This window comes from Collinsella sp. TF10-11AT, from assembly GCF_003437565.1.
In the GTDB taxonomy this organism is placed as follows: domain Bacteria; phylum Actinomycetota; class Coriobacteriia; order Coriobacteriales; family Coriobacteriaceae; genus Collinsella.
The window spans coordinates 57,672-173,014 of sequence record NZ_QSQW01000001.1 but is presented as its reverse complement, the minus strand read 5'-3'; the positions used below and the strand labels follow the sequence as shown (position 1 = coordinate 173,014).

The 115,343-nt window shown below is 58.9% G+C and carries 106 protein-coding genes, 1 tRNA gene and 1 other RNA gene (2 of these 108 cut by a window edge); 92 read left to right on the top strand and 16 right to left on the bottom strand.

Annotated elements, in window-relative coordinates; genetic code table 11:
- From kdpC to DXC99_RS10245, 15 genes are all read left to right on the top strand, one after another.
- A protein-coding gene (gene kdpC, locus DXC99_RS00795) for a potassium-transporting ATPase subunit KdpC (protein ID WP_117583369.1) crosses the window boundary here: on the top strand, window positions 1-454 show its 3' portion. 137 nt of this gene lie to the left of the window's left edge; the window shows 454 of its 591 coding nt (coding positions 138-591); its start codon lies off the left edge, out of view; it ends in the stop codon at window positions 452-454.
- 248 nt (window positions 455-702) lie between these two features.
- On the top strand, window positions 703-2,652 hold the full coding sequence (locus tag DXC99_RS00790; RefSeq protein ID WP_117583368.1) for an NAD(P)/FAD-dependent oxidoreductase: 1,950 nt from the start codon (window positions 703-705) through the stop codon (window positions 2,650-2,652).
- Between the two features lie 663 nt (window positions 2,653-3,315).
- Entirely contained in the window at window positions 3,316-4,569 is a 1,254-nt protein-coding gene (locus tag DXC99_RS00785; RefSeq protein ID WP_117583367.1) for an ATP-binding protein, read from the top strand.
- 541 nt (window positions 4,570-5,110) lie between these two features.
- Window positions 5,111-5,803, top strand: coding sequence for a GntR family transcriptional regulator (locus DXC99_RS00780; protein ID WP_117583366.1), 693 nt, complete (start codon window positions 5,111-5,113; stop codon window positions 5,801-5,803).
- Window positions 5,804-5,927: 124 nt separating this feature from the next.
- The gene (locus tag DXC99_RS00775) at window positions 5,928-6,950 is read left to right on the top strand and encodes a LacI family DNA-binding transcriptional regulator (protein ID WP_158549297.1); all 1,023 of its coding nucleotides are present in this window, start codon (window positions 5,928-5,930) and stop codon (window positions 6,948-6,950) included.
- 42 nt (window positions 6,951-6,992) lie between these two features.
- Window positions 6,993-7,487: a type II toxin-antitoxin system RelB/DinJ family antitoxin gene (locus DXC99_RS00770; protein ID WP_117583364.1), complete on the top strand. Its 495-nt coding sequence runs from the start codon at window positions 6,993-6,995 to the stop codon at window positions 7,485-7,487.
- Window positions 7,474-7,845, top strand: coding sequence for a DUF86 domain-containing protein (locus DXC99_RS00765; RefSeq protein ID WP_117628961.1), 372 nt, complete (start codon window positions 7,474-7,476; stop codon window positions 7,843-7,845). The genes DXC99_RS00770 and DXC99_RS00765 overlap by 14 nt, the downstream gene beginning before the upstream one ends.
- A 133-nt stretch (window positions 7,846-7,978) precedes the next feature.
- The gene (locus DXC99_RS00760; RefSeq protein WP_117583362.1) at window positions 7,979-9,316 is read left to right on the top strand and encodes a glutamine synthetase family protein; all 1,338 of its coding nucleotides are present in this window, start codon (window positions 7,979-7,981) and stop codon (window positions 9,314-9,316) included.
- 50 nt (window positions 9,317-9,366) lie between these two features.
- A complete protein-coding gene (locus DXC99_RS00755; RefSeq protein ID WP_117583361.1) occupies window positions 9,367-10,029 on the top strand; it encodes a response regulator transcription factor in 663 nt (220 codons plus the stop codon).
- 184 nt (window positions 10,030-10,213) lie between these two features.
- Window positions 10,214-11,341, top strand: a complete 1,128-nt coding sequence (locus DXC99_RS00750; protein ID WP_117583360.1) for a hypothetical protein — start codon at window positions 10,214-10,216, stop codon at window positions 11,339-11,341.
- An 8-nt stretch (window positions 11,342-11,349) separates the two neighbouring features.
- Entirely contained in the window at window positions 11,350-11,706 is a 357-nt protein-coding gene (locus DXC99_RS10250; RefSeq protein WP_117648531.1) for a hypothetical protein, read from the top strand.
- A 3-nt stretch (window positions 11,707-11,709) separates the two neighbouring features.
- Complete coding sequence (locus DXC99_RS00745) at window positions 11,710-12,294, top strand: hypothetical protein (protein WP_117628960.1); 585 nt, start codon at window positions 11,710-11,712, stop codon at window positions 12,292-12,294.
- A gap of 172 nt (window positions 12,295-12,466) precedes the next feature.
- A complete protein-coding gene (locus DXC99_RS00740) occupies window positions 12,467-13,930 on the top strand; it encodes a S1C family serine protease (RefSeq protein ID WP_117628959.1) in 1,464 nt (487 codons plus the stop codon).
- Window positions 13,931-14,179: 249 nt separating this feature from the next.
- Window positions 14,180-16,408: an NAD-dependent DNA ligase LigA gene (gene ligA, locus DXC99_RS00735; protein ID WP_117628958.1), complete on the top strand. Its 2,229-nt coding sequence runs from the start codon at window positions 14,180-14,182 to the stop codon at window positions 16,406-16,408.
- A complete protein-coding gene (locus tag DXC99_RS10245; protein WP_118270446.1) occupies window positions 16,408-16,587 on the top strand; it encodes a hypothetical protein in 180 nt (59 codons plus the stop codon). The genes ligA and DXC99_RS10245 overlap by 1 nt, the downstream gene beginning before the upstream one ends.
- 86 nt (window positions 16,588-16,673) lie before the next feature.
- Here the strand turns inward: DXC99_RS10245 and DXC99_RS00730 are convergent, their stop codons facing one another.
- The gene (locus tag DXC99_RS00730) at window positions 16,674-18,020 is read right to left on the bottom strand and encodes an MATE family efflux transporter (RefSeq protein ID WP_117628957.1); all 1,347 of its coding nucleotides are present in this window, start codon (window positions 18,018-18,020) and stop codon (window positions 16,674-16,676) included.
- 259 nt (window positions 18,021-18,279) lie between these two features.
- Between DXC99_RS00730 and DXC99_RS00725 the strand changes: the two genes are divergently transcribed.
- From DXC99_RS00725 to gatB, 17 genes are all read left to right on the top strand, one after another.
- Window positions 18,280-20,100: an ABC transporter ATP-binding protein gene (locus tag DXC99_RS00725; RefSeq protein WP_369831441.1), complete on the top strand. Its 1,821-nt coding sequence runs from the start codon at window positions 18,280-18,282 to the stop codon at window positions 20,098-20,100.
- Complete coding sequence (locus DXC99_RS00720) at window positions 20,093-21,991, top strand: ABC transporter ATP-binding protein (protein WP_117628956.1); 1,899 nt, start codon at window positions 20,093-20,095, stop codon at window positions 21,989-21,991. The genes DXC99_RS00725 and DXC99_RS00720 overlap by 8 nt, the downstream gene beginning before the upstream one ends.
- A gap of 246 nt (window positions 21,992-22,237) precedes the next feature.
- The gene (moaA, locus tag DXC99_RS00715; protein WP_233505634.1) at window positions 22,238-23,293 is read left to right on the top strand and encodes a GTP 3',8-cyclase MoaA; all 1,056 of its coding nucleotides are present in this window, start codon (window positions 22,238-22,240) and stop codon (window positions 23,291-23,293) included.
- A gap of 4 nt (window positions 23,294-23,297) precedes the next feature.
- On the top strand, window positions 23,298-24,599 hold the full coding sequence (mobB, locus tag DXC99_RS10590; protein ID WP_117628955.1) for a molybdopterin-guanine dinucleotide biosynthesis protein B: 1,302 nt from the start codon (window positions 23,298-23,300) through the stop codon (window positions 24,597-24,599).
- A 242-nt stretch (window positions 24,600-24,841) separates the two neighbouring features.
- Window positions 24,842-25,426 carry a histidine phosphatase family protein gene (locus DXC99_RS00705; protein WP_117563640.1) on the top strand — a complete coding sequence of 195 codons (585 nt, stop codon included), beginning with the start codon at window positions 24,842-24,844 and terminating at the stop codon, window positions 25,424-25,426.
- Between the two features lie 248 nt (window positions 25,427-25,674).
- Window positions 25,675-26,520 carry a PRD domain-containing protein gene (locus DXC99_RS00700; protein WP_117628954.1) on the top strand — a complete coding sequence of 282 codons (846 nt, stop codon included), beginning with the start codon at window positions 25,675-25,677 and terminating at the stop codon, window positions 26,518-26,520.
- Between the two features lie 118 nt (window positions 26,521-26,638).
- A complete protein-coding gene (locus DXC99_RS00695) occupies window positions 26,639-28,078 on the top strand; it encodes a PTS transporter subunit EIIC (RefSeq protein WP_117628953.1) in 1,440 nt (479 codons plus the stop codon).
- Window positions 28,079-28,728: 650 nt separating this feature from the next.
- Window positions 28,729-30,177 carry a glycoside hydrolase family 1 protein gene (locus DXC99_RS00690; RefSeq protein WP_117563637.1) on the top strand — a complete coding sequence of 483 codons (1,449 nt, stop codon included), beginning with the start codon at window positions 28,729-28,731 and terminating at the stop codon, window positions 30,175-30,177.
- 236 nt (window positions 30,178-30,413) lie between these two features.
- Entirely contained in the window at window positions 30,414-31,694 is a 1,281-nt protein-coding gene (locus DXC99_RS00685) for an MFS transporter (RefSeq protein WP_158551566.1), read from the top strand.
- A gap of 222 nt (window positions 31,695-31,916) precedes the next feature.
- Window positions 31,917-32,738: an HAD family hydrolase gene (locus DXC99_RS00680; RefSeq protein WP_117628951.1), complete on the top strand. Its 822-nt coding sequence runs from the start codon at window positions 31,917-31,919 to the stop codon at window positions 32,736-32,738.
- A 504-nt stretch (window positions 32,739-33,242) separates the two neighbouring features.
- Window positions 33,243-36,599, top strand: coding sequence for a Spy0128 family protein (locus DXC99_RS00675; RefSeq protein ID WP_117628950.1), 3,357 nt, complete (start codon window positions 33,243-33,245; stop codon window positions 36,597-36,599).
- On the top strand, window positions 36,592-38,262 hold the full coding sequence (locus DXC99_RS00670; protein WP_158551563.1) for an isopeptide-forming domain-containing fimbrial protein: 1,671 nt from the start codon (window positions 36,592-36,594) through the stop codon (window positions 38,260-38,262). Before DXC99_RS00675 ends, DXC99_RS00670 begins: the two co-directional genes overlap by 8 nt.
- Before the next feature lie 114 nt (window positions 38,263-38,376).
- Window positions 38,377-40,152, top strand: a complete 1,776-nt coding sequence (locus DXC99_RS00665; protein WP_158551560.1) for a SpaA isopeptide-forming pilin-related protein — start codon at window positions 38,377-38,379, stop codon at window positions 40,150-40,152.
- A 565-nt stretch (window positions 40,153-40,717) separates the two neighbouring features.
- Window positions 40,718-41,635 (top strand): class C sortase, encoded by a 918-nt coding sequence (locus DXC99_RS00655; protein ID WP_158551557.1) that lies wholly within the window; start codon window positions 40,718-40,720, stop codon window positions 41,633-41,635.
- A gap of 325 nt (window positions 41,636-41,960) precedes the next feature.
- The gene (gene gatC / locus DXC99_RS00650; RefSeq protein WP_055250987.1) at window positions 41,961-42,272 is read left to right on the top strand and encodes an Asp-tRNA(Asn)/Glu-tRNA(Gln) amidotransferase subunit GatC; all 312 of its coding nucleotides are present in this window, start codon (window positions 41,961-41,963) and stop codon (window positions 42,270-42,272) included.
- Window positions 42,272-43,786, top strand: coding sequence for an Asp-tRNA(Asn)/Glu-tRNA(Gln) amidotransferase subunit GatA (gatA, locus tag DXC99_RS00645; protein ID WP_117628945.1), 1,515 nt, complete (start codon window positions 42,272-42,274; stop codon window positions 43,784-43,786). The genes gatC and gatA overlap by 1 nt, the downstream gene beginning before the upstream one ends.
- Complete coding sequence (gatB, locus tag DXC99_RS00640; protein WP_117628944.1) at window positions 43,786-45,462, top strand: Asp-tRNA(Asn)/Glu-tRNA(Gln) amidotransferase subunit GatB; 1,677 nt, start codon at window positions 43,786-43,788, stop codon at window positions 45,460-45,462. Before gatA ends, gatB begins: the two co-directional genes overlap by 1 nt.
- A gap of 216 nt (window positions 45,463-45,678) precedes the next feature.
- Here gatB and DXC99_RS00635 read toward each other — a convergent pair whose 3' ends face one another.
- Window positions 45,679-46,683, bottom strand: a complete 1,005-nt coding sequence (locus tag DXC99_RS00635; protein WP_117628943.1) for an AraC family transcriptional regulator — start codon at window positions 46,681-46,683, stop codon at window positions 45,679-45,681.
- Between the two features lie 114 nt (window positions 46,684-46,797).
- Here DXC99_RS00635 and DXC99_RS00630 point away from each other — a divergent pair, with 114 nt between their 5' ends.
- The 6 genes from DXC99_RS00630 (at window position 46,798) to DXC99_RS00610 (ending at window position 53,923) form a co-directional block, all read left to right on the top strand.
- On the top strand, window positions 46,798-48,621 hold the full coding sequence (locus DXC99_RS00630; protein ID WP_199408831.1) for an ABC transporter ATP-binding protein: 1,824 nt from the start codon (window positions 46,798-46,800) through the stop codon (window positions 48,619-48,621).
- Window positions 48,622-50,379: an ABC transporter ATP-binding protein gene (locus DXC99_RS00625; RefSeq protein ID WP_117628942.1), complete on the top strand. Its 1,758-nt coding sequence runs from the start codon at window positions 48,622-48,624 to the stop codon at window positions 50,377-50,379.
- A 195-nt stretch (window positions 50,380-50,574) separates the two neighbouring features.
- Complete coding sequence (locus DXC99_RS00620; RefSeq protein ID WP_055250999.1) at window positions 50,575-50,820, top strand: DUF6110 family protein; 246 nt, start codon at window positions 50,575-50,577, stop codon at window positions 50,818-50,820.
- Window positions 50,821-50,898: 78 nt separating this feature from the next.
- Complete coding sequence (locus DXC99_RS00615; RefSeq protein ID WP_233505633.1) at window positions 50,899-52,914, top strand: heavy metal translocating P-type ATPase; 2,016 nt, start codon at window positions 50,899-50,901, stop codon at window positions 52,912-52,914.
- 143 nt (window positions 52,915-53,057) lie between these two features.
- Window positions 53,058-53,411, top strand: a complete 354-nt coding sequence (locus tag DXC99_RS10320) for a hypothetical protein (RefSeq protein WP_158551554.1) — start codon at window positions 53,058-53,060, stop codon at window positions 53,409-53,411.
- Window positions 53,408-53,923 carry a type II toxin-antitoxin system VapC family toxin gene (locus tag DXC99_RS00610; protein WP_158551551.1) on the top strand — a complete coding sequence of 172 codons (516 nt, stop codon included), beginning with the start codon at window positions 53,408-53,410 and terminating at the stop codon, window positions 53,921-53,923. The genes DXC99_RS10320 and DXC99_RS00610 overlap by 4 nt, the downstream gene beginning before the upstream one ends.
- Window positions 53,924-53,981: 58 nt before the next feature.
- Here the strand turns inward: DXC99_RS00610 and DXC99_RS00605 are convergent, their stop codons facing one another.
- Window positions 53,982-54,416, bottom strand: a complete 435-nt coding sequence (locus DXC99_RS00605) for a hypothetical protein (RefSeq protein WP_055251007.1) — start codon at window positions 54,414-54,416, stop codon at window positions 53,982-53,984.
- Between the two features lie 239 nt (window positions 54,417-54,655).
- On the opposite strand from DXC99_RS00605, the gene ssrA reads away from it, so the two are divergent.
- Window positions 54,656-55,019: a transfer-messenger RNA gene (gene ssrA, locus DXC99_RS00600) on the top strand.
- On the opposite strand, the gene DXC99_RS10315 is transcribed toward ssrA, so the two are convergent.
- Together DXC99_RS10315 and DXC99_RS00585 are read right to left on the bottom strand one after the other, a co-directional pair.
- Window positions 54,973-56,454 carry a recombinase family protein gene (locus tag DXC99_RS10315; protein ID WP_158551548.1) on the bottom strand — a complete coding sequence of 494 codons (1,482 nt, stop codon included), beginning with the start codon at window positions 56,452-56,454 and terminating at the stop codon, window positions 54,973-54,975. The genes ssrA and DXC99_RS10315 overlap by 47 nt on opposite strands.
- A 63-nt stretch (window positions 56,455-56,517) precedes the next feature.
- A complete protein-coding gene (locus DXC99_RS00585) occupies window positions 56,518-56,856 on the bottom strand; it encodes a helix-turn-helix domain-containing protein (protein ID WP_117628939.1) in 339 nt (112 codons plus the stop codon).
- Window positions 56,857-57,090: 234 nt separating this feature from the next.
- Here DXC99_RS00585 and DXC99_RS00580 point away from each other — a divergent pair, with 234 nt between their 5' ends.
- The 42 genes from DXC99_RS00580 to DXC99_RS00385 all read left to right on the top strand — a co-directional run bounded on the left by DXC99_RS00580 (window position 57,091) and on the right by DXC99_RS00385 (window position 86,623).
- Complete coding sequence (locus DXC99_RS00580; RefSeq protein WP_117628938.1) at window positions 57,091-57,315, top strand: helix-turn-helix domain-containing protein; 225 nt, start codon at window positions 57,091-57,093, stop codon at window positions 57,313-57,315.
- 107 nt (window positions 57,316-57,422) lie between these two features.
- Window positions 57,423-57,821 (top strand): hypothetical protein, encoded by a 399-nt coding sequence (locus tag DXC99_RS00575; protein WP_117628937.1) that lies wholly within the window; start codon window positions 57,423-57,425, stop codon window positions 57,819-57,821.
- A gap of 192 nt (window positions 57,822-58,013) precedes the next feature.
- Window positions 58,014-58,415, top strand: a complete 402-nt coding sequence (locus DXC99_RS00570) for a hypothetical protein (RefSeq protein ID WP_117628936.1) — start codon at window positions 58,014-58,016, stop codon at window positions 58,413-58,415.
- Window positions 58,405-58,674: a hypothetical protein gene (locus DXC99_RS00565; RefSeq protein WP_117628935.1), complete on the top strand. Its 270-nt coding sequence runs from the start codon at window positions 58,405-58,407 to the stop codon at window positions 58,672-58,674. Before DXC99_RS00570 ends, DXC99_RS00565 begins: the two co-directional genes overlap by 11 nt.
- A 218-nt stretch (window positions 58,675-58,892) precedes the next feature.
- A complete protein-coding gene (locus DXC99_RS00560; RefSeq protein ID WP_117628934.1) occupies window positions 58,893-59,339 on the top strand; it encodes a Lin1244/Lin1753 domain-containing protein in 447 nt (148 codons plus the stop codon).
- 489 nt (window positions 59,340-59,828) lie between these two features.
- Window positions 59,829-60,245, top strand: a complete 417-nt coding sequence (locus DXC99_RS00555; RefSeq protein WP_117628933.1) for a hypothetical protein — start codon at window positions 59,829-59,831, stop codon at window positions 60,243-60,245.
- The gene (locus DXC99_RS10240) at window positions 60,226-60,639 is read left to right on the top strand and encodes a hypothetical protein (RefSeq protein WP_147329315.1); all 414 of its coding nucleotides are present in this window, start codon (window positions 60,226-60,228) and stop codon (window positions 60,637-60,639) included. The genes DXC99_RS00555 and DXC99_RS10240 overlap by 20 nt, the downstream gene beginning before the upstream one ends.
- Window positions 60,636-60,938 carry a DUF3310 domain-containing protein gene (locus DXC99_RS00550; RefSeq protein WP_117628932.1) on the top strand — a complete coding sequence of 101 codons (303 nt, stop codon included), beginning with the start codon at window positions 60,636-60,638 and terminating at the stop codon, window positions 60,936-60,938. The genes DXC99_RS10240 and DXC99_RS00550 overlap by 4 nt, the downstream gene beginning before the upstream one ends.
- Entirely contained in the window at window positions 60,935-61,225 is a 291-nt protein-coding gene (locus DXC99_RS00545; protein ID WP_117628931.1) for a hypothetical protein, read from the top strand. Before DXC99_RS00550 ends, DXC99_RS00545 begins: the two co-directional genes overlap by 4 nt.
- 179 nt (window positions 61,226-61,404) lie before the next feature.
- Window positions 61,405-61,653: a hypothetical protein gene (locus DXC99_RS00540; protein WP_117628930.1), complete on the top strand. Its 249-nt coding sequence runs from the start codon at window positions 61,405-61,407 to the stop codon at window positions 61,651-61,653.
- On the top strand, window positions 61,646-61,849 hold the full coding sequence (locus tag DXC99_RS00535; protein WP_117628929.1) for a hypothetical protein: 204 nt from the start codon (window positions 61,646-61,648) through the stop codon (window positions 61,847-61,849). The genes DXC99_RS00540 and DXC99_RS00535 overlap by 8 nt, the downstream gene beginning before the upstream one ends.
- On the top strand, window positions 61,839-63,023 hold the full coding sequence (locus tag DXC99_RS00530; protein WP_117628928.1) for a site-specific integrase: 1,185 nt from the start codon (window positions 61,839-61,841) through the stop codon (window positions 63,021-63,023). Before DXC99_RS00535 ends, DXC99_RS00530 begins: the two co-directional genes overlap by 11 nt.
- Before the next feature lie 140 nt (window positions 63,024-63,163).
- Window positions 63,164-63,481 (top strand): integration host factor, actinobacterial type, encoded by a 318-nt coding sequence (mihF, locus tag DXC99_RS00525; protein WP_199408830.1) that lies wholly within the window; start codon window positions 63,164-63,166, stop codon window positions 63,479-63,481.
- Entirely contained in the window at window positions 63,468-63,710 is a 243-nt protein-coding gene (locus DXC99_RS00520; RefSeq protein WP_117628926.1) for a hypothetical protein, read from the top strand. The genes mihF and DXC99_RS00520 overlap by 14 nt, the downstream gene beginning before the upstream one ends.
- Window positions 63,700-64,143, top strand: coding sequence for a single-stranded DNA-binding protein (locus DXC99_RS00515; protein WP_117628925.1), 444 nt, complete (start codon window positions 63,700-63,702; stop codon window positions 64,141-64,143). The genes DXC99_RS00520 and DXC99_RS00515 overlap by 11 nt, the downstream gene beginning before the upstream one ends.
- A gap of 27 nt (window positions 64,144-64,170) precedes the next feature.
- Window positions 64,171-64,593 (top strand): dUTP diphosphatase, encoded by a 423-nt coding sequence (gene dut, locus DXC99_RS00510; RefSeq protein ID WP_233505632.1) that lies wholly within the window; start codon window positions 64,171-64,173, stop codon window positions 64,591-64,593.
- Between the two features lie 11 nt (window positions 64,594-64,604).
- On the top strand, window positions 64,605-65,051 hold the full coding sequence (locus DXC99_RS00505; RefSeq protein ID WP_117628923.1) for a hypothetical protein: 447 nt from the start codon (window positions 64,605-64,607) through the stop codon (window positions 65,049-65,051).
- 109 nt (window positions 65,052-65,160) lie between these two features.
- Window positions 65,161-65,490, top strand: coding sequence for an HNH endonuclease (locus tag DXC99_RS00500; RefSeq protein ID WP_117628922.1), 330 nt, complete (start codon window positions 65,161-65,163; stop codon window positions 65,488-65,490).
- A 154-nt stretch (window positions 65,491-65,644) separates the two neighbouring features.
- Window positions 65,645-66,073, top strand: a complete 429-nt coding sequence (locus tag DXC99_RS00495; protein WP_147329314.1) for a hypothetical protein — start codon at window positions 65,645-65,647, stop codon at window positions 66,071-66,073.
- On the top strand, window positions 66,039-67,793 hold the full coding sequence (locus tag DXC99_RS00490) for a terminase large subunit (RefSeq protein WP_199408829.1): 1,755 nt from the start codon (window positions 66,039-66,041) through the stop codon (window positions 67,791-67,793). Before DXC99_RS00495 ends, DXC99_RS00490 begins: the two co-directional genes overlap by 35 nt.
- A gap of 30 nt (window positions 67,794-67,823) precedes the next feature.
- Window positions 67,824-69,056, top strand: coding sequence for a phage portal protein (locus DXC99_RS00485; protein WP_117628919.1), 1,233 nt, complete (start codon window positions 67,824-67,826; stop codon window positions 69,054-69,056).
- Entirely contained in the window at window positions 69,037-69,678 is a 642-nt protein-coding gene (locus tag DXC99_RS00480; protein WP_117628918.1) for an HK97 family phage prohead protease, read from the top strand. The genes DXC99_RS00485 and DXC99_RS00480 overlap by 20 nt, the downstream gene beginning before the upstream one ends.
- A 2-nt stretch (window positions 69,679-69,680) precedes the next feature.
- Window positions 69,681-70,934, top strand: coding sequence for a phage major capsid protein (locus DXC99_RS00475; RefSeq protein WP_117628917.1), 1,254 nt, complete (start codon window positions 69,681-69,683; stop codon window positions 70,932-70,934).
- A 14-nt stretch (window positions 70,935-70,948) separates the two neighbouring features.
- Window positions 70,949-71,263 carry a DNA-packaging protein gene (locus DXC99_RS00470; protein WP_117628916.1) on the top strand — a complete coding sequence of 105 codons (315 nt, stop codon included), beginning with the start codon at window positions 70,949-70,951 and terminating at the stop codon, window positions 71,261-71,263.
- A complete protein-coding gene (locus DXC99_RS00465) occupies window positions 71,260-71,568 on the top strand; it encodes a hypothetical protein (RefSeq protein ID WP_117628915.1) in 309 nt (102 codons plus the stop codon). The genes DXC99_RS00470 and DXC99_RS00465 overlap by 4 nt, the downstream gene beginning before the upstream one ends.
- Window positions 71,565-71,954 carry a hypothetical protein gene (locus tag DXC99_RS00460; RefSeq protein WP_117628914.1) on the top strand — a complete coding sequence of 130 codons (390 nt, stop codon included), beginning with the start codon at window positions 71,565-71,567 and terminating at the stop codon, window positions 71,952-71,954. Before DXC99_RS00465 ends, DXC99_RS00460 begins: the two co-directional genes overlap by 4 nt.
- A complete protein-coding gene (locus DXC99_RS00455) occupies window positions 71,947-72,276 on the top strand; it encodes a hypothetical protein (RefSeq protein ID WP_147329313.1) in 330 nt (109 codons plus the stop codon). Before DXC99_RS00460 ends, DXC99_RS00455 begins: the two co-directional genes overlap by 8 nt.
- Window positions 72,277-72,287: 11 nt before the next feature.
- Window positions 72,288-72,902 (top strand): major tail protein, encoded by a 615-nt coding sequence (locus DXC99_RS00450; protein ID WP_117628912.1) that lies wholly within the window; start codon window positions 72,288-72,290, stop codon window positions 72,900-72,902.
- 2 nt (window positions 72,903-72,904) lie between these two features.
- Window positions 72,905-73,318: a hypothetical protein gene (locus tag DXC99_RS00445; RefSeq protein WP_117628911.1), complete on the top strand. Its 414-nt coding sequence runs from the start codon at window positions 72,905-72,907 to the stop codon at window positions 73,316-73,318.
- A gap of 16 nt (window positions 73,319-73,334) precedes the next feature.
- Entirely contained in the window at window positions 73,335-73,505 is a 171-nt protein-coding gene (locus tag DXC99_RS00440) for a hypothetical protein (RefSeq protein ID WP_158551545.1), read from the top strand.
- Window positions 73,506-73,586: 81 nt separating this feature from the next.
- On the top strand, window positions 73,587-76,361 hold the full coding sequence (locus DXC99_RS00435) for a phage tail tape measure protein (protein WP_117628909.1): 2,775 nt from the start codon (window positions 73,587-73,589) through the stop codon (window positions 76,359-76,361).
- Window positions 76,351-77,085 (top strand): distal tail protein Dit, encoded by a 735-nt coding sequence (locus tag DXC99_RS00430; RefSeq protein ID WP_158551542.1) that lies wholly within the window; start codon window positions 76,351-76,353, stop codon window positions 77,083-77,085. The genes DXC99_RS00435 and DXC99_RS00430 overlap by 11 nt, the downstream gene beginning before the upstream one ends.
- Entirely contained in the window at window positions 77,076-79,796 is a 2,721-nt protein-coding gene (locus DXC99_RS00425) for a phage tail spike protein (protein ID WP_158551539.1), read from the top strand. The genes DXC99_RS00430 and DXC99_RS00425 overlap by 10 nt, the downstream gene beginning before the upstream one ends.
- Before the next feature lie 13 nt (window positions 79,797-79,809).
- Entirely contained in the window at window positions 79,810-80,235 is a 426-nt protein-coding gene (locus DXC99_RS00420; RefSeq protein ID WP_117628906.1) for a hypothetical protein, read from the top strand.
- Window positions 80,235-81,035, top strand: coding sequence for a BppU family phage baseplate upper protein (locus DXC99_RS00415; protein ID WP_117628905.1), 801 nt, complete (start codon window positions 80,235-80,237; stop codon window positions 81,033-81,035). The genes DXC99_RS00420 and DXC99_RS00415 overlap by 1 nt, the downstream gene beginning before the upstream one ends.
- A 2-nt stretch (window positions 81,036-81,037) precedes the next feature.
- Window positions 81,038-82,600, top strand: coding sequence for a hypothetical protein (locus tag DXC99_RS00410; protein WP_117628904.1), 1,563 nt, complete (start codon window positions 81,038-81,040; stop codon window positions 82,598-82,600).
- Window positions 82,601-82,982: 382 nt separating this feature from the next.
- Window positions 82,983-84,041, top strand: coding sequence for an RNA-directed DNA polymerase (locus DXC99_RS00405; RefSeq protein WP_158551536.1), 1,059 nt, complete (start codon window positions 82,983-82,985; stop codon window positions 84,039-84,041).
- The gene (locus DXC99_RS00400) at window positions 84,007-84,378 is read left to right on the top strand and encodes a hypothetical protein (RefSeq protein WP_117628902.1); all 372 of its coding nucleotides are present in this window, start codon (window positions 84,007-84,009) and stop codon (window positions 84,376-84,378) included. The genes DXC99_RS00405 and DXC99_RS00400 overlap by 35 nt, the downstream gene beginning before the upstream one ends.
- Complete coding sequence (locus DXC99_RS10560) at window positions 84,378-84,494, top strand: CD1375 family protein (protein ID WP_255413300.1); 117 nt, start codon at window positions 84,378-84,380, stop codon at window positions 84,492-84,494. Before DXC99_RS00400 ends, DXC99_RS10560 begins: the two co-directional genes overlap by 1 nt.
- Window positions 84,494-84,904 carry a phage holin family protein gene (locus DXC99_RS00395; protein WP_117628901.1) on the top strand — a complete coding sequence of 137 codons (411 nt, stop codon included), beginning with the start codon at window positions 84,494-84,496 and terminating at the stop codon, window positions 84,902-84,904. The genes DXC99_RS10560 and DXC99_RS00395 overlap by 1 nt, the downstream gene beginning before the upstream one ends.
- The gene (locus tag DXC99_RS00390) at window positions 84,882-85,580 is read left to right on the top strand and encodes a C39 family peptidase (RefSeq protein ID WP_117628900.1); all 699 of its coding nucleotides are present in this window, start codon (window positions 84,882-84,884) and stop codon (window positions 85,578-85,580) included. The genes DXC99_RS00395 and DXC99_RS00390 overlap by 23 nt, the downstream gene beginning before the upstream one ends.
- A 5-nt stretch (window positions 85,581-85,585) precedes the next feature.
- Window positions 85,586-86,623, top strand: coding sequence for a GH25 family lysozyme (locus DXC99_RS00385; protein ID WP_158551533.1), 1,038 nt, complete (start codon window positions 85,586-85,588; stop codon window positions 86,621-86,623).
- Window positions 86,624-86,707: 84 nt separating this feature from the next.
- Here DXC99_RS00385 and DXC99_RS00380 read toward each other — a convergent pair whose 3' ends face one another.
- Window positions 86,708-86,899: a hypothetical protein gene (locus DXC99_RS00380; protein ID WP_117628898.1), complete on the bottom strand. Its 192-nt coding sequence runs from the start codon at window positions 86,897-86,899 to the stop codon at window positions 86,708-86,710.
- Between the two features lie 1,096 nt (window positions 86,900-87,995).
- Between DXC99_RS00380 and DXC99_RS00375 the strand changes: the two genes are divergently transcribed.
- The 7 genes from DXC99_RS00375 (at window position 87,996) to DXC99_RS00345 (ending at window position 96,389) form a co-directional block, all read left to right on the top strand.
- The gene (locus tag DXC99_RS00375) at window positions 87,996-88,874 is read left to right on the top strand and encodes a patatin family protein (protein ID WP_117628897.1); all 879 of its coding nucleotides are present in this window, start codon (window positions 87,996-87,998) and stop codon (window positions 88,872-88,874) included.
- Window positions 88,875-89,068: 194 nt separating this feature from the next.
- On the top strand, window positions 89,069-89,512 hold the full coding sequence (rplM, locus tag DXC99_RS00370) for a 50S ribosomal protein L13 (RefSeq protein ID WP_022094635.1): 444 nt from the start codon (window positions 89,069-89,071) through the stop codon (window positions 89,510-89,512).
- A gap of 2 nt (window positions 89,513-89,514) precedes the next feature.
- Entirely contained in the window at window positions 89,515-89,910 is a 396-nt protein-coding gene (gene rpsI / locus DXC99_RS00365) for a 30S ribosomal protein S9 (protein ID WP_022094634.1), read from the top strand.
- 123 nt (window positions 89,911-90,033) lie between these two features.
- A complete protein-coding gene (glmM, locus tag DXC99_RS00360; RefSeq protein WP_117628896.1) occupies window positions 90,034-91,371 on the top strand; it encodes a phosphoglucosamine mutase in 1,338 nt (445 codons plus the stop codon).
- 71 nt (window positions 91,372-91,442) lie between these two features.
- Entirely contained in the window at window positions 91,443-91,940 is a 498-nt protein-coding gene (locus DXC99_RS00355) for a PTS glucose transporter subunit IIA (RefSeq protein ID WP_117628895.1), read from the top strand.
- A gap of 272 nt (window positions 91,941-92,212) precedes the next feature.
- Window positions 92,213-92,941, top strand: a complete 729-nt coding sequence (gene nagB / locus DXC99_RS00350; protein ID WP_055251013.1) for a glucosamine-6-phosphate deaminase — start codon at window positions 92,213-92,215, stop codon at window positions 92,939-92,941.
- Window positions 92,942-93,389: 448 nt separating this feature from the next.
- Entirely contained in the window at window positions 93,390-96,389 is a 3,000-nt protein-coding gene (locus DXC99_RS00345) for a BTAD domain-containing putative transcriptional regulator (protein WP_117628894.1), read from the top strand.
- 69 nt (window positions 96,390-96,458) lie between these two features.
- Here DXC99_RS00345 and DXC99_RS00340 read toward each other — a convergent pair whose 3' ends face one another.
- The 6 genes from DXC99_RS00340 to DXC99_RS00315 form a co-directional block, all read right to left on the bottom strand.
- A complete protein-coding gene (locus DXC99_RS00340; RefSeq protein ID WP_117628893.1) occupies window positions 96,459-96,758 on the bottom strand; it encodes a YhbY family RNA-binding protein in 300 nt (99 codons plus the stop codon).
- A gap of 158 nt (window positions 96,759-96,916) precedes the next feature.
- The gene (locus DXC99_RS00335; protein WP_233505631.1) at window positions 96,917-97,633 is read right to left on the bottom strand and encodes a methyltransferase domain-containing protein; all 717 of its coding nucleotides are present in this window, start codon (window positions 97,631-97,633) and stop codon (window positions 96,917-96,919) included.
- 493 nt (window positions 97,634-98,126) lie between these two features.
- Entirely contained in the window at window positions 98,127-99,491 is a 1,365-nt protein-coding gene (locus tag DXC99_RS00330) for a PFL family protein (RefSeq protein WP_117628892.1), read from the bottom strand.
- A 108-nt stretch (window positions 99,492-99,599) separates the two neighbouring features.
- Window positions 99,600-102,158, bottom strand: a complete 2,559-nt coding sequence (locus DXC99_RS00325; protein ID WP_199408827.1) for a homocysteine S-methyltransferase family protein — start codon at window positions 102,156-102,158, stop codon at window positions 99,600-99,602.
- 9 nt (window positions 102,159-102,167) lie between these two features.
- Complete coding sequence (locus DXC99_RS00320; protein ID WP_089573171.1) at window positions 102,168-102,956, bottom strand: hypothetical protein; 789 nt, start codon at window positions 102,954-102,956, stop codon at window positions 102,168-102,170.
- Entirely contained in the window at window positions 102,956-103,828 is an 873-nt protein-coding gene (locus DXC99_RS00315) for a methylenetetrahydrofolate reductase (RefSeq protein ID WP_117628891.1), read from the bottom strand. Before DXC99_RS00315 ends, DXC99_RS00320 begins: the two co-directional genes overlap by 1 nt.
- Window positions 103,829-104,254: 426 nt before the next feature.
- Here DXC99_RS00315 and DXC99_RS00310 point away from each other — a divergent pair, with 426 nt between their 5' ends.
- Window positions 104,255-106,342 carry a glutamine synthetase III gene (locus DXC99_RS00310; RefSeq protein ID WP_117628890.1) on the top strand — a complete coding sequence of 696 codons (2,088 nt, stop codon included), beginning with the start codon at window positions 104,255-104,257 and terminating at the stop codon, window positions 106,340-106,342.
- 636 nt (window positions 106,343-106,978) lie between these two features.
- On the opposite strand, the gene DXC99_RS00305 is transcribed toward DXC99_RS00310, so the two are convergent.
- The 4 genes from DXC99_RS00305 to DXC99_RS00285 all read right to left on the bottom strand — a co-directional run bounded on the left by DXC99_RS00305 (window position 106,979) and on the right by DXC99_RS00285 (window position 111,498).
- Window positions 106,979-107,055, bottom strand: a tRNA-Glu gene (locus DXC99_RS00305).
- Between the two features lie 100 nt (window positions 107,056-107,155).
- Window positions 107,156-109,333, bottom strand: a complete 2,178-nt coding sequence (locus tag DXC99_RS10460; protein WP_233505630.1) for a MurT ligase domain-containing protein — start codon at window positions 109,331-109,333, stop codon at window positions 107,156-107,158.
- A 45-nt stretch (window positions 109,334-109,378) separates the two neighbouring features.
- Window positions 109,379-110,422, bottom strand: coding sequence for a hypothetical protein (locus DXC99_RS00290; RefSeq protein ID WP_117628889.1), 1,044 nt, complete (start codon window positions 110,420-110,422; stop codon window positions 109,379-109,381).
- Window positions 110,422-111,498, bottom strand: coding sequence for a hypothetical protein (locus tag DXC99_RS00285; RefSeq protein WP_117628888.1), 1,077 nt, complete (start codon window positions 111,496-111,498; stop codon window positions 110,422-110,424). Before DXC99_RS00285 ends, DXC99_RS00290 begins: the two co-directional genes overlap by 1 nt.
- Window positions 111,499-111,998: 500 nt before the next feature.
- Here DXC99_RS00285 and DXC99_RS00280 point away from each other — a divergent pair, with 500 nt between their 5' ends.
- From DXC99_RS00280 to DXC99_RS00270, 3 genes are all read left to right on the top strand, one after another.
- Window positions 111,999-113,222 carry an iron-containing alcohol dehydrogenase gene (locus DXC99_RS00280; RefSeq protein WP_006234677.1) on the top strand — a complete coding sequence of 408 codons (1,224 nt, stop codon included), beginning with the start codon at window positions 111,999-112,001 and terminating at the stop codon, window positions 113,220-113,222.
- A gap of 82 nt (window positions 113,223-113,304) precedes the next feature.
- Window positions 113,305-114,405 (top strand): glycerol dehydrogenase, encoded by a 1,101-nt coding sequence (locus DXC99_RS00275; RefSeq protein ID WP_117628887.1) that lies wholly within the window; start codon window positions 113,305-113,307, stop codon window positions 114,403-114,405.
- Window positions 114,406-114,518: 113 nt separating this feature from the next.
- On the top strand, window positions 114,519-115,343 hold the 5' portion of the coding sequence (locus tag DXC99_RS00270; protein WP_117628886.1) for a glycerol dehydrogenase. It continues 243 nt past the right edge of the window; the window shows 825 of its 1,068 coding nt (coding positions 1-825); the start codon lies at window positions 114,519-114,521; its stop codon lies beyond the right edge, outside the window.

The following is a 115,343-nucleotide window of genomic DNA, read 5'->3' as shown; positions in this document are numbered from 1 at the left end:
GGTCGACGGCAAGGTTGTGGGTTCCGAGCTCATCGGCCAGAACTTCGATGACGAAGCCCACATGTGGGGTCGTATCCAGAACGTGTCAATTGTCGAAGGCGAAGACGGCGAGCTCATGGCGTATGGTGCCCCGTCCAACCTGTCCCCGGCGAGTGAGAAGTATCGGCAGCTTGTGGATGCGCGCGTGAAGAAGATTCGCGCCGCCAACTCCGATGCCGATATGGACGCTGTGCCCGTCGACCTGGTGACGTGTTCGGGGTCCGGCCTCGACCCGGAGATCTCTCCGGATGCCGCCGAGTACCAGGTCCCGCGCCTTGCCAAGGCCACGGGCAAGAGCGAAGACGAGGTGCGCGAGATCATCGCCCAGTGCACCAAGGGCCGTTTCCTCGGCGTGTTCGGCGAGCCCACGGTTAACGTGCTCAAGGTGAACCTTATGCTGGACGGCGCGCTGTAAGTGAGGGAGTGGCGGATGAGGGCATGACTGACTATCTGAGCCCTCAATTCCACCCCGCCCATCGGTTGCGGTGAAATACGGACTGTTTTGGCTGTCAAAAGTCTCATCTACTCCGTATTCCACCGCAACTTTTTTGTGAGGGTCGGGATTGAAGGTGGGGAGTGCGAGCGAGTGCGAATGCGGCGGATACTGATACGATAAGTACGTTAGTAACTGCCGCCGAGCGGCTCAAACGAAAGGAAGCCTGCATGGAGTCTTCTGCCTATCCAATGCTCTTTAGCCCGATCAAGGTCGGTACGACCGAGGTCAAGAACCGCGTCTTTATGCCGCCAGTGTCAACCAACCTGGCCGATCATGGCTATGTGACCGACGACTTGGTCGATCATTACCGCGCCCGCGCCAAGGGCGGCGTGGGCCTCATCATCACCGAGGTCGTGACGGTCGAGCCCACCTATACCTATCTGCCGGGTGACATGTGCTGCTACGACGACACGTTTATCCCCGGCTGGGAAAAGCTCGCCGCGGCCGTCCACGAGTACGGCTGCAAGATCATGCCGCAGCTCTTCCACCCCGCCTACATGGCCTTTAACATTCCAGGCACGCCGCGCCTGATCGCCCCGTCCTTTGTGGGCCCGTCCTATGCCCGCGAGGCACCGCGTCCCATCACGGTTGACGAGATCCACGAGCTCACGCATCAGTTCGGCGACGCTGCCGTGCGTATGCAGAAGGCCGGCGTCGATGGCGTCGAGGTCCATGCGGCGCACGCCCACGGTATGCTCGGCGGCTTTTTGACTCCGCTCTACAACAAGCGTACCGACGAGTACGGCGGCTCGCTCGACGCCCGCATGCGCTTCCTGCTCGAGGTCATCGCCGAGATTCGCGAGCGCTGCGGCAAGGACTTCATTATCGACGTCCGTATCTCGGGCGACGAGTACACCGATGGCGGCCTGACCCTCAACGACATGATCTACGTCTCGCGTCGCCTGGAGAAGGCCGGCGTCGACATGATTCATGTGTCGGGCGGCACCACCATCAAGCGTGGCTCCGCAATTCCCGCCGCCGGTACGCAGCAGGCCTCGCATGCCGCCTGCTCGCGCGAGATTAAGAAGCACGTCAACATTCCCGTTGCCACGGTCGGCCGCATCAACGAGGCCTGGATCGCCGAGGAGCTGATCGAGGACGGCGCCGCCGACATCTGCATGATGGGCCGCGCCAATCTGTGCGATGCCGAGTTCTGCAATAAGGCGGCTGCCGGCAACGCCGACGAGATCCGTCCCTGCATCGGCTGCCTGCGCTGCCTGAACGGCATCATGTTTGGCAAGCGCATCTCCTGCACCGTCAACCCGGACGTCGAGCGCGACGAGGCCGGCTACGAGCCTGCCGCCGAGGCCAAGAACGTGCTCGTCGTGGGCGCCGGTCCCGCTGGCATGGAGGCGGCCTACATTGCCGCCAAGCGCGGCCATAACGTGGTGCTCGTGGATAAGCAGGACGAACCGGGCGGCGAGATGCGCATCGCGGCCGTTCCGCCGGCAAAGCAGGAGCTCACTCGTGTGATCAAGTACCAGTACCGTCGCCTGGCCGAGGCCGGCGTCACGTGCGTATTTGGCACTGAGCTTACTGCCGAGGACATTCAGCGTGACTACGCCGGCTACGAGGTCGTCCTAGCTTATGGCGCCGAGCCCATCGCTCCGGCCTTCATGCAGGGCTTTAAGCAGGTTATGACGGCTGACGACCTGTTGGGCGGCAAGGCTTTTCCGGGCAAGAAGATCGTCATCGTGGGCGGCGGCACCGTCGGCTGCGAGACGGCCGATTACCTGGCCCCGTTGGTCAACGACCTGTCGCCGGCCAATCGCGATGTCACCGTCATCGAGATGACCAAGACGCTCGCCGCCAACGAGGGCGGTGCCGGCCGCGCGGTGCTCATCACGCGCATGCTCTCCAAGGGTGTCCACGTGCTGACTGAGGCCAAGGTGACCGAGATTACCGAGGATGCTATCAGCTACGAGAAGGACGGCGAGGTCCACACCATCACCGGTGCCGATACGCTGGTGCTTGCCATGGGCTATCGTCCCAATACCAAGCTGGCAGACGACCTGGCTGCAGCCGGTGTTGCCACCCACGTGCTGGGCGATGCCAACAAGTGCGGTAACATTCGCGACGCCATCGGCGATGGCTACAAGGTTGCCTGTGAGCTCTAGTTAACCCTTTGTTGCGTGGGGGCCAGGTTACTTTGCGCTAAGTTGATGCATGTAAACCTGACCCCATTGCACCATTTGATAAAACGCAAGCGCTCGCTGCCTGCGTTTTATCAAAGAAAGATTATTGTCGAGCCTTAAATGCCTTTTGTTTGTGTGCCTTCCGCAATCATATTGCGGTTGTAGACCAGGTGCAGATACATCGCATCGTGAGCGGCGGTGGGGTTGCGCGTCTCAATGGCGTCGGCCACACCGTGGTGCGTGCGGATGGTCTCCTCGACGAACTTTTTTGCCCGTTACGTCGATAAAGAGGGGAACGGATGCCTTGAGCACACCCATCAGACGGGTAACGGCGAGGTTGCCGCCATCCCAGGGCGGCTTCATGGGGTAGCGCCCGTACGCATCGAATTTTTCCTCTCATAGATGTGCGGCACAAAGAGCCCCGAGTTCATACGAGCTCGGGGCTCTTTTCGTTTGGATTTCAGACGTATTGACAGACGAAAACAGTCTGCGTCCGGTATTGAGCCATACGAAAGCGAAATTATGCGTCTTAATTCCGTACGCAAATCAAGACGAAAACAGTTTGCGTCTTATATAAATCAGTACGCAAACGGTTTTCGTCTTATAATACGGTTATGAATGGTACGAAACGAGGGGGTTGTGCATATGGTTGTTAGAGAGAGCCCTACAGTCGAATACAAGGAAAGCGTTACGCCGACGTTTCTTAAAACGGTGAGCGCCTATGCAAACTATGGGACGGGCAAGATTGAGTTTGGCGTTGATGACGAGGGCGTGGTTGTCGGCCTTGCAGATCCGGTCGCAGAGTGTCTCCGCATCGAGAACATGATTAATGACAGCTTGGACCCCGCTCCCCGTTACACGCTCGAGCCCGATGAGAAACACGGGACCGTAATCCTTACGGTTTATGAGGGACAGGACAAACCCTATCGAAGCAAGGGAAAGGCCTACAGGCGAAACGATTCGGCAACGGTGGAGGTCGACCGGTTTGAGTATGGCAGGCTGACGCTCGAAGGCAGCAACGTAACGTTCGACGCGCTCACGTCGGCTCGCCAGGACTTGAGCTTTCATACGCTCGAGCATAAGTGTGTTGAACACCTCGGCATTTCCGAGCTAACGTCGGATATCTTGCGTACGCTCCGCTTGCTCGGCAAGGATGGCTATACCAATGCCGCGGCGATTTTAGCGGATAAGAATGATTTTCCAGGCATCGACTGCGTCCGTTTTGGCGATACCGAGGATGTGATCTTGGATCGCGAGGCGGCGACAAATGTATCCGCAATTGAGCAGGCGGACAGGGCGGTGGCTATGTTTGCACGCTACTACCGTTATGAGCGTATCGAAGGGATGGAGCGCGTCCAAACCGATCGAATTCCTCTTGAGGCATTCCGCGAAGCTGTTGCAAACGCTTTAGTGCATCGGACGTGGGACGTTCGAGCGAACGTTCAAATTGCCCTGTACGATGATCGCGTCGTTGTGACCTCCCCCGGATCGCTGCCCGCCGGTTTGACGACGGAACAATACCTGTATGGGCAGATATCCGTGCTCAGAAACCCCATCGTTGCAGAGGCCTTCTTAAAGCTGGATTACATCGAGAAATTTGGTACGGGAATTGCGCGCATTAGACGTGCCTATCGCGATTCGATCAATCAACCAATTTTTGATGTTCGCGGCGGCATGGTGGCCGTCACATTGCCCGTTACCGATGCCTTTGAAGGGTCCGAGGAAGAGGTCCAGGTTCTCAAGGCCTTGTCGGGCGGGCGAATTATGTCGCGAAGCGAGATTGAAAAACAGACGGGGCTGAGCCGCATGCGGACGTTGGCGGCACTCGAATCTCTGCTTGAACGGAATGCAATCGTAAGGCAGGGAACCGGGCGGGCCACGAAATACGAGCGCTCATAGTCCAAAAGAGCCATGGTACAAGACGGACCCCAAGCCAGCGTTGGCTTGGGGTCCGTTATATCCCGGATGGTAATGGGCCGATTATTGTCAAGTTATAGCAAAGTACAGCGACGTACAGCAAAGTATAGTGAGATATAGCAAGCCGTATAGCGCGCCTTGATTTTCAACCCTTGATTATCAACCGTCCGTATTTCACAGCAACTTATAACAGGCTCGGGGTGCCAATTTGGGGTGCAGTAGTGCTGCGCCACGAAAAGGGCCTATCTACTACGTTTAAGCCGCAGGGGTCAACCATAGTCGGTTTTTTCGAAAATCGACAAGCTGTCTACCTGCGGTTTTGTTTTCACGGTTTTCGGTATGGCCGAGGCTATCCGTGTTAACGTAATAGATGGGCCACTTTTGTGGCAAGGGGGGCCGATCTGCGGGCCAGGGTAGCTAAAAGAGCCCCGTCCCAAAAAGACTGATTGGGAGCTGGGGCGTGTCGATGCGATAGTATTACGTGGTGAAATTCGACAAACCGTGAGCTTCATCCGAGGGCTTTATGGAACAACACCAGCATAATCAGAGCCTGCAAGATCAGGCATACAACGCATTGCGCTCCAAGATCATCTATGCCGAGCTCAAGCCCGGCACGCGCCTTTCGGCGATTGGTCTGGAAAAGGAGACGGGAATCGGGCGCACGCCCATTCGCGAGTCTTTTGTGCGCTTGCGTGAGCAGGAGCTGGTGGAAACGCGTCCCAAAAGCGGCACCTATGTCTCAAAAATCAGCATGGAGCGCGCCGAGAACGCCTGTTTCTTGCGCGAGAAACTCGAGAGAAGCGTGCTCATTAAATGCTGCTCTGCCGTCACGCCCGAGCAAAAGCAGCGGCTCGAGCGGATTCTTGCCGAGTCCGAGTCGCTCGACCATAGCGAAACGCGTCGCTTTTTCGATCTGGACAACCTGTTCCATGAGACGTGTTTTGAGATTGCCGGCCGCCACATGTTGTGGGATTGGATGAAGAGCGTCAACACACATTTTGAGCGATACAACTGGTTGCGTATGGTGTCGCAGGATCTGGATTGGGAGCCGATTCGTCGGCAGCATCGCCGAATTCTCGAGGCCATTAAGAAGGGCGATACCGACGCGGCGAGCTACCTGGCAGAGACGCACCTGCATCTGATGCCCGAGGAACAGGGCCCGGTTATCGCCTTGCATCCCGACTACTTTGAGCTGTCGAAAGACTCGTCAATCTAGCCCATCGCCGCATCTGCTCGAGACACAAAAACGATGCTGCTCACCTACAGCGTTTTGCAACCGAGATTTTTAAAAAATGCCTAAAATGGCTCAGATTGCTGACAATTGGGAAACGGGGTGCGCTATGGCGCAGATGAGGATTAAGGACATTGCCGCCGAGGCGGGCGTGAGCCCGGCCACGGTCTCGCGCTATCTCAATAACCGCCCCGGGCAGATGACCGAGGAGACCCGCGCCCGCATCGCGGCGGTTATCGAGCGCACCGGCTATCGCCCACGTGCCGCCGCACGCAATCTGCGCAGCTCGCGCGCCAACCTCATCGGCGTAATCTTGGCCGACATCGCCAACCCGTTCTCCAGCGCCATGCTCGAAGGGCTTTCCGCCAGCGCCGCCGCGCGCGGCTGCTCGCTCATGACGGCCATTAGCGGCAACGACCCCGCCAAGGAAGCGGAGTCGCTCACCAGACTTATCGATGCCGGCGTGGACGGCCTGGTCGTCAACACCTGCGGAGGCAATGACGAGGCGATCGCCGCGGCAGCGGGACGCCTACCCGTTGTGCTGCTCGACCGCGATGTTGCCGATGGCGGCATCGATCTGGTGACATCTAACAACCGTGAGCTGGTCGCCGGCCTGGTAGACGCCTTGGCTGCTGCGGGCAGCGAGCGTCTGTGCCTGCTTACCGAGGCAAGCGATGACAGCCCCGTGCGTCGTGAGCGCGCTGAGGCGTTTGCCGACGAGCTCTCGCGCCGCGGCCTGGCCGGCGAGGTCGTCACCTTGGCGGACGGTGGTGCCGAGGGTGTCAGTCGCCTGGACGAGACCATCCGCGGCTATGCGGGTAAAAAGCTCGGCCTCATTGCCGTCAACGGCCTGGTCTTCCTGCGCCTGACCGAGGCACTGGCGCAGCTGGGTCCCTCGCTGCCGGCGGGCCTTAAGATCGCAACGTTTGACGATTACCCCTGGAACCACGTGCTCTTTGGCGGTGTGACCACGGCCGCGCAAGACACCCACACCATCGCCGAGCGCGTAATCGAGCGTCTGTCCGAGCGCATCGACGTCGTTACCACTACGGTGGGCGACGCCGCAAAGCTCGCCCCCAAGCGCATCGAGATCCCCGGTCACATCGAACACCGCGCTTCGACCTCGCGCTAGTCTGTGTGATATTATATAGACAATGTCATACAGGAGGTATCCATGGCTGCGTCTGTGCTGAGTGTTCGAGTGGACTCGTCAATTAAAGATTCATTTGCCGAGCTGTGCGAAGAACTCGGCATGACTTCGTCCGTTGCGGTCAATATGTTCATGAGGCAGATGTTGCGCGAGCGCTCGCTGCCGTTTGTGCCTTCACTCGGTAAAAGCTCTGCGAGCGAAAGCGCCGCAGCGGGCATTTTGGATACCGCTCAGATTGAGTCCGCCGTCCGCGAGGCAGCCAGCCCGATTCCCGCCATCAAAACCGTGATCCTATTTGGATCGTATGCCCGTGGCGAGGCGCGTGCAGATAGTGATATCGACTTGCGCCTCGAAGTCGATCGCGAGCAGGGCTTTGGTCTTTTTGCGTTGTCGGCGTTTGGCGAGGCAGTGCGCAAGGAAACCGGAAGGCAGGTGGACCTTGTCTCGAGCGATTATCTTGATGACGATCTTGCCGCGGTAATCGAGCGCGAAGGAGTGATCCTTTATGATCGCGCGTAAGTCAGACGGCCTCCGCGCCCAAGAGGTCTTGGAGGCCATCGCTGAAACGAACGAGCGCATCAAGGCTTTTGATATCACCGAGGACCAGTTTCTGCATGCGAATGACGTGCGGACGAGGGCGTTGGCGGACTCCCTTTTGATGTGCGCGCTTAGGGTGACGGAAGAAGCGGGCAAGTTGTCGGAACGCTCGCAGCGGCTTCATCCCGAAATTGAGTGGCGTGGAATTATCGGCATGAGAAATTACCTCGCGCATGATTACGGCAATGTCGACCGATCGGTTGTTTGGGATGCGGTGACGATGGAGTTTCCGGCGCTGGAACGAGCGTGTAGGCAAATTGTTTCCGAATCCGAGCGATAATCACTTGTCATACCAGCCTGTTCACACACGTTTTTTGAGCGCTTGATACGCTTTAACCCTGCGGAAACATTTTTCTGCGATAGTATCTGCGATATAGACCAGTCGAAACCCGCCCGAAAGAAAGGGGAGCGACATGAACCAGCAGAACATCGATTACGTACTCCGCTCCGTAGAGCAGCGTGATATCCGCTTTGTGCGTCTGTGGTTTGTCGACATTCTCGGCCGCCTCAAAAACTTTGCTATTAGCCCCGAGGACCTCGAGGTCGCATTTGAGGAGGGCATTGGCTTTGACGGCTCGGCCATCGAGGGCTTTGCCACGCCCGAGGAAGCCGATATGCTGGCGTTCCCCGATGCCTCGACCTTCCAGATTCTGCCGTGGCGCCCGAGCCACAACGGCGTCGCCCGCGTGTTCTGCGACGTGTGCACTCCCGATCGCAAGCCGTTTGCCGGCGACCCGCGCGATGCCCTGCGCCGCATGTTCCGCAAGGCCGAGAAGGCTGGCTATCTGCTCAACGTGGGCGCTGAGCTGGAGTATTACTACTTCCCCGACGAGCACACGCCCGAGCCGCTCGACAACGTGGGCTACTTCGATCTTTCGGTGAGCGATGCCGCTCGCGACCTGCGTCGTAACACGGTCCTCACGCTCGAGAAGATGTCCGTGCCCGTGGAGTACACCTTCCACGCCGCCGGTCGCTCACAGCACGGCATGAGCCTGCGCCACGCCGAGGCCCTGAGCATGTCCGACGCCATTACCACGGCCAAGCTCATCATTAAGCAGCAGGCTTACGAGAGCGGCTGCCACGCCTCCTTTATGCCCAAGCCGCTGGCGGGCGAGGACGGCAGCGCCATGTTTTTGCATCAGTCGCTGTTCGACCATGACGGCAACAACGTCTTTTGGGGCGAGGGCGACGAGAAGTACCATCTCTCCGACGTCGCCAAGCACTATATGGCCGGTATCTTGGCGCACGCGCGCGAGATTAGCGCCATCACCAACCCCACGGTCAATTCGTACAAGCGCATCACCACGGGCGGCGACTCCGTGCCGCAGTACGCCACGTGGGGCCTGCGCAACCGCGCAAGCATGATCCGCATCCCGGTCTACAAGCCCGGCAAGCAGCTTTCCACACGCATTGAGCTTCGCAGCCCCGATCCCATGGCTAACCCGTATCTGGTCAACGCCGTCACGCTGGCGGCTGGTCTCGACGGCATCGAGCGCAAGCTGGAGCTCCCGCCCGAGGCAACGGCCGAGACGCTCAAGCTCACCGGCCGTCAGATGCTCGAGGCCGGTTACGCGCCGCTGCCGCGCTCGCTCAAAGAGGCGCTCGACGTGTTTGAGGACTCGCAGTTTATGAAGGATGCCCTCGGCGAGCACATCCATAGCTTCTTCCTCAAAAAGAAGCGCGACGAGTGGCATAAGTTTGAGTCCACGATCACCGAATGGGAGATCAAGCACTACCTGGCGAACTCCTAATCGCGCTGGCTTGTCCCAGTACGATTGAGCTCATTTCTTTGGAGGCCGATATGTCCGAAAAGAGTGCCCTGTTCATGGCGCGCACGACGCGCTTCCACGAGTTTGCCCGCAGCTTGACGACCACCCTGGGTGTCGAGGTGAGTCTGGCCACCCCCGATTCGCCAACTGCGGCGCACGACTTTGACCTGCTGATCCTCGATTCCGATGGCATCCGCAGCGACCGCATCGATCAGATTGCCAAGTGGCTCGACGATCGCGGCGGTGTTCCCATGCTGGTGATCGTCGACGACGAGGCGCTCGGCACCCTGCGCCTGCCGAATCATGCGCATGCCGACTTTGTATGTCCCACGGCGACGCCCAACGAGCTCAAGGCTCGTGCACAGCGTCTGATGGGCGAGGAGGAGCCCGTCGCCTCCGATGATGTGCTCAACATCGATAACCTTGAGATCAACCTGGCCACCTACCAGGTGACACTCGATAGCGAGCCCATTGACCTGACGCTGATGGAGTACTCGCTGCTGAGTTTTTTGGCGACGCATCCCAACCGCGCCTACAGCCGCGAGGTACTGCTGCACCGCGTGTGGGGCTTTGAGTACTGCGGCGGTACGCGCACCGTCGACGTGCATATCCGACGCATCCGCTCCAAGGTGGGCCCGCAGATCGCGGCGCACATCACCACCGTCCGCGGCGTGGGCTATCTGTTTAAGGACTAGCAAGTAAATAGAGGGCAATGTGAGGGTACCGGAGATTTCTCCAGTACCCTTTTCTCGTTTAGGGCGAAAAGAAGACCTTTCACCGATTAAAAGTGTGTCAGTAAAAACAATATCAAACGTATAACACTATCTAGAGAATATCATTTAGTTACCGTATCTCCCTACTACACGGATGGAGGAAGAAATGCGTTATTCGAGAAAGGTGATTGTCGGATTCATAGTGTTGCTTGCCGCCCTGATGTCTCCAAGGTTGGTTTTTGGAGACGACGACTTGGTCCGTGTCACACCGCAAATAGCTGTGGAGCAAGCGCAGGCTTTCTTTGATGATGTATCGGATGAGCCGGTGACCGCTTGTGACCCAGTAAAAATGGTGAATTCCGATGGGGAATCAATCGGGTATATCGTTCGTGCGAAGCGGGATGACGTTAACTATGGCTACGTCGTATTTGATTCAGAGCGATCTTGGTGGATCAGCGAATACTGCTTGGCTCCGAACGCTCTTTTACCTATCGAGAGTGCAAGCGAAGAAATTGCACTCCTCGCATCCTCGGATAACGTCGTTGCGTTAAAGATTGACGAGCTAACTGTTGGCGTTGCCGACTTAGATAAAAACATTGTTTTAGACGCAAGTGGAAAAAAAGTACCAAATAAATTGTCCTCGGGAGGCAATCGCAGCGGATCGCCGGAACATTTCGATGACGTTTTTGTATCTGCCAAGGATTTGTATAAACAGGGATATGTTGTTGATGCGAGCAAAACGGTTTCGGGAATAATAACGCCAACGCAAACAGAAGTTATCAAAGAAACGGGGACTTATGCTTGCGCTGTTTCGGCAATGTTTGCAGTTAGCAGTCACTATGTGACTTTGAACCGCCTTAAATTGTCCGATTTATACTCGGAGCTTTGGAGGCTGTCGGGGACATGGGAAGAAGAAGAAAAGAAATATGATCAAGCGACTGGTCTGTACTTTACTCAAGGCAAGACTTCTCCTGATAAACCCGCTCCGGCCTTAAAGGAGTTTTGTGCAAGACGAGGCAAGGAGCTTGAGACGTCATTCGTTTGGTATCCGTCATGGGATTCCTTTAGGGTGAATACCGACTCGGGGAATCTGAGTATTTTCTCTGGAAGGCTCCGGTCAAATGGCAGCGGGCACGCAATGGCAGTTGTGGGCTACGTGGCAATGCATAACACATACTCGAATGCCAAGAAGTACCTGCTTGTTGTTTGGAATGGATGGACAAACCAGCTACAGTTTCTTCCATATGACGTATCAATTTACACGTCTCACGATGGCACATATTGCAAGGGTTGATTGTACTCGTGAACGGCGACAAGTTCATTCGAAGGGCAATGCTCCTATTGGTGCTTTCCTTTGCTTTGCTCACCGCAGCGAGCTTCTTTCTGTTAAGGGCGACTAATGGGGGAGAAAACGACACGGTTGTTGCAGTCGAGGTGCGCGCTCTATCGGATGTTCATAACGGGCAATTTGAGGCGCTTATGCCAAGTGGTTGCCGTAAGAGAATCGATATGCGCCGTAAGTCAAGTTCCGGATATGTCTCAGGGTTGAAAGCAGGTGATAAATGGATTCTAGTTTTTGTGGAAGATAAGGAACTTGACGGGACTGTTCTGTATCCCCATTCAGCTGAGAAAGTCAAATCAAGTAGACAAGGGGAATGAAGAATGATTGATAGAAAGCAGTTCTTAGGTCTGATGGCGGGGGCTCCTATTTTGATGCGAGCCGGGATGGCAGAAGCCGTGGAGTTGCCGGACGCTCAGAAGCGATTGACGCTCGTGGTCGACACGGTGGTCAGAGATGAAAATGGCAATGAAAAAACGCGAACAAGAAGCAGAGAGACTATTTTCACGCCAGAGAGCAAAACTGTGTCTGCCGACGCTATGGCCGGTGATGTCATAACAATCCAGAGGGAATCAGATGAAACGTTGCCGCTGCTTGCCAAGATTGAGCTCACAGTCGCTTATTATAACGATAAAACAGAAATTGAGATTCGTTCCGGAAAGTACTCGATAGTCCAAATCGATCCGCTTGTGATGTATGCAAACGCTTGGTATGCGCTCATGCAGAAAGATAAATATGTGATGAACTACTTCGCAGAAGGCGAAGCATCATATGAAACGGGGTGGGGGCCAACGCCATACGACGCGGAGAAGGATAAGTGGACGTGCGGATCAGGCATGGGCGCGACGATTACGGACTTCATTAACGATTCAACATATAGCTTTGCTATCGACTGTTATATCGAATAGACATGACGGCATAAAACGAATTGGCCTATAAGCATGTCATTACTTAAGCAAAGCTGAAATCTTGGCATCTAGTGCTCGGGACTGCCCAGCTTGGGGTACAACTCAACGTGAACAATGATGGCCCGCCACATGTTTGGCGGGCCTTTGGTTATTTGACGAAAGGATCGCAGCTATGAGCGAGTACGATTCCCAGCGTCCCCAGGATGCGGGCAACGCCGGCGAGACCCAGCAGCAGCCGCGCGTGCAGGTGGAGTCGACGCCTGCCGATGGCAGTAACATTCCTTACGTGCAGGCCTACGACACGCAGACCGGAAAGCCGCTGGGCAGCCAGCAGGTTGTAAACAAGCACACCGTGGTCAAGACTAAGACCAAAAAGCTGCCGATCTTTATTACGGCGCTCGCCGGCTGTGCATGCGGCGCCCTGCTGGTCATTGCGCTCATTATGAGTGGCACGCTCAACATTGGCAGCGGAAAGAATGCCGTGACGGCGGGTGCTTCGGGTTCATCGACGCAAAAGATTACGATCGACTCCGAGGACACCACGCTGGCCGAGGCCGTCTCTGCCAAGGCGCTGCCCTCCGTGGTTTCCATTACCGCCACTTCGAGCGGCGGCCAGAATGGCTCGCTTTCGCAGTCTGCCGACGAGTCGGACGGCTCGGGCAGCGTCGGTTCGGGCGTTGTGCTCGATACCGAGGGCCACATCCTCACCAACAACCACGTGGTCGATGGCTATGACCAGTACGTGGTGACCATGGACGACGGCACCACCTACGAGGCCGAGTTCGTGGGCAACGATGCTTCGAGCGACCTAGCCGTCATCAAGCTCAAGGATGCTGACGCCTCTAAGCTCACGCCGATCGAGATCGGCGACTCTTCCAAGCTCAACGTGGGCGAGTGGGTCATGGCGATCGGCTCGCCGTTCGGCAACGAGCAGTCTGTCTCCACGGGTATCGTGTCGGCGCTGTATCGCTCCACGGCCATGAGCTCTACCAACGGTAACACCATCTATGCCAACATGATCCAGACCGATGCCGCCATCAACCCGGGCAACTCCGGCGGCGCGCTCGTTAACGACAACGGTGAGCTGGTGGGTATCAACTCGCTCATCGAGAGCTACTCGGGCTCCAGCTCGGGCGTGGGCTTTGCCATTCCCGTTAACTATGCCAAGAACATTGCCGACCAGATCATCGACGGCAAGACGCCGGTTCATCCGTACCTGGGCGCCACGCTTTCGAGCGTCAACGCGCTCAATGCTCGCACTAACAAGCTGAGCACCGATAGCGGCGCGTACGTGGCAAGCGTCGTCGAGGACGGTCCTGCCGCCAAGGCCGGCATCCAAGAGGGCGATGTCATTACCAAGCTGGGCGACGATGAGATTTCGAGCGCCGATGGCCTGATCATCGCGCTGCGCAGCCACGAGGTGGGCGAGAAGGTCGAGATCACGCTCATGCGCGGCAAGGAAGAGAAGAAGGTTACCGTCGAGCTGGGCTCCGACGAGGAGCTGCAGAACCAGCAGCAGGACGACAGCGCGACCGACACCGGCAACGGCGGTATTACCGACGAACAGCTGCGCCAGTACCTGGAGGAGCTGCTGGGCCAGCAGGGCCAGGGTCAAGGCTACGGTCAGGGTTACTAGCGAGCCGTTTCGCACATATCGAGGCCAGGGGGGGGCTGTCCCATCAACGTGGGACAGCCCTTTTTTCTTATTGATCCGTTGGGGACGGAGGAAAACGGATCATTTGGAACTGACAGGGGCATGGTTTGATCGCGCGATCCACCCCAGTCTGGCGGCTGCCGATTCGGTGCGGTTCGAGACCGCTATTCGGCCTCATTGCGACCGGTGGTACTCTAGTATCCGTTTGAAATCGAGCGAAGGAGTGCCGCTATGGAGCAATCGAGCCTGTTTGGTGACGGCGTGGACATCGATACCGAAACGCCCACGACCGCGGAAGCCACCGCACCGACCGATGCCCGTGCCCAGGCGGCAGCGCGCGCGGCCGAGCTGCGCCACGAGCTCGATTACCACGCCTACCGTTACTACATGCTTGATGCGCCCGAGATCACGGACGCCGCCTTTGACAAAATGCTCGTTGAGCTGCAGGAAATCGAGGCCACCTACCCCGACCTGGTGACGCCCGACAGTTATACCCAGCGCGTGGGCGGCTACGTGAGCGAGCAGTTTACGCCGGTCACGCATATGGCGCGCATGTATTCCATGGACGATGCCATGGATCTGGACGAACTCGACGCGTGGCTCCAGCGCACCGAGGATGCGCTCGGTGCCGGTAGCGTTACCTATACCTGCGAGCTTAAGATCGACGGTCTGGGCGTGGCGCTTACCTACCAAAACGGCACCTTTGTGCGCGCCGCCACGCGCGGTGACGGCACAACGGGCGAGGACGTGTCGCTCAACGTGCGTACCATCAAGGATGTGCCCATGCACCTGTCCGAGCCGGCGCTTGCTCATATGGGCGCCGACCGCGAGCGTACCATCGAAGTACGCGGCGAGGTCTATATGCCCAAAGGCAGCTTTGTTCGTCTGAATGAAGAGGCCGATGCCGAGGGCCGTGACCCCTTTGCCAACCCGCGCAACGCCGCTGCAGGATCCCTGCGCCAAAAAGACCCCAAGGTCACGGTGCGTCGCGACTTGGCCACCTTTATCTACGCCATCGCCGATACCGATCCGCTGCACGTCCACAGCCAGCGCGAATTTCTCGACTGGCTGCGCAGCGCCGGTTTTAGCGTCAACCCCAACGTGGCCCGCTGCGCCACGCCGGCCGAGGTCCACGAGTTCTGCGCCCAGGCCCTCGAGCATCGCGGCGACTTGGACTACGACATCGACGGCGTGGTCGTAAAGGTCGACAGCTTCCAGCAGCAGCTCGACCTGGGCTTTACCGCTCGCGCACCGCGCTGGGCCATCGCCTTTAAGTTCCCGCCCGAGGAAAAGCAGACCGTCCTGCGCGAGATTCGCATCCAGGTGGGCCGCACCGGTGTGCTCACGCCGGTCGCCGAGTTCGACCCGGTGACGGTCGCCGGCTCCACTATCGCGCGCGCCACGCTGCACAACATCGACGAGATCCGCCGCAAAAACGTGCGCGAGGGTGACACCATCATCGTGCACAAGGCGGGCGACGTAATCCCTGAGGTCGTGGGCCCCGTGCTCGACAAGCGCCCGGCCGACAGCGTTGACTGGCAGATGCCCGAGGTCTGTCCCGTGTGCGGCAGCCCCGTGGTCCACGAGGATGGCGAGGTGGCCTACCGCTGCGTATCGATCGACTGCCCCGCACAGCTCAAGGAGCGTCTGCTCCATTGGGTGAGCCGCGGCTGCATGGACGTCGACGGCCTGGGCGACGAGATCGTCGACAAGATGATCGCCGCCGGCCTGATCCACGATGTCGCAGACTTCTACCAGCTCACGGTCGACGACATCGCAGGCCTGGACACGGGACGCACCTATGCCAGCTCCAACAGCAAAAAGGGCGTCAAGAAGGGCGACCCCATCCCGGTGGGTCTCAAGACGGCCGAGAAAATCATCGCCGAGCTCAATAAGTCCAAGAGCCAGCCGCTCGGTCGCGTGCTGTTTGCCCTGGGCATCCGCCATGTGGGCAAGAGCGTGGGCGAGGTCATCGCCGAGCGATTCCTGTCGATCGACAAGCTCATCTTGGCGAGCGAAGGGGACATCGCCGAGTGTGAGGGTATCGGTCCCAAGATTGCGGCGAGCGTCAAGCAGTTCCTGGCCGTGCCCGAGAACCTTGCCGTGCTGGAACGTCTGCGCCAAGCGGGCCTTTCGCTCGAGGTCGACTTGGGCGCCGCTCATGCGCAAGCCGCGGCCGAAGCTGGCGTGGCGGGCGAGCTCGCCGACGCACAGCCGCTTGCGGGTCTGACCTTCGTGCTCACCGGCACGCTCGTCAACCGCACGCGCGACGAGGCGGGCGCGGCGCTCAAGGTGCTCGGCGCCAAGGTTTCGGGCAGCGTGTCAAAGAAGACGAGCTATCTGGTCGCCGGCCCCAAAGCGGGCTCCAAGCTTACCAAGGCCGAGCAGCTGGGTGTACCCGTACTGGATGAGGACGCACTCGAGCAGATCCTGGCGACTGGTGAGGTGCCGGAGGCGTAATGGATATCGAGAATCGCAATTGCTCGCAGGCGGAAGGGCGCGCGAGGCATTCCCAAGTGCAGGCAAAAGAGCGCTTAATGATGCGAATTTGCGTTGCCGAGCGCGAGCGCGCGGCGGGTGCATCTCGCGATGCCTTTGAGGCGTTGACCGAGTTAGAGGCGAGGCTCGGTCTAGCCTAGAGAGACCGGCACCGTGATCTGCGTCACGTAGGTTGCTGGGTCGTCGCTGATGATGTCGTCGATCAGGGCGATTTTGCGTCGCCCCGCTACGCTACCAGTTTGTCAAAAGCCCCACGGCGGTTGAGCACGGTAAATGCAATCACGCAGATGACCGCCGACAGAATCGATCCGCACGGCGAGGCGATGCCCATGGGGAACAGCGTGTCAGAATAGGCATTCGACAGCAGCCAGGCGCCGGGCACGCGAATGAGCGCCACGGCCAGCACGTTGTGCGCAAAGCCGATGTAGCTCTTGCCGTATGCAGCGAAAAAGCCGCTAAAGCAAATGTGGATGCCGGCAAAAATCGCGTCGAAAATATAACTGTGCATATAGCCAGTACCGGCGGCGACCACCGCGGGGTCCTTGGCAAAAAAGCCGATAAACGCCGGTGCCACCAGCCACATCAGCACCGTGATCAGGCAGCCGTACACCACCGAGATCGTCATGGCGTCCTTGAGTACCTGACGCGCGCGGTCGCCCTTGCCCGCGCCGGCGTTTTGCGCCGTGAGTGCGCTGACGGTAGCGCCCATGGAACTCGGCACAATGAACAAAAAGCTGATCATCTTTTCGACCAGGCCCACGGCGGCGGCGTCGACTAGACCGCGGTGGTTGGCGATGACGGTGATGAACATAAACGCCACCTGGATGCAGCCGTCCTGCACGGCCACGGGCACGCCGATCTTAAGAATGCTGCCGAGCACCTCGGGCTGAGGGCGCAGGTCGCTGCGCTTAACGTGGATGTTCGTGCGGCGGCTCTTGAGCCACACGAGCGCGAGGGCAACGCTGGCCGTCTGGGCGATTACCGTGCCGAGCGCCGCGCCCACGGGGCCGAGCCCCATGTGGCCGATAAACAGATAATCAAGCGCGATATTGATGATGCATGCCACGCCAATCACGTACATGGGCGAGCGCGAATCGCCTAGGCCGCGAAAGATGGCCGAGAGGATGTTGTACGCGGCGATAAAGGGAATGCCGATAAAGCAGATACGCAGGTAGGCGGCGGTTCCTTCGACCGCTTCGGCCGGCGTGCCAATGAGCGCCACGATCTGCGGACACAGTGCGAGCAGGACAGCGGCCAGCACCACCGAGACACCCATAAAGAGCGTGATGGTGTTGCCGATGGCGGTCTCGGCGCGGTCAAACCGACGCGAACCCACGGCGTGGCCGACGATAACCGTCGTTCCCATGGCCAGGCCCACGAGCGTCACGGTAATGATATAGAGCGTCTGCGCGCCGTTGCCCACGGCGGTGATGCCGGCGGCGCCGCTAAACTGCCCCATCATGTACAGGTCGGCCATGCCGTAGAGCATCTGCAAAAAGTACGAGAGCATATAAGGCAGGGCAAAGACCGCGATGGTCTTAAGGACATTGCCGCGTGTGAGGTCGTGTTCCATGGGCGGGGCTTTCTGGCTTGGTCTGTTTACGTACCAGTGTAGTGAAAACCCTACAACGATTGTAGAGTCAAGGTTTGTGTTGGCGGCGGGGCGAAAAAGTCACGCACGCGTTCATTTCCAATTGAATACGGACATGCGCCCTGTGAGCATGGCGCCTGCACTAGCCTTGCAGAAATCGATTTCGGAGCACTTGACACCGCCGCACGGCGCGCCATAATACGTGGGTTTGCGAACAACGTTTGATGGGGGATGAACCTGCGTGCGCAATCTCAAGATTTTGTTTTCCTATCTGGGGGCATACCGCCGCGATGCCATGCTCGGCGTGCTCTTTGTGACGGCCGAGACGGCGCTCGAGCTGTTTATCCCGGTCATCATGGCAAATATCATCGATGTGGGCGTGCCCGCGGGCGACATCAACTACATGCTGTTGCAGGGCACGTATATGTTGGTATGCGCCGCATGTTCGCTGGTACTTGGCTTGGGCTATGCACGCACGTCTGCTCGCGTCGCCTCGGGGCTGGGCGCTAACTTGCGCGAGGCGGAGTACCGCAAGATCCAGACGCTCGCTTTTGGCAATCTGGATAACTACGACGCCAGCTCGCTCGTCACCCGCATGACTACCGATATCACCGTCATCCAAAATGCCATCGGCAATGGCTTTCGCCCCATGGTGCGCGGTCCCGTGACGCTCATCGTCGGCTTGGTCTATGCGCTGGTGCTGTCGCGTCCGCTCGCCACCGTTTTCGCGATCATCCTGCCGGTGCTGGCGATCGTGCTGGGCGTTATCACCTATCGCGTCAGTCCGCTCTACCGCCAGCTGCAGACCTCGATGGACCATCTCAACGGTGTGGTGCAGGAGGACCTCACCGCCGTGCGCGCCGTCAAGGCGTACGTGCGTGCCGAGCACGAGGAGGCCAAGTTCGATGCCGTCAATACCGAGCTTGCGCGCACCGCGACGAAGACCTTTGGCAACGCCGTGCTCAACCTGCCGGTGTTTCAGCTGTCGATGTACGTGGCGGCGCTTTCCATTCTGTGGATCGGCGGGCGCATGATTCTTGCCGGCGAGCTCGGCGTGGGCTCGCTCACGGGCTTTATGAGCTATGTGCTGCTGATCATGAACTCGCTCATGATGATTTCCAACGTGTTTTTGCTGCTCACGCGCGCACTTGCCAGCGTGGAACGCATCTCGCGGGTGCTCGACGAGCGTTCGCTTATCCAGGCGCCCGACGCTGCCGCTGCCGTGCACGAGGTGGCCGACGGAAGCATCGAGTTTCGCGACGTTTCCTTTAAATACCGCGCGGATGCAGCCGAGGATGTGCTCGAGCATATTGACCTTTGCATTGAAGCAGGCTCCACGGTGGGCGTGCTCGGCGGCACGGGCTCGGGCAAGAGTTCGCTTGTGCAGCTGATTGCGCGCTTGTACGACGCCACCGAGGGCACCGTGCTTGTGGGCGGACACGACGTGCGCGACTACGACTTGGCTACCTTGCGCGACGCCGTGGGTATCGTGCTGCAAAAGAACGTGCTGTTTACGGGTACCGTGCGCGAGAACCTGCAGTGGGGCAATCCGCAGGCGTCGGACGATGAGCTCCTCGCGGCCTGCCGGGCGGCATGCGTGGACGAGTTCCTGGATCGCATCGGCGGGCTGGACGGCGAGTTGGGCCAAGGCGGCGCCGGTGTTTCGGGCGGCCAGAAGCAACGCCTGTGCATTGCGCGCACGCTGCTCAAGCATCCGCGCGTGCTCATTTTTGATGACTCAACCAGCGCGGTCGATATGGCGACCGACGCTAAGATTCGCGAGCACATCGCTCGGATTCCCAATACGACCGTGCTCATCATCGCCCAGCGCATCGCGAGCGTCATGGATGCCGATCGCATTGTGGTGTTGGACGACGGTCGTGTCCACGGCGTGGGCACGCACGAGGAACTGCTGGCGGGCGACAACATCTACCAGGAGATTTATGCCTCGCAGATGGAGTTTGCGGGGGATGCGGACGTCGCAGACGGCGCAAATGCCCCGTCTTCGTCTGGCCCCAGCGGATCAATTCAAGCCACGGAAGGAGGCGAGCAACATGCCTAAGACATCCGCTCAGGCCCGTCCCACCAATCTGACGCAGACGCTTCGCCGCTTGCTCTCCTACATGGGTCACGCCAAGTTCTCGTTGCTCGCGGTGGGCGTGCTCGCCTCCGTCGCCGCCATCGCGAGCCTCGCCGGCACCTACATGGTGCGCCCTATCGTTAACGGTTTGGCAACGGGCGGCGAGGAATTGCTCACCAGGCAGGTTATCTTTACCGCTGCCATCTACGCCGCGGGCGTGCTCTCGGCTCTGGGCTACTCACAGATTATGGTGCGCGCGGCCCAGCGCGTGGTTTCCGATATCCGCCGCGACCTGTTTGCGCACATCCAGATGCTGCCGCTGAGCTACTTCGACAGCACGCGCTCGGGTGACATCATGAGCTTCTTTACCAACGACGTCGACACCGTCTCCGAGGCGCTCAACAACAGCTTTGCCAACGTGATTCAGGCGAGCATCCAGGTGGTCGGCACCACGGCCATGCTCATCATCCTCAACTGGCAGCTCACGATTATCACGCTCGTGTGCGATGTGGCCATTGTGCTGTATGCGCGCTACTCGGGCATGCGTTCCAAGCGCTTTTTTGCCGCCCAACAGGCGTCGCTGGGCGATTTGGACGGATATATCGAAGAGATGGTCTCGGGCCAAAAGGTCATCAAGGTCTTTAATCACGAGCAGGCCAACGTGGCTGGTTTTGACGTGCGTAACCAAGAGCTGCGCCGCACCGGTGGCGCCGCGCAGGCTTACGCCAACTCCATGGTTCCCATGACCGTGGTGATTGGCTATGCCAACTACGCCATCGTCGCCGTGGCGGGCGGCATGCTCTGCATCAAGGGGCTCGCCGATGTAGGTGCGCTCGCAAGCTACCTGGTCTTTGTGCGTCAGGCCGCCATGCCCATCAACCAGTTCACGCAGCTGGGCAACTTTTTGCTCAACGCGCTGGCCGGTGCCGAGCGCCTGTTTGCCGCCATGGATCTTGAGCCCGAGGTGGACGAGGGCTGCGTGGAGCTGGTGCAGACGGGCGACGCCGCGTGGGCATGGAAGATTCCCGAGGGCCAGGGCGTGGGCGCGTACGGGCACCTGCATGATGTGGCTGCCGTTGATGAGTCGGGCCGCGCGGTGGCTACCGACGGTACCGAGCTCACGTGCGGCTTGGTCCCGCTTGCTGGCGACGTGCGCTTCCATGCCGTGGACTTTTCCTACGTGTCGGGCACCCGTGTGCTCACGGACCTCAACCTGTTTGCCAAGCCGGGCCAAAAGATCGCCTTTGTGGGCTCCACAGGCGCAGGTAAGACGACCATCACCAACCTCATCAACCGCTTCTACGAGGTCGATGACGGCGAGATCACGTACGACGGCATCGACGTCAAGCACATTGCCAAGGCCAGCCTGCGCGGGTCGCTCGGCATTGTGCTGCAGGACACGCACCTGTTTAGCGGCACCATTGCACAGAACATCCGCTTTGGCAAGCTCGACGCGACCGACGAGGAAGTGCGCGCCGCTGCCGAGGCCGCCTGCGCGGATTCGTTTATTCGCCGCCTGCCTAGAGGGTACGACACGCCGGTCACGGCCGATGGCGCCAACCTGTCGCAGGGCCAGCGCCAGCTGCTCGCCATTGCGCGCGTGGCCGTCGCCGACCCGCCGGTGCTCATCCTGGACGAGGCCACGAGCTCTATCGACACGCGCACCGAAAAGCTCATCGAGCGCGGCATGGACCGCATCATGCGTGGCCGCACCACGTTTATGATCGCGCACCGCCTGTCCACCGTCCGCGACGCCGATGCCATCATGGTCCTCGAACACGGCCGCATCATCGAGCGCGGCACGCACGAAGAGCTGCTCGCTCAGCACGGCGAGTACTGGCAGCTGGCGCATGGCTTAAAAGAGTTGGATTAACCCGTTCGAGCACGATGCTTTGACCCCTCCGTGCCTCTCACCTCGCCTCAAACCATCACAACATTCGACGTTTTTTGCCAAAAACGGGAAAAGCATCGAATGTTGTGATGGTCTGTGTGTTGAGGATGGGCTTGGGAAGTTCGTTTTGCTCGAAGCGACCTGTCCTGTCGTACGGGTGTCGGCGTGATTCTCCCGTGGGGTATTATGTTTTCCGAAGAATAAAACGCCGCGTGAGGAGAGAGCTGCGTGGACGGGCGCGTGCAACATGACGGTTTTGGCCGCGATATCAACTACCTGCGTATTGCCGTTACCGACAAGTGCAATTTCCGCTGCATTTACTGCATGCCGGCCGATGGCGTGGCGCCCCGCGCGCACGACGAGCTGCTCAGCGCCGAGGAAATCGCCCACTTTGTGCGCCTGGTGGCGGGGGAGGGCATTCGCCGCGTGCGCCTGACGGGTGGCGAGCCGCTGGTCAGCCGCCGTATCATTCCGCTCATTCGCGACATCCGCGCGATTCCGCAGATCGAGGACATCTCGCTTACCACCAATGGCGCCCTGCTGCCCAAGCTGGCACCGCAGCTCAAAGATGCCGGCCTTAACCGCGTCAACATCTCGCTCGACACACTCGACCCTACGCTGTTTGGAAAGATCACGCGCCTGGGTCGGCTCGAGCAGACCATGGCTGGCATCGACGCGGCGTTGGCTTGGGGCTTTGAGCCCGTTAAGGTCAACTGCGTTGTGGTGCGCCGGCTCAACCAAGATGTGGCGGCCCTCGCGCGGCTCACGCTCGACCGTCCCATCCACCTGCGCTTTATCGAATACATGCCCATCGGCGACGAGCGCACGAGTTCGCATTGTGCCGTGGATCCGCATGCGCCCGCGCTCAATCCCGAGTTGTGGGACGCGAGCGATACCGTGCCGAGTGACGAGCTGCGGGCGCGCGTCAATGCCGGGGCCGCCGCGGCGGGACTGGGCGAGCTCGAGCCACTCGACATCACCGACGCTCCTGCCGGCGCGGGCCCTGCGCGCTACTGGCACTTTCCGGGTGCGGCGGGAACGGTCGGCTTCATCAGCGCCATGTCCAACCATTTTTGCGCGAATTGCAACCGTCTGCGCCTGACGGCCGATGGCAACGTGCGTCCGTGCCTGTTCAGCGATGCCGAGTATTCGGTGCGTGAGGCGCTTCGCCGTGGTGATGATATGCAGGTACTTTCGATTTGGCGCGATGCCGTGGCCCACAAGCCGCAGGAACACGCGATAATTGAGGGCACGCAACGATTTATGTCCCAAATCGGAGGATGATCATATGGCCAAGAGCAGGTACGCCGATGCCACCAAGGCCGCTCGCAGGGCCGCGATGTCTGCCCACAAAGTCACGGCTGCGACGAATGCTGGCAGCGCCGACGCGTCCGTGCAGCCGACTGCCAGTGCTGCCACCGAGCTCGTCCGTGACGCCCGTCGCGACGAGCTGACGCACGTGGACGCCAAGGGCGAGGTACGCATGGTCGACGTGTCCGACAAGGCCGAGACCCATCGTATCGCCATCGCCGAGGGCACCATCCTCATGCATCCCGAGACGCAAGCCATGGTGCTGCAGGACCGCGCCAAAAAGGGCGACGTGCTTGCCTGCGCGCGCGTGGCGGGCATCATGGCCATCAAGCGCACGAGCGACATCATCCCCATGTGCCATCCGTTGCTCATTACCAAGAGTAAGTGCGACATTGCGCCCATCGCGCCGGCGGGGACGCCCGTCGAGGACGTGCCCGAGGGCTGGGCGCCGTCGCGCGCGGACGGGCAGGTCGGCTTTCATGTGCTGGTCACAGCCGGCGTGACGGGCAAGACCGGTATTGAGATGGAGGCCCTGACCGGCGCGAGCGCCGCGTGCCTGACCATCTATGACATGTGCAAGGCCGTCGATCGCGGCATGGAGATTGTCGACGTGCGCCTGTTGCACAAGGAAGGTGGCCGCTCGGGCGTGTGGGATCGTTCAGAGCGTCAGGCCGCTGCTGCTGAGGCCGTGGCCGCTGACGGTGCCGCGATCGCGAGCGCACCCGTCGCCGTCGCGCCTGCGGCCCTGACCCCGGCCGTCCCCGCGATCGCGTTTATCGGCTACCAAAACTCGGGCAAGACCACGCTCGTCGAGAAGGTCATTGCCGAGCTCACCCGCCGCGGCCTGCGCGTGGGTTCGCTCAAGCATCACGGGCACCACGGCTTTGATATCGACGTGCCCGCTAAGGACACCTGGCGCCATCACCAGGCCGGATCCAAGCACGTGGGCCTCATCTGCGCCACGCGCTGGGCGGAGTACGCCGACACGCGCGAGGAGGACGAGATGCCCGCGCGCGAGCTGCTGTCACGCTACAACGATGTCGATGTGGTGATCATCGAGGGCTACAAGACCGAGGGCTTCGACAACATCGTGGTCGCGCGCTCCGGCGTCGACCGTCTGCGCGGCAAGAGCTCGCTCGACCTGGTCGACGGTCACACGCTGGCCCTTGCCTGCAACGAAGCCCTGGCGCGTCAGGCCTTCGACGCCGGCTTCGCGACCCGAACCATCAACATCAATGACGCCCGAGCCATCTGCGATCTCATCCAAGACCACCTTTAAGGCTTGACGCTGCGCCGGCCCCAAGCACTCCATCTCGCCCCTCAAGCCGTCGCTCGCGTACCAAAGTACGCGTCGCTCCTCTTTCGGGGCGACCTGGGGCACTTGGAACCGGCTCGCTGCGCTGCCATAACATGCCAAAAAGGGACAGGCATCTTTGTGGTGGTTTTTGCAAAAAAGCTTTGACTTAAAGTTAGCTCAAGGTGTCATAATCGCTGACAAACGATTGCGATCACGGAGGCCTCATGTCAAAACTGTACTTTATGCGTCACGGTCAAACGCTCTTTAACTTGCTTCGTCGCAAGCAGGGCTGGTGTGACTCGCCGCTCACCGAGCTGGGAATCGAGCAGGCTAAAACTGTCGGTGCGACCCTGCGAGGGCGTGGCCTTACGTTTGACCATGCGTACAGTTCGACGTCCGAGCGTGCGTGCGACACGCTTGAGCTTGCGTTCCCCGGTCAGCCTTACGAGCGCGTCAAGGGCCTTAAGGAGTGGAACTTTGGCAAATTTGAGGGCGCGAGCGAGGATTTGAATCCGCGCCTGCCGTACGGCGATTTTTACAAGCAGTATGACGGCGAGGGCGAAGTCGAGTTTCGCGAGCGTATGATGGCGACCATCACCGAGTTCATGCAGCGCCCTGGACATGAGAGCGTGTTGTGCGTGAGCCATGGCGCCGCAGCGGCTCAGGTCATGCGCGGCGTGGGCGTGGAGCCGCTCAAGATGAAGCACCGCATTGGCAACTGCTGTGTGCTCGAACTCGACTTTGATGCTACTACCGGCACATTTGCTCTTGCAGATTTGTACAACCCCTACGGCACCCCGCGCGAGTAACATCGGGGCATCAGCCAAAACCACCACAAAGGGGCCAGGCACCTTTGTGGTGGTTTTGCCGTTTACAGGCGATTTCCTACCGTTCAGCGGACTTTCGCACCAATGGGGCTTACGCTGCATGCAAGTTTCATCCTACAATCGCCCACGTGCTCACAAGTTTGTTACTCCTCGGGAGGCATCACTTGCGCATAATAGAAGACGAGGAATATCGCCCCGTCGTCTAGCGCCGATGTCCGAGGAGTTTTTTCATGCTCATTTTAAAGAAGATCAACAATAACGTTGCTCTCGCCGCCAGCGATGACGGCCGAGAGGTTGTTGTCTTTGGCAAGGGCATCGGTTTTCACGAGATGCCCTACGAGCTTGTCGATGAGTCGCTCATCCAGCGCAAATTCTATAACGTTCCCGAGAGCCTGCAGGATATGGTCGGCACACTTCCCGACGACGTTCTGCTCGCGGCAAGCGACATTGCCTGCTTCGCATCCCAGCAGCTTGGTTGCAAGCTGTCCGGTGGCCTGCCCTTTATCCTGGCAGATCACCTGCAGTTTGCCGTTCAGCGCGACGACGACCAGATCAGCGCTCCCAACCCGCTCGAGCATGAGGTGGCTTTCATCTACCCGCGTGAGCTCGAAATCGGTCAGTCCGCGCTCGCCATCGTGCAAAAGCACACCGGCGCCAAGCTGGGTCAGAACGAGGCCACGAGCATCGCGCTCCACATCGTTAACGCCGAGGTCGACGGCATGGGCCGCGCCAAGGACATGGACTTCATCATGAAGAGCACCCGCGTGCTTGACGAGGTAACCCATTCCGTGGAAAAGCAGCTCGGCTGCTCGCTCGACACGGCGTCGTACTGCTACATTCGCTTTCTTGCGCACCTGCGCTTTTTGGTTCGCCGCCTTGTTAAGGGCAGCTGCACGCAGACCGAGAACTCCTCACTGTTTATGCAGGCCGCCCGCGATTTTCCCGAGGCCTACCAGTGTGCGTACGCCATCAACCGCGTGTTCGAGAAAGAGTTCAAGCAGAGCTGCTCGGACGAGGAGCTCTTGTATCTGATGATGCATATCAACCGTCTGCGATCGGCTTCGCAGACCGAGTGAGTAAAGCCGCCAGCCCGGCGGCAATCGCAACAATTCTTTTTGGTTTCTAACTGCGGGCAAGGTACCGGCTCGCGGTAGGGGATATTTTTGTCGAAATTTGGAAAAGAGAGGACAGATCATGGCAGGTAAATACGACGATCTTGCTGCCCAGATCGTAGAGCTGGTTGGCGGCAAGTCCAACGTCAAATGCGTCGCACACTGCATTACCCGTGTTCGTTTTAAGCTCAAGGACGAGTCGAAGGCCAATGACGAGGCAATCTCCGAGCTGCCCAACGTCATCAAGGTCATGCACGCCAACGGCCAGTACCAGGTTGTTGTGGGCAACATCGTCGAGGACGTCTACGACGCCGTTCTCAAGGCCGGCGGTTTTAGCGACGGCGGCGCCGTCGACGCCGATGACGACGATGCCGCTCCCAAGGGCGTTACCGATGTGATCATCGACCTCATCTCGGGCATCTTCGCCCCCATGCTCGGCACCTTCGCCGCTGCCGGTATCATGAAGGGCCTGCTGGCGCTCGCTACCTTCCTGGTCCCGAGCTTTGCCAACGACGGCGCCTACACGCTGCTCTACACCGTCGCTGACGGCATGTTCTACTTCCTGCCCGTGGTGCTTGGCTTTACCGCGGCCAAGAAGTTCAAGATGAGCGAGTTCAACGGCATGGCCATCGCCTTTGCCCTGGTGTATCCCACCATGGTTGCCCTGACCTCGGGCGAGGTTGTCGGCTCCGTCGAGCTCGGCTTTGCTGGCACCTTCTCTTGGTACACCACGTTCCTGGGCCTGCCGCTCATCATGCCTGCCTCGGGTTACACCAGCTCCGTTATCCCCATCCTGCTCATGGTCTGGTTTGGCTCCACCCTCGAGCACTGGGTTAAGAAGTGGATGCCCGCTTCTATGAAGATGTTCTTCACCCCGCTGATCGTCGTCACCGTTACCGTCACCCTTGGCTATCTGGTCATTGGCCCCATCGCCACGCTCATCACCAACCTGCTTGGTGAGTTCTTCGCGCTGCTGTTTGGCCTGCCCATGATCGGCTCCCTCCTGGGCTGCACCCTCGTCGGTGCCTTCTGGATGTGCCTGGTCATCTTTGGCTTCCACTGGTCGCTCGTGCCCATCGCGCTGGTCAACCTGTCCACTCTGGGCCACGACTACATCCTGGGCTCCGTTATCGCCCACTCCTTCTCGCTGGGCGCCGTGCTCTTCGCCATGTATCTCAAGAACAAGGACGAGAAGTTCCGCGGTATCGCGCTGCCGGCCATGATCTCCGCCTTCTTCTTTGGTGTCACCGAGCCCGCTATCTACGGTGTCGCCCTGCCCGATAAGAAGGCCTTCATCAACGCCAGCATCGGTTCTGCTGTGGGCGGCCTCATCATTGGTCTCTCCGGCGCCGTGGTGTACATGTCCGGTGGTCTGGGCGTCTTCAACTGGCTGTCCTTCATCGACCCCTCCGGTGTTAACGGCATCAGCCACATGATCTGGGCTATCGTTGCCTCTTTCGTGGGTGCCGCCGTGGGCTTTGCGATCGAGTTTGCCACCTACAAGCCCGAGGCTGCCAAGTAGCCCAAACGACAAAGACTCGGTACCAAGCCGGCGGGGGGGAGCGCCCCGCCGGTTTTTTTCAAAGGGGCTAGATGCCATGCGCTCGTCCGAGCGACTGCCCAAAATCAAAACCATGCCGGATTACGGGGCTGAAACGGTGAGTGCTGACCATACCCCGTTTTTCCGTAAACTGACAAGCCTCCTACCTGCGGTTTTGTCCTTGCCGTTTCTGGCATGCTCAAGGGGCACTGGTTCTGCCCCGTAAACCGGCATGGTTTTGAACCTGCCAATAAGGGACAGGTTTATTTTGGTCGGTTTTATCTGGGCAAACGTCGTCTCCGTCAGCTCCGTCCGCATATCTTAAGCCGGCATAGTTTCGATGGGTCGGTCCGTGCGCGTCCCGCAACATGCCTCGCCACGAAACCGGCCTATCTACTACGTTTAAGTGGTAGGGGCCAACCACACGGTGGTTTTTCGAAAACCGCCAAGCCGTCTACCTGCGGTTTTATTTTTGACAATTGCGGCGTGGTCGGGGGTTCACGACTAAACGTAGTAGATGGGCCGGTTTCGTGGCGGCCGACTCAACGCGAACTCCGATCGGGACGCAAATTCCCTCGTGGACGCCGCTTCGGCGTCCACGCAACATCCCAACACGTACGAAAGGAGCCAACATGGCTTTTCCCGATGGATTTCTGTGGGGCGGTGCCACTGCCGCCAATCAGTGCGAAGGCGGATACAACGAGGACGGCAAGGGCCTCGGCGTTCCCGACATCATGACCGGCGGCACGGTCTCCGAGCCGCGCCACATTACCGACGGCATTCTGCCCCAGTACCACTATCCCAGCCACGAGGCCGTGGACATGTACCATCACTATCTCGACGACATCAAGCTTTTTGGCGAGATGGGCTTTAAGTGCTACCGCATGTCCATCAACTGGAGCCGTATCTTCCCCAACGGCGACGAGGCCGAGCCCAACCAGGCCGGCATCGAGTTCTACCGCCGTGTGTTCCAGGCCTGTCAGGAGCAGGGCATCGAGCCCATGGTCACCCTTAGCCACTATGAGCTGCCTTATGGTCTGTCCAAAAACTACGGAGGCTGGAAGAACCCCAAGCTCATCGATTTCTACCTCAACTACGCCCGCACCGTCATGACCGAGTACAAGGGCCTGGTGCGCTACTGGCTCACCTTTAACGAAATCAATTGCCTGCTCATGGGCGGCTTTGGCGGCGTGATGGGCGGCGGCATGGTGCCCGAGGCAACCGACACGCCCATGGCCTTTGGCGACTGCGACTGGGACGACCCGCAGGCGCGCTTCGATGCCCTGCACCATCAGTTCCTGGCGAGCGCCAAGTGCGTCACCATGGGCCATCAGATCGATCCCCAGAACAAGATCGGCTGCATGATCGCCGGCAACGCCTGCTACCCGCACACGTGCAATCCGGCAGACGTTCTGGCCGCACAAAAGCAGCAGCGCGAGATGAACTTCTACTGCGGCGACGTGCAGGTGCGCGGTGCGTATCCCTCGTGGGCGCCCAGCGTGTGGCGCCGCGAAGGCGTGCACGTGGAGGTTTCGCCCGAGGACGCCGCCACGCTGGCCGCCGGCAAGGTCGACTTCTACAGCTTTAGCTACTACATGAGCGCCACGGCCACGGCTGACCCGGTGCTGCTGGAGCAGGGCAACATCTTTGGTGGCGCCGGCAACGAGTACCTCAAGAAGAGCGATTGGGGTTGGGCGATCGACCCCGAGGGCCTGCGTTACTACCTGGAGGAGGTCTACGACCGCTACCAGGTGCCGCTGATGATCGTCGAGAACGGCCTGGGCGCGGTGGACGAGGTCGAGGCGGACGGTGCGATTCACGACGGCTACCGCATCGATTACCTGCGCGAGCATATCAAGCAGATGGAGATTGCCATCGAGGACGGCGTGGACCTGATGGGCTACACCATGTGGGGCTGCATCGATTTGGTGAGCGCCTCGACCGGCGAGATGAAGAAGCGCTACGGCTTCATCTACGTCGACAAGGACAACGACGGCAACGGCACGCTCGCCCGCAGCCGCAAGGACAGCTTCTTCTGGTACAAGAAGGTCATCGCCACCAACGGCGCCGACCTGGCCTAGCCAAGTCTCAACCAGCGTAAACGTCGCAACCACCACAAAGGGGCCAGGCACCTTTGTGGTGGTTTTTGCTTTGGTAGATGTGTGGGACATGCCTTACAATCTACCAAGTAGTTCATGACGGGCGAAAAACGGAGAGAAGGGTCCTGATGTGTCCTTAATGTTTCATGCGGATAGATTGATTTGACAGACGGTGGCGAATGCCCACCGCCCGTATTCGTATGAAACAAGGAGTCTCCATGCTCGCATCTCTTTTCTCAAAGCCTCAATCATCGCTGTCCGTGCAGGCTAAACGCCTGGTGGCAATGCGCTTCCTCATCTACACCGGGTTTCAGACCAGTTATTTTATCGGCGTCATCGGAACGCTTACCTATGCGGACGATGCCTCGGTCGTCGCGACGTCGCTGGCCGTCCTGTTCATGAACGTTTTCGTGATCCTGGGTTCCTTTGCGGGTGGCGCTGCGCTCGACGCATGGGGTCCGCGCCGCCATTTCTTGCTGAGCATCGTCGGCGCTCTCGCAACTGGCACGGCAATCATCGCCTTTGGTAGCGCGACCGGCGTCGTCCTACTCGGCGCGGTGTTCCTGGGTTTTGTGATGGGATTTGCCCAGCCCATCGCCACGTCCTATCCGGCCTACCTCACCGACGATCCTGTCGAGCTCAAAGACATCAACTCCGCCATCGCCATGTTTTCAAACGTGAGTATCATCGTTGGCCCCACGCTGGGCGGCTTTGTCGCGGCGGCTGCATCGTCGCGCGCGGTGTTCGTGCTCATGATGCTCTTTACCGTGCTGGCGTTCGTTGTCGGTTGGGGTTTTAGGCCGCAGACCAGCCATGTCGCCGGGCATGCGGATGCCGATTCGGCAGAGGAAGGGGAGCGTGCGGGACAAAGCTCCAACCCCAGCACGTCCGCCCGCGCCACCTTCGCAGCCAGCATCAAGACAGTCTTCACCAACAGCGTCCTCGCCCTGCTGTTCTGCATCATTTTTCTTTCGAACTTTGGCTACGGAGCCTTCGATCCGCTGGAGTCGTTCTTCTACCGCGATGTCCTGCACGTCGGCGTTGAGTGGATGGGCTGGCTCTCGTCTGCCTGCGGTGTCGGCGCGGTGCTGGGTGCCGTGCTCGCGCTCCGCTTGCCGCCGCACCTGGTCAACCTTAAAACGCTGCTCGTGGCACTTATGTCAGTGGGCCTGGGAAGCCTGCTCTATGTGGGGACGCCGTACGTGGGTGTGGCCCTCGTCGGTCAGGTCGCCCTGGGCATAGCTTGGGGCATCGTCAACCCGCTCCACAACACGATCGTGCAAACGACGGCGCCGCTCGAGCAGCTCGGTCGCGTGAACTCGGTCATGGGCTTTGGCAATATGTTCGCCGGCGTGGCCCCGCTGGCGATTGCCCCGTGGCTGGCGGCGACATTTGGCGTACAACGGACACTCGTGGGGGCAGGCATGGTCGTGACGGCGGTTCCCGCGGCGCTGCTGCTGTTTGGACGCCGGCATCTGGATCGTGCCGTAAAGCGGTAAGAAACAGGTAAGAAACCATCACAACATTCGATGAAAATTGCGATTTTGCCGAAAAACGTCGAATGTTGTGATGGTTTGGCCCGCAAACGTCGCAACCACCACAAAGGGGCCAGGCACCTTTGTGGCGGTATTTTCTTTGACAGACCGCGCCCGAGCCTTGGTATACGATGTACGCCGTTCACGAATACACCCCACACCGCCGCGCCACCCAGAAAGGCCCCCATGGACACCACCTTTAGCCGCATCAAAGCCGTGTTCTGTGATATCGACGGCACGCTGCTCACGAGCCAGCACACGGTGTCCCCGCGCACCGTGGCGGCGATTCGCGCCCTGCGCGAGCGCGGCGTGCTCTTTGGCCTGTGCACCGGGCGCGACGCCCACGCGACCGAGGCCATGTACGAGTTCTGGGGCATCGAAGGCCTGGTGGACGTGCTCGTGGGCTGCGGTGGCGCCGAGGTCATCGATCGCGCGCACGCCATCAACGAGCTGAGCTTTCCGCTGCCGGGCGAGACCATCGCGCGCATCTGCAAGCACATGGCGGACCTTCCGGCAACACCCGTCTGCCCCCGAGACGGCGTGTTCTACGTGCCCGAGAGCAACGCGTGCGTCGAGCACCTGTCGCGCGTCGACGGCGTGCCCTACCAGGTGGTCGATTTTGCCGAGTTCTTGCGCGAGCCGCAGCCCAAGGTGATGTTTACCATGGCGCCCGAGGTGATGCCGCGGGTGATTGAACGGGCGTCGACGTTTGCAGATAACACTGTTAAGGCGGCGGCCCTGCAGACCACGCAGCGGCTCTACGAGTTCATGGATCCGCGCGTGTCCAAGACGCGCGGCCTTGGGCGCGTGGCGGAGCTCAACGATATGGAGCTCCAGGACATCTGCGTGTTTGGCGATGCGGACAACGACACCTGCATGGTGGCTGACGCCGGCGTTGGCGTGGCCATGGCAAACGGCAGCGCCGCCACCCGCGCCGCCGCCGATTTTGTAACCGTCAGCAACGACGAAGACGGCATTGCGATCTTTGTCGAGGAACATCTGCTGTAGCGCCGGGGGAGAACCCCCGCAATGGGGACAGGCGCCTTTGTGGTGGCCTCAGGCGATTTGGGCGAATTGATGCCTAAAATCTGCGCGATAATTCAAATATAGTTGTCTGAACATCATGCCTCTAACCACCGGTGGGTTAAAGATATTCTCATCAGTTTGGTAGGATATTCCTTCCGGTTAATAATCTACCGTTCACGGTCGATTTTCGACCGTTCACAGGATGTTTGCTCTTGAGCAAAAGGTTGTGCAAATAAATAAAATGCTATTAAAAAACTGATAACTAACTTAATTACCAGTAGAAACAGATATTTTATAGCGAATAAACGAAGGCAAATCTAAACAATTGTCAAGAGAATTAAGAACTTGCACAAAAATGTCGGTTTTGCTGCTCAGATGTTTAAACAACCGTTATAATTGCATCACTTAGCGAGCGCAATTACAGATTGCGCAGATACGTTTGATAGGGAAAGAGCAAGATCGCGGTCTCTTGGGGAGGAGACATCGATGAAAGCGAATTCGGACAAATCTAAGCAGAGTAATAAAGCGACGCGCCGTGTACTGGCAGGCGTTTTGTGCGGAGCCTCCGTTTTGAGCCTGGTACTGTCGCTCGTCATGCCCCCGATCTCGCAGGCCATTGCCAACGATGCCCAGACGGTTTCTACCGAGGAAACTGTGATGGGGGGGGGTTCCTCAAGTGAGTCTACTGTTGTAGACAACACCACTAACGGGGATGCCGAGAACCAGAATAGTGATGATGCCGAGAATGGCGAGACCGATCCTTCAAATGGCCTTGAGCAGAATCAGGTTGAGGATCAGCCTGAGGACGAGCTACTGGGTGAAGACGGCAAGTCGTCGGATGACAATGCTGCAATGGCGGTCGCGGAAGGCGAGCAGGCCGAAGCGGCATCCGGTGAGATAGATAGCGCGGAAAAGCTGAAAACTGAGCTGGAGAAGGCGAGCGACGCTGCCAACTTTAAGCTTACGAAAGATATTGTTACCAGCGAGACAATTCAGCTCAATAAAAGCGGCAGTATTATCACGTTGGATCTAAATGGCTGCAAGATTAAGCATGAGAGTTCCAATCAGCCTCTCTTCAATATCACCGCTGGAGCAACGTTGACCGTCAAGGACGGCCAGCAAGCTGCCCCGACAGAGACCATGGTTAATGGAGTAAATAACGGCAATCTCGCTTCAATGGATTACGACGGTTCCAGCATCCCGACCAAGCTTACCTACTACGTAACCGAATCGGTCGCAAAGGGAACCGGTACAACCGAGACCCTTAAAGGGTATAAGGCTGATATCAAGGGCGCCATCGTGGCGTGCGGTAACGCCGACGCTACTGGTTTAAAGCTCGTCAACCTTTATAATGGCGGCAACTTCAATTTTGAAAGTGGCGTACTCACACAAAAGAAGGATGACCGTATCGGCAACCTCATCTATGCCGAGAACGGCTCTACCGTCAACATGAGCGGTGGATACGTTTGTGGTGCCTCTACGGGAACTTCGGGTGCCGGCGCGGGCATTATGGTATCCAACGCGAACGGTGGCGCCTCGACTCTTAAGCTGACTGGTGGTGTAATCGCTGGCAACTATGCCCCCAATGGTGGCGGCGTGTACGCTAACGGATCCACAGTTAATATGACCGGCGGCACGATTTCCGGTAACGGTACGCTCAAAGACCGATCGGGCTACGGCGCCGGTGTTTGTGCTGTTAGTTCAACTGTAGTCATTTCAGATGGTTACATCACCAACAACAACTATCAGTTCTACAGCGAAAATGAAGGCTCCACGAAGCATATTGGTAACGGATGTCACGGCGGCGGTGGTATTGCTGCCTTCAATAGCGGCAGTCTCACAATTAACGGTGGCTTCATCACCGGTAACTATTCTGCCGAGGCCGGTGGCGGTATTTATGCTGGCGCTTGGAATCGGGCTCTCTCCTTGTTTTCGTTCTCTGGTGGAAGCATCGCCAGCAATGTGGCGCAAAACTCTGAGGGCGGCGGCGTCCGTATCGCTGCGCCTACCATTGGCGTATTTAATGTGAGTGTGAGTGGCAAGAAAGCCTACATAACTAACAATACGACTAATACCACCAATGACTGGGGTGGCGGTGGCGTTTTTGTCCAGGGAGGCAACAGTGACGAGGGCGTTAATTCGGCGCGTCTCAAGATATATAACGCCCTGATTACCAAAAACTCGGCTAAGGGCTATGGTGGTGGCTTCGCAGCCTGCCCGAGCGGCAAGACGGCGATTACCGATGCCAATGGTATTGCGATTTTCGGAAACACCGATGCAAACGGTGAGAATCTATCAGGCGGCACCAATGGTAAGAATGAAGACCAGCCTCCAAGTGTTGATGGCGGTGAGATTACCGATGACTTCAAGAGGCGTGGCCATGAGGACCTCTTCCTTATCCGCAAGTCGGATAACGCTGACTATATCGCAGCCGTAACGGGCCAGATGCTCGGCGGTGGTGCTGCAAATTGGTCGGGCACGATTGACGGTCAGCCTACGACCATCGGTAAGTATGACGGAGTCCAGGCCAAGTACATGATTGGCCTAAAGTCCGAACCGTTCGTTGAAGATCAAAATGAAGCTATAAGGCTGGCTACGTTATATATCACGGGCAACAGTTCCAACATCCACGGTGGTGGCATCATGACCAACGGCGACGTAATCGCTGGCTCCACTCAAGAAGTCAAGGTTTACCCCAAGATGAAGCTCAATGGCTCCAAGGTGCTTAAGGACGGCACGCTTAAAGGAAATGACTTCGATTTCCAGCTACTCAGACAGAACAAGATTATTAACGAACAAGGCGGGATCTCATATACAGTTCCGAGCTTTGACTCCAATGGCAAACTTCAGCTCAATGGCTGCTCGGTGGTTGATACGGTGAAAAACGATGGGGATGGAAATCTCACCTTTGATCTGGGTGAAGTTTATGCCGACGACGATCTTGTTTACTACTTGGTAGAGGTTCCGGGCACGGACAAGAACGTGACTTACGACAAAACGATCTACAAAATTGATCCTGAGGTTGTGAGGGATGAGAAAAAGTCGCACAACGTGCTTGACATTAAATACACGTATTACAAAGTCGGGAGCGTTTCGGTAACAAAGGTAAAAAATGACGGCGCTGGCGCAAGAACGCCAGAAGCAGAATCAGCAGCCACCGTAGCAGCTGAAGGCGAAAACGCTGTTATCGTTGCGCTTACCAGTGGTGCAACTTTCACTAACAAATACACTCCGTACACCTCCAAGGGCTCTTGGACTCCCAAGGTGACTAAGGTTGTTAAGGGTGGCGAGATGAAGGAGTTCACGCTCGAGCTTGCGGATAACGATAAGTTCGATAATGCCGAGACGGTTACGACTGACCCCAAGGGCGAGATTACCCCCACTGCCGACGGTGGCAAGTCCCAGACCCGGAGCTTCAAGCCGATCGAGTACGAACTCAAACAACTCGACAAGCTCGCGTCCGACTCCACGGGCCGTGGCGCTTCCAAGACCTTCACGTACTATGTGCGCGAGAAAACTGACGGTTCGCTGTTCTCGCACTATAAATATGACAAGTCTGTCTATCGATTTGACGTCACGATGACGGACAATACAAACGGCAAAATCGAGCCCACGAATGTGGCCTGCACCAAGATCGTTGACGCCGACGGTAATCCCATCGATGGCACCAAACCCGACTCCACCCCCACCTTCACCAACACCTACTCCACTTCATTGCCCCTTTCTGGTATGTCGGGCGTCACTCTGACGTACCTTGCCGGCGCGGCGGCGCTTTGCGCTGCTGCGGCCTGGATGCACATTCGTCGCAAGGCGAATGCGAAGGGAGGCGAGCGTCGTGAATAAGAAAGTTTGCTCCTTCCCGATCTTGTTTGCGCTGCTCGCCCTCTTGATCGGCACCTGCACGGTTGTGTTCCCCGCATCCGCGCAGGCCGCGCCGAGCGCGACCGGATCCATCACGGTGACAGGCACCGTGGCGCGCTGCTACGACGCCTACCAGATCTTTGACGCCAACGTCGTCGATGACGACAACGACGCCAAGATCGCCACCGACCTTGTCTGGGCAAGCGATGCCGTGCGCGACGCCGCGCTGCCTGTGTTGCACAGCGCCGGCATGCCCAATTCCCAGACCACCGCACAGGAAGCTGCCGAGTGGCTCAACACCGATTCCCGCCTTACGAGCGCGCTGAGCGCACGGCTCGCTCGTTCCCTCCAGAACTCTGGCGCCGTGTCCGTGGCCCTTAACGCGGGTACGGAGGCCAAGCTGCCCTGTGGCTACTGGCTCATCGTCGCCGACGACGACGCCATCGCCCAGGGCGAGGCCGGCACCGCGCCGATTATGGCGCTGGTGGGCGGCAGCGCCGTCACCGTCAAGCCCAAGGCGGCGACCCCCAAGGTCCAAAAGCATGTGCTGGAGGACAGCACCGCCGCATGGCAGAAGGCCGCCGACGCCACGGTCGCCGACGACCTGTACTGGCGCCTCTCTGCCACGGTCCCGGCCGGGCTCACCGCCTACGACACCTACACGGTGCGGTTCGTCGACACCATGAGCGCGGGACTCGACCCCTCTAAGGTGGCCGCGAGCATGCGCGTGTACGTGGCGGCGGGCGCGGACGGCGGCTTCGACGCCGTCTCGGCCGGTAAGGACGGCCGCGCCGGCGTCGAAGCCGCGAAGGGCTGGACCGATATCACGGCCCAGTGCGCCACCAAGGTAGCGGCCGACGGCAAGACCTTCACCGTGCGCACCGGCGACCTGATCGCCGCGCTCGGCGGGGCCGACGCCTTCGCCGCGGGCGCCCGCGTGGTCGCCGTGTACAATGCGCCGCTCAACAGCGCATGCAACCACGGCATCGCGAAGGGCAACCCCAACGAGGTCTACCTGCGCTACCCGCGCTCTCCCTTTGCCGACCAGTCCGGCGACGCCGGCTTCACCCGCACGCCGAGCGACGATGCGTGCGCCTACACCTGGGATCTCGCACTCACCAAGCGCGGCAGCGACGGCGACAAGCCGCTTGCCGGGGCAGTCCTGAGCATCGCCGACGACCGCGGCCGCACGCTGGCGGCCGACGGCACGTGGGATGCGGAGGGCAAGGCCACCGTCACCACGGGCGAGGACGGCCGCGTGACCGTCTCGGGCGTGGACTCGGGCAAGCTGGAGGTCCGCGAGCTCAAGGCGCCCAAGGGCTACACCGCCTTTGAGGGCACGCGCTCCGTGACGGTCAAGGCCGAGGGCCTGGACGTCGACCAGGTGGCCGCCGCCAAGCCCAAGCTCACCATCACGGCCGAGTCGCCCCTGCGCGCCGACAGCGCGGACGGGTCGACGGGCAGCCTGGAGGCGTCGCTCATCAACGTGCCCACCGGCACACCCCCTAGCATTACCACCGGAGGCTTTATGCCCTCGACTGGCGATATGGCAATGTACGCCGCGGCCGCCGCAGCGGTCGCCGGAGCCGCGCTCATCGTGGTCGCGCTCCTGGTCAAGCGGGGAGGTGGCAGCCATAAAGAGTAGCTGGCAGCCCCACAGAGAGCGGGGCGAGACGTAGCGAAGCAGATGCTAAGACACAGACAGACAGATTTAGATCAAATGGACTTCAAGCAGAAAGCAGAGGAAAAGAAGATGAGCATGAGCAAGAACATCGCACGCCTGGCAGTAACCGCAGGCCTCACAGCGGCGTTGAGCTTCGGCGGCGTCATGGCCCCGGTCACGATGGCGTTTGCTGATGGTACGCCTGTGGCTACGACGATTGGCAATGTGACGATCAAAGATGACGACTACGCGGGTACGACCTTTAAGGGCATCAAGATTTTCTCCGCTACGGTTACGCAGGATCAGACAAGCCCCAATGTTTGGGATTCTACCGATGAGAAGACGCTGTCCGATATTAAGTGGGCATCGGATGAAGTGAGGGATGCCGTGACCGGGGAATTTAACTCGGACACGACGGACCCTTCTAAACCGAACAACATCAATGATGCTGCCGCCTGGGCGAAGTGGATTAAGACTAAGACCGAGGCTGAGTATGAGGCTGGCACCAACCAGACTACCAATCTGAACGTGGGAACGACGCTCGACAGGATCGCCAAAGCCCTGGAGAAAGTGACTGCAACTAACGCGACCACTGGCTGGAAAACCTCTACCGATGGTAAATTCAACGATCTGCCCGCTGGTTACTGGCTCTTTGTGACCGATCAGCCCGGTTCGACTAAGAGTACCAATAAGACCAATGGTAATGACGACGCGTTCACCTCACCGATTTTCACCATCGTCGGCGGCGCCGATGTAAATGCGGAGCCCAAGAAGAGCGTCCCTAAAGTGACCAAGGCCGTCATGGATGACAAGGGCGATAAATTTGTTACGGACGTTAATAAAACCGTTTTCACTGCTGCCAACAAAGCTGCCGACTCTGCCTCCGAGCAGCTGATTAAATATCAGCTTGCCGGTACTGTTGCAAGCAACATTAATACGTACAAGAAGTACAGCTACACTTTCACCGACGAGCTTCCCTGCACGATGGTGCCGAATCTTAATGGAAATAACCCGGTCGTTGAGGTCAAGATTGACAATTCAGTCGTAGATCCCGCCTGCTACAGTGCGACCTATGCCCCGGGGAAAAGCACGAATACGCTCATTGTTTCCTTCGAAAACCTCAAAGAAGCAAAGGATACGCATGGCACTTCCATCAACGTTGACGGTAGTTCGACAGTCTATGTGAACTATGAGGCAAAACTGGATGCTGGCAAGATTAACGCGGATATGCTCGGCAAGGCCCAGGTGAACAATGTCATGTTGACCTATTCCAACAACCCGCACACCGACGGTACTGGCACCACGGTCGAGCACCCCGCCTACGATTACACCTACGGTATCGATGTCACCAAGGTCGGTTCTAATGATGAAACAAAGGGACTCAAAGGTGTTGAGTTTACGCTGCAAGAGCAGGGTGATACTAACAAGTTTATCATGGCAAATGGTGTCAAGACGACCGATGGAGCAAAGGCTAAGCTGACAACTGATGACTCCGGCAAGATTAATGTTGTCGGTCTCGACGAGGGCACCTACGTCCTCACGGAGGTTACGCCCGCCCCTGGTTACAACAACTCCGCAGCAAACGGTGTGACCTTTACCATCAAGCGCGATCTTAACCAGAATGGCGGTGACGTTATCCCTAGTGCGGATTCTGCAATCAATGCAGCGAGTGGTGTCGTGAAGAACAATTCGGCTACCGCGTCTACCGGTAAGCTCAGCTTCACTATTGTCGACCAGAAGGGCACCGGCCTCCCGCTGACCGGTCTTAACGGCGTGACCTTCACTTGGATCGCTGGTGGCGCGGTGCTGTGCATCGGCGTGGCGCACCTCATCCGCAGCCGTAAGCAGGCTGAGGAGTCCGAGCAGGAGTAACGCTCGCTCACCCATCCCTTTGGCAGGTGGGATGTGATGGCCATGAGACTTGCGGACACTTTTCTCGTCCATCGACGTTCTTGCTTTGCCATTCTCTTTACGGGGCAGACTCCGCACTGGAGTCTGCCCCGTTCTTTTTGGACAACGCAGGCAGCCTCCATCGTCCGATGCGGGCTCGATCGTCATCGCGTTTCTTGACTCGTATGAGGTTCGGTTTAGGGTCCGTAGGCGCACGCGCGGTGCGGACGGTAGAAGGCATTTGCGCCGCAACAAGCGCAAATAAGAATGCCCGGGGTTCGGAGCCCGGGCATTTAACTAAAGCTGAAAACTAGGCCGCCCGCGCTCTCGTACACTTACGCGGGGTGCGTCGTTTTCTATTGACATTGTATCCCGAATCGCCCCGCCGATTCGGGACATTTTGAAAACTCAAATGCTGGCTTATCCTCGACTGGACGGTGCGGTCTAGCCGTGTTGTCGGGCGGGGGAGCCTGCTAATCGGCTATTATTTGTTTAGACAACTTGAGTTGTAGAGGAGTGACCGGCGATGGTGCAGGGCGCCAAACATATGAAGAGCAATAACGCCGCGGACAACGGCGGCTCAAGCCTTCAGCCCAAACCTCAACCAAAGCCCAAGCGCCGCCGCAAGCGACTGCCGCGCTGGGCCGATCGGCTCATCACCATCGTGATCATCCTTATTGGCGTGGGCCTTATGACCTGGCCGTGGATCTTGGACCGGCTCGAGGCCTCGGGTGTGTTCAACCAGATCAGTACCGTGTCCAGCACCGTGGACGCGCTGTCTGCCGAGGAGCGCGAGCGCATTTTGCTCCAGGCTCGCTCCTTTAACGAGCAGCTGGCGGGCGAGGCCACCGAGCTCCCCGCCGACCAGATTGAGCCCTACGCCCAGCAGCTCATCTTTGACCGCGACCCCATGATGAGCTGGGTCGAGATCCCCTCCATCGATGTGAGCATGCCCATCTACCACGGCACGAGCGAAGAAGTCCTCATGGCGGGCGTCGGCCACCTGGAGGGCACGAGCCTGCCGGTGGGCGGCACCTCGACGCATTGCGTGCTCACCGCGCACTCGGGCATGCGCAACCTGAGCATGTTCGACGACATTCACTCGCTGGAGCCCGGCGACCTGGTGCTGCTGCACACCATGAACAAGACGCTCGCCTACAAGATGGTGGACTCCGAGGTGGTGCTGCCCGAGGAGATGGAGTCGCTGACCATCGAGCCCGGCGCCGACAAGGTGACGCTCGTCACCTGCACGCCCTACGGCGTGAACGACCATCGCCTGCTGGTGCATTGCGTGCGCACCAAGTACAACAAGAAGGACGTCGACAAGCAAAAGTCGCTGGCCGGTCGCCACTGGGGCAAGCGCGAGTTTGCCGTGCTCATTGTGGTCGTGGCCATTGTGCTGTTGCTGCTGGACATCGTGATCCACGCGGTCCGCAAGCGCCGCAAGGCCAAGGCCTCAGCATAGGGCATTCTCCAGAACCACCACAATGGGGGCAGGCACCTTTGTGGTGGTCGGGACTTCCAAACCATCACAACATTCGATGAAAATCGCGATTTTGGCGAAAAGCGTCGAATGTTGCGATGGTTTTCGTTGTGGGCGGGACGGTTTTCGTTGTGGGCGACGCGGTTTTCGCTATGGACGGTGCGGTTTCGCTGCAGAACCGCCAGCCCGCCGCCTGCCAACCCGCCGCCCTCGTTACGTTTTCGCTGCATTTGGGTAAAGCGCCTGCTCCAAGCGGCATTGCCTTGTATACTAGAGCGGTTTATCTGTTATGCGGAAGGGAGCGCCTATGGCACTCAGCGAGAAAGACGTGCGCGGCATCGCCGAGTACGCAAAGATCGCACTGACCGATGACGAGCTCACCCAGATGACGTCCTACATGAACGACGCCGTCCAGATGCTCGAGCCCGTCTTGCAATATGACTTGCCCGACGTGGAGCCCACGTTCCATCCCATCGGAAGCCTGTCCAACGTGATGGGCGATGACCTGCGCGAGCCCGAGCGCGACCTGCCGCTCGACGTTGCGCTCGAAAACGCCGGCAGCGCGCGCGACCGCTACTTCCGCGTGCCGTCCATTTTGGGAGAGGGGGAGAGCGAGTAATGGCGCAGAGCTTCGATTCCCTTACCGCCGCCCAGATCGCCGCGGGCGTTGCCGCCGGCGACTTTACCGCTACCGAGGTGGCCCAGGCCTCCCTTGCCGTCATCGAGGCGCGCGAGGACGGGGTCCAGGCATTCCTGCAGGTGGCGCCCGAGCTTGCGCTCGAGGCCGCCGCGCGCGTGGATGCCGACCGCGCTGCAGGCAAGCCGCTGCCCCCGCTCGCGGGCGTGCCGCTGGCCATCAAGGACAACATGAACCTCGTGGGCACGCGCACCACCTGCGCTTCCCGCATGCTCGAGAACTACCAGAGCGTCTACACCGCCACCTGCGTCCAGCGCATGCTCGATGCCGGCTGCCTGCCCATGGGCAAGGCCAACATGGACGAGTTTGCCTTTGGCAGCTCCACCGAGAGCTCGGCGTTCCACCGCACCAACAACCCCTGGGATACCGAACGCGTGCCCGGCGGCTCCTCGGGCGGCTCCGCTGCCGCCGTCGCCGCGGGCGAGGTCGCGCTCTCGCTGGGCTCGGACACCGGCGGCTCCATTCGCCAGCCGGCGTCGCTGTGCGGCGTGGTGGGCTTTAAGCCCACGTATGGCGCCGTGAGCCGTTACGGCGTGGTTGCCTTTGGCTCGTCGCTCGACCAGGTGGGTCCCTTTGGCCGCACGGTCGAGGATGTCGCGCTGGCCATGAACGCGCTTACCGGCGCGGGCCACGATCCGTACGACTGCACCAGCCAGGATTGCGCCGTCGACTTTACCGAGCACCTCAACGACAGCATCGAGGGTAAGCGCGTGGGCATCATCCCCGCGTTTATGGAGGCCGAGGGCCTGACGCCCGAGGTCCGCTCCGCCGTTGAGCGCGCCGCCCAGGAGCTGCAGAACCAGGGCGCCGAGCTGGTAGAGGTCGACCTGCCGCACCTGGACGCCGCCATCGCCGCCTACTACGTCATCGGCCCGGCCGAGGCGTTCTCCAACCTGGCTCGTTTCGACGGCATTCGCTATGGCTATCAGGAGGAGGGCTGCGCCAACCTGTCCGACCAGAGCTCGCTTTCGCGTGCCCACGGTTTTGGCGCCGAGGCCAAGCGCCGTCAGATGCTCGGCGCCTACCTGCTGAGCTCGGGCGTGTACGACAAGTACTACTACGCCGCGCAAAAGGCCCGCACGCTCATCACGCAGGACTATGACGCCGCGTATGCCAAGGTGGACACCATCCTCATGCCCGCCTCGCCGCGCACGGCCTTTAAGTTTGGCGAGATCAGCGACCCCACGCAGATGTACCTCTCCGATCTGTACACCATCTCGCTCAACATCTGCGGTAACGGTGGCATTTCGGTGCCGCTGGGCCTGGGCGAGGATACTCAGCTGCCCGTTTCTGCCCAGCTGGTGGGACCTGCCTTTAAAGACCGTCAGCTGCTTACGTTTGCCCGCGCCCTGGAGCGCGGCTTTGCCGATGCCGCCACGGGTGCGCCCGCGCTTTCTGTCGCGCCCGATTTTGCCGGGAAGGGAGGCGAGCTGTAATGAAGGAGCTATCCGAGGTCCTGCAGGATTGGGAGGCCGTGATCGGCCTGGAAATCCATACCGAGCTCACCGCACTCGATACCAAGATGTTCTGCAACTGCAAGCTCAGCCACGATGACGAACCCAACGCCAACGTGTGCCCGGTATGCCTGGGCCTGCCCGGTGCGCTGCCGGTGCCCAACAAGCGCGCCATCGAGAGCATCGTCAAGGCCGGTCTCGCCACCAACTGCGAGATCCAGCGCCACTCGATGTTCTACCGCAAGCACTACTTCTATCCCGATATGGCCAAGAACTTCCAGACCACGCAGGGCCCGGTCGCCTTTGCCATGTACGGTCACCTGGACCTGGACGTGACCGGTCGCGGTGCCGCCGAGCGCCCCGACTGCGCGTTTGGCGAGGCCGAGGCCCAGAGCCTGGCGAGCGCCTCGGCCAATGCCGAGGGCCTGTCCACGTCCATGACGTCGACCATGCGCGAAGGCAATCAGCGCGCCGGCCACCTGGCCAGCTATGACGCGTCCAACCTGCAGATGCCCGAGCGTCGCGAGGACGGTTCCTACACGGTGCCCATCCGCATCCTGCGCATCCACATGGAGGAGGACGCCGCCAAGATGGTGCACGTGGGCGGTGCCGAGGGCCGTATTACCGCCGCTGCCGAGTCGCTCGTCGACTACAACCGCTGCGGCACGCCGCTGATTGAGCTCGTCACCGAGCCCGATCTGCGCACGCCCGAGGAGGCTCGCCTGTTTATGGAGAAGCTCCGTCGCATCTTTGTGACGCTGGGCATTTCGGACTGCTCCATGGAGAAGGGTTCCATGCGCTGCGACGGCAACGTGTCGCTGCGCCGCCGCGGCGAGACCAAGCTGGGTACCAAGACCGAGCTCAAGAACCTCAACTCGTTTAAGAGCCTGCATGACGGCCTTGCCTATGAGATTTGTCGTCAGGCCGAGGTGCTGGAGGAGGGCGGTATCATCTATCAGGAGACCCGCCACTGGGAGCCCAGCCGTAAACGCACCGTGGTCATGCGTGTGAAGGAGACGGCCGACGACTATCGCCTGTTTCCCGATCCCGACCTGGCGCCGTTCGATCTGGACGACGAGTTCATCGACCGCTGCCGAGGCGAGATCCCCGAGCTGCCCGATGCCAAGCGCGCTCGTTTTGAGACTGACTTTGGCATTAAGGCGGCCGATGCCGAGCAGATTGCCGGCGACCCGGAGTTTGCCGAGTTCTTTGAGGCCGCCGCTGCCGGTATGGCCGGCAAGGAGGCCCAGACGGTTGCAAACCTGCTGGTGAACGAGATGATCGCCTACCTTAAGGGCGCGGGCGTCTCGCTGGCTGAGTCCGGCATCGCGCCGGCTCAGGTGGCGGCACTCGGCAAGCTGCTGGCGACCGATGCCATCAGCTCCAACCAGGCTCACGAGGTCTTTGAGGCCATGGCCCAGACCGGCGACGACCCCAACAAGATCGTCGACGAGCGCGGTATGCGTCAGGTGAGCGATGCCGGCGCGCTGCAGCCGATCGTGGACGAGGTACTGGCTAACTGTGCCGATCAGGCACAGCAGTATCGTGACGGCAACCAGAAGGTCATCGGCTTTTTGGTGGGCCAGTGCATGAAGGCGAGCCGCGGCAAGGGCAACCCCAAGCTCTTCAACGAGTTGCTGAGAACGTCGCTCTCGTAAGCGGGAACCGAGGGGCCGGGCGCAGGGCCTTGCCTCTCAATTTCGGACAGTCCTGACTCACGACGGAGGCGCCACTGGCGCCTCCTGTTCGTGCGGAACTCATTGAGAAGCAAGGCCCTGCGCCCGGCCCCTCGGTTCCGTGACGACTCGGCCGTTCGGGTCAGGCGGGGCTGAATGGAATTTGGTGAATGAGGGCGCCGATGGCGCCCTCATTCTTTATATATGTTGGGAGCGCCAGGTGGTGGGGGTGGTGCCGGTGTGTTGCTTGAAGGCTTGGGCGAAGGCGGCCTGCTGAGGGTAGCCTAGACGCTCTGCCACCTGCGCTATCGTGAGCGAGCTATCGGCCAAAAGGTCCTGTGCTCGCTCCATACGGCGTCTGCGAATGTAGGCGCCCAGGGATTCGCCAGTTTGGGCCTTAAAGGTGGCGCATAGTTTGGAGCGGCTTGTGTAGAGCCTCTCGGCCACCTCGTTGATACCCACACGCCTGCCTTTGTCGAGCGCGCGCTCAATCATTGCCGTCGCTTCTTCGGCAATGGTTATGCTGACGCGTGTGTTCGCCGCCTGCCGTGCCTGCTTGTGGGCCGCGCGCGAACAGGCGAGCTCCGCGACCATGGTCTCCACGATGCCCTGCATATAGACGTGTCCGCCTACGGTGCGGGCGCGTTCCTCGTTAATCCGGCGCAGCGTGTGGCAGATGGCAGACGTCGCTTCCTCGTGCCATGACTCGGCAAACGCCTCAAAGATTCCCGCGAACTCGGTGGGATAGCGGTGCTCCAGTTCGTCAAAATATCCAGGCAAAAAGAGTACCGAGCGCGAGTGATAAAGCTCCCCCGCAAACAGCGGGCTTAATTCCTCGCCACAGCTATCTTGGATAAAGCTGCAAACGGCATTGTTTGGCCACGGTCCATGCAATGGTTTGAGGTTCGCGGGCGTTATGCCAGCCTCGGGCATGCATGTAAGTGTGGGCGCGCTGACTTCGCTCACGCAAGCGTATGGCTCGGGTGTGTATTCGGCCAGGTACATATCGTGCGTCGGGGTGATGAAATGCTCCATGACGATGCAGGCAGGGGAGAGAGGCATGATCCATGCGCGTCCGTGCGCTCGATCGTTTGCCACCTCGCCGGTAAAGACGGCGCCCTTGCCAGTAAGCTCCAGGCCAAACTGCTCAAACTGCGGTGCGTAGAGCTCGGTTATGTCGGTCGCTGCCCGCCGTATTTGCAAAAGCGTCCCCTTCCTTTGCAGAAACGTCCACGCCTGGCTCGATTGTGAGCCTTGGCTAACACGCCCATGATAAGTTTCTTACGGTTAACTCTCAAGCCGTTAGAAAGGAATCTCATGGCAAAGGGATCGAAAAAGGAAGGTGGCGGCATCGGCGAGCTACTTGCATATGCTGGTGACCGTAAATTCCTAACGTATTTGGGCATGGCCCTCTCGGCGTTCTCGCAGCTGTTGAGCTTTGGCCCGTACGTGTGCATCTGGCTTGTTGCGCGAGACCTGATCGCTGTGACGCCTAACTGGAGCGAGGCCGCCGACATCGCGATGTATGGTTGGTGGGCTGTGGGTTTTGCCCTGGCAAGCATCGTGGTCTATTTCGTGGGACTCATGTGCACGCACCTGTCCGCGTTTCGCTGCGCATCCAATATCCGCAAGGCTACGAGCGAGCATCTGCTTAAGCTGCCGCTCGGCTACTTTGACACGCACGCCACCGGTGAGCTGCGCCGTATCGTAGACGGATGCGCCGCCTCCACCGAAACGCTGCTCGCGCACATGCTGCCCGATATCGCCGGCGCCACTGCCATGGTCGCGGGCCTGCTTGTGCTGCTATTTGCCCTCGATTGGCGTTTGGGCGCGGCATGCTTAATCTCGGTCGTCGTTTCGTTTTGCGCCATGGCCACCATGATGAGCGGCAAGGGCGCCGAGTTTATGAAGGCCTACATGGGCGCGCTGGTCAAGATGAACAAGACCGGCACCGAATACGTGCGCGGCATCCCCGTGGTCAAGGTGTTCCAGCAGACGGTCTACTCCTTTAAGGCGTTTCACGATGCGATCGCCGAATACGCCGACATGGCGCAAAGCTATGCGGGTACGTTCTGCCGAGGCCCGCAGGTGCTCAACCTTACCGCGCTCAATGGCCTCGTGGCATTTCTTTTGCCCGTGGCGTTGCTGTTGGCGCCGGGCGAGACGGACTTCGCGCACTTTATGGTCAACTTCACGTTTTACGCGATATTTTCGGCCGTGGTACCGACGGCCATGACCAAGCTCATGTTTGTGGGCGAGGCCTTTCAGATGAGTGCCGATTCGCTGGCTCGCATTCGAAGCGTCATGGATTCCAAGCAGCTCTCCGTGCCCACGCAACCCAAGCACCCTGCCGGCGGCGACGTGCGATTTGAGGACGTGAGCTTTACGTACGAGGGTGCCGAAGCACCTGCCGTTAGCCATGTAAGTTTCAGCGTTCCCGCTGGTAATGCCCTTGCGCTAGTGGGTCCTTCGGGCGGCGGCAAGTCAACCTGCGCAAGCCTGATTCCTCGTTTTTGGGATGTTTCCTCGGGTCGAGTGCTCGTAGGCGGTGTGGACGTTCGCGATATGGATCCGCACGAGCTTATGGACCAGGTCGCCTTCGTGTTCCAGACCAACCAGCTGTTCCGGCAAACACTTGCCGATAACGTGCGCGCTTCCAAGCCTACGGCCACTGACGACGAAGTGCGTGCGGCCCTCTCCGCAGCTCAGTGCGACGACATTGTGGCCAAGCTTCCACAGGGCATCAATACCATGCTCGGTGCCGGCGGAGCATATCTTTCGGGCGGCGAGGTCCAGCGCGTGGCACTTGCCCGCGCGATCCTTAAAGACGCGCCCATCGTGGTGCTCGATGAGGCCACGGCGTTTGCCGACCCCGAGAACGAGGCACTCATCCAGCGCGCCTTTAGCAAGCTGGCGGCGGGTCGTACGGTCATTATGATCGCGCACCGACTCTCGACTGTAGTGGGCGCAGATCAAATCGTGGTGCTCAACCAGGGTAGCGTGCAGGAGACTGGCACCCATGCCGAGTTGCTGTCCCAAGAGGGTCTGTATGCCAAGATGTGGGCCGAATACGAACGGGCCGCGAGCTGGAAGATCACTGCTGCCGCGGATGCCGCCGTCACGAAGGGAGGCGAGGCCTAAATGTTCGCCTCATTCCAAAAGAAGTATTTCCTATCCGATAAAGGCGTCGCCGGCGTAAAACGCGGCATTTTCTGGACCACGCTCACCAATCTCATCATCATGGCCGGCATGGGCTTTTTATTCCTGGTCATGTCCGGCTTTGTCGAACATCTCGCCACCGGCGCCGATCTGCCGAGTGCACTGCCTATCGTGGGCGGTCTCATTATCTTTTTTGCGCTGCTCTTTGCCTCTAACTGGCAGCAGTATTACTACGCCTACTGCATCTTTTACGAGGAGTGCGGCAAGCAGCGCATGGGGATTGCCGAGCGCTTGCGCAAACTGCCGTTGTCGTTTTTCGGCCGTCGTGATCTGGCCGATCTAACCGAAACCATCATGGGCGACGTTCAGACTATGGAGCATGCCTACAGTCATGTGCTGGGAGAGCTTTGGGGTGCCATCATCGCAAGTGCCATCGTGTTCGTGGCGTCGCTGTTCTTTTGCTGGCAGCTGGCGATTGCGGCGTTTTGGAGCGTGCCCGTGGCCTTTGCCGTGCTGTATCTGACACGCGGGCCCATGACCCCGGTGTTCGACCGCGTGCGCGCCGAGAAGGTCAAGGTCACCGAGGCGATCCAGGAGACGCTCGACTGCGTGCGCGAGATCCGCGCCACCAACCAGGAGGCCCATTATCTTGAGGGGCTCAACGTCGTGATCGATGCCGAGGAGCGCGAGACCACCAAAGGCGAGCTCGCCAACGGGCTTTTGGTCAACTCCGCCTTTGCCATCCTGCGCCTGGGGATTGCCACCACGTTGGTCACGGGCGCTGCGATGGTCGCCTCCGGCCAGGTCGACTTTTTGGTGATGTTTGCCTTCCTGCTTATGGTGAGCCGCATCTATGCGCCCTTTGATCAGGCGCTGATGCTGATGTCCGAGCTGTTTGCCGCCGAGTCGTCGGCCAAGCGCATGCGTTCCATCATGGAAGAGCCCGTGGCGCGGGGCAGCGAGCAGTTTGAGCCCGTAGGCCACGATGTGGTGTTCAATCACGTGGCATTTGGCTATGGTGCGGGCGAGGACGGCCGCGCCGGCGAGAAAGTTCTTACCGATGTGAGCTTTACCGCCAAGGAAGGCGAGGTCACGGCACTGGTCGGTCCTTCGGGCTCCGGTAAGTCCACGGTGAGCCGCCTGGCCGCGCGCTTTTGGGATGCCACCGCGGGCAAGGTTACCGTGGGCGGCGTGGATGTTGCGAGCGTGGATCCCGAGGTGTTGCTGCGCGACTACGCCATTGTGTTCCAAGACGTGCTGCTCTTTGACGACACGGTGATGGGAAACATCCGCCTCGGGCGTCGTGGCGCCACCGATGAGCAAGTGCTTGCGGCTGCGCGCGCCGCCAACTGCGACGAGTTTGTGAGCCGCATGCCGCAGGGCTACAACACCATGATCGGCGAGAACGGCTCCAAGCTGTCCGGCGGCGAGCGCCAGCGCATCTCCATCGCCCGTGCGCTGCTCAAAGATGCGCCGATCGTGCTGTTGGACGAGGCGACGGCGAGCTTGGATGTGGAGAACGAGACCGTGGTTCAGCAGGCGCTCTCCCGTCTGCTTGCAGGTAAGACGGTTATCGTTATTGCCCACCGTATGCGTACGGTGGAAAATGCCGACAAAATCGTTGTACTCAAGGATGGTGTGGTTGCCGAGCAGGGCACTCCGGCGCAGCTCAAGGCGGCAGGTGGAGAATTCGCCCGCATGGTGGCGCTGCAAAAGGAAGCAGCTACCTGGCAGTTGTAAGAAGGGGCAAAGGGACAGTCTCTTTGTCACATTGACAATCGGTTACTCCGCATCGTTAATTTTCAAAAGGTTAGCCATGGCTGACCTAGATAGTTAGATAAAATTGAGATATTTCAAAAGCGTGCTCGAGCAAACTTGTTTACTCGGGTGCTGAGGCACCATGCCGCGTCCAATGCGGCAAAAGGGAGAGACATCATGAAGAAGTCCACGTTCAACACCCTGCTTGTTGGTGGCGGTTTTCTGCTTGGTACGGCTGGCATCAAGCTGCTCACCAGCGCTCCGGTAAAGAACGCCTGCGTGCAGGGTATCGCGTGCGGCATGCGCATCAAGAACGGCTACCAGGACATGGTCGAGCAGGCCAAGGCTAATGTCGACGACATGGTTGCCGAGGCGGCCTACATCACCCAGAGCGAGGCCGCTGCTGACGAGGCAGCCGAGTAACGCTCCCAGGCACAAACTATGAGATTCTCGATTATCAGCGAGATCCCCGGCAGGACCCGTCTTCAATTGGCGGGTCCTGTGCCAGAGAGCGATCTCGATGCACTTCTTAAGCTCAGCGGCGATATCGACGGCGTGCACAAGGTGCGCGTATATGGCCGCATCGGTCAGATGGCGCTCGAATATGACGAGCGGTGTCGTGCGGGCGTGCTCGACGCCTTGGGCGCGCTCGATGCCCAGGCCATTGCCGACGCAAAGACGGGTTACGTGATGCAGCTTGAGCCGCGCAAGCACAAACTCGTTATGGACCTGGCGACACTCGTCGGCGCCCACTACGCGCGCCGCTGGTTCTTGCCGACGCCTCTGCGTGCGGTGTTTGTCGTGGCCGGTTACATGGCATTTTTGCGCGCTGCCCTTCATGAGCTGGCGCAGCCGCGCCTGACCGTTCCCGTGCTCGACGCTTCGGCCATCGGCATTTCGTTCGTCAAGCGTGATGTCGACACCGCGGGCCAGACAATGTTCCTGCTCAACGTGGGCGAGCTGCTCGAGGACTACACCCGCGCCATGAGCGAAAACGAGCTCATCAACTCGCTGCTCGATGTACCCGACAAGGCGCAAAAGGTCGTCGGCGATACCGAGGTAAGCGTTGCTGCGACCGAGCTCGAGCCCGGCGATCTGGTCGCCGTGCGCACTGGCATGTCCATTTGCATCGACGGTGTCGTCGAGCAGGGGAGCGCTATGGTCAACCAGGCGACCCTGACCGGCGAGCCGCTGGCCGTCGAGCGCAGCGTGGGCGACGACGTGTTCGCCGGTACCGTCGTGGAGGACGGCAGCATCTTGGTGCGTGTGCGCGCCAATACGGCGCAAACCAAACTGCGCTCAATTGTCTCGCTCGTGCAGACGGCCGACTCGCTCAAGTCCGAGGGCCAGTCGCATATGGAGGACCTTGCCAACAAGATCGTCCCGTGGAACTTCCTGCTCGCGGGCCTGGTTGCGCTTACCACCCGCAGCCTCATCAAGACCTCGGCGGCGCTGATGGTCGACTACTCGTGTGCACTCAAGCTCACGGGTTCCGTTGCCGTCATGACCGCTATGAGCGATGCTGCCAAGATGGGCGTCATGGTCAAGGGCGCGAAGTACTTTGAGTCGTTTGCCAAGGCCGATACCATTGTGTTTGATAAGACCGGCACGCTCACCGAGGCGCAGCCGCGCCTGGCTTGCGTGCTGACGACCGATGGCTGGAGCAAGGACGAGGTCCTGCGCCTTTCAGCCTGCCTGGAGGAGCATTTCCCGCATCCGGTGGCGCGCGCAGTCGTCAATGCTGCTCGCGAGCGTGGGCTCGAGCACCGCGAGCGCCATGCCGCCGTCGAGTACATCGTGGCGCACGGCATCGCTTCGTCCATCGAAGGGCGTCGCGCCATCATCGGTTCCGCGCACTTTGTATTTGAGGACGAGAGTGCGCAGCTCGATTCCGACATTAAGGAACGCATTGAGTCCCAGATGCAGGGCCTGTCGCCGCTGTACCTGGCGGTCGACGGCAAGGTCGTCGGCGTGCTCGGCATCGAGGACCCGCTTAAGCCCGGGGTCCGCGAGGCCATCGCCGACCTGCACGCGTTGGGCGTCAAGCACGTGGTCATGCTCACGGGCGATTCCGAGCGCACGGCCGAGCGCATTGCGCGAGAGGCGGGGGTCGACGAGTTTAAGGCCGAGCTGCTGCCCGAGGACAAGTACGCGTATGTGGAGCGCATTAAGGGCGAGGGGCGCCATGTTGCCATGGTGGGCGACGGCGTCAACGATTCGCCGGCGCTCGGTTTGGCCGACGTGGGCCTGGCGATGGGTGGCGGAAGCGACATCGCCAAGGAGGTCGCCGACATCATCCTGACCGATACGGACCTCGCGGCGATTGTTCGCCTGCGCCGCATGAGCCAGGGCCTCATTGATCGTCTGACGAGTTCCTATTCTAAGGTGATGCTTACCAACTCAGCACTCTTGGCACTGGGCATTACCGGCACGATTACCCCGCAAGCGTCGTCGCTGCTGCACAACGGCTCGACGATTGCCTACAGCCTGAGCAACGCGAAGGCTTACCTGCGTTAGCAGACGTGTTCGCCCACGTTATCTGGCCTGCGCCCAGACGGCATTGGTGTCGTCTGGGCGCAGGCCTTTTGCGTTTGACCATGTGCTAGCTTCTCTATATAGTGTTGCTAGCAGGGCTAGCAATTGAAGGGAGCGGGATCGACGTGGGTGCTGTTAGCGGCATGGCGCAGGTGAACGTTCGCGTAGATCGCCAGGTCAAGAACCGTGCCGAGGAGGTGCTGCGGCTTTCGGGCGGGTCACTGCCCGAGCTCATCAAAAAGGTGGTGGCCAAGGTCGCGCAGGGTGGCGGGCAGTGCGAGGAAGTGCTTGCGGCCGTCGACGACCGGCAGCAGACCGTCGCGCCCGATACTCCGTTCGCCGCATCATGGGCGGCGGCAGATCAGCTTTACGCGGACCTGGGCATCGCTACGTCGCCCGTATCCGACGATCGCGGTTGGGAAACAATCTATTCCGAAGCCATGGACGAGCACTATCGCCAAAAGGGGATGATCCTGTGAGCGGGGCTCCCCTCAAAATAATGGTGGATGCCAACGTATGGGTTGATTCGTTTTGCGCCGACCATGCCGAGTCGCTTGCCGCGCGTGCGTTTATTGGGCGGGCGACGGAATCGGGCGCAACGTTGTTCTTTCCGGTGCATATCGCCAAGGACGTGCTGTACGTTGTCCAACACGAGCTGAAGCGTAGCGTTCTTGCCAGCGGGGGAGTGCTCAACGAGGCATCTGCCCGTGCAATTGGCGATGCGGCGTTGGCGTTTGTTCGGAACATGACCGAAAACGCCACGGCCGTGGGTGCAGATGCGTCGGACCTTTGGCTGGCCGACAAATACTTAGCGCTCCATCGCGATTACGAGGACAACTTGGTACTCGCCGCATGCAAACGCGCACAGGTTGATTACTTGGTAACTAACGATCGCAAACTGCTCGAACATGCCGATCTTGCAGCAAAGACCCCGCGCCAAATAATGCCGATTCTGGCTTTGGCCGAACGTGGTGGCGTGGCAATCGGTTAACGCGAACTGTTTGCGGGCCTCTTGGACGACGATGCGCCAAGGGGCCCGCGTCTGCTATTTACAAAAGCTCGGCCTTGATGGTGGGACTTTCTGCGAGCTGCTCGGCTGCCTTTTCGTTGGAGCTGTCGAGTGCTGCCAGACTGCGGTAGACCCACTCGTTGACCTGGGTGTTCTTGACGCCTGCGGTCTGCATAAGGGCGCCTACCTCGCGGATTGCTGCGAACAGATCGGCCTTGGGACCCGCGAGCTCGACCTCGATACCGTGGTAGGCGGCCACGCCGCGGTTCTCACTCACGTGGTCGATAAAGCCCTCGACGGTCTCAAGCTGCTGAGTGAGAGCTGCATCATCGTCAACGTCCAGCGCGACGAGTGCGTTCGATACCGTGAGGGCGGGATGTCCGCAGGGGACAAAGCCCTCGATGACATCCATAGCTTCGGTAATGGTTGAGCCCAGGCCTGCGAGGGCATTGACGAGTTGCTGCTTGGTATCCATAACGGTCCTTTCGACGGGTCAATTTTGCTTGGCGAAAATATACGTGACGCGATCGGTAACAAAAGTGCGAAGTGCGGCGCACATTGGGGTCTTCACAGCTCGTGCATAGAACAGCTGTCCGCTTTCAGAACGTGGTAAGATAACACTCCACAAGCGGGGCTCGCCCCGTATGTTCCTTGAAAAGTCGACGGTTATCGGGTGTTTGCAGGCCCGATACCATCCAGACTTTCCCAACATTCGGGGGCGACTGGTTTCGACACGATAGCTCTGAGAGAGGAAGCAAGCCGAGGTCTCCTCGCCTCGTTAAACAGGGGTACCGTCAAATTGAATTGACAACAACTCTTCTTTTGAGCCTATGGCTCTCGCTGCTTAATTTATAGCGGCGCGTCAACCCGGTGATTTCCCCGACACCGGTGCGACGTCATGTTAGGGGAATGCTCCTGCGCACGTAATCGGTATGGCGCAGGCTAAGATCGAACCGGTTGGGATGCTGCGAGCGTGTCGCTGCGCGCAAAGCGTCCGAGACTAAACCAGCGACTGAGCTTGGAGATGCCAATCAGGGGGCTTTCGTGGACCGGAGTTCGATTCTCCGCGCCTCCACCATTGGATTATTAGACGAACCCTTTTCGGGGTTCGTCTTTTTTTGTGGCATGAAATCGTCATCCCAAAAATCGAAGGCGAAATAAAGATTCAGCTGTTCCCCGTCAACTTCAATCATCCTTATAAACGTTTCGATTATCTGCTCGGTGTCCGGCTCTTCGGCTAGGTGATCTAGCCATGACGTTAGCGCTTCTTCGGTCAGCGCCGCGCCTTCCCTCGCCTGAGCTTCGCGCAGGTCTGTTTCTAAGGCCGCTTTCTGCTCTCTGAGCATGTCCACGCGCTCTTTACCACCTGGGGGCGCTATGCCGTCTTCGATAGCCTGCCAAATGCGCTCAAACGCAGCGTCAATGCGCTTTATCTCGCGCTCTATCTGCTTACTTGCAGGCTCGATTTCATCTTCTTTTTCGTCGTTGTATAGCACCATGCCTTCGATGATGCGTTTGCGCATGTCTTCCTGCTTGACCGTCTCATATATGGCATCAAGCACGGCATCTTCTATCACGTCGCGCCGAAGCGTTCGGCGGCATTTCTTGCAGCGGTAATAGTGATATACGCGGCCTGTCTTAGATGTGCCGCTTGTGCCTGTGTAAAACTGGCCGCACTCTGGACACCATAGCTTGCCGCTCAGCGGATAATCGTCCGTTGTGGCGGTCTTGCTGTGCTTTCTGCCGTTTGTCTTGAGGATGCTGTTGATCATGTCTTGCTCTTCGCGCGACCAGAGCGCAGGCATACCGTCTTCGATGCGCACGCCTGCGTAATCGTATACGCCGCAATTCTGCTCACGCTTAAGCAGCTTTGTAATTGTGGCATGCGTCAATGGCTTACCGCGCTTGCCGCGTTCCCCTGCTACTGCTCGCGTAATTTCGGCAACGGTGGAGCCTGAGCAGAGCATGTTTTTCATGCGCCGCATCACGGCGGCTTCACGTTCGTTGATCTGATAATAGCCGTCTACGATGTCCCAACCGTAGTGAGTACGACCGTTCGCCATGCCGCGAGCCGCGTTCTTCTGGATGCCGTCGCGTATGCGCTCGCTGTCGATGGCGCTTTCCCATTCTGCCAGCACTTCCAGCATTCCAAGATTCAAAACGCGTGTTGAGCCTTCGCCCAGGCTTTCACCGGCGTAAAGGATTTCAACGCCAGCTTTGCGCAAGCGTATACGCGCGAGCGCCATTTCGTCGCGATTGCGCATGATGCGCGTAACTTTGTAAATCACGACGTAATCAAAGATGCCAAGTTTTGCATCTTCCATCATGCGCTGAAATTCCAGGCGCTTAACGTCGCGGCCTGTTTGCGCATAATCGCTATAGACGCGCACAACGTCAAGGCCATTGTCTGCGCAGTATTCGCGCGATTTCTCTACCTGGATGTCAATGCTTTCGCTTCGTTGGTTATGCGAACTAAACCGCGCGTAAATCGCGGCACGTGTGCCTTTTGGCATGATAAAATCACCTTGCCTTTTGGTATTGCCCTGCGAGACTTTGGACGGTTGCGCAGGGCTTTTTTATTTCCTTTTCGATTCCGAAGCCGCCGCCCTGGCGGTCATCGAAATGTTCTGCTGCCACTCTGGCGAACTTTCGCGGTAGTTATCGACGATTTCTTGTTCGTCGCTTGATAACTCGTCCATATCATCGAAATCGCCTGTTTCCTCATTCCAGCCCAATATATCGTTCGGCGAACATCCGAGCGCTAGCGCCAAGTTCCAAACTTGTTCAGCGTTCATCATCGCCGCACCAGATTCCCATGATCTATAGGTGTACTTGTTCACGCCGATTTTCTCGGCGAATTCGTCCCTGTTCGAAAAACCAGCGGCTTTTCTGAGCTTCATGAGCCTTATGTTCACTGCTAGTCTCCTTCTCTAATTTCGTAAGTGCATAGTACAACGAAAATAGCCAATACACAACGAAATTATTTATTTCCGCTTGACAAAGCTATTTTGCTTGTCTATTCTACGGAACCAGTTGCTAAGCAGATTAGCAGCTAGCTAATATTTCACGTGTAAACCCGCGAAATATACGGGCGTTCTCCTTGACAAGCAAGGAGAACGAACACTGCTCAATGAGAGGAGGTGAAACGTATGAACTTCGATAAGGAAACGTTTGCGGCCAATCTTCGAGCCGCCCGCGCAAAGCTCGACATCACGCAAGACGAGTTCGCACGCCGCGCCGGTATCTCAAAAGATGCCGTCGTGAAGTACGAGAGCGGCGAGGGTTATATCCCCGGTGCCGACAAGATCATGTCTATCTGTCGAGTGGCGCACATCAGCCCTAACGAGCTGATGGGATGGGAAGAGGTTGCTTAATGGAAACGCTTGACACGCTTATGTCCATTGCTGGCATCTGGACATTCATTGCCAGTGCTGTTGCCTTTGGAATCTGGATGAACAAGTAAGAAAGGAGGGGGTTTCAAATGTATGAACCGTATGAAACCCATGAGCAAACCAGCGGTTTGCATCGTGGTTTCGACAAAGCAAAACCGGCGCAAGCTGAGTACTGCGCAGCGCGGGTTTTACCGGCGCGTCGAATCCATGACGCAGGCTTGCGGAACGAAAGCGCCCGCACCTGGCGGCAACCAGGCACGGGCAATGTCAAAACTTCCTACGGTAATGACGATGACTTTTTAGCAGGAAAACCGTTGGTTATCAAGTGGGTTTACTACATCGGTTTTGGTCTAGCTATGTCCGGAGTTCTTCCCATGGCCGCAGCTGCTTTTCTTTTCTGGCTGTTCGACCTGCTCAACTGCTGGTGGGTTGTCTTCCCATTGTTCTTCGGCTCTCTGTGGCTTCTTGTTAGCCAGGTGTGCAAATGAGGGGCTATCTCGACCGCGACGCGAACGGCTTCTGGGTTGCCTGCGTGGTCATCGAGCAAGCCCGCCGCGCGGGCTCTAGCGGCGCGGGAGACGTGCGCACGCGCCACACCTTGCCTGTTCCCGCATCGGCACCGCGCGAGGTCGCGGAAGCGGCTTTCAGGCGCTTCATGAGCCGGGAAGCGAGGAAGCGCCATGGACGTTGACGATTACACGCAAACGCTCGAAAGCGTGGTGCATCAAGAGCGAATGGCCGTGTATCCCGTGCCGCTCAAGCTCAAAGACCGCCAAGAGCTTTTCGAAACGTGGTGCAAGCTCAATCCGCAGGCGTTGCGGCAAATCGAGCTAACGGCACTCGCTATCGACCAACGAGGTTTGCGAGTCAGCACCAAATACCTCATTGAAAAGCAGCGTTACGAAGGCACGTGCAAGCTTGTGGGCGTGCCGTTCCTTGACGGAAACGGGCTTGAGCACGTCTACGCCATCAACAACACGGATACGCCGCTGCTAAGCCGTTGGCTGCTTGAGCAGCATCCGGATTTGAACATCGAACTTCGCAAATCCATCTACGACAAGGAGAACAACCATGAAGCGTAAAGAAACGATCGCATTCATCGACGAAACCGTTGATTTCATTTCCCAGTCCAAAGTGAGCGTTGGCGTCCTCGATACCAAGACCGGCAGCACGCAGCCGCTCGACGGTGATATGTCGCTTATCTTCATCTGCGCGACGTTGCTTGGCATCCAACAGATGATGCAGTCCAGCGAGTTTGACGGCGTGACACCTCAAGAGTTCGTGACCAAGACCATCGAAGCGGCCTGCAAGTCGTACATCGCCACTAAGCATGCGGAGTGATCAACTAACACTTGACCTGTTCGATGAACCGCCGATGCCAACACCTGGCGAATGCCCGTTTGAGCGGTATTTGCTCGAATGCGGCCAAAAGCTCAAGAGCAAGTGCGGCTTTCGCGGAACGATCATCTGGACTAACTGCCGAGACGTGGGCAAATGCCTTTGGGACGGCTGGCACCAGCAAGGGACGAGCGACGGATTGAAGACGGGGGGTGAAGACGATGACGATGATTGCTAAGGAAGTCCACGACCGAGCGCAAGACCCTATGGCCTGGTTCCAGCACGACGCGAACGCTTCCCTGGACATCAAGTGCCAGCGCCTTATCATGCGCCACGGAAACGCCGCTTATGGCACTTACTGGCGGCTCTGCGAGCTTCTGGCGCGGACTAAGCACCATGCCTTGCCCGTCGAGACGGACGAAGACTGGCTGATTCTGGCAACGCAAATCGGCTTGCGTTCAAGTGGCGCTTTCGACGAGACGTTGAGCATCAACCAGACGCGCGATTTCATCGACTGTTTGCTTGAGATCGGCTTGCTGGTTCGCGACGGAAAAGGCCGCATCGAAAGCGAGAGGATGCAGCGAAACGCCCTTTATTTCGGCTCGCAACGCGCGAATGGAGCAAAAGGCGGCAGGCCGCGCAAGAACAAGGCCGAACCGCCAAAGTAGCAGGTCAAGAGGCGTTTTCACGATGACCGAGGGAGAAACCAACGCAAAACCGACGGTTTTAGACTGGCAAAAGCCTAACAATACAATACATAACAATACAGAAGCGGGTTTTGGGTTGGGTCTCAAACCCAACCCAAACCCAAAACCCGCAACGTGCTTGTTAGGTTTAGCCACAAGCAAGGTTATCTTTCTTGGTTCTTCTTTCTGAGCGCACAAGTTCTCGCGCGATTTCAAAGCCCGTTTTCGATGTTTCAAAAGCAGTTTTCAACTGGTTTTCAACACGTTTTCAACAATGAGCTAAGTTACTAACAAGTTTTCAACATTAGGCGGTGGAAAACATGCCTTACTCAAGTTATGCCAACAAGGTACGCAAGCGCCGTTGTCATTGCTGCGGCGAAGAGCGACCGATTGATTGGTTCATTGCCAATCGCGATGCCTGCTGGAAGTGCAGGGCAATGAAGAAGGACGAGCCAAAGGAGGTGAAGGGCAATGAGCTTATTGGATGACGTAACAATCACACGCGATGCGTGCCGTTCGATGTTTCACAACCTCGGGTTTAGCTATGACGATGTGCAACGGAACGACATTTATATGCTTGAAGCTTTAATCGCTGAAGAACTTTCGAAATTTAACGAAGAAAGCTTCTATCAAATGCACATTGCACACCGTGCAAGCGATGCGCCAAGAATCAAGGTTCGCGAGGATACGGACTGCGGGATTGAATCGGCCTTTATTCGCGTTGATGTTGAATGCCAAAAAGGACGCGAAGCAATTTCGTTTAACCGTGACGGTTTTATCGGCTTCGCTGGTTGGGCTGATGACACCAACGCTCAGCCTTTTTTGCGAGCTTTTGTTCGGTGGGTTCTTGAGTGGATGGACGAAGACGATGAAGACAATGACGAATGAAGATGCTGTTGTCTGCATCGTCGGAGATAGGCAGACCGGAAAGACCACTAAGCTTATCGAGATTTCAGCGGCAACGGGGATTCCGATTGCTACTCGCAATTTTGGAATCGCTTCTCATATCTACCACCAAGCAAAGCGCAATGGATATGACATACCAAAGCCCTTGTGCTTAAACGGATCTTCGTTTGAGCGTCCTTATACACCGCATTACGAAAAAGGAATGCCGGTACTCGTTGACGAACTCCAAATGTTTTTCCAGAAAGCGAATTTGCGCCCGCTTGTCGTATCCATTCCGACATATGCGGCTGATTTTCGATTTTCAGAAAGCGAAATACCACCGTTGTTTGAGTTGCTGCGCATGTGGTGGCGGGCAAGGAAGGAGCGCAAAAAATGAGTTCTTACGTTAACCGTGTCGGTGATTTGACCGTTCCCGAGGAAAACCAGGCGGCGGATGAAGCGACGGTAGCCGCCAACCCGGTAACCAAGCCGTCGCATTACCAAGGTTACACCGGCATTGAATGCAAGAAAGCAATGGAATCCATGCTCGGCACCGATCTGTATATGGCCTACATGCAGGGATGCGCGTTTAAGTACCTGTGGCGCTGGAAGGAGAAGAACGGCGTTGAGGACTTGAAGAAGGCTCGCGAGTGCATCGGAAACATGCTCGATGCTCTGGGATGTGATCGGTCATGAGCGGGAGCAGCTTTTACAACGCGCCGGAAGTCGTTAAAAAGACGCGCAAGGCGCACGTGTGCGCGTATTGCGGCAAGACGATTCCAAAGGGCACGCCGTACATCATCAAGGAAAGCGGCCTTTGGATGGGCGATTTTTGGAAGCGTTACTCATGCCGCGATTGCCAGCCGTACATAAGCGAGTTCTGGGGATGGCAAGGCTGCGAAAGCGAGAGCCTTGAATCTGATTTCGACGAGTTCATGCGCGAGAACCATTACGAAGAGTGGGTGACCGACGATGACGATTGAGCATGACCGAAAAGTTTTAGACAACCTTTGCGTTGTCTCACAGGACATCAGCAAGCGCATCACGACATGCGAAAAGCGCGGTCGCGAAAGCTCGAAAGTCAGCTACGACGATTTGGTTTGCTGGTTCGACTGCGTGAGCGATGCAATCCAGGTCATCAACCGCAATTTGGAGGTACGAAATGAAAGAGCTTAAGACCAAGGAAGAGTTCGAATGCGCGTCCATGACGCTGATTGGGTGTGTGCTGGCAATCATCCCGTTCGCCATGCTTGTTGCCAGTATCGCCGTTGGGTTCATTTTCGGCGCTGGTTTCGGCTTCCTTACCTTCTTCTGCTGCCTGCTGGCCGTGTGCATCTGGTTCATCTGCGCGGCGAAGTTCAACATGCGCAAGGCTAAGAAGGCGGCCGAGAAGGAGCAGTGCGATGATTAAGGTTTCCGGCTGCTGCGACGGATGCGGCAAAGAAGCCGACCGCATTAATGTCAAGGAGTTTTGGCGTGTTCGCCTAGGTCGATTCGGCAAAGTCTCCGAGTTTGATTTCTGCGACGATTGCATGTGCGAGCTTGCCGAGCTTCCCGGTCTCATGGATGACAAGATCAAAGAATTGTTGAACCGTCATGGGCGTTGAGGTCAAGCAGGACGCGAAGGGCGTTTGGTATGCGCAACCGTACCTTGGGCGCACGCCGGAGGGCAGGCAGATAAGGCCGCGCCGCAGCTTTCCCGATGCCGCATCGCGCGAGGAAGCGCAGGCGCTGGCCGATGCGTGGGCTTCGCAGCTCACGTTCGACGGTCAGATCAAGAGCACGCTTATAGCCGACCTTTTACGCGAGTACATCGCCGACCGTCAAGCCAAGGGCGCAGCGGTCAACACGGTTAAGCGGTGGACGTTGTTCACGCGGTCATACGTTGGCCGCTACCTCAAAGGCAAGGTCGCCCGCGACCTGACGGCCTACGAGCTGAACAGCTTCGAGCGCCGCTTGATGGTTTCGAAGGAGCATGGAGGGCAAGGGCTTTCGCAAAACACGGTGGTTAGCGTCCATCACTTTTTGCAAGGCGCTTTCAGCTATTGGGTTCGCATCGGCGTTTGCGACGCAAACCCAATGCTGATGGTCGCGAAGCCCGACGAGCAAAGGCACGAAGCGGTAGTAATCGACGAGTGGGATTTCCAAACGCTCGATGCGGCAGTAAGCGATCGCCTTTATCCGGCGAAGCGCAGCAAGCAGACCATGCGCGATGCCGCCTATTCGTTTGCCGCTTGGTTCGCCCTCCATACGGGTATGCGCGTCGGCGAGGTGTGCGCGGTGCGCCGTAGGGACTTGCACAAGGCGCAGGGCTACGTGCTCGTTTGCGGAACGGCGCTTGAGCCGCCCGGCGGCGGAGTTATTCGCTCGAACACGACCAAGAGCAAGAAGCCGCGCCAAGTGTCGTTGACCGAGCGCGAGTGGAGCCGCGTATACGGCTTCATGGAGCAGCAGGACGCGTTTTCAGCGTCTTTCACGCCCGATTCGGCACTGGTGAGCGTGGACGGCTCTTATATGCGGCCTACGACGGTATCTAAGGCTTTCAGCCGCACGCGCGACCGCTGCGGATTGCCTAAAGCCTGCACGTTCCATTCGCTGCGGCATACGCACGCCACGTGGTGCCTAGCCAACGGCGTTGACCTCAAGACGCTTGCCGCAAGGCTTGGGCACGCCAACGAAGCGACCACGCTAAGGCTATACGCGCACCTGATGCCTGGACGCGATGCGGCAGCGGCCAAAGCCTTTGAGGAATTCGCCGAAAGCCTGAAATCAGGTGTGTAAACGGAGTGTAAACGGCTCGATTTCGCAGATTCGCAAAGCAAGGCGATAACGCGAGGTCAAGCCAAGAAACCGACGGTTTCAGGAAAGCAAACCGCCGTATCTAAAGTAAGAATCAGGAGGTTCTAAAAATGGTGCCTATTTTGACGGAAGAAGAGCGCCGCCAAAACCTCGATAAAGCATTGAAGGCACGCCGTGAGCGTGCAGAGGTTAGGGCGAAGCTTGCGAGCGGTGAAATGAGCGTCGATGACGTTTTCAGGCTTGCCGATGATGGCAACGAAGCAATTCTGCGAATGCCCGTCGAATCGCTCATAAGGTCGCTTCCGGGCTATGCCCTGTCGCGAGCGCAGAAGCTTATGAAGCGGCTTCGAATCGCGCAGAGCCGCCGAATCCGAGGATTGAGCAAACGACAGAGAAACGAGCTGCTTGCAGTTCTTGGAGGTAATCATGAAGCGCAATGATCTTGATGAAGCAGCCTGCAAGGCGAAACGCGGTGCGGTTCTGCTCGTCACCGTTGCCGTAATCGGAGCCGTGGCGTTCATTTTCTTGATGTTCTGCCTTACCGAGCTGTTCATCAACCTTTTCACGGGCGGCTGGTTCTCTTGGGTCTTCCCGTGTGTTGCAACGGCAATGGCAATCCTGGCGCTTCTCGCGCTGGCAATCGTGATGGGAGGTAGCTATGAGCGATAGCCTGAACAGCGTGGTGCTGAGCGGAAACCTTGGGCAAGATGCCGAGGTGCGATACACCAACAACGGCCTTGCTATCACCAGCTTTTCGCTTGCGGTGAGCAAGAGCCGCAGGCAGTCCGACGGCAGTTATAAGGACGTGACGAGTTGGGTTGATTGCGTCATGTACGGCAAGCGCGGCGAAGCGATGTACGGAAACGGCATGCTGCAAAAAGGCGTGCGCTTGGCAATCGCCGGACGCTTGTACCAAAACGTGTGGGAGAAGGACGGGCAGCGCCGCAGCAAGATTGAAGTGATCGTCGATAACGTGGTGACGATGACCGCGCAGCGGCAACAGCAGCAGGGCTACCAGGCGGCAGCGGCGCAGCCGCAATACCAGGCCACGCCGCAGCCCGCAGCCTATCCCGATGTGTATGACGAAGACATTCCCTTTTAAGGAGCTGATGAAATGCAAGGACGCAAGATGAACGTTGTTCTTACCGACGGTGCCGAGCTGCCGCGCTATGCGCATGATGGCGATGCGGGGTTCGACCTTTGCATCACGGATGACGTGCGGCTTGAGCCAAACGCCAGCGCGGTTTGCGGGCTTGGCTTCGCCTGCGAGATTCCGAGCGGTTGCGTTGGCCTGGTCTTCCCGCGCTCTGGTCTTGGCGCTCACTACGGCGTTACGCTGCGCAACAGCGTCGGTGTAATCGATAGCGGTTACCGTGGCGAGGTGTGCGCACCGCTCGTCAACCTGAGCTGCGACACGGTGTTTTTGCCGAAGGGCTCGCGCGTGTGCCAGATGGTTGTTGTGCCGTTCGTGCCGTGCGACCTCGTTAAGGTCGCAAGCCTGACAGACACCGAGCGCGGTACGGACGGCTTCGGCTCTACCGGCATCGACTAGGAGCGGTGCCGATGGATGCCAAGGAATACTTCGAGGGCATCCGCGACGAGGTGGCTAGCATCGAACACGCACGGGAGATGCTAGCCCGCCTTAAGGCTCGCGAGGGAGCCAAGACGCAGAGCTATACCGCTGGCGGCGGCGGTGGAAGCTCAGACCCGATGGATGCGATCAACGGCCGCATTGATTTCGAAGGCAGGCTAAAGCAGCGCATCAGCGACAGTGAAGCATTGCTTGACGAAGCTACAGCGCTGCTATACGGCAGCGACAATCGCGGCGGCTTGGCTAAGGTCAAGGGCAACCGCTATGCTGACGCGCTGTGCATGGCCTATCTGCAAGCGATGCCGTGGGACGATATAGCCGACGTGATGCAGTGCTCGCGCCAATGGTGCAGAGAGCTATGCAACGCCGGATTCCGCTATATCGACGATGTGGGCTTTGCCGCTCTCAAAGAAATTTGAGATTGGTACTTGTCATCACTTTTCGCTTTGCGCTATATTTCGATACGGTGGATTTTCGAAAGGGACACGGACTTAAGTTCGCGTCCCTTTTTTGTTGGAAGGATTCGCGATGGCTAAAGGCTTCTCGTATCGCTTCTACCACTCGCGCGATTGGGAGCAAGCGAGAGAGCTTGCCTTGCAACGCGACGCTTACCTTTGCCAGCACTGCTTGAAAGCTGGCATCACTACACCGGCAACGATGGTGCATCACATCATCGAGCTAACGCCAGCGAACATCACCGACCCGAACATAGCGACCGACCCGCGCAACCTCGTCTCGCTCTGCGACCTCTGCCACAAGAAGGTGCATGGCTGGGCAAGGCAAGGCAGCACAAGGCAAGGCTTCGCTTTTGACGAGGACGGCAACTTGATTTCGCTGACAAACGAAAACACAGACTGAGCACAAACGGCCAGTCAATCAGAACAGAAAACAAAACAGCAGGTCACAGCGCCGAAGCTATCCCCCCGGTCGAAAACCAAGGCACCCAGCCTAGGGCACCAACGCCGGAAGATAGAATTTTGCGTGTGACGGATTTCAGAACGGGGGTGGTCTTGTGCCGAAGCGGAAAGTGTGCGAAAGTAACGACCTTTTGCCGAAAGCCACGGAAAGTCCCCCGAAGAAGCGCACCGCTTCAATCGAGAGCCGTTACCAAAGCGAGCTGAAAAAGCTCCAACGGCTCACCAAGGACGCTATCCCCGACGAAAAGCGAAGCGCCGTGCTCCCGTTGATGTCGAACATCGCGTTTTTGAAAGTGAAGCTTGACGAAGCGCGGCGCGAGCTGATGCATGAGAGCATCTTCACGGAGTACGACAACGGCGGCGGTCAATCCGGCGTGCGCGAGCACCCGGGGTTTTCCGCTTACAACAAGCTTTTCACCACGTTTTCTCGCGGCATCAAGCAGCTCACCGACATGATGCCGTCTGGTAGCACCGCAGGCGATGCCCTCATTGACTACCTCAACGAAACGCGCTTCGGCGGCTAAAGGAAAGTGGAGCGGAGCGGGACGCTGTGAGCTGGCGATACGAAGCTACTTCGGTGGCATCATCAACGGTGAGATCACCGCTTGCGAGAAGATGCATCAGGTCGCGGAGCGCGTGTTGTGCGACATGGATAACGTTGACCCGCTCTACCCGTATCACTTTCGCGAAGAGTTCGCGGCTAAGCACGTTAACTTCATCGAGACGTTTTGCCGACTTCCAAGCGGCAAGCTTGGGCGTAAGTTCAAGCTTGAGCTTTTTCAGCTCGCTATCTTGTCCGTTATCTTCGGTTTCGTCGATGCAGAGGGCTTGCGGCAGTATCGCGAAGTGCTCTGGATTATGGGGCGCAAAAACGGCAAGACCGCGCTTGCGTCTGCAATCGAACTTGACTTGCTCATAAACGATGACGAGGGCGCACCCGAGGTCTACAACGTCGCCACGGCTCACGACCAGGCGGCGAAGGGCTTCAACAACGCCTGGCGAATGGTGATGACCTCACCGGCTTTGGCAAAACACGTGCGAAAGCGCGTGAGCGACCTTTACTGCAACCTCAACATGGGGTCGATTAAGGCGCTCTCCGCCAACACGAATCACCTTGACGGCCTGGACATCTCAGGCGCAATCGTGGACGAGTTGGCGGCTATGCGAAACCGCGATTTGTATGACCTGACTATTCAGGGCATTTCGGCAAGACGGCAACCGCTGGTTTTGGAAATCACGACCAACGGTTTCGTTCGCGGCGGCATTTTTGATGCTCAATACGAATACGCTTCCAAGTGGCTTGAGGGCAAAGCGTCCGGCGAGAAGGCCGAACACTTCATCGCTTTCATCTTCGAGCTTGACGAGCGCGAGGAATGGCAAGACGAAACGTGCTGGATCAAGGCGAACCCCGGCGATGGAACTATCAAGTCTCATAAGTCGCTCAAGGAAAACGTTTCGAAAGCCAAGGATGACCCGACGTTCTTACCGACGCTGCTTGTCAAGGATTTCAACCTGATTGAAAACCAGTCGCAAGCTTGGCTCACCTGGTCTGAGATACATAATGAGAAAACTTTCGACCCGTCCGACGGGTCTTTTTCTTATGCGGTGCTTGGCGTTGACGCTTCGGACACCACCGACCTAACGGCGGCGTGCCTGCTGATGATGCGCCCTGGCGATGAAAACATATACGAAATGCACATGGCCTGGATTCCGCTTCGCGCTTTGGAGCAGGCGGAAGCCGAGGGGCGGCGCGGCGGGCGCGACGGCGTGCCTTACGATGCCTGGATTGCCCGTGGATTGCTCAGAACGTCGGCAACGCCGATCATCGACAAGCGCGACGTTTTGGATTGGGTCACGGAGATTCAAGAGAAGTACGGCATCTATACGGTTGCATGCGGCTACGACCCGTGGCACATGCGGGACGTTCCGACGGTCGAAGCGTATGAAGGCTATTTCGGAGCCGACAACTTCAAGAAGGTTATCCAGGGCGCTCAAACGCTATCGATGCCGATGAAAGAGCTTCGCGCCCTCTATAAGGAAAACCGCATTGTGGACAACCAGAACCCTATAGCGGAATGGTGCCGCTCCAACGTGATGATTCGCAACGACGCTAACGGAAACATCGCGCCCGACAAGAAGAACCAAGACCCGCGCAACCGCATCGACGCTTGGGCTGCTGAGTGCGACGCGTTCGTTGTGCTCAAAGACATGATGGACGATTACCAAAGCATGATTGGAGGTTAAAACGTGCGAAAACCAACGCTTTTGCGCTCTATGTTCGACGCTGTTTTTCACAAGCCGATCATGCAGGCCGTCGATGGCTACTTTCAGACGTTCACGGCCTACGCGCCGCGCTTCACGTCGTGGTCTGGCGGCATCTACGAAGCTGAGCTTACACGCTCAATCATCGAGCGAAACGCCGACCACGCTTCGAAGCTGCGGCCTGAGATTTCAGGCACGGCGCAACCGCAATGGACGCGTTCTTTGCAGTGGCAACCGAACCCGTGGATGACAACGCCGCAATTTCTGCACCGCATATCGACGATGCTTGACGTTTGCGACACGTGCTTGATCGTCCCGGTCGATGGCGGGGACGGCATCACGTCCGTTGGCTACTATCCCGTGCTGCCGAGCCAGTGCGAAGCCTACGACGTTGACGGCGCTTTGTGGCTTGAGCTTCGATTCCCTGGCGGTGATAAGACCTTGATTGAGTGGTCGCGCATCGGCGTTATGACGCGGCACCAGTTCAAGAGCGATTTGTTCGGCGATGGAACCAACGTGCTCAATCCCACGCTTGATTTGATTCATGCTCAGGAGGAAGCCGAGAAAACGGCTATCGAACAGGGCGCGGCGGTGCGATTCATCGGCAAGCTTTCGCAAAACCGAAATCCGGAAGATACGAGGAAATCGGCAGAAGCCTTCAACGAGCAGCTTGGCGCGTCTAATGCTGGCGGAATCGTCGTTTACGACAATAAATATCAAGAAGTCAAGCAGATCGCGCCGCAAAGCTACACGGTCGATGCCGCGCAGATGGAGCGCATCGAGAAAGCGGCCTATCGCTTCTTCGGCTCCAACGAAGACATAGTGATGAACAAGGCCGACGAGGACACGTACAACGCTTTCTATGAGGGGCGAACAGAGGTCTTCGCCGTGCAGCTTGGCTATGTGCTCACGGCGATGACGTTCACGCCGAACGAGATTGCCCACGGCAACTCGATTATGTTTTCGGCCAACCGCCTTGAGTTCGCGAGCAATCAAACGAAGCTCAACGTATCCACGGCGCTTTTCGACCGTGGGATTTGGTGCGGCAATCAGGTTGCAGAGGTCTTCCAATCGCCGAGCTACCCAGGCGGCGAACGTCACGTGATACGCGGTGAGTATATCGACCTGGATTTAATCAGCCAGCACACATCGGAGCAGGCGGCGGCTGCTGCCGAGACCAACGCGAACATTGCCGCAATCGACGGCAAGAAAAAGGAGGGTGAAGATGCCAGCCAAACCGAATGAGCGGCAATACCGCGCAATGCAGGTGGTGCTACGAAGTCTTCCGACCGACAGCGAGCGCGAAAAGCGCATCGAATCCGATTACTACGTCGAGGGCTACGCTTCGACGTTCAATGACCCTTACGTTTTGTGGCAAGACCCGTGGGACGGAACCGAGTATCGCGAAATCATCAGCCCTGATGCTTTCGTTGAAACCGATATGAGCGACGTGATCATGCAGTTCGACCATTGCGGGGATGTTCTCGCGCGTATGTCGAACGGAACCCTAATCGTCGAGCCTGACGAGCACGGCTTGTTCATCGCCGCCGACCTGTCTAAGTCCGATTCGGCGCGAAAGCGCTTCGAGGAAATCGATAACGGGCTTGTTACTCGCATGTCGTGGGCTTTCACCGTCGGCGCATCCGAGTATGACCGCGATTCGCACACCACGACGATTACAAGGGTCAAGAAGATTTATGACGTGTCCGCAGTCAGCTTGCCAGCCGACCCGAACACCGAAATAAGTGCAAGAAACCTGCTTGACGGAGTGATTGAGCAGTCGCGCAAGGAGCTTGCGCGCAGGAAGGCCGCTTTGCTTCGCGCTAAAGCGTGCCTGGCAATTACTAACGCGAAGAAAGGTAACTAGTTATGACACTCGAAGATCTTATCGCCGAGCTGCAAGCCCTTATCGACCAGTATTCCGACGGCACCGAGCCGACGGAAGAGGATGCAGCCCGCATGGCCGAGCTGACCGACGAGATCAGCCAGCGCCGCGCCGCTGACGAGCATGCGGCGCAGACCCGCGCCGCCGCCGTTGTCAACGCTCGCGCCGCAATCGACGCTGGCCGCGCCCAGCGCATCGATTCCGTCCCGCTGGCGCGTTCCGCCAACGTTGCTAGCGTTTCCGGCGCTGCCTACGACGTGACCGATTACGACCAGGCGGAGCGCCGCGCCTGGGTAAAGAACATGGCTGAACGCTCTAACGTGCAACTTTTCGGCGGCAATGCTCTTACCGATGCTGAGCGTGCGGCGATGCGTCACGCTCTTGAGCAGCGAGCGGAATTCACTATCACCACGTCTAACACAGCTGATGTCGTTCCCGTATCTGTTCAACAGGAAATCATCTCGCTTATTGACAATTCTGCTGTCCTGTTTAGTGACGTGACGCGCTATAACATGGCTGGACAATTCGAGCTTGTCCGTCATAAGAGCATCAAAAAGGGCGATGCTGCGGAAACCGCCGAGGGCGCGGCACCTACCGACATCGAAGAGAACGAATTTGACCACATCACTCTTACTGGCGATGAGATTAAGAAGACTGTTGAGATGTCGCGCAAGATGGCAACGCAGTCTCTCACTGGATTTGAAAAGTATCTTATCAGCGAGATTTCCGCACGACTTTCCGTTGCCTGCAATGCGAAGGTTCATGCCAATCTTGATTCTGCTGAGCTTGGTATGGCTACGGCTAATAAGATTCAGACAGCAAAGGCGAACGTCATCGCCAAGGCCGACATTCTCAAGCTGCTGTCCCTGCTCATGACATTCGGCAACCCCGCTCCGAAGGGCGCGTTTATCTACGCTAACAACAACACGATCTGGAACCAGCTTGCGGCCATCGAGGACGCTACCGGTCGCTCCTACTTCGTGAGCGAAGCGACCGATGACCCGACGGTGCAGGGTCGAATGTTCGGCAAGTGGGTCAAGAAAGACGATTCCATCGCCGATGGAGTTATCAAGGCTGGATTCCCCGACCTTTTCCGTGGAAACATCTTCGACGGCGTTGACGTTACCCCGTACATCCAGCAGCGCACGCAGAAGCGATGCTATGACGGCTATGTGCTGTACGACGGCGGCCTTGCTGTTCCGCAGGCGTTTTCGCAGCTCACCGTCAAGACCGCTTAAGGAGGTGGCGCGGCATGGCCGAAGAAGCCAAGAGCAAGATTTTGGATGCGTGCCGCGCCGCGCTGCGCATCCCCGCTTTCGTCAACGATTACGACGAAGAGATTTCTGACGTAATCGAAGCCGCCCGCGCCGAGCTGGTGGCGGGCGGCGTTTCTGAAGATAAGGCGCATGACGATTCGGACGGGCGCGTTCGGCTAGCAATCAAGGTTTATGTAAAGGCCAATTTCGGCATGGACAATCCCGACGCTGAAAAGTTCATGCGTTCGTTCGAAACCATGCTCACCAGCATGAGCGGCGATTCCGCTTACAACGGCGGTGATGCGGCATGAGCGGGTGGGCTGGCGTTTGCACGCTGATTGCGACCGTTTCCGAGCGCGACGAGTTGGGAGTTTCGCACAAAAAGGAACGGTGCCGCCGCGTGCCGTGCAATGTGTACGGCATAAGCCAGACGGCCTATTACGCCGCCGCGCAGGCTGGCGTTAAGCCGCAGGCCGTAATCACGGTGCGCGATTGCGCTTACAGCGGCGAAAAGCTCTGCGAGTTCAACGGCATCCGCTACGCCGTCGATTCGGCGGTTCTGGCGAACGTCGATGACGTGCGCCTAACACTCGTCGAGAAAGTAGGCAACCGGTGAGCGACGTAATCAACATCGACGATCTTGATGAAATCATCGTCAACAGCATGCAAGAGGTAATCGACGAGGACACCAAGACCCTTGAAGGCAACGTGAAGGCCGCAGGCCAAAAGGCAACGCGGCTGCTCAAACAGCGAAGCCGAAAGAAGAAGCGCCACGGCGGCAGCTACGCGAAGGCATGGGCTAGCACCGTCGAGACGGACGAAACCGGCACGAGCTGCACCGTGTACAACAAGCAAGGCCAGCTTACGCACCTGCTCGAAAAGGGGCATGCGATCAAGAACCAATACGGCAGCTATCCGGGCACCGTTGCCGGTGACCACATAATCCAGGGCGTTTATGAAGAGGTTGCCGCCGAGTTTTCGCAGGGGGCAACGAGTGAATAGCATCCGAGATTTGGCGAAGCTGCTTGACGCTTTCGGCCTGCCGTGGGCGAACGGCGGATTTCGCGACGGCGAGTATCCCGCGCCGCCGTACATCGACATTGAAGCGGGCTATGGCGAAAGCGCGAGCGCAGACAACGTGGGGTGGCTTCGCTGGATGCCCTACGATGTGGCGCTTTACGTGCGCGAGCGCGATTACGAGCTTGAGAAGCGATTTGAAGCGGCTCTTGATGCCGCCGAGTTCAACTATACGAAAACGGTAACGCAGCTCGATAACGACGAGCTTATTGAGACGGCTTACGAGATCGACGTTACCGAGGATTGAAAGGAAGAGATATGCCACGAAACGGATTTTTCGGCGTGAAGAACCTGCACCTGGCGCTTTGCCCGGACGAAGCGGCTTTGAAGTTCCTCAAGCCCTACCACGTCCCCGGCACGGTGGAGATTAAGGCAACGCCGAGCGTCCAGAACGCAAAGGCTTATGCCGACGATGAAATCTGGATTGATGACAACCACGACAACGGCGGCAACGGCACCATGTCCGTTCGCGACATGGAGTCCACGCCCGAGCTTCGAAAGATGCTTGCGCTGATTTCCGGCTACGACATCGACGAAGCAGGGCACATCCTGGGTACGGCAGACAAAGACCCGATGCCTTTTGCGCTCATGTGCCAGCAGAGCGGCAAGACCACCGGCAAGCGTCGCTGCTATCTCATGTGCAAGGCTTCCAAGCCCTCCATGGACGCTAAGACCCTTGAAGACAAGCCCGACATCACGCAGCTTGACATCGACTTCGAGTGGAAGCCCGTCACGCTGCCGACCGGCTGGCGCGGATGCCATTACGACGCATACAGCGACAATTCAGACTGGGATAAGTTCTTCGAGAAGGTCAAGGTTGACCTTAAGCCCGCCGAGCTTGACGCGTCTACGGTGTTCGGGGCGGCTGAGTAATCATGGCGGACATCATCAAGATTGGCGAGAAGGAGTTCCCCGTTGCCGTCACGGCTTTCACGCCGATCATCTACAACGGCGAGTTCCGCTACATGAAGGAGAACGGCCACACACGCGCGAAGGACATCAACGACGGCCTTTCCGAGATTATGGACGGCATCGAAACCAACGAGGTTCCGCCGTTCCTCTCAATGGCTCAGTTCTTCTGGGCTTTCTGCAAGACCGCCGACAAGAACGTTTCAGGTTTCAGCGTTTGGCTTGGCACGCTGCCTGAACAGGCTTTCGACCTGTCGGCAGATGAAAGCTGGTCTAACAAGGTGTGGGAGCTGATTCAGGCCAACTACTTTCGCAGCGCCACGCAAGTGGCACCCGCGCCCGCCGAAAACGCCGATGCCGGAGCTGCCGCAGGAGCTTAAGGACGATGCAGGAGCGTTGTATATCTACAACGCGCAGCAATGCGGCCTGACGATTTCGGATTTGCAATGCCTGACGTATGAGCAGGTCATGCACGTTATGGAGCTGCACGACTTCGTTAACGATGCCGTGGCGTATGCGGACGAGGACAAGGCCGCATCGGACGGCGAAGCTTTCTTCTTCGGGTAAACGCAGCACGTTTGCGCACCTTTCGCGGTGCGCAAATTGATGCGCTTATCGCGCACTTTGACAACATAGGGAGGTGACGGCATGGCCGTAAGCTACAAGGGCTTGACGATCAAGTTCGGCGGCGATACGACGCAGCTCCAATCTGCGCTCAAGAAGATTCAGACCGAATCGAAGGCCACGCAAAGCGACCTCAAGGACATAAACAAGTCGCTCAAGTTCAATCCTGGCAACACCGAGCTTTTAGAGCAGAAAGTACGTTCGCTCAATAAGGCTTACAACGAGACGAAAGACCGGCTTTCGGCCTATAAGGCTGCTCTTGCCGAGCTTGACGCCAAGAAGCAGAGCGGCGCGCAGCTGACCGAGACCGAGCAGCGTCAATACGAGCAGCTGCAACGTTCCATCATGGCTTGCGAGAAGGATTTGGAGAGCTACGGCAAGCAGCTCAAGGAGACTGCGACCGAAGCCGAAGCGAGCAAGGGAAAGCTTTACCAGCTTGGGCAGACCATCGAAGGCAATGCTGACAAGTTCCAGGCCGTCGGCGGGAAAATCAGCAGCGTAGGCACCAAGGCAACCGCGACGTTCGGCGGCATCGCCACGGCGGCATACGGCGCTTTCGGCCAGCTTGAGGAGGGCGAGAACATCGCCATCAAGGGAGCTGGCGCGATCGGCGATGCGGCCGAGGAAATCCGCCGCAGCGTCAAGAGCGTTGCCGCGCAAGCGCCGGGAGACTTCAACACCGTAGGCCAAGCCGTCGGCGATGTTAACACGCATTTCCAGGTGACCGGTGACGAGCTTGACGATATATCTACCAAGTTCCTCAAGTTTGCCAAGGTGACCGATTCCGACGTTTCGAAGTCCGTTGAGAACGTGGCGATGTCCATGAAGGCATGGAACGTTGACCAGAGCGAGACGGGAAACCTGCTTGACCACATCGCAAGTGTTTCCACCGCTACCGGCGTTAGCGTCGATGCCCTCACTAACGGCGTTAACACCAACGGCGCGACGTTCCGCGAAATGGGCTTGAGCCTGCAAGATTCCATTACCCTGATGGGCAATTTCGAAGCCGCAGGCGTTCCGGTCGATGGCATGCTTACCGGCCTTAAGAAGGCTGCTGCCAATTGCGCCAAAGAGGGAACCGACATGGGCGATATGCTCAACGGGTTGGTTCAAGACCTCCAAGACCCGGCCAAGCAGTCCGAAGCTACCGCGAAGGCTTTCGACCTCTTCGGCAGCAAGGCGGCAACGTCGTTCATCGACGCTGCCGAATCCGGGCGAATCAACATGAGCAACCTTGGCGGCTCGATGGACGATGCCGCAGGGTTCGTGCAGGGACTTAAGGACGAGACTACCACCGCGTCTGACAAGATGAAGGGCGCTATCAAGGAAATCACCCTCGCCGGTGCCGACATCGGCGAGCAGTTCGCGCCGGTTGTCGAGGATGCGGCGGGCGCGGTCAAGAGCTTCGGCACGTGGATCAAGAGCCTAACGCCCGAGCAAAAGGAGCTTGCGGCGAAGCTCGTTGAAGGTGGTATCGCTTTCGGCGTTGTTGCAACCGGCGTTGGCAAAGTCGTTAGCGGCCTGCCTGCTTTCGCATACGGCCTTAAGACGGCATCGAAGGGCTTCAAGGCGTTCAGCGCGGTTCTTTCCGCAAACCCGATAATGGTTGTCGTTGGTCTTATCGCTACGATCGTCGGGGCTATCGTCACGTGGGTCACCACGACCGACGAGGGAAAGCAAGCTTGGGAAGGCTTCTGCACAGGCGTTCAAAACGCATGGCAAGGCGTGTGCGATTTCTTCGGCGGCGCTGCCGACTTCTTCGGCGGCATCTGGTCTACCGTGACCGGCGGAATCCAGGATTTCACAACTCAGGCTTCCGAGAAGTGGGAAGGCTTCAAGTCCGATTGCTCCAACAAGTGGCAGGAAATCAAGGACGGGGCTTCCGAGAAGTGGGAAGGCGTGAAGTCCATCATCTCCGAGAAGATTGAGGGGGCAAAGGAAGCCGTGACATCGAAGGCTTCGGAAATTGCCCAGGGAGCGTCCGAAAAATGGGAGCAGCTGAAAAGCGATGCTTCCGAAAAATGGCAGTCTTTGCAAGACGGGGCGGCAACGTACTTCGGCGGCATCAAGGACACCATTCAAAACGACATGCAAACAGGCCAAGCCGTGGCCTCCGCTTCTTCTTCCGCTCTGAAATCCGCGCTCAACGGAGATTGGGACGGCGCGAAGCAGCAGGCGGCAACGGCCTTCAACGCTATCAAGGACAACATCCAAACGAAGATGTCAAACGCGCAGGCCAACGCGATAAACGCTGGCAACGCGATTGACGAAAAGCTGGGCTTCCCCGGCTTGGGTAGCACCGTCGCTAACGTCTTCGGCAACATCAGGAACAGCATAACCAGCCCGATTAACGATGCTTGGAACTTCATCAGCGGCATTCCCGGCAAGATTCAAAATGCTTTCAGCGGTATTCGAATCAGTTTGCCACACATCAATATGCCGCACTTCAACGTCAACTGGCGCGACATCGGCGGCGTTGTGAAACTGCCGTCAATCAGCGTCAATTGGTACGCAAAGGGCGCGTCGTTCGACAAGCCGTCAATCATCGGCGTTGGCGAAGCCGGACTTGAGCACGTCGCGCCCGATGCCAAGCTGCGCACCAGCGTTCAGGAGAGCGTGGAAGCTGGCATCGCGCGTGCGATGAACCTTTACCGAGGTTTTGGCGGCGCTGCCGCTCAGGTGGCAGTTACCGTCAACGCGACCATTGCAGATAAGGTGGACGCTTACACTGCCGGTCAGCAAATCGGAGCTGGCATTGCCAGCAAGCTTAAGCAGAAGGGGGTGCCCGTTGGAGCTTAAAAGAAAGCGCAACCAGCGCGATTCAATCATCTTCAACGGGCACGACCTGTCTTCGCTTGTCTCGTGCCGTATACGCCGCCCGATAATGGCGAGCGTTACGGCTGAGTTCGAGGACGCGCCCGGACGCAGCGGCGAGTATTTCAAGCGCGCCAAGCGCTCTGGGTATGACTTGCAGGTTGATATGACGCTTCGCGCTGAGCACCGCCGCGAGGTGGAGAAGGTGCGGCACGATCTGGCGGCGCTGCTCTGGTCTGACGAGCCAGCGCCGCTTTACCTGCCCGATGACCCGACGCGCTACCTCATGGCGATTGTCAGCGGCTCTACAGACCTCAATGAGATTACCGACGATTGCCCGAAGGCAACCGTGACGTTTCACGTCGGCGACCCCGACTATTACGGCCAGCACCGCCGTATGGATGTAAGCGGCGCGGCATCGTTCGCCGTCGGCGGCACGTTGCCTGCGGCGCTAACGCTTACGGCGAAGCCTGGAGCTTGCAGCTCTTGGCGCATCACCAACACCGACACGGCGGAGTTCGTCGAGGTGGTGCAGCCTTTGACGGCTTCTAGCGTTGTTCGAATGGACTTCGACAAAGAGCATGTCACGGTTAACGGTTCCGTCGCACAGCTCAATATCATGAGCGACTTTTTCACAGTCAAAGACCGTGCGCACATCAAGATTTCTAGCGGCACAGCGCTTTTGGAATGGGAGGAAAGATGGCTTTAATCAACAAGGTCAACTTCACCCGCTTCACGCGCTGGGGCGTTAACCTTGGGCGGCTCACCTACACCGCCGCGACCCATGAGGAAGCTACCGACGGCACCGACGAGCTTAAGATCACGTGCGACGAGGATTTGACCAAGGGCGAGCGCCTTGTTTGGGTTGACCGCCAAGGTGTTGTGCATGAGCACATCGTTGATGAAATCGAGCGCCTGCACGATGACGGCGGCAAGCCGTATACCAGCGTAACGTGCATCAACTCCATCAACGAGACGTGGGACGATTACATTGAGGACAAGCGACCTTCCGGCAGCGTTGCCGTTGCGCTTGCGTCAATCCTCGCTGGCACGCGCTGGGAAGTCGGCAACTGCGACCAACCCGGCAGCGCTTCGCACACCTTCTACCACATCAGCGTTCGCGAGGGCTTGAGCGACCTTCTGGAAACCTGGGGCGGAGAGCTGGAAACCGTCATCGAGACGGACGGCGTGCAGGTAACGCATCGCTACGTGCGCGTGGTGGCCACGCGCGGAAACCAGCAAAGCCCCAAGCGCTTCACGTGGACTAAAGACTTGATTAGCATCAAGCGCAAGACCGGCAGCGCGAACCCTAAGACGAGGGTTTATGGCTACGGCAAGGGCGTTGAGACGGATACCGGCGGCTATGGCCGCCGTTTGACGTTCGGAGAAATCAACGGCGGCAAGGATTACGTTGAGGATGCATCAGCTACCGAGGTCTGGGGGCATCCAGACGGAAGCGGCGGCATCGCGCCTGCGGTTGACGTATACGTTAACGAGCAGTGCGAGGATGCGGCGCAGCTGCTAGCCGAGACGCGCGATTACCTTGAGACAGTCAAAACGCCCACCGTGTCATACGAAGCGAGCGTGCTTGATCTTTTCGCTTTCGGGAGAAGCTGGGAGGGCGTGGCCGTCGGGGATTGCGTGGCGATCATCGACAAGGGCTTTTCCGATACCGGCATCCGCCTAAAAGGGCGCGTTTCAAAGCTTTCCCGCGACCTGGTTACCGGAGACGCCACGGTGACGTTCGGCAACCTCACCGACGACCTGGCCGACATCTTCCAAGCTATGGCCCAGCAGCTAAAGAAAGGCAGCGACCAGCGGGCTAACTACGATGCTGTGGCTGGAACGTCCATCTCGTGGCTCAACCAGCTCATGGCGGCTCTTAACAAGGCTTTCAACGCCGTCGGCACGTATAAGGTCGAGACGTTCGAGCTTGGCGTTATCTACTCCAACGTTCCGCTGGATGCCGAAACCGGCGTTCCGCTCAACGCAACGTCCGACATGTGGGCTGTCAATATCAACGGCATGGGCATTCGCCTTGCCGCGTCGCTTACAAGCGACGGCCAATGGAATTGGCGCACGTTCATCACCGGCGCTCAGGTGAGCGCCGATTGCATCAACGCTGGCACGATGCGGGCAGACCGCATCCGTGCGGGCTTGCTCACCGACGAGGTAGGAGCCAACTACTGGGATTTGGAAACGGGAGAATTCCAGCTTTCGCCAGGCGCTAAGTACGGCGATGGCGGCTTGACGGTCGATGGCGTTATAGAAGACCTGAGCAAACGCAGCGAGCAGAACAAAACGGACATCAAGGACGTTGGGGACGAGCTTAAGAAGTCGAACGAATCTATCGACAAGCTCAAGGATTCGCTTGGCGAGACGGATACCAAGCTTGGAGAGTTGCAAGGCTCGCTCACCGACCTTGACGGCACAGTTGACGATTTGGCGAAAGATGGCGTTGTGACCGCAGCCGAGAAAGCGGCGGTCAACAAGATTTTGCAGACCATCGAGAAGGAGCAATCCGAGCTTTCGACCGAGTATTCGCAGCTAAAAAGCAACACAGCTCTATTGCCGCAATACAAGACAAGCGTTCTAACTCCGCGCTACGATGCCGCTTTTGGAACGAATGGAGCTTATGACAACCTCAAAGCTGCGATAAGCAAGGTAACGGCTTGCGCAGATAAGGCCGAGCTCGATGCGGCGATGATTGAATACAAATCGGCTTTTTCGACGTATTCAAGCACTGTCAACACGTACCGTTCGACCGTGCGCACGGCAAAAAGCATGATCGAGCAGTCGAACGCCAAGGCAACGGCGCAAGGTCTGCTCGATACGTATGATGACAATCTGACGCAGCAGAAGGTTTTCAACCGTCTCACGAACAACGGAAGGACGCAGGGCGTTTACCTGTCTAACGGCCTGCTATATATAAACGCAACGTACATGTCAACCGGCATCATATCCGACAAGGCAGGTCGGAACAAATGGAACCTGACGAGCGGCGAGCTAACGACCAACTACATGACCGCCAACTATATGACGGCCAACGGAACGTTCAAGTGCGGTTATACGAACTATTACACGATGTTGAACAGCTCTGGCCAGATGCGGGGATACAGAACCGATAACAGCAGCACGCGAAGCGTCGGATTCATCGACTACAGCACGTCGGTTCGCGACATCAACACCGGCGCTCTCTCGTATGGCTTGCAGTTGCAGGCCGAGGGAATCATACGCATGTCAGCGCCGCAAATGTCCGTCGCGAAATCTTCCAGCACGTCGGTTACCTCAACCACTGCCGGTACCGGCACTTTGTGGCTAGCTGGCTTTGACCACAACCCCGGCGAGGGTTGGGACATCTACACGTTGAAATCGTTCTACATGCCGTTCATCAACGGACTTTGCACGAGAGGTTTCTAGCTAAGGAGGAAACATGGCCGAGGATACAGCAGTTAACCCAACGGCAAGCGTGATCGTCGCTTACCTGGTTCATGACCCAATCGGCAACGTCGAGGGGTATATCAATGATTTCAGCCCTGACGTTTTACAGCAGGCTCAAGATAACGGCATGGTGATTATTGCCGAGTACAGCGACGGAAAGCGCGTGATTGTGGATGCCGCCGACGTGAAGGAGCCGCAGCCGTACATCAACGGCATCAAGATCGTTGCGCCAAGTTACGTCGATAAGCGCACCGCCGCTACCGTGGAGTGCTTCGCCGCGCTTGCCGAAATCGTCAACCCGTCTGTTGCCACGCTTGCCACAAGCGATGCGGCAAGCGAGCAGAAAGACCCAATCGAGCGGTTTATGACGGCGCTTGCCAACCTCAAGACGCTCGAATCTGACGGCGGCGATGCCTAATGAACGTGCAGACAATCGAGCTTGACGTTAACAAGCGAGGATGCGGCAACAACTGCATCAGCATCGCCCAGGGAGAGGGCGGAGGAACTACCATCAAGGCGCTTATCTACGACAACGGCGGCGAGCTGGCGTTGTCGGGATACAGCGCCTTTTTGGTTGCCCGATTGCCAGACCGAATCCACTACTACCGTGGCAGCGCTTCGGTCAACGGAAACACGATCACCTATGTTTGCGACGAATCGAAGCTCGCAAGCGTGCCTGGCTACACCGACGAAGCCTATTTTGAGATTGTAAAGGGCGATTTCCTGGCGCAAACGGAGCGCTTCGCCCTGGACATCCTGCGCAGCGCAAAAGACGGTCAGCAGCCCGCTCAGTCGTGGGACAACGCGATTGATGACCTTATCAAGCGCGGAGAAACGGCGGCAAAGAGCGTCGAAGCGGCTGTTACGGCGGCAAACGGCGCTGTTTCAAAAGCGAACACGGCGGCAGCGAAAGCGGATACGGCAACCGGCAAAGCCAACGCCGCCGCACGCGAAGCCAGCGCTGCAACCGGCAAAGCAAACGCCGCCGCAGGCGATGCCAGCACGGCGGCCGAAAAGGCAGCCGCCGCCGCAGGCAAGGCCAATACGTCGGCGGAAAAGGCCGACACCGCAGCGCAAGGCGCTAACGATGCGAAAACGGAAGCCCTCAAGGCGGCTGAGGAGGCGCGCGGCTCCATCAGCCCCGACAAGCGCATCTATCTGGCCTACGACACCGTGGGCGATACGGATTACATCTCTCTAGTCGATACGGAGGATTAAGCATGGCAAAAACCCACATCGCAGACCATGAGACGCTTGAGCGCGTGGCCGTCGCGCTTGAGAGCATGGGCGCGTCAACGGTGCCGATTTTCGATGCCGAAACAGGCCGCTACACCAACGCTTCGCTTGCCGCCTGGCTCGCGAAGATGCGCGACGGCAAGAACTACGGCGTGAGCATCCCGAAGGGCAACGCCACGGCCTGCACCAAGACGGGAGCAAACGCGGGAATCGCCAACCCGAAACCCGGCGTAATCGGTCGCGCCGCAATCGACCCTTACGTCAACCACGGCGCTTTCGTCTTCTTCGAGGTGAACGGCGGCGTTGACGCTGACGGCACGCCCTACGTAACGGCTATCGACGGTGACGGGCGCTTTTCGCGCAAGGACGATACGTGGATCATGACACCCGTTCTCTACACGCTCGAAACCGAGACTGACGATGCCGTCAACCTCACCGTTTCGGACACGCAGAACCAGGGCATGAAGGCGCAGCCCGCCGCGTACCTGCCGAACGGCGCTAAGCGCCCTTATATGCTCTATGCCAAGTACGCGCTTTCTGTCGATGCCGACGGCAAGCCGCGAAGCGTGAGCGGCGCAACCGTCAAGACCATGAGCATCAGCCACGATTCGGGCATCAACCTTATGAAGACGGCCACGACCGGCGATGCGCTCAAGGTCGCTGCCGATGATTGGTACGTCAAGGCGATGTTTCTGCTCAAGTACGCGACAAAGAACAGCCAGAGCGTCTTTGCTGGCTGCACCGGCCACACCGAGCAGGTCAACCCGACGCTTGCCGAGACGAATACCACGCGCGTTGTCGTGAAAAATGCAACAGCTGATGCCATTCCCGTTGGCTCCGCAATGATGTTCGGCACGCATACCGGCACCAGCACCGACCGTGGCACCGGCTACAACTATGACATCTTCAACGGCGCTAAGGTGCTCAAGAAGGTTGCCGTTGACGATTCCAACACGGCGCTCTACTTCGATGTTGCAAAGCCGTTCAACGTCGAGACTACCTATTACCTGTCTACCGCGCCGTGGAACACCGGCGCTTGCGACATGGTGGAGGGCGACGGTTCGCCGACGAGCTGCACCAGCGGTCGAGAGCCGTTCGTTGTGCAGGGCATCGAGCTTGGCTTGGGCATGTACGAGGTTCTGCAAAACGTGCTTGTCCAGTACACGGGAAGCGGCACCGCCGTTTGGGTCAACCCAGACACCAAGAACGAGAAGAGCGGTGCTCTTGCGTCTGGCGCTCTTTCCTGCGGCGCTTTCCCCGGCCCCGCAACCGAAGGCTGGAACTACGGCCTTTATTGCAAGACCGTCAACGGACTTATGATGCAGCAAGGCACCGGCGCTTCAACGTCGGTGGGCATCTGCGACGGCAACTATAAGGTTGCCGACACCGTTACCGGCCTGCGAGAGTGGCTTTCCCTCGGCAACTTGGGGAACAGGGGCAATGCTGGCCTTTGGTACGTCTACGGCAACTCCGGCACCGGCATTGCTTGGTGGTACATCGGCTCGCGCCGCTCTGCAAATGGTCGCTCCAGGGGTGAAGCGGCGTAAGCCGCGAGGGGACTTGTCCCCTTTGTAAAAACAAGCAGGGATTCGCGGCGCGTGGGCTGTCATGTTCTTGGCTTTCCCTCGGCAACTTGAGGAACAGGGGCAATGCTGGCCTTTGGTACGTCAACGGCAACAACGGCACCGGCAATGCTTGGTGGAACATCGGCTCGCGCCTACCTGGGTGATTTATCTCAAACAACCAGCTATCTATATCTATTTCCGCCGCGACTACCCGCCGCCGCTGGTGGCGAGCGGGGGCAGCCTGGCTTAACGAAGTGAAATCAGTCTTAAGACCAGCGGGCTAGTAACGGAAACGCGACCGCTCGCACGACATCCAGAGAGTTATAAGGTCAAAAAATTGAAGAGCTATTGCAAAGGGCTTCGCGTGGACGAAGCCCTTGTCATTTCCGCCTACGAATCCTGGCTTGATTCCAAGGCGGGCAAAAAGAACGCCTGGCGCGTTCAGCAGGAACACGGCAGCGCTTCGGCGCTGATTCAGGAGATCGTGCGCGAGGTCGAAACCCGCTCGCTCACGTTCCGCCCGATAAAGCGATACCGGCACCGCGAGCCGACCAACGGCAAGCTGCGCATCATCGGCGTTGAAAGCGTCAAACAGCAGGTTTGCGACTACGTGGCCGTTACCGCCATGTCGCGCCTGATCGATGCCAAAGTGGGCTTCTGGCAGGTTTCGAGCGTCCCCGGCAAAGGGCAGCTCATGGCCGCGCACGCCGTGCGCAGGTGGTCGCAGGAAGGCGGCTACTACGTGCATATGGACGTTCGCAAGTGCTATCCGTCCATAAAGGCAGACGTGGTGATGATGCTGCTTCGCCGCTACGTGCGAAGCCCCGACGTGCTCTATATCGCCGAATCGCTGCTCGCTACCTACGGCGGCGGGCTGGAAATCGGGAGCTATTTCAGCCTGCGGATGGCGCAGCTTGTGTTGTCTTTCGGCTATCACGAGGTTGAGAACATGCGCAAGGTGCGCCGAAACGCCAACGTTCCGCTTGTGACGCATCAGCTTTGGTACGCCGATGACATTTATTTGTTCGGGCGCGACAAGCGCGATCTTCGTAGCGCAACCCGCAAGCTGCAACGGTTCCTGCTCAAGGGCTTCGGCCTGCACGTCAAGCCGTGGAAGATAAGCCGCATAAGCGACGAAGAGCCTGTTGATGTCGTTGGCTACACGGTGCGCAGGAACCGCACCACGCTTCGCGGCTCTCTCTTCCTGCGTGCCTGCCGTGCGCTTCGCAGGTATAGGCGCTCACCGACGTTCAAGCGAGCGCGTAGGGCAACAAGCTACGGTGGCTGGTTTCGCCATGCAGATTGCGCCGACGTATGGCGCGACAACGGTTTCAGCAAGGTATTCAAGAAAGCCCGCGCACACATAAGCGCGGCAGAAAGGGGCAACCATGAGCGTAGCGACATGCAGCGCAACGCCGCTTGATGCGGTGATGGTAGAAGCACGGCCAGGCGGCGCGACCGCCGATGTTTGGCTTCGCCGAAACATCGAGAAGGACGTTGCAGACAACGGAGCCGATGCCGAAAAGGCAATCGAGTTCTACCGAGCGGACGAGCTGCATTTCGTAGCCGTCGGCGTTCCGACAGTCGAAAAGGTGACGGCGGCATTCGACGAGCTTTGGGACGCTCACGAGGATGACGAGCTTACCGAGCTTGAGCAAATCGACAAGCTCATTGAACAGCTTAAGGACACTCGCGCAGCGCTTGAGGACACCAACGCGGCGCTGCTCGAAATCGGCGATTTGGTAGGCGGTGAGCAGTAATGGCGAAGATCTACTACAAGGCCGTGAAGGCTGGCAAGAGAACGCTTGACAGCGTGCCGGAACGCTGGCGCGACGAGGTTAAGAAGCTGCTTGATGCAGACACGAAGGAGGAATAATGGAAGCTATCTACACGTTCACTGAGCCGCAAATCTGGGCGATTGGCGGCGCGCTTCTCATGATGCTTTTCGACATGGTTACCGGCATCGCCCAGTCGCTTTTCAACCATAACTTCAAATCTTCGACGATGCGCCAGGGCTTGGGACATAAGGCCACGCTGTCGCTCATCATCCTGCTTTCTATCTGCATCGAAATTCTTGGCGCACACATCGCAGGGCTTGATTTCGGCGGCGTTACCGTCTACGTCGTTTGCATCGCCATCATCGGCATGGAGTTTGCTTCCATCCTTGAGAATATCAAGCGAGCTTACCCGGAGCTTGCCGATGCACCGATCATGAAGATTTTCGAGCACGCGGACACCGACGAGATTACGAAGGCGATTGCCGATGAAGCCGCGAAGCGCGGCTAGTCTCAGGCTTGCCGTTGCCGCTCTGCTTGGCTTCGCCGTTGGCATGTGCATTTGGTTCGGTCTGACGGTTTCGCATGTCAACGATGACGTTAACGCGACGGCTCAGACGTATAAGCAGGGCTATAGCGACGGTTATATAGCCGCTTTTCCTGTATACGACAACGCGAAAACCAGCGCTAAGAGCGGCTATATGCCGCTCTTTTTGCAGAAAGACCCTCAATGGGCAAACGTTACCTACTCTGACGAGACTATAGGCACATACGGTTGCGGCCTTACGTCTGCGGCAATGGCCTTGAGCTACCTAACCAGCAAAGAGATAACGCCCGACCTTCTGGCGGCATTCGTCGGCGAAAGCTGCCTGACAGACCGCGTTAACGACATGGCTAAGTTTTCCGATTACCTGGCGAAAACCTACCACCTGCAAGCCCGCGATACGTTTTGGGGGACGGCAGAAGCGCTTAACGCGGTCGATGACGGCTGGGTTGTGTTCGCGGGCGTTTCCGGCGCTCTGGGCGAGCGCTCTTACGGCTCGCACGTCGTGATGATTTGGCGTTCTAACAGCGACGGCACCTATTTGCTTCGCGACCCCGATGACAGCGCTAATTCAATCAAAACATGGACAAAAGATGAGCTTCTAAGCGTCGAATTCATGCAATTCGACGCGGTGAGGGGATGATGCATATGAGCATGCGAGGATTCGACATATCAGACTGGCAAAAAGATATAGACATCAACGCCGTTGATTACGATTTCGTAATCTGCAAGGCCACGCAGGGGACTAGTTACGTCAACGGTTACTGCGATATCAACATCCAAAAGGCCAAGCAAGCAGGCAAGCCATGGGGCTTCTATCACTTCATGTGTGATTGCGACCCAGTGGAGCAAGCCGATTATTTCTATGCTAACTGCAAAAACTATTTCGGCGAGGGAATCCCCATCCTGGACTACGAAGACGGCGGGCGCATCGGCTCCGACGGCGCTAAAAGGTTCCTCGACCGCATCTACGAGCTGACCGGCGTTCGATGCCTGTTCTACACATATCGAAACGTCGTTCAAAGCCCGCACGATGACGAAGACTGGGGCGCTATCGCGCAAAACCACGCCCTTTGGGTTGCCCAGTGCGCCAACGACAACGTAACCGGTTATCAGGATTCGCCGTGGCTTCCCTCTGGTGGCTTCGGCGCGTGGAAGACGTGTGTCATGCATCAGTACACGTCTCATGGACGTATCGATGGTTACGGCGGCAACCTCGACCTTGATATTGCCTTCATGGATGCCGCCGCATGGGCACGCTATGCCAAGCCTAGCACGTGCAATGCGCAGCCTGTGGAATCTATCGAGCCAAGCGGCAGCGCCGCAGATATTGCCGCCGATGTTATGCGCGGCAAGTATGGAGACGGCGAAGAGCGCAAGGCCAAGCTTGGCGCTCGATTCGAGGAGGTGCAGAACCTTATCAACCGTGCAGCTATCGCAAGCGCCGACGAGCTGGCATCCGATGTGCTCAACGGACTTTTCGGCAACGGCGAGACGCGCCGCGCAATCCTCGGCAACAGATATGACGAGGTGCAAGCCGTCGTTAACGGCAAAGCAAATGCCGTTGACATCGACGCTTTAGCCCGCGCGGTGATTCGCGGCGAGTACGGAGACGGCGAAGAGCGCAAGGCCAAGCTTGGCGCTAACTACGATGCCGTCCAGAAACGAGTAAACGAGCTTATTTAACCTAAAATGCCCGCACCCTGTTAAGGGGTGCGGGCATTTCTGCGTTTATACGGCATTGCATCGAATCATTAACCTGGTGTTATCTTACGGCAGCTCGCGTTCGTTGTTCATGTCCTGTCGAATCAAGCTCTTGATGTACTCGGTTGTGTTGCCCTGATTTTTGAGCCATGTATACATGATCTCGTCTTCATCGTTCGGATAAAACCGAATTGTCAGCTGCTTTACCGATTTTTTACGGTAAGCAGAAGTTGCACGCCGCTGCGCTTCCGTTGCCATCTTACTTCCCCCGCTTTTCCCTGGCCTTGCGCCACATCCTGAAAGAAATAAACGAGATGATGAAAACCATGATTCCTGTTTTCATCGCGTCCCTCCTAAGTTAGAATAGCTTTGGCGTTCGGGCACCGCCGAAGCGGTGCCCTTTACCCTAACTAAGACCTCTTCTCATGCTTTCCCGGCTTGCGAGAGGTCTTTTCTTTTAGGGCTTGGATTCCTTCATCGAGCGCCTTTGCAAGGATTATGCCGATGATGGATACTGTCAAGTCCCATATTTTGTCATCCATTTTAACCACCTCCTTTCTTCCTTGTGTCTACTATTATAGGGTATACCCCATACTAACGCAAGTATCAATTTGAGTTTTGCTAACTTTTTTGCGCGCTAATCAGTGTTATGATGCAGAACCAGTTGTGAGAAACTTTGATTTCACGTCCATTTGCGGCTATAGTGGGGTTCGAACAAATAATCCGAGGCTCCACCAATAGTTACAGGCAGGTAGATATTCGTATCTACCTGCCTTTTCATTTCTAGCCCGTACCGCGGAGAATCGAACTCTGTGCAGGGCGCGAGCGTAAAGAAAACGCGTAAGCGTTTTTAGCCCGCGGGCGAGGACGCCGGCAGGCGGCCGAAGCCGGTGCGTGTTCGCGAAGCAAACACGCGGATTCTCCGCGCAAAGCCCCAACCCAAAACAGATGTGCTGCCGATGGTATTTCAGCTAGCCATGCCCAGCACCAACGGATTCCCCCACCCGCGGAGAATCGAACTCTATGCAGGGCGCGGGCGTAAAGAAAACGCCTCAGTGACGCAGAGTGGGACGCGCTTTCCCAATGGCAGCCCAGGCGGAAAGCCCATCCCGGAATCCGCGCTCAGACTGGGACGTAGTTTCCGGATGACACATCAGGCGGAAAGCCCATCCCGGAATCCGCGCTCAGAACGGGACGCGCTTTCCCAACGGCGGTCCAAGCGGAAAGCGCATCCCGTAATCCCGCCTCAAACTGGGACGCACTTTCCGCTGCACCTGCCGCCTCGAAAAACCTGCGCGCCCTCCATTCCAAAACTGGGTAGAAGAAAGCCAAAACGCAATCGCAGGAGGTCAATATGACTGCAGAAGATAAGGCAAAGAACGCCGGCAAGGTCGCGCTCGTCTTGGAGGGTGGCAGTTTTCGTGGGCAGTTTACCGCCGGCGTGCTCGACGTTCTCATGGAGGCCGGTGTCGAAATTCCGGCGGTGTACGGCGTCTCGGCCGGTGCGCTCAACGGCGTCAACTACAAGTCGCACCAGATCGGCCGCACCAACCGAGTCAATTTGACCTTCTGCAACGACAGCCGCTACATGGGCGCCGCGTCGTTTGCGTCCACGGGTTCCATCGTGGGCTACGACTTTATCTTCAACGACGTCCAGGACCGCCTGGATCCTTTTGATAACGAGACGTTCGACGCGAGCCCCATTGAGATGTACGCCGTCGCGACGGACATGCTCTTTGGAACCGCCACGTACCTCCCGGTCAAAAGCGCCGTGCTCGATCTCGACGCCGTGCGCGCCTCGACCTCGCTGCCGCTGGTGACGCCGCCGGTCGAGATTGACGGGCACAAATACGTCGACGGCGGCGTGGCCGATTCGGTTCCTATCGAGCATGTGCTCGAGGAGGCCGGCTTCGAGCGCGCGGTTGTCATTGTCACGCAGGACCGCTCGTACGAGAAAAAGCCCTACGAGTTTATGCCTGCCGCGCGCGCCCGCTATGCCGACTACCCCTACCTGCTCGAGGCTATCGAGACGCGCCACGACCGTTACAACATACAGCGCATGCACCTGTGGAAGTATGAGCGCGAGGGCCGTGCGTTGGTCGTCGCTCCGCAAAAGCCGGTCGAGGTCGGCCATGTCGAGCACGATCCGGCAAAGCTTTTGGACCTGTATATCCAGGGCCGTCAGGAGGCAAAGCGCCTGCTCGCGGAAATCCAAGAGTTCGTTGAGCGCTAGCGACGGCGAACCCTCAAAAAATGACAACAGCTAAAGAGTTGGAAAAATCACGGCTCGTGGATGACATGTGCAGAAACTCTGGTCGGAGCCAAAATACCTGTTGACTCGTACGGCGAGCGGGGTAATATGGACGGGTTACTTGCAGAGCCCCGTGAATCTCTGTAACAACACGTACTGTACATGGAGGAGTCTAAGTGATTTCGAAATCGACTCACTACGCCAAGCAGGGCGAGGTCCAGCGCAACTGGGTTCTCGTCGACGCCGATGGTGCTGTCCTGGGCCGTCTTGCCACCCAGATCGCAATGATCCTGCGCGGTAAGAACAAGCCCCAGTTCACGCCCAACAGCGACTGCGGCGACTTCGTTGTCGTCATCAACGCCGATAAGGTCCAGCTTACCGGTAACAAGGCCGACACGAAGACCTATTATCGCCACAGCGGCTACAACGGCGGCCTCAAGGCTGAGAGCTTCCGCCAGGCTATGGAGAAGCACCCGGAGAAGGTCATCGAGCGCGCCGTTCGCGGTATGCTGCCCAAGACCACCCTCGGCCGTGCCCAGATGACCAAGCTTAAGGTCTACGCTGGTGCCGAGCATCCGCATGCTGCCCAGAACCCCACGAAGATTGAGCTGGAGGCTTAAAGATGGCTGAGAACACCGTTGTCTACCAGGGTACCGGCCGTCGTAAGAACGCCGTCGCCCGCGTCCGTCTCGTCCCCGGCACCGGCAAGGTGACCATCAACAAGCGTGACGCCGAGCAGTATTTCGGCCGTCATCAGCTCGTTGAGAACGCCCTTGCTCCCTTCAAGGTGACCGACACCGCCGGTCAGTTCGACGTTATCGCTCTGTGCGATGGCGGCGGCATCTCCGGTCAGTCCGGCGCTCTGCGCCTGGGCATCGCTCGCGCTCTTCTGAACGCTGGCGACTACCGTGCTGACCTCAAGAAGGCCGGTTTCCTTACGCGCGATGCTCGCGTGGTCGAGCGCAAGAAGTACGGCCTCAAGAAGGCCCGCCGCGCTCCCCAGTTCTCCAAGCGCTAAGGTTTTATCTCCTTTCGAGATACAATGTACAAGCGGGGCCTGCCGATTCCTCGGCGGGTCCCGCTTTTCTTTTTCGACTAGGGTGGGCGGTTGCATATCGCCTGCTAGGGAAGGAGCGATCCTATGCCCCAGAACATCTTCGGTACCGACGGCGTCCGTGGCGTCGCCAACGCCGATCTTTCGTGCGATCTTGCGTTTCGCCTGGGTCGCGCGGCGACCAAGTTCCTTGGTCCGGACATTTGCATCGGCCGTGACACGCGTCTTTCGGGCACCATGCTCGAGAGTGCGCTGACCGCCGGCATTATGGCCGAGGGCGGCCGCCCGCATTGCTGCGGCGTTATCCCTACGCCGGCCGTGGCGCTGCTCACTGTCCAAAATGAGCTCGACGGCGGCATCGTCATCTCTGCTTCGCACAATCCTCCGGAGTTCAACGGCATCAAGTTCTTTAGCCGCAAGGGCATGAAGCTTCCCGATGCTGTCGAGGAAGAGATCAGCGCTTGGGTCATGTCCGAGGAGGCCATGGCTGCCGATACGCTGCCGACCGGTGCCGGCGTGGGCCACATCATCAAGATGAAGGACGCTCGCAAGGCATACGTCGACCACGCCATCGATACGCTTGATGGCCTGAGGCTTGATGGCCTGGTCGTTGCCGTTGACTGCGGTCACGGTGCTTCCTGCCAGACTACGCCCGCCGCGCTGCAGCGCCTGGGTGCCACGGTCCATGCCATCAACACCGATTACTGTGGCACCGACATTAACGTTGAGTGCGGCTCCACCCATCTTGAGCCCCTGCGCGAGCTCGTGCTGCGCACCCATGCTGACATCGGTCTGGCCCACGACGGCGACGCCGATCGCGTGCTGTTCGTGGACGGCGAGGGCAATGAGATCGACGGTGACTACATCCTGGCTATCTGCGGTTCTGACCTCGCCGCCCGCGGGAAGCTCGCCAACTCCGAGATTGTCTCGACCGTCATGTGCAACCTTGGCTTCTCCATCGCTATGAAGGAGCAGGGCTTCGAAATGGTTCAGACCGCCGTGGGCGATCGCTACGTTCTGGAGCGTATGCTCGCGGATGGCGCCGTCATCGGCGGCGAGCAGTCCGGCCACATCATCTTCCTGGAGCACAACACCACCGGTGACGGTCTGGTGACGGCTCTGCAGCTGCTGGCCGTGCTCAAGCGCACCGGTCGTACCCTCACCGATCTTGCCGGCATCATGAAGAAGTACCCGCAGGTACTCGTCAACGTGCATTCCGACAACAAGGCTGGTCTGGACGATTGCCAGCCCATCTGGGATGCCGTCGCTGCTGCCGAGAAGGAACTTGACGGCCGTGGTCGCATTCTGGTGCGTCCGAGCGGTACCGAGCCGCTGGTCCGCGTGATGGCCGAGGCCGAGACGCACGAGCTGACCCAGCGCGTTGTCGACGACATCGTCGAGGTTGTCAAGCGCGAACTTCCCTAATGGTCAAAAACGAGTGCCAAGTGGTAAACTGTTAAGGCTATTTTGGTCGATTGGTATGTCCGAGGGGGAGCATGTTCACTAAAGTCCTAAGGTCTTTTGGTATGCGTGGTCGAGTCCTTACGCTGGATGCTCCCATCTCGGGCGACGTCATTCCGCTTTCCGAGGTAAACGACCAGACATTTGCCACCGGCCTTTTGGGCCAGGGCGTGGCGATTCAGCCTACCGGCACGCGTGTGATTGCACCGGCTGATGCCAAGGTCGAGGCCATTTTTCCCACGGGTCACGCTGTTGCGCTTAACACGGTCGATGGTTTGGACGTGCTCATCCACGTTGGTTTGGACACTGTTCAGCTTGAGGGCAAGCATTTTAGCGTGCATGCACAGGTGGGCGATGTCGTCCATAAGGGCGACGTGCTCATCGAGTTCGATCGCGAGGCAATTGCTGCCGAGGGCTACGATGTGACGGTTCCCATCTTGGTGTGCAACTCCGTTGAGTTCTCGAGTATCAAGGGCTCCGTTGGCGTGCATGTCGAAGAGATGGACCAGCTCATCGTTGCTCGGGAGCGCTAGCAAGTGCACGTGGCCATTAGCCTACAATTCAAACACGTTTATGGAGGGCGCCCTTGAAAGAGGGCGCCCTCCGTGGCAAGATGGGATTTGTCCGAAGCTAAACGGCTTTGGGTCACCGTGGACGGGCAGGGGCCTCGACGCGGCTAGACACGAGACACATACATTACGCGACCTCGCCCTGGTGGCCGCACACGTTGGTTGCGGCCGACGCGGGCCGCGGGCAAGTGCTTGTAAGGGGAGCCTTGCCTCTCTTGTACGAGAAAGGACGCGTAATGAAGATCATTAAAGCTAAAGACTACGAGGATATGAGCCGCAAGGCCGCCAATATTATCTCGGCGCAGGTTATCCTCAAGCCCGATTGCGTGCTGGGTCTTGCCACCGGCTCCACCCCGATCGGTGCCTACAAGCAGCTCGCTGCTTGGTACGAGAAGGGCGACGTCGACTTTGCCGAGGTCAGCACCTACAACCTGGACGAGTATCGCGGCCTTTCGCACGACGATCCCCAGAGCTATCACTACTTCATGCGTGAGAACTTCTTCGATCACATCAACATCGACCTGAACAACACGCATGTGCCCGACGGTTCCAACCCCGACGCCGCCGCTGCCTGCTCTGAGTACGACAAGATCGTCGCCGCCGCCGGTTACCCGGATCTGCAGCTGCTCGGCATTGGCAACAACGGCCACATCGGTTTCAACGAGCCCGATGACCACTTCTCCAAGGGCACGCACTGCGTCGACCTCACCGAGAGCACCATTCAGGCCAACAGCCGCCTGTTCGACAGCATCGACGATGTTCCCCGTCAGGCCTACACCATGGGTACCCAGACCATCATGTATGCCCGCATGATCCTAGTCGTCGCCAACGGCGAGGCCAAGGCTCAGGCCGTGCATGACATGTGCTATGGTCCGGTTACGCCCGCGTGCCCGGCTTCGATCCTGCAGCTGCACACCAACTGCGTTGTCGTTGCCGACGAGGCCGCCCTTTCGCTCTGCGAGTAGCGCGAATCCTGCATCTCGACATAGCCTTGCCTAAGGCCTCCGCTTTGCGGGGGCCTTTTTGTTATCCCTCTCCGCCCGCTTGACCAAAATCTTGCCGCAAGCTTGACGAATGCCGGATGCCCAACAGCTTGATTCATTCCATACCAGATTCTATGCAAAAATGCCACTAAAAGGTCGTAGACGGTAGCGGGTGCTAGGCGAGTTGAATGACATAGCTGAACCTTGTTCATTTGCGTTACACTGCCGCTTAGATGGGACAAGCTGACAAGCTCATTTACCTGCTTAAAGACCGATTAGTCGGGGGATTAATAACAATCGGCCCTCGCTGTACAAAAACTTGCCGCTTGCGTACCAAAAGACAACCTAGAACACAAGGTCGCTCTATTCATAGCGCGGCTTGTATGGTCTTGCGGTTACAGTGTCCATACGGTCGAGTTGAGGAGTGGGCATGGTAAACGATTTGGGCAGTATGGACGACCTCGAGCTGATGCCGCTGGGCGGTGGCTATATGGTGCGACGCGAACGCTTGATGAATGAGCTTCTCGCCAAGGGCCGAAAGGCCGGCATCGTGGTTCTTTATGCGCCCGACGGGTTTGGGAAGACCTCGGTGCTGCTGCAGTACACCCATGAGGTTAAATGCGACCCGACGCGAGGCCCCGTGCGGATTATCGAGGCCGATCGCGCCACTGGGCGCGAGGTGTTTATGCAGCTCGAGGTGGTTACCGAAGAACTCAAAGACAAACCGCACTCCCTTATCGCGATTGATAATGTGCCAAACCTCGATCAGCACGATACCGAAGACCTCATCGACAGGATTCGCGGCCTGCGCGCTATGGGGGTGGGGGTCTTTATCTCCTGCCGTCCTTCAAATCGTCAACTGATTCAGGGGCTGGGCGATTCGGTTAAGATCAATGCGCAGATGCTCAAGGTGCATGCCTATGAGTATTCGGCGTGGGCATCGGCGTTTTCGATCAGCACATCGCTCGACTTTTATCAGCTCACGCAGGGCGTGCCCGAGCTCGTTTCGGCATTGCAGACGGGTCTGTATGGCCAAGGCGACGTAGCCGGTCTGCTCGAAAACGAGATTGTCAACGTATATGGCGCGGCACTTGTCGACCTGGCTTCGCTCGACAATAATGCACTGTTTTGCGTGGCATGTCTCATGATTTTGATGGGCGAGGGCAATATCGCAGAACTCGAGGCTTGCGGGGTGAGGCTATCGATGGTCGACCAGTCCTACTTCGTACGCGACTACCCGATCTTTGGCTTGGACCCCGCCGAGCGGAGTTTTACGTGTCTGGGCACGGAGGATAACGGACGCTTGCGCTTGCGTAAGTTGGTGGCCGAGGTTCGCCCCGAACTTGTTCCGAGGGCGGCCCGGATTTTGCTTAAGGCGGGCCGATGCGATGCGGCGATGGGCCTGGCGGACGCTTTTTTGGACCGTGATGCGGTCCTTGAACTTGCTGGGCAGTATGGGGTCGATCTGGCTCTGACGGGGCACGGGGCCGATATCTGCCGAGCAGCGCTGGGCACGATCGATGCCGAGGATCCGGCTCCAGAGCCAACGCCTGCCGAGGCGCTTGGCGTATATCTGGCAGCGGTCAGCGTGTCCAATACAAAGCTCGCTCGCTATATGGCATCGGTCATCGAGCGCGGGGGCGAACGGGCGGCCTGCGAAATAGACCCTGTTTCATGGAGGGTGGCCCAGACACTGACGGCTGTTTGCTATGGGGACAACGGGCTTGGGCTTCCTACGAACCTGACCGTGCCAGAAATCGAGACATCCCATACCGCACTCGATATGTTGTCCGCGCATATCGAGGTCAAGCGCTGCCTGACCGAGCGGGGAGATGACGGCGGCGTTCTACAGCAGCTCAAAACGAGCAAGGCCTACGACTGCGAGCTCGACATCGCGGGGATTGTTATACGGGCCGACAGCATGCTGGTGGAGCTTTTTGACGGGTCGTTTGCGGGAACCGACGAGCGCGACGACGAGATGACGGTGGTGCGGGAGGCGCTCGACGTACGTGGGCTCAAGGCGATGGCTATCTGGGTGCGCATGGTGTTGGCGGCACGGCGGCTCCTTTCCGGCTTGCCGGTAACCGACGACGCGGCATTCAACGAGCTCGATCGTTTTGCCGTGCGCATGCGCGACAACCAGATTCAGCTGTTTGGCCTGTTGCTAGAAGGCTGGCAGTCGCTGGCAGAGGGACGGCCGGTTAATGCAAAGTTCCGTGCGGTCCAAGTGCTCAAACTTGCCGAGGAGTCGATTGCGTACATGCGCGATAACGCATTGCTGTTGGAGCGCGCGGCGTATCTGCGTAACACCTCGATGGTTTCGGTGCGCGAGGAAGCGGAGCTACTCGATATAAGCCAGACGCAGGTTGGTGGAGCGGAGGCCTGGATGGTGGCGCTGCATTTGGCCTGTGCGGGCCGAGACAGCGATCTTGCGGCCTGGATGTCCATGAATCGTGCGGGGATTCTGGAGCCATCGTATCGGCTCTTTGCGCGCCTTGCCATGCATTGTCTGGGCGAGCCGGCGACCAGGATTCGCAAGAAGCTTCCCGTGCGCGAGCTGTCGCGGTACTCGCTGCGCGATGATCTGGAAGGGGAGGGCGAGCGCCTGTTCCAGGCCGGCGAGGTTGAAGCCGTTGATACCATCGACCATATCGAGATTCGCATGTTTGGTGCGTTCCGCGCCGAGCGCGACGGGTTTCCCATCACGGACAAAATGTGGCGCCGCAAGAAGGCGGCGACACTTGCCGAGCGGCTTGCGCTGGGCATGGATGCGCTCGTCGACCGCGAGACGCTGGCCATGGAGTTGTGGCCCCATGCCGAGTTCAATAGCGCCCGCAACAACCTGTACTCGACGATATCGCGCTTGCGGTCGGCTTTGGGACCGACGCCGGATGGCAAGTCGTGTGTGCTCATCCAAAATGAATGCATCGGACTCAACGGCGACTACGTCAAGACCGATGTACGGCTGTTTGACCAGATAAGCCGCGAGGTTTTGGGAAATCGCACGGGTGCGCGCGGGCCCCATTTAGTTGAGCTGTGCCTTAAGATTGAGCAGCTTTATGCCGGACCGCTGTATGTTCCCAATGGCTGTAATCCCACCTACTTTTTGCGTATGCGACGCATTATGCAGTCAAAGTACATCGATTGCATGATTAAGGGAGCAAATGCCGCTCTAGAAGAAAACGATCTGCAGTCGGCGATTTGGCTGGCGGAGTCGGGTCTTCGACAGGAAACGGCGCGTGAGGATATGGTGCGCTGCGCCATGCGTGTCTACAGTGCGGCGGGGCGGAGGCGCGATATCGTCGAGCTATACAGTGGGCATATGCACCATCTGAGGGAGCAGGTCAATGGCGTACCCGAGCCCGAGACGCGGCATCTATATGAGCGCTTGGTGGAGGGTCGGCTCAACCGCGTGCTGGTCGAGCGATAAAAAACGGGCGCCCGAAGTACTTGGGCACCCGTAAGCTTGCTATGTGTCGGCTCGCCGGATCATTGGCTCTTAGACGAGCTTGATCTTCTCGATGTCCTTGCGCGAGGACTCGCGATACAGCGAGAACTTGCGGCCGATAACCTGAATGACGTCGGCGTGGCAGCGCTCGGCGAGCTCCTCGGCGGCCTCACGGGCAGAAAGGCTGGAGCCATCGAGCACGGAGCACTTAACGAGCTCGTGCTTCTCCAGGTAGGCGACCGTCTGCTCGACGGTGCCCTCGTTGACATCGGACTTACCGATGATGATGGCGGGGTTGAGGTGATGGGCCATGCTGCGAAGCTGCTTGACCTGGGCTCCTGTCAGTGCCATGGGTTCTCGCTTTCTATGTATGGGGCGCCCCGCGACGGGGCCTTAATCTACGTGAGCTGTCCCACGATAGCGCAGGAACGGCGCGGTGTGGAGCGCGTTTGCCCAGTTCAAAAAGAATGCGGATGCCGAGGTGATGGGCAGTGCGGGCTGTGAACGGGCTACGAGCGGGATTCAGAGACCGGTTCCCATGCAATAAACGCCCAGCGAACCTTACGGATATGGTCGAGCATATAGCGCCCCTGCGGCACGCCCTTGGAGCCCGGCTCGCCGGCATGGGGGTTTTCGATCATGTGCTGAGCGATATAGTCGCGCAGGCGGTCGATCTTATCCTCGTTGCCATGCTCGAGCATACGGGAAAAATCCGCCACGCCTGCCTCAAGGCTATCGAAGGTATCGCGACGAGGCGATTCAAAGTATGTAACCTGCGGCAACGCACCCATCTGAATGAGGATGTTGAAGGCGTACACAAAGCCATTGCTGCAGGTAACCGAGGCGCCGATAGCGTTCATCAAGTGCAGATCATAGCGCGGGCTGGAGTTAGCGACCATCGTGACAGTACAACGCCGACGAGCCGCACGGTCAAGCTTGGCAAGCGCACCTTTTAGATTGGTCGTCGTAACCGACCGACTGGCAAAGGCAACATCCACCGTTTTCGCGACCGGTCCAACCAAATCCCAATCATCATCCCAAGCAAGCTCAAGCGGCGTAATGCGATCCTCGAGCCCATAGTACTCAATACCAGCATCAAGCGTGCCCAACATGGCAGGGGAAAAATCAGCTGCAATCACGGGATGCCCGTCTTGCGCAAGCGGAATAGCAATCGACCCAGCTCCACACCCCATATCGAGCACCGACTCGCCGGGCTCAAGTGCCAACAGCTTTATAAAATCCCGAGCATAAGGGGCAGTCTCAAGAGGTCGAAAATGTCGAGCTCGCTTATCCCATTCAAAAGAATCATCAGCCCGATGCCGAGCGGCCTGCAGACGCATCCATTCGCCATTCCAATCCGCAGCAAGCAGCTCAGAACGAATCTCCCCATCAACCACGGGCCAACCTCCTCACACAACAAAAAAAGCGGCCCCTCCCAAAAGAAGAGCCGCAACAAGCATATATCAGAAAAAGAACCGTTCCAACGCCAAAACGCCGCACCAGCCAAGTGGTGCAGGAGCGAAGCAACTGCAACCGGGATAGAACCCAACTGAGGTCCCGTTGTGCGAGGAGCCCCGGGGAGGACAAATATATAAGGTCGATCGCGAGTTCCGCACGAGCCGGAGAGCACTTAATGTGCTCTCCGTGCGAGTCAGGACTGTCCGAGCAGGCGACCTTATATATTTGCCCTCCCCGGGGCTCCTCGCCAGCACCCCTCAGCTAGTTCTTGAGCGAGTTCAGCGGTGCCGGGAAGCGTCCACCGCGATGGGCAAGCACGGTGCCGGCGTTGGGGTTCACCGGCATGATGGGCGCACGGCCGAACAGGCCGCCGTACTCGACGCAGTCACCCACGCCCTTGCCGATGGCGGGAATCACGCGGACGGCCGTGGTCTTGTTGTTGATGACGCCGATGGCCATCTCGTCGGCGATGATGCCGGCGATGGTCTCGACCGGGGTGTCGCCGGGGATGGCGATCATGTCCAGGCCGACGGAGCACACGCAGGTCATGGCCTCGAGCTTCTCGAGCGAAAGCGCGCCGGCTTCGACGGCGGCGATCATGCCGGCGTCCTCGGACACGGGGATAAAGGCGCCGGAAAGACCGCCCACGCTGGAACTGGCCATGACGCCGCCCTTCTTGACGGCATCGTTGAGCATGGCGAGCGCGCAGGTCGTGCCCGGGCCACCGCAGGTGCCCACGCCGATGATCTCGAGAATGCGGGCAACGGAGTCGCCGATGGCAGGCGTGGGGGCCAGCGACAGGTCGACGATGCCCTTCTCGACACCCAGGCGATGGGCGGCCTCGCGGCTCATGAGCTCGCCGGCGCGGGTGATCTTAAAGGCGGTCTGCTTAATCTTCTCGGCGACTTCCATCATCGATGCGGAATCGGGCAGCGTCTCCAGGGCTGCGGCCATAACGCCGGGGCCCGAGACGCCTACGTTGATGACGGCGTCGGCCTCGCCACCGCCGTGGACGGCGCCCGCCATAAACGGGGAGTCCTCGACCATGTTGGCAAAGCAGACAAACTTGGAAGCGCCGACGGAATCCTGGTCGGCCGTGAGTTTAGCGGCATCGATGATGGTCTGGGCGGCCATAAGCACGGCGTCCATGTTGATGCCAGCACGCAGGCTGGCGACGTTGACGCTGGAGCAGACGCGGCTGGTGGTAGCGAGCGCCTGGGGGATGGACTGGATGACGCGGCGGTCGGCGTCACCGATGCCCTTCTGGACGAGTGCGGAGAAGCCGCCCAGGTAATCGATGCCGAGTGTTTCGGCCGCGCGGTCGAGGGCATGCGCGATGGGGGTGAGGTCTTCATCCTTGCAGCATGCGGCGATCTGTGCCACCGGGGTGACGGAAACGCGCTTGTTGACGATGGGGATACCGTACTCGCGCTCGAGGTTCTCGGCGGTCTCGACCAGATGCTCAGCCGTGTGCGTCACGTGGTCGTAGATCTTCGTGTACATGCGGTCGAGGTTCTCGTCACCGCAACCCATGAGCGAAACACCCATGGTGATGGTCCTGATGTCGAGGTTCTGCTCCTCAACCATGCCGCGGGTTTCCGCGATTTCTGCGGGCGTGATCGCCATCCTTGCGCTCCTATCTGCCAAAACGAGCATAGTCTTATCTATTCTAACGTGCCGCACGTGCCAAGTGGCGCATGCGGCACGTTTTGGTGCTCGGTTGTTTCCGTTGTGTTACTGCCCAAAGACCTCTTCGGCGATGCGCGCGCTTTCGGCGGCATCCTTGGCGTAGTAGTCCGCGCCGATCTGCTTGGCGTATTCGGGGGTGAGCACGGCGCCGCCCACGATGATCTTGACGCCCGGAACCTCGGCATGGAGCAGCTTGATGGTCTCCTCCATGGCGACGACGGTGGTGGTCATAAGCGCCGAGAGGCCGACGAGTTTGATATCGCGCTCCTTGACGGTCTTGAGTACCTCCTGCGGATCGACGTCGCGGCCCAGGTCAAAGACGGTGTAGCCGTAGTTGTCGAGCAGCATTTTGACGATGTTCTTGCCGATATCGTGGATGTCGCCCTTGACGGTGGCCACGCAGATCTTGCCCTTGTCGGCAATCTCGCCGGCGGGCATCAGGCGCTTAATGGTGTCGAAGCCCACGCGTGCGGCCTCGGCCGAGGCCATGAGCTGCGGCAAGAAGAACTTGCCCTGGTCAAAGAGGACGCCCACCTCGTCGAGGGCGGGGATAAAGTGATTGTTGATGAGGTCCATGGCGTCGTGGTCTGCTAGCAGACGCTCGGTCTCGGCAGCGATCTCGCCTTTGCGGCCCGAGACGACCATGTGGCGGATGGGGTCGTCGTTGCCGTCGGTGCTGGTGACACCAGCGGCGGGCACGGTGTCGGTCGATGCGGCCTGAGCTGCTGCCGGGTTGGCGGCGATCTTGTACGGATCGGTCCAGCCGGCATAGCGCTCGATGTATCCGGTCGAGCCCTCGTCCTCAACGCTCAGGACGCGATAGCTGTAGACGGTGTCCATAAAGCGCTTGGAGCCCGGGTTCATGATGGGGGCGTCCAGGCCCGCGCCGAAGGCGGCAGCCAAAAAGACCGAGCCCAGCAGCGGGCGGGCGGGCAGGCCAAAGCTGATGTTCGACACGCCAAGCGCGCATTTGACGCCCAGGCGCTCCTTGCACAGGGACATGGCGCGCAGAATCTGCTCGGCCTGGCGTTGATTGGTCGAGGCGGTCATGACCAGGCAGTCGATGAGGATGCGGTCCGGGCCGATGCCGTAGCGGGCGGCCTCGGCCACGATGCGCTCGGCGATGGCGAAGCGGGCCTCGGCGGTATCGGGGATGCCGCCTTCGTCGAGCGTAAGGCCGACGACGTTGGTGCCGTAGTGGGCAACCAACGGAAAGATCTCATCCATGATCTGTTGCTTGCCGTTGACCGAGTTGATGATGGGCTTGCCGGCGTAGCGGCGTACGGCGGCCTCGACGGCGGCGGGATCGGTGGAGTCGATCTGCAGCGGCAACAGCGTGGAGCCTTGGAGCTGCTCGGTCGCCTGCTGGATAATCTTGACCTCGTCGATCTCGGGCAGGCCCACGTTAACGTCCAAGATGTCGGCGCCCTGTTCTTGCTGGCTGATGCCCTGGCTCACGACGTAGTCCAGGTCGCCGTCGCGCAGGGCCTGCTGCAGGCGCTTTTTGCCGGTGGGATTGATGCGCTCGCCGATGACGGCAATCTTGTGGCCGTCGCAGGGGAGGTCCACCACGGTCTGGGCGCTTGTGACCGACATGCTGGGCTTGCGGTGGCGCGGACTGGGCGTGTGGTTATCGATAAGCGTGCGCAAGGCGGCCATGTGCGCCGGCGTGGTGCCGCAGCAGCCGCCCACGACGCTCACGCCGTCCTCAATCATGCCGGCGACGGCCTCGGCGTATTCGGGTGCCTGGATATCAAAGACGGTATTGCCGTCATCGTCCACGCGGGGCAGTCCCGCATTGGCCTGCACCATAACGGGCTTGTCCGTAACGGTGAGCATACGCGCGGCGAGTCCTCGGAGCTCGGCCGGGCCCTGGCTGCAGTTGATGCCCAAAACGTCGGCGCCGATGGCGTCGAGGGTGATGGCGGCGACCTCGGGGCTCGTGCCCAAGAAGGTGCGGCCGTCTTCCTCAAAGGTCATGGTGGCAAAGACGGGCAAGTCGGAATTCTCGCGGCAGGCGAGGACTGCCGCCTTGATCTCGGCCAGGTCGGTCATAGTCTCGATAATAAAGAGGTCCACACCCGCGGCGACGCCGGCGCGCACTTCCTCGGCAAAGAGGTCGTAGGCCTCGTCGAAGCTGAGGGTACCCAAGGGGCGCAGCAGCGCGCCGATGGGGCCGATATCGCCGGCGACGTAGTGGGCACCGGCTGCGCGGGCGCAGGCGACAGCGGCGGCAAAGACATCTGCCACGGTGGCGGTACCGTCGAGCTTGTGGGCGTTGGCGCCAAAGGTGTTGGCGGTGATCACGTCGCAGCCGGCCTCGACGTACTGTCGCTGAATGTCGGTAATGACCTGGGGCTCCTCAAAGTTGAGCAGCTCGGGCAGGGCGCCTGCCTTCATACCAGCGGCCTGCAACATGGTGCCCATGCCGCCGTCGAACAGCAAGTGCACCGTGCCCTCGATGGCCGCACGCAGGCGATCGTCCTTAATGCGCAGATCGTCGATCGTGCGCGTCTTGTACGCGGCGCCGTTGCAGCGCGCGGCATTGACAGGTGCCGCCAGCGCAGCACCGTCCAGATCATGAGTGATAAGCGGAGTAAACATCGAGGGCTCCTAATGGCTGGAATAGCAGGTGGTGTGGGCGGCACGGAAGCGACAGTGCTCGCGCATGCGGCAGATATTGCAGGTGGGGCGGCTCTGGGCGTCGTGGACTTCGCCGTCAAACAGACCAATCACCGCGGTCACGCTCTTGGTGGGCATGAGCAGGCTGGTGGGCGTGACGGTAAGCCCGATGAGCCGCGTGGCGTTGAGCGCATTCACGATCGAGCGCTGGGCCGAGAGCGGGCAGTCGCCATAGCCGGGACTAAAGCGCCAGTTGCCGGCGAGCCCATGAACGGCGGCGTCCGTCTTGACCTGCTGGTCCATTTGCTCAACGGCGGCTTCTACATAGGCAGAGCATGCGGCGTCGAGCACGGCTCCCTCTAGGGGCTGCTGAGCTCCCGTGGTGCGCAGACGACGCTCGGCGTCCATGCCGAGGGTGCATGCCATGAGCGCGGCCATGCGGGCGTCCTTGAGATGTCGATAGATGTCGCGACCGCGCAGCTCAACGTTGGTGCCAACCAGACGGATGCAAGGCTCTCCCTGCTCGTCCACGCCCGTGGCATCGACGGTAAACACGCGCCGCACGCCGCGGGGCTCAATGTCCAGCTCAAGGCGCTCGACCACAAGCTCAATACGTCGTGACAGCTCGGGCTCAATCTGCTGGCCGCCGTAGCCCAGATACCGCAGCATCTCGGCACGGTCGACACGGGGATGGTGCGCAGCATCGACACGGTAAAGCGCCGGCGACGCAAGGTCGGCCGGCACTTCGACAGCGGTTGTATCGATGTGCGGTTTTTCCATTACCCCAGGCGCTCCATAATGGTCGCGGCGATCGCAGGACGATTCATAGTGTACAGGTGCAGACCGGCGGCACCGTGCTCCTTAAGGTCGCAAAGCTGACGGGCGGCATAATCTACACCGGCTGCCTGCAGGCTCTCGGGGTCGTTCTCGTACTTGGCGAGAATCTTGATGACGGGGGAGGGCAGCGATGCGCCGCACATAAAGACCATGCGGCTGATCTGGGACTTGCCCATAAACGGCATGATGCCCGCGGTGATGGGCACCGTGATGCCCGCCTTGTCGGCAAGCTCGCGGAAGCGGTAGAAGCACTCGTTGTCAAAGAAGAGCTGCGTCACAAAGAAGCTCGCGCCGGCGTCCTGTTTTTGCTTGAGGTATTCGACCGAAGCGTTGAGGTCCTCACAGGCAATGTGGCCCTCGGGGTAGGCCGCGGCGCCCACGCAAAAGCCGGCGTCGACGAGCTCTGGGATGAGGTCGCGGGCGTAGGCGTAGTCCGAGGCGGGCTTGTCGTCCTCGGTCGCGCCAGCAGGAAGATCACCGCGCAGGGCCAGCACATTTTCTACGCCGGCGGAGCGGTATTCGTCGATCTTGGCGGCGATGTCGGCATGCGTGCGGCCAACGCAGGTAAGGTGCGCCACCGAGGGCGTATTGAATTCGCTCGTAATCATATGCGCGATGGGGGCGGTGGTGGCGCCGTTGCCCGAGCCGCCGGCAGAGCAGGTGACCGAGACAAAGCTCGGCGAAAGCTTGCACAGATTGCCTGCCACTTCGCGAGCCGTGTCGAGGGTCAGCTCGCCCTTGGGCGGGAACATCTCAAACGAAACGGGTGCGGTGCCCTGGGATGCTGCCTGCTTAAAAACCTCGTCGACGCGCATATCGTGCTCCTTTAGATACGTAATAGTGTGATGTGTTGTAAGGATTCTACAGCACCACTGTGTCACGGTGGAGTTTCACTCGCTATTCGGGGATACCAATCAAAGATGCCTTGCTATCGACATTCCCTATAGCAGAGCGGTCAATCTGGGATGGGGCTATAAAGACTGGTATCTGATGCGAAATACCAGTTAATAGAGCCCCATCCCAAATTGACTACCCTTAAACCATGGGGAGAGGTCTGCAATTTATACAGTTGATTGGCTGTTGAGGGCGGCAACGCCGCCGCGATGCGGTAACCTCATTGATTGGTTTCGTGACAGCAACATAACGGTAATGTTGCGGAAACACGACGAGCCTAATCTATGACTCGTTCGTTAGTAATCAACACCGCTTCTCACGCGGTGCCGATACGAAGGGAGTTCCGTATGGCCGAACTTACTGACCGCTTCGGGACCATGGTGTTCTCTGAGGAAGTCATGAAGGACTACCTCCCCAAGGACATTTGGAAGCGCCTTGCTGCAACCCTCGAGGACGGTGAGCCGCTCGACCTGGATGTGGCCAACGCCGTTGCCCACGCCATGAAGGTCTGGGCCATCTCCAAGGGCGCGACGCACTACGCGCACTGGTTCCAGCCGCTTTCGGGCATTACTTCCGAGAAGCACGACAGCTTCCTCGAGCCCAACCACGACGGCACCGCCATTACCAAGTTTACGGGCAAGAACCTCATCCAGGGCGAGCCGGACGCCTCCAGCTTCCCCAACGGCGGCCTGCGTGCCACCTTCGAGGCCCGTGGCTACACCGCTTGGGATCCCACCAGCCCCGCATTCATTAAGGACGATGTCCTGTGCATCCCCACGGCTTTTTGCTCCTACACGGGCGAGGCCCTGGACAAGAAGACCCCGCTGCTGCGCTCCATGACCGCACTCTCGCGTGAGTCCAAGCGCGTTTTGGCGCTGTTTGGTAAGACCCCCAAGAAGGTCGTTCCTTCCGTGGGCGATGAGCAGGAGTACTTCCTGATCAAGAAGGACGCTTACCGCAAGCGCAGGGACCTGGTCATCACCGGGCGCACCCTCTTTGGTGCTGCTCCCTGCAAGGGCCAGGAGCTCGAGGAGCACTACTTTGGCGCTATCCGCCCCACCGTCTCGTCCTATATGAAGGACCTGGACGATGAACTGTGGGCGCTTGGCATTCCTGCCAAGACCAAGCACAACGAGGTCGCTCCCTGCCAGCATGAGCTCGCCCCTGTCTACGGCGAGGTCAACGAGGCCATCGACCAGAATCTGGTCATGATGGAGAAGATGAAGCTCATCGCCTCCCGTCACGACTTGGTCTGCCTGCTGCACGAGAAGCCCTTTGAGGGCATCAACGGTTCGGGCAAGCACAACAACTGGTCGCTTGGCACCGAGTCCGAGAACCTGCTCGACCCGGGCGACACCCCGCTCGACAACCTGCAGTTCATCGTCTTCCTCACCGCGGTGATCGAGGCCGTCGATAACTATCAGGAGCTCCTGCGTGCCTCCGTTGCCTCGGCCGGCAACGATCATCGTCTGGGCGCCAACGAGGCTCCTCCGGCGATTATGTCCATCTTCCTGGGCGACCAGCTTACCGAGGTTGTCGAGAAGATCATCGATGGCAAGGCTTCCGTCCATGCCACGCGCGGCGTGCTTGACTTGGGCGCCGATACCCTGCCCAAACTGATGCAGGACAACACCGACCGCAACCGCACCTCCCCGTTCGCCTTCACCGGCAACAAGTTCGAGTTCCGTGCCTGCGGCTCCGAGCAAAACGTTTCCGACTCCAACCTGGTGCTCGATGCTGCCGTGGCCAAGTCGCTCAAGTCTTTCGCCGACGCACTCGAGGGTACGCCCGAGGATAAGTTCCAGGACGCCGCGCTCGAGTACTGCAAGAAGGTGCTGACCGATCACCAGCGCATCCTGTTCTCCGGCGACGGTTACTCCGACGAGTGGCCCATCGAGGCCGAGAAGCGCGGCCTTGCCAACAACAAGACCACGGCCGACGCTCTTCCCGCCTTTGTTTCCGATAAGGCCATTGCGCTCTTTGAGGAGACGGGCGTCCTGACCAAGGCCGAGGCCCAGTGCCGCTATGACTGCAAGCTCGAGAAGTACAACAAGCTCATGAACATCGAGGCTACCACGATGGTTCGCGAGGCGCGTCGTACCTATCGCCCGGTCATTACCGCCTATGCCACCAAGGTCGCTAAGGGCCTTGAGACTATTCGTGCCGCCGGTGCTGAGGCCGCCATGCAGTGCGAGCAGAACACGCTCAACAAGCTCTGCAACGGTATCACCGCCATCAACGACTCCATCAAGGCGCTCGACGCCGTACATCAGAAGGCCGAGGCTCTCGATGGCCAGGAGCAGGCCAACGTATACGCGCACGAGGTCGTTCCCGCTATGGATACGCTGCGTGCCGCCGTGGACGCAATGGAGGAGATCGTGGCCGCCGACTACTGGCCGGTTCCGACCTACGACGACATTCTGTTCTACGTGTAGAACGTAACCGACATATCGTCACGGTATTGAGCCGGGGTCCGCATCGCGTGGCCCCGGCTTTTTGTTTGCGAAGGACGCTTTGGATCCCGCTTTGCAACTGATTCGCCCACGCAATAAGGGGCCGTGGGCAAAAAACGTCAAATATGAGTACTGTCACAAGCCCTGTAGCATTATCTTTTTGCAAAATATGCAGTGTTACGCAACATATGTCCAAGTACTTAGCTGATAAACGCCTGCAATTCCTCCGCCGTAGGACGCCTTGTGTCCAAATCGCCTTCTGATGGCATGAAATCGCTGTTACTAAATTGGTAACAGTACTCATATTTGCTATTTTTTGTCCACGGGCCCTTGGATGACAGTGTGATTTTATGCCTTCGGGGTTCGAATCCCGGCGCATGGGTAGCAAAAAGCCCGCCGCCGCGAGGGCAACGGGCTTCTCAGATTCAGTGGTGCCCCCAGCGGGATGTCCGCGTGCGGCTGGCGCCGCCCGCTTTCGCTGCGTCGCTCCGCTCCTTGCGTGCTGCGCTGGAAAACGCTTACGCGTTTCCTCAGCTCCGCACCCTGTCGGGTTCGAATCCCGGCGTTGGAGAAGAAAAAAGCCCGTCACCACAAGGGTAACGGGCTTTGCATTTCAAATGGTGCCCCCAGCGGGATTCGAACCCGCGATATCCACCTTGAAAGGGTGGCGTCCTTGGCCGCTAGACGATGGGGACAGCGGGAAAGAGTATAGCAGACTTTTTTGCCGGCGCGTATATCGTTGGCAAACTGGAAAACCACCACAAAGGTGCCTGTCCCCTTTGTGGTGGTGGGGCGTTAGGGGAGGAGCTTCATCGCGGCGTCGTGGGCGGCGTGCTCGTAGGTGTCGTCGAGGGGTTTGAGCGGCAGCAGGGCGGCGGCCTGTGCGTCGCCACGGCGCTCAAGGGCGTGGGCGATGAGCCAGTCGGCAAGTTCGGGGTTTTTGGGCAGCGCTGGTCCGTGCAGGTACGTGCCGATGACTCCCCTGTAGATCAGACCCTCAAAGCCATCGTCGCCGTTGTTGCCGGTGCCCGCGACGACGGACGTTCCGAGCGGCGTGGCATCGACGTCCAAAAGCGTGCGGCCGCCGTGGTTCTCGAATCCGACAAAGGGCTCGGGTGCCAGGTCGGTCTTGACGGCGACGTTGCCGATCAGGCGGTCGGAGCCGCGTACGGTTTCGGCGGCAATGACCCCCAGACCCTCGATGCGATCCTCGCCCATATAGTACGAACGGCCGAGCAGCTGATAGCCGCCACAGATGGCAAGCAGCGAGCCGCCATCCTCAACATAGGCCGCGACCTTGTCTTTTTGAGCGAGCAGTTCATGTGCAACCGCCAGCTGGTCGCGATCGGAGCCACCGCCCATCATAACGATGTCGGCGTCGGTCAGGTCGAGCGTCTCGCCCATGTGGACTTCGTCCACACGCACGGGAATGCCGCGCCAGGCGCAGCGGCGCTCGAGGGCGATAACGTTGCCGCCGTCGGCGTAGAGGTTGAGCGCATCGGGGTACAGATAGACGATGCGCAGGGGGCGCGAGAGCTCGACCGGCACAATGTCGGTGGGGACAGCGCTGCCATCGGCGCGCGTTACGGCGTGGGAGGCAACCGAGCTTGCATCGGCGCCCTTGAGCCCGTCGAGTTCCTTGACCAGTGGCGGGAAGGCCGTGTAGTTGGCGACGGCGTAGAAGGTGTCATCGGCGGCCTCGTCTGCCACGGCGCCGATCGCCTGCGCGACGTCCGAGATAATCGCGGCATCGATGCCGGCGTACTTGAGGCGTACCTGCATGTCGTGCGCACGCGTGCCTCCGGCAAAGGCGACAAGACCCGGCGTGTCGGCGATGCGCTCGAAGTCGACATCGTAGATCCACGAGACATCGTGGCCGTCGGCATCGTTATCGTTTAGGAAGAAGGCGCAGAGCCTGCCACCTGCCGTTTTAATGGACTGGATCTGGCGATCGAAGCCCACGGGATTCTTGGCCAGGTTGGCCTCGACGGTGCGGCCGGCAATATCCCAGCGGCCCATGCGTCCGCCGGCGGGCACGTAGGCATTAAGCGTGGGCTGCAGGTGCGCCGCGTCCACGCCCAGCTCGTGCGCCGCAAAGAAGGCGGCGGCGACGTTATAGACCATGTACAGGCCGTTGTAGCGCGTGGCGATGTGCACGGCGGGCGCGTTGACCTCGGGTCCAAAGGCCAGGTCAAAGCCGTAGCCGTCGCAGCCGAGCTCAACGCCCGTCACGCGGCGGAGCAGCGCGGGGCGACCCCAGCCGCACGAAGGGCAATGATAGGCGCCCAGCTGTCCGTACTGCACATAGTCGTATTCCAGCGGGGCGTTGCACTGCGAGCAAAAACGCGAGTCGCTAATGCGGTCGGACTCGGTGCCCGTGGCGCCGTCGATGCCAAAGGCGATGCTCGTGTTGGGGACGCGCGCGGCGATCGAGGCGCACAGCGGATCGTCGGCGTTGTAGATGAGCGTTGTCGTCGGCGAAAGCTCCAACGCGTGGGCGATGACCTCCTGGGTGTGGTCGATCTCGCCATAGCGATCCAGCTGGTCACGGAACAGGTTGAGCAGCACGAAGTACGTCGGCTTGAGCTTGGGCAGGACGCGCACGGTGTAGAGCTCATCGCATTCAAAAACGCCCACGCGCTTGCCGCTGCCGGCACGCTTGAGGCCGCTGCGCGCCTCGAGCAGGGCGCCCACCACGCCCGGCTCCATGTTGTTTCCGGCACGGTTGCATACCACGGTGGCGCCGCTGGCGGCAACGGCGTCGGCGATGAGGTTGGAGGTGGTGGTCTTGCCGTTGGTGCCGGTGATTACCACGCTGCGGTCGACCAGGCTCGCGAGGTCGCTCAGCAACTCGGGGTCGATCTTCATGGCGATGCGGCCGGGGAGTACGCCGCCCTGGCGCTTAAGGACGGAGCGCAGCCCCCAGCGGGCGATATCGCTCGAGGTGCAGGCGAGAGATGAGCGGAAGTTCATGAAGCCGTTCCTAACGTGAATGACATGGTCGTGACGTTTGCGCCGTTAAAAGCCGTAACGGCGCGCAAATTCCTGGGCAAGCTGCGATACGTCTTCGCAAGCGCTGGCCCAGGGGGCAAAGTCGGGAGTATCCGAGATGATGCCGTCGGCTTCCCAAACTGCCTGATGCGAAAGGTCCCAGGGGTCGTGCGGCTCGGGCCGGCAGGGAAGGTACGGTGTCTGATACATGGGGTTCAGCAAAAAGAACGCGCCGCCCTCGCAGCGGTTGGCAAACTCGCGCAGCGCGCGTGTGGCCGGGCGCATCTTGTTCGTTTTGAACAGCAAGATCGTGCGGGCGAGCAGGTACCAGGGGGAGTCCTCGAGGACATCGGCCCCCATCTGTTCCTCGAGCTGGTGGGCCAGGGCAAAAAAGCCGTCCTCGTCTTCCAGACGAGCGAGGGCGAGTAGCACGGTGCCTGCAGCTCGGGTGGGATAGCCCTCCGCCTTAAGAACACGGCGAGAATAGTTGGCGGCGGCACGGTAACGAGCGCTCGCCATGCACAGCTGCGAGATGGCCTCGAGCGTGTGGAGCCACCCGATAAGCGCCGGCTCGCTTACGGTGAGATCGGCCGCCGTCACGCCGTCCGTCAAAACCTTGTTGGCCCAGTAGTGTGGGGCCTCCATGTCGAACCCGGGCACGCTTTGCTGCAGGTAATCGGCCGTGGTCGCCTCGAGTTTCATCAGGTCGCCCAGGCAGGCGTCGACGGGCGTGTCCGCCAAAATGATGGCGAGCAGCTGGGCATCGACGGCCAGCGCATCGACGCGGACAATCTTGAGCAGCTCATCGCGCATATCGTCGAACAGGCGGTTGCGTGTCTTCTCAAACTCCTCGTCGCTGCCCATGTCTTCGATGCGATGGAGTTCGTCGAGCAGGTGGCGGTGGACGCCGGCATAGGACAGCAGCGCCTGGGCATGCTCGGTCTGCGCATACTTGTGAGGGCTGACGCTCACGTCGTTATGGACAAGATCGCGTGCTGCATCGGTGAGTTCGGGGTGCGACGCAACGTAGGCGCGCTCCAGGTAGGCGGGGATGTAGACGCTCGGATCCATTAGAGGTCTCCTCCCTTAAACGGCAAGCCCTGCTCGGCCGCTCGCAGGATGCGCTCGTCGATCTGGGAACGCACGATATCGTTGGTGGCGACCCAGGCGGCAAAGCTGGCGTTGTCGGGGGCGCCCAGGCCCTCCTGCAGAACCGGCGTCGCTTCGGACAGCGCAAGGACAAGCTCGTCGGTGGAGCCCGCATCCACGTTGACGCGGGCATAGACGCCATCGGGAAACTCGGTTTGGAAGTAGAGCGCCTCGGCTGCGTGCGGGCACGAGCGTGCAAGGATGCGCAAGTAGTGCTCGGCGCCCTCGTAATCCAGCTCGCGCCAGGCGGCGCTCATCAGCGCGATGAGCGTCCACGGGTCCAGGTCGCGCTCTGCGTCCTTGGGACGGCGGCGCAGCGGCGTGTTGGCAAGATAGGGCACGGAGTGGGCAGAACGAAAACGCTTGAGCTCCTCGGCAGGGTATTCGAGCTTTGCCATGGCAAGCATCGCAGTATGGCGGACGCCGGCGGGGTCGTTGGGCGCAAAGTCTAGGCTGCGATTCGCGGCATCCAGCGACATGCGGTAGCGGCCGCTAATGAGCGCGCGCGATGCCAAGGCGGCAAGCCAGCGCAGGTAGGGACGGCGGGTCAGGTCGCCTGCGGCCTCACGCTCGTAGGAGTCCTGAGCCGAGGCAATCTTGAGCGCCAAATCGTGCTCCACCTCGTCGCACTTGGACACCAGATACTGCACGTATTCCTCGTTGGATTCGGCGGTGAGCGCCGTCAGCATGCGCTGGGCATCCCAGTTGGCCGGATCGAGCGCGGCTGCCTCGCGGAGCATGTTCTCGGCTGCGGTCTCTTCTTGCTCTGCCTGGGTATCGTCAGGGATAAAGGGAATGCGGTAGTCGACAGCCTCGACCACCTTGGCAATGAGATGCCCGGCGCGGTCGCGGTCGTGCACGATGAGCGGCGCGGGGTTGCGGGTGAATTGTTCCATCAGACGCTCTACGGCGGGGCCGTCGGTGAGTGGAATATTGTCGCGGCGCAAGGCCTCAAGAACGAGGCGATGGCAATCCTCTTGAATGGGATCGAATGCCATGGGGCCTCCTTTGCTGCGGTTAGGGTTCAAATGTCTCTATATAAGGTTCTAGTTTACCCGCATGTGGCACACCGGGGGTGCCGCACTTGGACATGCACCTTTGCACCACGAAGACGGATGTCGCACAAATGTCGGCACCTTGGACGACTGAGTGGTATCACGGTGCCGCAAACGGTCGATTTTTGGCGGCGAACGGGGCGCATTTTGGAGGGGCACAGTCCTGCCCGGGATATGTGGTCAACCTTGATAAAACGTTTGCCCAGCTTGGGAGTATGAATGCCCCACAAGGGTCTTCAGGGATAGAAAAAACGTTTCATCATTGTCGGCTTTAGGTGAATAACTGACCAACCAGAACGGTAGAATAGTGTTTGTCTGAGCGTTGAGACGTTTAGACATCGCGCATTGTCATCGCCGGCAACGCGCAAAACGGTCCTAACGGAGCCAATCGGGTGCTCCGTTATATACGCAAGTCTAAGAGGGGCTTGTTTAGGAGGCACAGTATGGGACGTTTTACCAATCCTCGCGATCTGTACTTTGGTGAGGGCGCTCGCCACGAGGTGAAGAACCTCAAGGGCAAGAAGGCCATCATCGTTTCTGGCGGCAGCTCTATGCGCCGCGGCGGGTTCCTGCAGGACGTCGAGAACGACCTTAAGGAAGGCGGTTTCGAGGTCAAGCTGTTCGAGGGCGTCGAGTCCGACCCGTCCATCGAGACGGTCATGAAGGGCGCCGAGGCCATGCGCGAGTTCGAGCCCGACTGGATTATCGCCATCGGCGGCGGCTCGCCCATCGATGCCGCTAAGGCCATGTGGGTCTTCTACGAGTATCCCGAGGAGTCCTTCGATAACATCATCCAGCCGTTCAGCTTCCCCGAGCTGCGTCAGAAGGCTCATTTCTGCGCCATCTCCTCTACCTCCGGCACCGCTACCGAGGTCACCGCGTTCTCCGTCATCACCGACTACGCCAAGGGCATCAAGTACCCGCTGGCCGACTTCAACATCACCCCTGATGTCGCCATCGTCGACCCCGAGCTCACCTACACCATGCCCGCCAAGCTGTGCGCTCACACCGGCATGGATGCTCTGACCCACTGCATGGAGGCCTACGTTTCCACCTGCGCCTCTATGTTCACCGACGCCAACGCCCTGCACGGCATCCGCGAGATCGTCGAGTGGCTGCCCAAGTCCTATGCTGGCGACCATGAGGCCCGTCAGCACATGCACGAGGCTCAGTGCATCGCCGGTATCGCCTTCTCCTCGGGCCTGCTCGGCATCGTTCACTCCATGGCTCACAAGACCGGTGCTGCCTTCGAGAACGGCCACATCATCCACGGTGCTGCTAACGCCATGTACCTGGGCAAGGTCATCCAGTGGAACTCCAAGGACCCGCGTGCTGCCGAGCGTTACGCTTACGTGGCCAAGGAGATCCTGCACCTTCCCGGCGAGACCAACGAGGAGCTCATCGCTGCGCTCGTCCAGAAGATCCGCGACCTCAACGACCAGCTCAACATTCCGCAGTCCATCAAGGATTACGCGAATGGTGGCGTGAAGGTCGACGCCGAGAACCCGCAGATGGTTTCCGAGGAGGAGTTCCTCGCCAAGCTCCCCGAGATCGCCGCGAACGCCGAGCAGGACGCCTGCACGCCCGAGAACCCGCGTGAGACCAAGGCTGCCGACTTCGAGAAGATTCTCAAGGCCTGCTACTACGACACCGACATCGATTTCTAATCGACTCTTGTTATCGTAACGAGGGGCTCCGCACGTATCTGTACGGAGCCCCTTTCTTTTTCTTTTAGAGAATGGGATAGTTATGGCTGCAATTTTCAATAGCCCCAGCAAGTACATCCAGGGTCCGGACGAGCTCGCCAAGCTCGGCTCCTATGTCGAGCCGCTCGGCGCTAAGGCCCTCGTCGTCGTGACGCCTTCGGGCAAGAAGCGCGTCGGTGCCAAGATCGAGGGCGGTTTTGCCGAGGCTAAGGCCGAGCTGCTGTTTGAGGACTTTAACGGCGAGTGCTCCAAGGGCGAGGTCGATCGCCTGGTCGCGCTCGCTCGCGACAACGGTTGCGACATCATCGTCGGCGTCGGTGGCGGCAAGATCCTCGACACCGCGAAGGCCGTCGCCTATTACCTGGAGTCCCCGGTTATCATTTGCCCCACCATTGCTTCGACCGATGCCCCATGTTCGGCGCTTTCGGTGCTCTACACCGACGATGGCCAGTTCGATAAATATCTCTTCCTTAAGGCAAACCCCAACATTGTCCTGATGGATACGACGGTTATCGCAGCGAGCCCGGTGCGCCTGACGGTTTCCGGTATGGGCGATGCGCTCGCAACCTACTTTGAGGCCCAGGCGACGCATGATGCCGACGGTGGCACCTGCGCTGGCGGCAAGGGCGGCATGGCCGGTCTGGCGCTCGCCAAGCTCTGCTACGAGACGCTTATGGCCGATGGCGTCAAGGCCAAGGTCGCGCTGGAGAAGGGTGCGCTCACGCCTGCAGTCGAGCATATCATCGAGGCCAATACGCTGCTTTCGGGCATTGGCTTTGAGAGCTCGGGCCTTGCTGCTGCTCATGCCATCCACAATGGCCTGACGATGCTGCCCGAGTGCCACGGCATGTATCACGGCGAGAAGGTCGCCTTTGGCACCATCGTTCAGCTGGTACTCGAGGATGCTCCGACTGAGAAACTCGAGGAAGTCTTGGGCTTCTGCATTGAGCTGGGCCTGCCGGTCACGATGAAGGAACTTGGCGTTGCCGAGCTTACGCGCGAACAGGCCATGATTGTTGCCGAGGCCGCCTGCGCGCCCGATGACACCATGTGCAATATGCCGTTTGAGGTGACGCCCGAGATGGTCGCAAACGCCATCCTGGGTGCCGACGCGCTGGGACACTACTATCTCATGGATGAGTAAATCAAGCTAAGGAAGGGGCAAAGCCAGCAGACGGCTTTGCCCCTTTTTGCTATGGTGCAAAGGGGTCAGGTTACTTTGCACCAATCGTTGTTTGATGAAGGGCGGATTCTCGTATGGCGCTTCCTATGGTTTATGGCGGTCCCGGCCGGTATGTTCAGGGGCCGGGCGAACTTTCGCGTCAGGGCAGGTATTTGTCATGGTTGGGCTGCGCTGCCTATGTCTTGTTTGACCAGGGCACCGAGGATCGGCTGTGCAGGCAGATCGTCGATGGATTTCTGGATGAAGAACTAAGCGAGCCGTTCTTTAAAATTTACAACGGTCCGTGTACGGAAGATGCCGTTGTCGAAATGGCCAAGGAAGCGCGGGCCGAGTATTGCGACATGGTAGTCGGTATCGGTGGTGGCAAGATGCTCGATATCGCTAAGGCCGTTGCGTTTTATGCTGAGCTGCCGTTGTGTGTATGCCCCACGGCGGCTTCGACGGACGGTCCGTGCAGCGCGATTTCAGTGCTGTATCACGAGGATGGGTCGTTCGATCGCTATCTGATGCTCGAGAAGAATCCGGACCTGGTCGTGGTCGATACCAACGTGGTCGCGGCGGCCCCACTGCGTATGACGGTCGCCGGTATGGGCGACGCACTGGCAACGTACTTTGAGGCGCGTTCGTGCGCCGCGGCGCACGGCGCCAACGAGCATGGTGGAACACCGGGGCACTTGGCCCTGGTCGCGGCACGTGCCTGCTACGACACACTTATGGAGTGTGGTGTCGCTGCTAAGCGCGACCTCAAGAAGGGTCGCATGTCACCAGCGGTTGAGCGCCTGATCGAGTGCAATATTCTGCTTTCGGGCGTTGGCTTTGAGAGCGGTGGCTTGGCGTTGGCGCATGCCATCTCCAATGGCCTGACGATTCTGCCCGAGTGCAAGGCCATGCACGGCGAG

Coding starts and splice junctions, on each gene's coding strand:
- gatA (WP_117628945.1), top strand. CDS start 42,272: ATGGCGCAGAGCTTCGATTCCCTTACCGCCGCCCAGATCGCCGCGGGC.
- DXC99_RS00665 (WP_158551560.1), top strand. CDS start 38,377: ATGAGCAAGAACATCGCACGCCTGGCAGTAACCGCAGGCCTCACAGCG.
- DXC99_RS00625 (WP_117628942.1), top strand. CDS start 48,622: ATGTTCGCCTCATTCCAAAAGAAGTATTTCCTATCCGATAAAGGCGTC.
- DXC99_RS00395 (WP_117628901.1), top strand. CDS start 84,494: ATGGAAGCTATCTACACGTTCACTGAGCCGCAAATCTGGGCGATTGGC.
- DXC99_RS00425 (WP_158551539.1), top strand. CDS start 77,076: ATGGCTTTAATCAACAAGGTCAACTTCACCCGCTTCACGCGCTGGGGC.
- DXC99_RS10560 (WP_255413300.1), top strand. CDS start 84,378: ATGGCGAAGATCTACTACAAGGCCGTGAAGGCTGGCAAGAGAACGCTT.
- DXC99_RS00465 (WP_117628915.1), top strand. CDS start 71,260: ATGAGCGGGTGGGCTGGCGTTTGCACGCTGATTGCGACCGTTTCCGAG.
- DXC99_RS00290 (WP_117628889.1), bottom strand. CDS start 110,422: ATGGATCCGAGCGTCTACATCCCCGCCTACCTGGAGCGCGCCTACGTT.
- DXC99_RS00410 (WP_117628904.1), top strand. CDS start 81,038: ATGGCAAAAACCCACATCGCAGACCATGAGACGCTTGAGCGCGTGGCC.
- DXC99_RS00285 (WP_117628888.1), bottom strand. CDS start 111,498: ATGGCATTCGATCCCATTCAAGAGGATTGCCATCGCCTCGTTCTTGAG.
- DXC99_RS00480 (WP_117628918.1), top strand. CDS start 69,037: ATGCCAGCCAAACCGAATGAGCGGCAATACCGCGCAATGCAGGTGGTG.
- DXC99_RS00570 (WP_117628936.1), top strand. CDS start 58,014: ATGGACGTTGACGATTACACGCAAACGCTCGAAAGCGTGGTGCATCAA.
- DXC99_RS00445 (WP_117628911.1), top strand. CDS start 72,905: ATGGCGGACATCATCAAGATTGGCGAGAAGGAGTTCCCCGTTGCCGTC.
- DXC99_RS00280 (WP_006234677.1), top strand. CDS start 111,999: ATGGGACGTTTTACCAATCCTCGCGATCTGTACTTTGGTGAGGGCGCT.
- DXC99_RS00745 (WP_117628960.1), top strand. CDS start 11,710: ATGATTGATAGAAAGCAGTTCTTAGGTCTGATGGCGGGGGCTCCTATT.
- DXC99_RS00415 (WP_117628905.1), top strand. CDS start 80,235: ATGAACGTGCAGACAATCGAGCTTGACGTTAACAAGCGAGGATGCGGC.
- DXC99_RS00375 (WP_117628897.1), top strand. CDS start 87,996: ATGACTGCAGAAGATAAGGCAAAGAACGCCGGCAAGGTCGCGCTCGTC.
- DXC99_RS00435 (WP_117628909.1), top strand. CDS start 73,587: ATGGCCGTAAGCTACAAGGGCTTGACGATCAAGTTCGGCGGCGATACG.
- DXC99_RS00605 (WP_055251007.1), bottom strand. CDS start 54,416: ATGGATACCAAGCAGCAACTCGTCAATGCCCTCGCAGGCCTGGGCTCA.
- DXC99_RS00355 (WP_117628895.1), top strand. CDS start 91,443: ATGTTCACTAAAGTCCTAAGGTCTTTTGGTATGCGTGGTCGAGTCCTT.
- DXC99_RS00385 (WP_158551533.1), top strand. CDS start 85,586: ATGAGCATGCGAGGATTCGACATATCAGACTGGCAAAAAGATATAGAC.
- DXC99_RS00420 (WP_117628906.1), top strand. CDS start 79,810: ATGGCCGAGGATACAGCAGTTAACCCAACGGCAAGCGTGATCGTCGCT.
- nagB (WP_055251013.1), top strand. CDS start 92,213: ATGAAGATCATTAAAGCTAAAGACTACGAGGATATGAGCCGCAAGGCC.
- gatC (WP_055250987.1), top strand. CDS start 41,961: ATGGCACTCAGCGAGAAAGACGTGCGCGGCATCGCCGAGTACGCAAAG.
- DXC99_RS00695 (WP_117628953.1), top strand. CDS start 26,639: ATGGCAGGTAAATACGACGATCTTGCTGCCCAGATCGTAGAGCTGGTT.
- DXC99_RS00485 (WP_117628919.1), top strand. CDS start 67,824: ATGTTCGACGCTGTTTTTCACAAGCCGATCATGCAGGCCGTCGATGGC.
- DXC99_RS00780 (WP_117583366.1), top strand. CDS start 5,111: ATGGAACAACACCAGCATAATCAGAGCCTGCAAGATCAGGCATACAAC.
- glmM (WP_117628896.1), top strand. CDS start 90,034: ATGCCCCAGAACATCTTCGGTACCGACGGCGTCCGTGGCGTCGCCAAC.
- DXC99_RS00685 (WP_158551566.1), top strand. CDS start 30,414: ATGCTCGCATCTCTTTTCTCAAAGCCTCAATCATCGCTGTCCGTGCAG.
- DXC99_RS00540 (WP_117628930.1), top strand. CDS start 61,405: ATGAAAGAGCTTAAGACCAAGGAAGAGTTCGAATGCGCGTCCATGACG.
- DXC99_RS00755 (WP_117583361.1), top strand. CDS start 9,367: ATGTCCGAAAAGAGTGCCCTGTTCATGGCGCGCACGACGCGCTTCCAC.
- DXC99_RS00330 (WP_117628892.1), bottom strand. CDS start 99,491: ATGGCGATCACGCCCGCAGAAATCGCGGAAACCCGCGGCATGGTTGAG.
- DXC99_RS00790 (WP_117583368.1), top strand. CDS start 703: ATGGAGTCTTCTGCCTATCCAATGCTCTTTAGCCCGATCAAGGTCGGT.
- DXC99_RS00380 (WP_117628898.1), bottom strand. CDS start 86,899: ATGGCAACGGAAGCGCAGCGGCGTGCAACTTCTGCTTACCGTAAAAAA.
- DXC99_RS00630 (WP_199408831.1), top strand. CDS start 46,798: ATGGCAAAGGGATCGAAAAAGGAAGGTGGCGGCATCGGCGAGCTACTT.
- DXC99_RS00475 (WP_117628917.1), top strand. CDS start 69,681: ATGACACTCGAAGATCTTATCGCCGAGCTGCAAGCCCTTATCGACCAG.
- DXC99_RS00450 (WP_117628912.1), top strand. CDS start 72,288: ATGCCACGAAACGGATTTTTCGGCGTGAAGAACCTGCACCTGGCGCTT.
- DXC99_RS00765 (WP_117628961.1), top strand. CDS start 7,474: ATGATCGCGCGTAAGTCAGACGGCCTCCGCGCCCAAGAGGTCTTGGAG.
- dut (WP_233505632.1), top strand. CDS start 64,171: ATGAACGTTGTTCTTACCGACGGTGCCGAGCTGCCGCGCTATGCGCAT.
- DXC99_RS00325 (WP_199408827.1), bottom strand. CDS start 102,158: ATGTTTACTCCGCTTATCACTCATGATCTGGACGGTGCTGCGCTGGCG.
- DXC99_RS00505 (WP_117628923.1), top strand. CDS start 64,605: ATGGATGCCAAGGAATACTTCGAGGGCATCCGCGACGAGGTGGCTAGC.
- ligA (WP_117628958.1), top strand. CDS start 14,180: ATGGAGCAATCGAGCCTGTTTGGTGACGGCGTGGACATCGATACCGAA.
- DXC99_RS10245 (WP_118270446.1), top strand. CDS start 16,408: ATGGATATCGAGAATCGCAATTGCTCGCAGGCGGAAGGGCGCGCGAGG.
- DXC99_RS00310 (WP_117628890.1), top strand. CDS start 104,255: ATGGCCGAACTTACTGACCGCTTCGGGACCATGGTGTTCTCTGAGGAA.
- DXC99_RS00580 (WP_117628938.1), top strand. CDS start 57,091: ATGAACTTCGATAAGGAAACGTTTGCGGCCAATCTTCGAGCCGCCCGC.
- DXC99_RS00620 (WP_055250999.1), top strand. CDS start 50,575: ATGAAGAAGTCCACGTTCAACACCCTGCTTGTTGGTGGCGGTTTTCTG.
- DXC99_RS10460 (WP_233505630.1), bottom strand. CDS start 109,333: ATGAACTTCCGCTCATCTCTCGCCTGCACCTCGAGCGATATCGCCCGC.
- DXC99_RS00315 (WP_117628891.1), bottom strand. CDS start 103,828: ATGCGCGTCGACGAGGTTTTTAAGCAGGCAGCATCCCAGGGCACCGCA.
- DXC99_RS00520 (WP_117628926.1), top strand. CDS start 63,468: ATGAAGCGCAATGATCTTGATGAAGCAGCCTGCAAGGCGAAACGCGGT.
- mobB (WP_117628955.1), top strand. CDS start 23,298: ATGGCCAAGAGCAGGTACGCCGATGCCACCAAGGCCGCTCGCAGGGCC.
- DXC99_RS00700 (WP_117628954.1), top strand. CDS start 25,675: ATGCTCATTTTAAAGAAGATCAACAATAACGTTGCTCTCGCCGCCAGC.
- DXC99_RS00675 (WP_117628950.1), top strand. CDS start 33,243: ATGAAAGCGAATTCGGACAAATCTAAGCAGAGTAATAAAGCGACGCGC.
- DXC99_RS00730 (WP_117628957.1), bottom strand. CDS start 18,020: ATGGAACACGACCTCACACGCGGCAATGTCCTTAAGACCATCGCGGTC.
- DXC99_RS00275 (WP_117628887.1), top strand. CDS start 113,305: ATGGCTGCAATTTTCAATAGCCCCAGCAAGTACATCCAGGGTCCGGAC.
- DXC99_RS10315 (WP_158551548.1), bottom strand. CDS start 56,454: ATGCCAAAAGGCACACGTGCCGCGATTTACGCGCGGTTTAGTTCGCAT.
- DXC99_RS00400 (WP_117628902.1), top strand. CDS start 84,007: ATGAGCGTAGCGACATGCAGCGCAACGCCGCTTGATGCGGTGATGGTA.
- DXC99_RS00500 (WP_117628922.1), top strand. CDS start 65,161: ATGGCTAAAGGCTTCTCGTATCGCTTCTACCACTCGCGCGATTGGGAG.
- DXC99_RS00750 (WP_117583360.1), top strand. CDS start 10,214: ATGCGTTATTCGAGAAAGGTGATTGTCGGATTCATAGTGTTGCTTGCC.
- DXC99_RS00345 (WP_117628894.1), top strand. CDS start 93,390: ATGGTAAACGATTTGGGCAGTATGGACGACCTCGAGCTGATGCCGCTG.
- DXC99_RS00575 (WP_117628937.1), top strand. CDS start 57,423: ATGTATGAACCGTATGAAACCCATGAGCAAACCAGCGGTTTGCATCGT.
- DXC99_RS00470 (WP_117628916.1), top strand. CDS start 70,949: ATGGCCGAAGAAGCCAAGAGCAAGATTTTGGATGCGTGCCGCGCCGCG.
- DXC99_RS10240 (WP_147329315.1), top strand. CDS start 60,226: ATGAAGACAATGACGAATGAAGATGCTGTTGTCTGCATCGTCGGAGAT.
- DXC99_RS00680 (WP_117628951.1), top strand. CDS start 31,917: ATGGACACCACCTTTAGCCGCATCAAAGCCGTGTTCTGTGATATCGAC.
- DXC99_RS00785 (WP_117583367.1), top strand. CDS start 3,316: ATGGTTGTTAGAGAGAGCCCTACAGTCGAATACAAGGAAAGCGTTACG.
- gatB (WP_117628944.1), top strand. CDS start 43,786: ATGAAGGAGCTATCCGAGGTCCTGCAGGATTGGGAGGCCGTGATCGGC.
- DXC99_RS00690 (WP_117563637.1), top strand. CDS start 28,729: ATGGCTTTTCCCGATGGATTTCTGTGGGGCGGTGCCACTGCCGCCAAT.
- DXC99_RS00535 (WP_117628929.1), top strand. CDS start 61,646: ATGATTAAGGTTTCCGGCTGCTGCGACGGATGCGGCAAAGAAGCCGAC.
- DXC99_RS00340 (WP_117628893.1), bottom strand. CDS start 96,758: ATGGCACTGACAGGAGCCCAGGTCAAGCAGCTTCGCAGCATGGCCCAT.
- DXC99_RS00515 (WP_117628925.1), top strand. CDS start 63,700: ATGAGCGATAGCCTGAACAGCGTGGTGCTGAGCGGAAACCTTGGGCAA.
- rpsI (WP_022094634.1), top strand. CDS start 89,515: ATGGCTGAGAACACCGTTGTCTACCAGGGTACCGGCCGTCGTAAGAAC.
- DXC99_RS00740 (WP_117628959.1), top strand. CDS start 12,467: ATGAGCGAGTACGATTCCCAGCGTCCCCAGGATGCGGGCAACGCCGGC.
- DXC99_RS00760 (WP_117583362.1), top strand. CDS start 7,979: ATGAACCAGCAGAACATCGATTACGTACTCCGCTCCGTAGAGCAGCGT.
- DXC99_RS00390 (WP_117628900.1), top strand. CDS start 84,882: ATGAAGCCGCGAAGCGCGGCTAGTCTCAGGCTTGCCGTTGCCGCTCTG.
- DXC99_RS00775 (WP_158549297.1), top strand. CDS start 5,928: ATGGCGCAGATGAGGATTAAGGACATTGCCGCCGAGGCGGGCGTGAGC.
- DXC99_RS00560 (WP_117628934.1), top strand. CDS start 58,893: ATGACGATGATTGCTAAGGAAGTCCACGACCGAGCGCAAGACCCTATG.
- DXC99_RS00720 (WP_117628956.1), top strand. CDS start 20,093: ATGCCTAAGACATCCGCTCAGGCCCGTCCCACCAATCTGACGCAGACG.
- DXC99_RS00550 (WP_117628932.1), top strand. CDS start 60,636: ATGAGTTCTTACGTTAACCGTGTCGGTGATTTGACCGTTCCCGAGGAA.
- DXC99_RS00655 (WP_158551557.1), top strand. CDS start 40,718: ATGAAGAGCAATAACGCCGCGGACAACGGCGGCTCAAGCCTTCAGCCC.
- DXC99_RS00770 (WP_117583364.1), top strand. CDS start 6,993: ATGGCTGCGTCTGTGCTGAGTGTTCGAGTGGACTCGTCAATTAAAGAT.
- DXC99_RS00705 (WP_117563640.1), top strand. CDS start 24,842: ATGTCAAAACTGTACTTTATGCGTCACGGTCAAACGCTCTTTAACTTG.
- DXC99_RS00565 (WP_117628935.1), top strand. CDS start 58,405: ATGAAGCGTAAAGAAACGATCGCATTCATCGACGAAACCGTTGATTTC.
- DXC99_RS00320 (WP_089573171.1), bottom strand. CDS start 102,956: ATGGAAAAACCGCACATCGATACAACCGCTGTCGAAGTGCCGGCCGAC.
- DXC99_RS00555 (WP_117628933.1), top strand. CDS start 59,829: ATGAGCTTATTGGATGACGTAACAATCACACGCGATGCGTGCCGTTCG.
- DXC99_RS00545 (WP_117628931.1), top strand. CDS start 60,935: ATGAGCGGGAGCAGCTTTTACAACGCGCCGGAAGTCGTTAAAAAGACG.
- DXC99_RS00530 (WP_117628928.1), top strand. CDS start 61,839: ATGGGCGTTGAGGTCAAGCAGGACGCGAAGGGCGTTTGGTATGCGCAA.